Annotated in this window: 107 protein-coding genes and 1 tRNA gene (2 of these 108 only partly in view); 55 read left to right on the forward strand and 53 right to left on the reverse strand. The window is 68.0% G+C overall.

Annotated elements, in window-relative coordinates:
- Positions 1-724 carry the 5' portion of an RNA helicase gene (locus KXD98_RS01365; RefSeq protein ID WP_260761521.1) on the reverse strand. The gene continues 1,796 nt to the left of window position 1, outside the view, so the window shows 724 of its 2,520 coding nt (coding positions 1-724); its start codon is at positions 722-724; its stop codon lies beyond the left edge, outside the window.
- Positions 725-813: 89 nt separating this feature from the next.
- Here KXD98_RS01365 and KXD98_RS01370 point away from each other — a divergent pair, with 89 nt between their 5' ends.
- Positions 814-1,830 (forward strand): SDR family NAD(P)-dependent oxidoreductase, encoded by a 1,017-nt coding sequence (locus tag KXD98_RS01370; RefSeq protein WP_260761522.1) that lies wholly within the window; start codon positions 814-816, stop codon positions 1,828-1,830.
- Here KXD98_RS01370 and KXD98_RS01375 read toward each other — a convergent pair.
- Positions 1,786-2,379 (reverse strand): TetR/AcrR family transcriptional regulator, encoded by a 594-nt coding sequence (locus KXD98_RS01375; protein ID WP_260761523.1) that lies wholly within the window; start codon positions 2,377-2,379, stop codon positions 1,786-1,788. The two genes, KXD98_RS01370 and KXD98_RS01375, sit on opposite strands and share 45 nt — an antisense overlap.
- A gap of 5 nt (positions 2,380-2,384) precedes the next feature.
- On the reverse strand, positions 2,385-3,224 hold the full coding sequence (locus tag KXD98_RS01380) for an SDR family oxidoreductase (protein WP_260761524.1): 840 nt from the start codon (positions 3,222-3,224) through the stop codon (positions 2,385-2,387).
- Positions 3,225-3,388: 164 nt separating this feature from the next.
- Here KXD98_RS01380 and KXD98_RS01385 point away from each other — a divergent pair, with 164 nt between their 5' ends.
- The 4 genes from KXD98_RS01385 to KXD98_RS01400 all read left to right on the forward strand — a co-directional run bounded on the left by KXD98_RS01385 (position 3,389) and on the right by KXD98_RS01400 (position 8,105).
- On the forward strand, positions 3,389-4,351 hold the full coding sequence (locus KXD98_RS01385) for a helix-turn-helix transcriptional regulator (RefSeq protein ID WP_260761525.1): 963 nt from the start codon (positions 3,389-3,391) through the stop codon (positions 4,349-4,351).
- 29 nt (positions 4,352-4,380) lie between these two features.
- Positions 4,381-5,214, forward strand: a complete 834-nt coding sequence (locus KXD98_RS01390) for a DUF5718 family protein (protein WP_260761526.1) — start codon at positions 4,381-4,383, stop codon at positions 5,212-5,214.
- A gap of 24 nt (positions 5,215-5,238) precedes the next feature.
- A complete protein-coding gene (locus KXD98_RS01395) occupies positions 5,239-6,261 on the forward strand; it encodes an NAD-dependent epimerase/dehydratase family protein (RefSeq protein WP_260761527.1) in 1,023 nt (340 codons plus the stop codon).
- Positions 6,262-6,362: 101 nt separating this feature from the next.
- Complete coding sequence (locus KXD98_RS01400; protein WP_260761528.1) at positions 6,363-8,105, forward strand: alpha/beta hydrolase; 1,743 nt, start codon at positions 6,363-6,365, stop codon at positions 8,103-8,105.
- Here the strand turns inward: KXD98_RS01400 and KXD98_RS01405 are convergent.
- A complete protein-coding gene (locus KXD98_RS01405) occupies positions 8,060-8,683 on the reverse strand; it encodes a TetR/AcrR family transcriptional regulator (protein ID WP_260761529.1) in 624 nt (207 codons plus the stop codon). The genes KXD98_RS01400 and KXD98_RS01405 overlap by 46 nt on opposite strands.
- Positions 8,676-9,917 carry a cytochrome P450 gene (locus tag KXD98_RS01410; protein ID WP_260761530.1) on the reverse strand — a complete coding sequence of 414 codons (1,242 nt, stop codon included), beginning with the start codon at positions 9,915-9,917 and terminating at the stop codon, positions 8,676-8,678. The genes KXD98_RS01405 and KXD98_RS01410 overlap by 8 nt, the downstream gene beginning before the upstream one ends.
- Before the next feature lie 189 nt (positions 9,918-10,106).
- Between KXD98_RS01410 and KXD98_RS01415 the strand changes: the two genes are divergently transcribed.
- Genes KXD98_RS01415 through KXD98_RS01435 form a run of 5 tightly spaced genes read left to right on the forward strand, consistent with a single transcriptional unit; the run spans position 10,107 to position 14,494 of the window.
- Positions 10,107-10,976 carry a LysR family transcriptional regulator ArgP gene (locus tag KXD98_RS01415; RefSeq protein ID WP_260761531.1) on the forward strand — a complete coding sequence of 290 codons (870 nt, stop codon included), beginning with the start codon at positions 10,107-10,109 and terminating at the stop codon, positions 10,974-10,976.
- Positions 10,977-10,999: 23 nt separating this feature from the next.
- Positions 11,000-11,764 (forward strand): precorrin-6A synthase (deacetylating), encoded by a 765-nt coding sequence (gene cobF / locus KXD98_RS01420; RefSeq protein WP_260761532.1) that lies wholly within the window; start codon positions 11,000-11,002, stop codon positions 11,762-11,764.
- A complete protein-coding gene (locus KXD98_RS01425) occupies positions 11,764-13,236 on the forward strand; it encodes a cobyric acid synthase (protein WP_260761533.1) in 1,473 nt (490 codons plus the stop codon). The genes cobF and KXD98_RS01425 overlap by 1 nt, the downstream gene beginning before the upstream one ends.
- On the forward strand, positions 13,236-13,973 hold the full coding sequence (locus KXD98_RS01430; protein ID WP_260761534.1) for a cobalt-precorrin-6A reductase: 738 nt from the start codon (positions 13,236-13,238) through the stop codon (positions 13,971-13,973). The genes KXD98_RS01425 and KXD98_RS01430 overlap by 1 nt, the downstream gene beginning before the upstream one ends.
- Positions 13,970-14,494, forward strand: coding sequence for a bifunctional adenosylcobinamide kinase/adenosylcobinamide-phosphate guanylyltransferase (locus KXD98_RS01435; RefSeq protein WP_260761535.1), 525 nt, complete (start codon positions 13,970-13,972; stop codon positions 14,492-14,494). Before KXD98_RS01430 ends, KXD98_RS01435 begins: the two co-directional genes overlap by 4 nt.
- 97 nt (positions 14,495-14,591) lie before the next feature.
- Here KXD98_RS01435 and bluB read toward each other — a convergent pair whose 3' ends face one another.
- A complete protein-coding gene (gene bluB, locus KXD98_RS01440) occupies positions 14,592-15,218 on the reverse strand; it encodes a 5,6-dimethylbenzimidazole synthase (protein ID WP_260761536.1) in 627 nt (208 codons plus the stop codon).
- Positions 15,215-15,982, reverse strand: a complete 768-nt coding sequence (gene cobM / locus KXD98_RS01445) for a precorrin-4 C(11)-methyltransferase (RefSeq protein WP_260761537.1) — start codon at positions 15,980-15,982, stop codon at positions 15,215-15,217. Before cobM ends, bluB begins: the two co-directional genes overlap by 4 nt.
- A 165-nt stretch (positions 15,983-16,147) precedes the next feature.
- Between cobM and KXD98_RS01450 the strand changes: the two genes are divergently transcribed.
- On the forward strand, positions 16,148-17,665 hold the full coding sequence (locus KXD98_RS01450) for an HNH endonuclease signature motif containing protein (RefSeq protein ID WP_260765481.1): 1,518 nt from the start codon (positions 16,148-16,150) through the stop codon (positions 17,663-17,665).
- Positions 17,666-17,880: 215 nt separating this feature from the next.
- Here KXD98_RS01450 and KXD98_RS01455 read toward each other — a convergent pair whose 3' ends face one another.
- The 5 genes from KXD98_RS01455 to KXD98_RS01475 form a co-directional block, all read right to left on the reverse strand.
- Complete coding sequence (locus tag KXD98_RS01455; protein WP_260761538.1) at positions 17,881-18,120, reverse strand: hypothetical protein; 240 nt, start codon at positions 18,118-18,120, stop codon at positions 17,881-17,883.
- Between the two features lie 10 nt (positions 18,121-18,130).
- A complete protein-coding gene (locus KXD98_RS01460; RefSeq protein WP_260765482.1) occupies positions 18,131-19,339 on the reverse strand; it encodes an acyl-CoA dehydrogenase family protein in 1,209 nt (402 codons plus the stop codon).
- A gap of 91 nt (positions 19,340-19,430) precedes the next feature.
- A complete protein-coding gene (locus tag KXD98_RS01465) occupies positions 19,431-20,615 on the reverse strand; it encodes an acyl-CoA dehydrogenase family protein (protein WP_260761539.1) in 1,185 nt (394 codons plus the stop codon).
- Between the two features lie 158 nt (positions 20,616-20,773).
- On the reverse strand, positions 20,774-21,181 hold the full coding sequence (locus tag KXD98_RS01470) for an STAS domain-containing protein (protein WP_260765483.1): 408 nt from the start codon (positions 21,179-21,181) through the stop codon (positions 20,774-20,776).
- Positions 21,182-21,330: 149 nt separating this feature from the next.
- Complete coding sequence (locus KXD98_RS01475; protein ID WP_260761540.1) at positions 21,331-22,569, reverse strand: DNA polymerase domain-containing protein; 1,239 nt, start codon at positions 22,567-22,569, stop codon at positions 21,331-21,333.
- A 72-nt stretch (positions 22,570-22,641) separates the two neighbouring features.
- On the opposite strand from KXD98_RS01475, the gene fadD2 reads away from it, so the two are divergent.
- Positions 22,642-24,333: a long-chain-fatty-acid--CoA ligase FadD2 gene (fadD2, locus tag KXD98_RS01480; protein WP_260761541.1), complete on the forward strand. Its 1,692-nt coding sequence runs from the start codon at positions 22,642-22,644 to the stop codon at positions 24,331-24,333.
- Positions 24,334-24,337: 4 nt separating this feature from the next.
- Here fadD2 and KXD98_RS01485 read toward each other — a convergent pair whose 3' ends face one another.
- The 4 genes from KXD98_RS01485 to KXD98_RS01500 are packed head-to-tail and all read right to left on the reverse strand — an operon-like array spanning position 24,338 to position 29,009.
- The gene (locus KXD98_RS01485; RefSeq protein WP_260761542.1) at positions 24,338-24,667 is read right to left on the reverse strand and encodes a hypothetical protein; all 330 of its coding nucleotides are present in this window, start codon (positions 24,665-24,667) and stop codon (positions 24,338-24,340) included.
- Between the two features lie 36 nt (positions 24,668-24,703).
- A complete protein-coding gene (locus KXD98_RS01490) occupies positions 24,704-26,896 on the reverse strand; it encodes an acyl-CoA dehydrogenase (protein WP_260761543.1) in 2,193 nt (730 codons plus the stop codon).
- A 56-nt stretch (positions 26,897-26,952) separates the two neighbouring features.
- Positions 26,953-27,900 carry a 2-hydroxyacid dehydrogenase gene (locus tag KXD98_RS01495; protein ID WP_260761544.1) on the reverse strand — a complete coding sequence of 316 codons (948 nt, stop codon included), beginning with the start codon at positions 27,898-27,900 and terminating at the stop codon, positions 26,953-26,955.
- A complete protein-coding gene (locus KXD98_RS01500) occupies positions 27,897-29,009 on the reverse strand; it encodes a lysophospholipase (RefSeq protein WP_260761545.1) in 1,113 nt (370 codons plus the stop codon). The genes KXD98_RS01495 and KXD98_RS01500 overlap by 4 nt, the downstream gene beginning before the upstream one ends.
- Before the next feature lie 100 nt (positions 29,010-29,109).
- Between KXD98_RS01500 and KXD98_RS01505 the strand changes: the two genes are divergently transcribed.
- Positions 29,110-29,685 (forward strand): VOC family protein, encoded by a 576-nt coding sequence (locus KXD98_RS01505; RefSeq protein ID WP_260761546.1) that lies wholly within the window; start codon positions 29,110-29,112, stop codon positions 29,683-29,685.
- On the opposite strand, the gene KXD98_RS01510 is transcribed toward KXD98_RS01505, so the two are convergent.
- Positions 29,672-30,298, reverse strand: a complete 627-nt coding sequence (locus tag KXD98_RS01510; protein WP_260761547.1) for a TetR/AcrR family transcriptional regulator — start codon at positions 30,296-30,298, stop codon at positions 29,672-29,674. The genes KXD98_RS01505 and KXD98_RS01510 overlap by 14 nt on opposite strands.
- A gap of 123 nt (positions 30,299-30,421) precedes the next feature.
- Between KXD98_RS01510 and KXD98_RS01515 the strand changes: the two genes are divergently transcribed.
- Positions 30,422-31,279, forward strand: coding sequence for an oxygenase MpaB family protein (locus KXD98_RS01515; RefSeq protein WP_260765484.1), 858 nt, complete (start codon positions 30,422-30,424; stop codon positions 31,277-31,279).
- A 25-nt stretch (positions 31,280-31,304) separates the two neighbouring features.
- Here the strand turns inward: KXD98_RS01515 and KXD98_RS01520 are convergent, their stop codons facing one another.
- Positions 31,305-31,781, reverse strand: coding sequence for an MPT63 family protein (locus tag KXD98_RS01520; RefSeq protein ID WP_260761548.1), 477 nt, complete (start codon positions 31,779-31,781; stop codon positions 31,305-31,307).
- A 380-nt stretch (positions 31,782-32,161) separates the two neighbouring features.
- Between KXD98_RS01520 and eccA the strand changes: the two genes are divergently transcribed.
- The 11 genes from eccA to eccE are packed head-to-tail and all read left to right on the forward strand — an operon-like array spanning position 32,162 to position 46,745.
- The gene (gene eccA / locus KXD98_RS01525) at positions 32,162-34,006 is read left to right on the forward strand and encodes a type VII secretion AAA-ATPase EccA (RefSeq protein WP_313901259.1); all 1,845 of its coding nucleotides are present in this window, start codon (positions 32,162-32,164) and stop codon (positions 34,004-34,006) included.
- Positions 34,003-35,538, forward strand: a complete 1,536-nt coding sequence (gene eccB / locus KXD98_RS01530; protein WP_260761549.1) for a type VII secretion protein EccB — start codon at positions 34,003-34,005, stop codon at positions 35,536-35,538. Before eccA ends, eccB begins: the two co-directional genes overlap by 4 nt.
- Positions 35,535-39,509, forward strand: a complete 3,975-nt coding sequence (gene eccCa / locus KXD98_RS01535; RefSeq protein WP_260761550.1) for a type VII secretion protein EccCa — start codon at positions 35,535-35,537, stop codon at positions 39,507-39,509. The genes eccB and eccCa overlap by 4 nt, the downstream gene beginning before the upstream one ends.
- A 49-nt stretch (positions 39,510-39,558) precedes the next feature.
- The gene (locus tag KXD98_RS01540) at positions 39,559-39,867 is read left to right on the forward strand and encodes a PE family protein (protein WP_260761551.1); all 309 of its coding nucleotides are present in this window, start codon (positions 39,559-39,561) and stop codon (positions 39,865-39,867) included.
- A gap of 32 nt (positions 39,868-39,899) precedes the next feature.
- Positions 39,900-41,489, forward strand: a complete 1,590-nt coding sequence (locus KXD98_RS01545) for a PPE family protein (protein ID WP_260765487.1) — start codon at positions 39,900-39,902, stop codon at positions 41,487-41,489.
- A complete protein-coding gene (esxG, locus tag KXD98_RS01550; protein ID WP_260761552.1) occupies positions 41,486-41,779 on the forward strand; it encodes a type VII secretion system protein EsxG in 294 nt (97 codons plus the stop codon). Before KXD98_RS01545 ends, esxG begins: the two co-directional genes overlap by 4 nt.
- A 32-nt stretch (positions 41,780-41,811) precedes the next feature.
- A complete protein-coding gene (locus tag KXD98_RS01555) occupies positions 41,812-42,099 on the forward strand; it encodes a WXG100 family type VII secretion target (RefSeq protein WP_260761553.1) in 288 nt (95 codons plus the stop codon).
- 9 nt (positions 42,100-42,108) lie between these two features.
- Positions 42,109-42,990: an ESX secretion-associated protein EspG gene (locus KXD98_RS01560; protein ID WP_260761554.1), complete on the forward strand. Its 882-nt coding sequence runs from the start codon at positions 42,109-42,111 to the stop codon at positions 42,988-42,990.
- A complete protein-coding gene (gene eccD, locus KXD98_RS01565; protein ID WP_313901260.1) occupies positions 42,972-44,414 on the forward strand; it encodes a type VII secretion integral membrane protein EccD in 1,443 nt (480 codons plus the stop codon). Before KXD98_RS01560 ends, eccD begins: the two co-directional genes overlap by 19 nt.
- Positions 44,404-45,834 carry a type VII secretion-associated serine protease mycosin gene (gene mycP, locus KXD98_RS01570; protein WP_260761555.1) on the forward strand — a complete coding sequence of 477 codons (1,431 nt, stop codon included), beginning with the start codon at positions 44,404-44,406 and terminating at the stop codon, positions 45,832-45,834. The genes eccD and mycP overlap by 11 nt, the downstream gene beginning before the upstream one ends.
- On the forward strand, positions 45,831-46,745 hold the full coding sequence (gene eccE / locus KXD98_RS01575) for a type VII secretion protein EccE (RefSeq protein ID WP_260761556.1): 915 nt from the start codon (positions 45,831-45,833) through the stop codon (positions 46,743-46,745). The genes mycP and eccE overlap by 4 nt, the downstream gene beginning before the upstream one ends.
- Here the strand turns inward: eccE and KXD98_RS01580 are convergent.
- Together KXD98_RS01580 and KXD98_RS01585 are read right to left on the reverse strand one after the other, a co-directional pair.
- Positions 46,732-47,949, reverse strand: a complete 1,218-nt coding sequence (locus KXD98_RS01580) for a S9 family peptidase (RefSeq protein ID WP_260761557.1) — start codon at positions 47,947-47,949, stop codon at positions 46,732-46,734. The genes eccE and KXD98_RS01580 overlap by 14 nt on opposite strands.
- Positions 47,950-47,958: 9 nt before the next feature.
- Entirely contained in the window at positions 47,959-49,920 is a 1,962-nt protein-coding gene (locus tag KXD98_RS01585; RefSeq protein ID WP_260761558.1) for a heavy metal translocating P-type ATPase, read from the reverse strand.
- A gap of 82 nt (positions 49,921-50,002) precedes the next feature.
- Here KXD98_RS01585 and KXD98_RS01590 point away from each other — a divergent pair, with 82 nt between their 5' ends.
- The 3 genes from KXD98_RS01590 (at position 50,003) to KXD98_RS01600 (ending at position 52,751) form a co-directional block, all read left to right on the forward strand.
- The gene (locus KXD98_RS01590; RefSeq protein ID WP_260761559.1) at positions 50,003-50,326 is read left to right on the forward strand and encodes a helix-turn-helix transcriptional regulator; all 324 of its coding nucleotides are present in this window, start codon (positions 50,003-50,005) and stop codon (positions 50,324-50,326) included.
- 1 nt (position 50,327) lies between these two features.
- Positions 50,328-51,095, forward strand: coding sequence for a trans-aconitate 2-methyltransferase (locus KXD98_RS01595; protein ID WP_260765489.1), 768 nt, complete (start codon positions 50,328-50,330; stop codon positions 51,093-51,095).
- 441 nt (positions 51,096-51,536) lie between these two features.
- Positions 51,537-52,751, forward strand: a complete 1,215-nt coding sequence (locus KXD98_RS01600; protein ID WP_260761560.1) for a PE-PPE domain-containing protein — start codon at positions 51,537-51,539, stop codon at positions 52,749-52,751.
- A gap of 91 nt (positions 52,752-52,842) precedes the next feature.
- Here the strand turns inward: KXD98_RS01600 and KXD98_RS01605 are convergent, their stop codons facing one another.
- Complete coding sequence (locus KXD98_RS01605; protein WP_260761561.1) at positions 52,843-53,325, reverse strand: hypothetical protein; 483 nt, start codon at positions 53,323-53,325, stop codon at positions 52,843-52,845.
- A 107-nt stretch (positions 53,326-53,432) separates the two neighbouring features.
- Between KXD98_RS01605 and KXD98_RS01610 the strand changes: the two genes are divergently transcribed.
- Positions 53,433-54,041 (forward strand): phosphatase PAP2 family protein, encoded by a 609-nt coding sequence (locus KXD98_RS01610; protein WP_260765490.1) that lies wholly within the window; start codon positions 53,433-53,435, stop codon positions 54,039-54,041.
- Here the strand turns inward: KXD98_RS01610 and KXD98_RS01615 are convergent.
- Entirely contained in the window at positions 53,995-55,488 is a 1,494-nt protein-coding gene (locus tag KXD98_RS01615; protein ID WP_260761562.1) for a bifunctional phosphatase PAP2/diacylglycerol kinase family protein, read from the reverse strand. The two genes, KXD98_RS01610 and KXD98_RS01615, sit on opposite strands and share 47 nt — an antisense overlap.
- 61 nt (positions 55,489-55,549) lie before the next feature.
- Between KXD98_RS01615 and KXD98_RS01620 the strand changes: the two genes are divergently transcribed.
- The 3 genes from KXD98_RS01620 to KXD98_RS01630 are packed head-to-tail and all read left to right on the forward strand — an operon-like array spanning position 55,550 to position 57,664.
- Positions 55,550-56,128: a helix-turn-helix domain-containing protein gene (locus KXD98_RS01620; RefSeq protein ID WP_260761563.1), complete on the forward strand. Its 579-nt coding sequence runs from the start codon at positions 55,550-55,552 to the stop codon at positions 56,126-56,128.
- A gap of 13 nt (positions 56,129-56,141) precedes the next feature.
- A complete protein-coding gene (locus KXD98_RS01625; protein WP_260761564.1) occupies positions 56,142-56,939 on the forward strand; it encodes an SRPBCC domain-containing protein in 798 nt (265 codons plus the stop codon).
- Positions 56,940-56,992: 53 nt separating this feature from the next.
- Positions 56,993-57,664 (forward strand): L,D-transpeptidase, encoded by a 672-nt coding sequence (locus KXD98_RS01630; protein WP_260765492.1) that lies wholly within the window; start codon positions 56,993-56,995, stop codon positions 57,662-57,664.
- Between the two features lie 5 nt (positions 57,665-57,669).
- Here KXD98_RS01630 and KXD98_RS01635 read toward each other — a convergent pair whose 3' ends face one another.
- Positions 57,670-58,128 carry a nuclear transport factor 2 family protein gene (locus KXD98_RS01635; RefSeq protein ID WP_260761565.1) on the reverse strand — a complete coding sequence of 153 codons (459 nt, stop codon included), beginning with the start codon at positions 58,126-58,128 and terminating at the stop codon, positions 57,670-57,672.
- Positions 58,129-58,185: 57 nt separating this feature from the next.
- Here KXD98_RS01635 and KXD98_RS01640 point away from each other — a divergent pair, with 57 nt between their 5' ends.
- Positions 58,186-59,991 carry an Hsp70 family protein gene (locus tag KXD98_RS01640; RefSeq protein ID WP_260761566.1) on the forward strand — a complete coding sequence of 602 codons (1,806 nt, stop codon included), beginning with the start codon at positions 58,186-58,188 and terminating at the stop codon, positions 59,989-59,991.
- A gap of 184 nt (positions 59,992-60,175) precedes the next feature.
- On the forward strand, positions 60,176-61,090 hold the full coding sequence (locus tag KXD98_RS01645; RefSeq protein ID WP_260765494.1) for an L-lactate dehydrogenase: 915 nt from the start codon (positions 60,176-60,178) through the stop codon (positions 61,088-61,090).
- On the opposite strand, the gene KXD98_RS01650 is transcribed toward KXD98_RS01645, so the two are convergent.
- Positions 61,087-62,337, reverse strand: a complete 1,251-nt coding sequence (locus KXD98_RS01650) for an FAD-dependent oxidoreductase (RefSeq protein ID WP_260761567.1) — start codon at positions 62,335-62,337, stop codon at positions 61,087-61,089. The genes KXD98_RS01645 and KXD98_RS01650 overlap by 4 nt on opposite strands.
- 83 nt (positions 62,338-62,420) lie before the next feature.
- On the opposite strand from KXD98_RS01650, the gene KXD98_RS01655 reads away from it, so the two are divergent.
- Positions 62,421-62,891: a nitroreductase family deazaflavin-dependent oxidoreductase gene (locus tag KXD98_RS01655; protein WP_260761568.1), complete on the forward strand. Its 471-nt coding sequence runs from the start codon at positions 62,421-62,423 to the stop codon at positions 62,889-62,891.
- 13 nt (positions 62,892-62,904) lie between these two features.
- Here the strand turns inward: KXD98_RS01655 and KXD98_RS01660 are convergent, their stop codons facing one another.
- A complete protein-coding gene (locus KXD98_RS01660) occupies positions 62,905-63,777 on the reverse strand; it encodes a glycoside hydrolase family 16 protein (protein WP_260761569.1) in 873 nt (290 codons plus the stop codon).
- An 80-nt stretch (positions 63,778-63,857) separates the two neighbouring features.
- Between KXD98_RS01660 and KXD98_RS01665 the strand changes: the two genes are divergently transcribed.
- The gene (locus KXD98_RS01665) at positions 63,858-64,982 is read left to right on the forward strand and encodes an FUSC family protein (RefSeq protein ID WP_260761570.1); all 1,125 of its coding nucleotides are present in this window, start codon (positions 63,858-63,860) and stop codon (positions 64,980-64,982) included.
- Positions 64,983-64,985: 3 nt separating this feature from the next.
- Here KXD98_RS01665 and KXD98_RS01670 read toward each other — a convergent pair whose 3' ends face one another.
- The 6 genes from KXD98_RS01670 to KXD98_RS01695 form a co-directional block, all read right to left on the reverse strand.
- Positions 64,986-65,366 carry a sensory rhodopsin transducer gene (locus KXD98_RS01670; RefSeq protein WP_260761571.1) on the reverse strand — a complete coding sequence of 127 codons (381 nt, stop codon included), beginning with the start codon at positions 65,364-65,366 and terminating at the stop codon, positions 64,986-64,988.
- Complete coding sequence (locus tag KXD98_RS01675; protein WP_260761572.1) at positions 65,363-66,589, reverse strand: D-arabinono-1,4-lactone oxidase; 1,227 nt, start codon at positions 66,587-66,589, stop codon at positions 65,363-65,365. Before KXD98_RS01675 ends, KXD98_RS01670 begins: the two co-directional genes overlap by 4 nt.
- Before the next feature lie 94 nt (positions 66,590-66,683).
- Complete coding sequence (locus KXD98_RS01680; RefSeq protein WP_260761573.1) at positions 66,684-68,222, reverse strand: tripartite tricarboxylate transporter permease; 1,539 nt, start codon at positions 68,220-68,222, stop codon at positions 66,684-66,686.
- Complete coding sequence (locus tag KXD98_RS01685) at positions 68,222-68,734, reverse strand: tripartite tricarboxylate transporter TctB family protein (RefSeq protein WP_260761574.1); 513 nt, start codon at positions 68,732-68,734, stop codon at positions 68,222-68,224. The genes KXD98_RS01680 and KXD98_RS01685 overlap by 1 nt, the downstream gene beginning before the upstream one ends.
- Entirely contained in the window at positions 68,731-69,729 is a 999-nt protein-coding gene (locus KXD98_RS01690) for a tripartite tricarboxylate transporter substrate binding protein (protein ID WP_260761575.1), read from the reverse strand. The genes KXD98_RS01685 and KXD98_RS01690 overlap by 4 nt, the downstream gene beginning before the upstream one ends.
- Before the next feature lie 76 nt (positions 69,730-69,805).
- Positions 69,806-71,740 (reverse strand): lipocalin family protein, encoded by a 1,935-nt coding sequence (locus tag KXD98_RS01695; protein ID WP_260761576.1) that lies wholly within the window; start codon positions 71,738-71,740, stop codon positions 69,806-69,808.
- Positions 71,741-71,913: 173 nt separating this feature from the next.
- On the opposite strand from KXD98_RS01695, the gene KXD98_RS01700 reads away from it, so the two are divergent.
- Entirely contained in the window at positions 71,914-72,633 is a 720-nt protein-coding gene (locus tag KXD98_RS01700; RefSeq protein ID WP_260761577.1) for a flavodoxin family protein, read from the forward strand.
- Here the strand turns inward: KXD98_RS01700 and KXD98_RS01705 are convergent.
- From KXD98_RS01705 to KXD98_RS01730, 6 genes are all read right to left on the reverse strand, one after another.
- Positions 72,630-73,091: a hypothetical protein gene (locus KXD98_RS01705; protein WP_260761578.1), complete on the reverse strand. Its 462-nt coding sequence runs from the start codon at positions 73,089-73,091 to the stop codon at positions 72,630-72,632. The genes KXD98_RS01700 and KXD98_RS01705 overlap by 4 nt on opposite strands.
- Positions 73,092-73,123: 32 nt before the next feature.
- Entirely contained in the window at positions 73,124-73,480 is a 357-nt protein-coding gene (locus KXD98_RS01710) for an ester cyclase (protein WP_260761579.1), read from the reverse strand.
- Between the two features lie 29 nt (positions 73,481-73,509).
- Positions 73,510-73,869, reverse strand: coding sequence for a DoxX family protein (locus KXD98_RS01715; RefSeq protein WP_260761580.1), 360 nt, complete (start codon positions 73,867-73,869; stop codon positions 73,510-73,512).
- Positions 73,870-73,971: 102 nt separating this feature from the next.
- Positions 73,972-74,565 carry a TetR/AcrR family transcriptional regulator gene (locus KXD98_RS01720; protein WP_260761581.1) on the reverse strand — a complete coding sequence of 198 codons (594 nt, stop codon included), beginning with the start codon at positions 74,563-74,565 and terminating at the stop codon, positions 73,972-73,974.
- 92 nt (positions 74,566-74,657) lie between these two features.
- The gene (locus KXD98_RS01725; RefSeq protein WP_260761582.1) at positions 74,658-75,161 is read right to left on the reverse strand and encodes a thermonuclease family protein; all 504 of its coding nucleotides are present in this window, start codon (positions 75,159-75,161) and stop codon (positions 74,658-74,660) included.
- 55 nt (positions 75,162-75,216) lie between these two features.
- Complete coding sequence (locus KXD98_RS01730; protein ID WP_260761583.1) at positions 75,217-75,411, reverse strand: excalibur calcium-binding domain-containing protein; 195 nt, start codon at positions 75,409-75,411, stop codon at positions 75,217-75,219.
- Between the two features lie 217 nt (positions 75,412-75,628).
- Here KXD98_RS01730 and KXD98_RS01735 point away from each other — a divergent pair, with 217 nt between their 5' ends.
- Complete coding sequence (locus KXD98_RS01735) at positions 75,629-77,044, forward strand: wax ester/triacylglycerol synthase family O-acyltransferase (protein WP_260761584.1); 1,416 nt, start codon at positions 75,629-75,631, stop codon at positions 77,042-77,044.
- Positions 77,045-77,066: 22 nt separating this feature from the next.
- Here the strand turns inward: KXD98_RS01735 and KXD98_RS01740 are convergent.
- Positions 77,067-77,140 (reverse strand) — tRNA-Gly (locus tag KXD98_RS01740).
- Between the two features lie 148 nt (positions 77,141-77,288).
- On the opposite strand from KXD98_RS01740, the gene dcd reads away from it, so the two are divergent.
- The 8 genes from dcd to rfbA all read left to right on the forward strand — a co-directional run bounded on the left by dcd (position 77,289) and on the right by rfbA (position 84,768).
- Positions 77,289-77,861, forward strand: a complete 573-nt coding sequence (gene dcd, locus KXD98_RS01745; protein WP_260761585.1) for a dCTP deaminase — start codon at positions 77,289-77,291, stop codon at positions 77,859-77,861.
- A 220-nt stretch (positions 77,862-78,081) separates the two neighbouring features.
- Positions 78,082-79,719 carry a hypothetical protein gene (locus KXD98_RS01750; protein WP_260761586.1) on the forward strand — a complete coding sequence of 546 codons (1,638 nt, stop codon included), beginning with the start codon at positions 78,082-78,084 and terminating at the stop codon, positions 79,717-79,719.
- Between the two features lie 76 nt (positions 79,720-79,795).
- Positions 79,796-81,118, forward strand: coding sequence for a UDP-glucose/GDP-mannose dehydrogenase family protein (locus KXD98_RS01755; RefSeq protein WP_260761587.1), 1,323 nt, complete (start codon positions 79,796-79,798; stop codon positions 81,116-81,118).
- Positions 81,115-81,438: a DUF1330 domain-containing protein gene (locus KXD98_RS01760; RefSeq protein WP_260761588.1), complete on the forward strand. Its 324-nt coding sequence runs from the start codon at positions 81,115-81,117 to the stop codon at positions 81,436-81,438. Before KXD98_RS01755 ends, KXD98_RS01760 begins: the two co-directional genes overlap by 4 nt.
- Positions 81,438-82,766, forward strand: a complete 1,329-nt coding sequence (locus KXD98_RS01765) for a cytochrome P450 (protein ID WP_260761589.1) — start codon at positions 81,438-81,440, stop codon at positions 82,764-82,766. Before KXD98_RS01760 ends, KXD98_RS01765 begins: the two co-directional genes overlap by 1 nt.
- A gap of 2 nt (positions 82,767-82,768) precedes the next feature.
- Positions 82,769-83,515: a maleylpyruvate isomerase family mycothiol-dependent enzyme gene (locus tag KXD98_RS01770; protein WP_260761590.1), complete on the forward strand. Its 747-nt coding sequence runs from the start codon at positions 82,769-82,771 to the stop codon at positions 83,513-83,515.
- 21 nt (positions 83,516-83,536) lie between these two features.
- Positions 83,537-83,905, forward strand: coding sequence for a nuclear transport factor 2 family protein (locus KXD98_RS01775; protein WP_260761591.1), 369 nt, complete (start codon positions 83,537-83,539; stop codon positions 83,903-83,905).
- Positions 83,905-84,768: a glucose-1-phosphate thymidylyltransferase RfbA gene (rfbA, locus tag KXD98_RS01780; RefSeq protein ID WP_260761592.1), complete on the forward strand. Its 864-nt coding sequence runs from the start codon at positions 83,905-83,907 to the stop codon at positions 84,766-84,768. The genes KXD98_RS01775 and rfbA overlap by 1 nt, the downstream gene beginning before the upstream one ends.
- Before the next feature lies 1 nt (position 84,769).
- Here the strand turns inward: rfbA and KXD98_RS01785 are convergent, their stop codons facing one another.
- The 8 genes from KXD98_RS01785 to KXD98_RS01820 form a co-directional block, all read right to left on the reverse strand.
- On the reverse strand, positions 84,770-86,869 hold the full coding sequence (locus tag KXD98_RS01785) for a xanthine dehydrogenase family protein molybdopterin-binding subunit (RefSeq protein WP_260761593.1): 2,100 nt from the start codon (positions 86,867-86,869) through the stop codon (positions 84,770-84,772).
- Complete coding sequence (locus tag KXD98_RS01790; RefSeq protein ID WP_260761594.1) at positions 86,866-87,858, reverse strand: xanthine dehydrogenase family protein subunit M; 993 nt, start codon at positions 87,856-87,858, stop codon at positions 86,866-86,868. The genes KXD98_RS01785 and KXD98_RS01790 overlap by 4 nt, the downstream gene beginning before the upstream one ends.
- On the reverse strand, positions 87,855-88,376 hold the full coding sequence (locus KXD98_RS01795) for a 2Fe-2S iron-sulfur cluster-binding protein (RefSeq protein WP_260761595.1): 522 nt from the start codon (positions 88,374-88,376) through the stop codon (positions 87,855-87,857). The genes KXD98_RS01790 and KXD98_RS01795 overlap by 4 nt, the downstream gene beginning before the upstream one ends.
- Before the next feature lie 41 nt (positions 88,377-88,417).
- Entirely contained in the window at positions 88,418-89,635 is a 1,218-nt protein-coding gene (locus KXD98_RS01800) for a YibE/F family protein (RefSeq protein ID WP_260761596.1), read from the reverse strand.
- 4 nt (positions 89,636-89,639) lie between these two features.
- Positions 89,640-90,917: a pyridoxal phosphate-dependent aminotransferase gene (locus KXD98_RS01805; RefSeq protein ID WP_260761597.1), complete on the reverse strand. Its 1,278-nt coding sequence runs from the start codon at positions 90,915-90,917 to the stop codon at positions 89,640-89,642.
- 99 nt (positions 90,918-91,016) lie between these two features.
- Complete coding sequence (locus tag KXD98_RS01810) at positions 91,017-94,079, reverse strand: 4Fe-4S dicluster domain-containing protein (RefSeq protein WP_260761598.1); 3,063 nt, start codon at positions 94,077-94,079, stop codon at positions 91,017-91,019.
- A 137-nt stretch (positions 94,080-94,216) separates the two neighbouring features.
- The gene (gene iniR, locus KXD98_RS01815; protein WP_260761599.1) at positions 94,217-96,742 is read right to left on the reverse strand and encodes an isoniazid response ATPase/transcriptional regulator IniR; all 2,526 of its coding nucleotides are present in this window, start codon (positions 96,740-96,742) and stop codon (positions 94,217-94,219) included.
- 10 nt (positions 96,743-96,752) lie between these two features.
- Entirely contained in the window at positions 96,753-98,588 is a 1,836-nt protein-coding gene (locus KXD98_RS01820) for an Hsp70 family protein (protein WP_260761600.1), read from the reverse strand.
- Between the two features lie 233 nt (positions 98,589-98,821).
- Between KXD98_RS01820 and KXD98_RS01825 the strand changes: the two genes are divergently transcribed.
- The 5 genes from KXD98_RS01825 (at position 98,822) to KXD98_RS01845 (ending at position 105,944) form a co-directional block, all read left to right on the forward strand.
- Positions 98,822-99,349, forward strand: a complete 528-nt coding sequence (locus KXD98_RS01825) for an Rv0340 family IniB-related protein (protein ID WP_260765496.1) — start codon at positions 98,822-98,824, stop codon at positions 99,347-99,349.
- 255 nt (positions 99,350-99,604) lie between these two features.
- The gene (locus KXD98_RS01830; protein ID WP_260761601.1) at positions 99,605-100,642 is read left to right on the forward strand and encodes an IniB N-terminal domain-containing protein; all 1,038 of its coding nucleotides are present in this window, start codon (positions 99,605-99,607) and stop codon (positions 100,640-100,642) included.
- A gap of 93 nt (positions 100,643-100,735) precedes the next feature.
- Positions 100,736-102,559, forward strand: coding sequence for a dynamin-like GTPase family protein (locus tag KXD98_RS01835; protein WP_260761602.1), 1,824 nt, complete (start codon positions 100,736-100,738; stop codon positions 102,557-102,559).
- A gap of 52 nt (positions 102,560-102,611) precedes the next feature.
- The gene (locus KXD98_RS01840; RefSeq protein WP_260765497.1) at positions 102,612-104,114 is read left to right on the forward strand and encodes a dynamin-like GTPase family protein; all 1,503 of its coding nucleotides are present in this window, start codon (positions 102,612-102,614) and stop codon (positions 104,112-104,114) included.
- A gap of 30 nt (positions 104,115-104,144) precedes the next feature.
- Positions 104,145-105,944, forward strand: coding sequence for an Hsp70 family protein (locus KXD98_RS01845; RefSeq protein ID WP_260761603.1), 1,800 nt, complete (start codon positions 104,145-104,147; stop codon positions 105,942-105,944).
- Positions 105,945-105,955: 11 nt separating this feature from the next.
- Here KXD98_RS01845 and KXD98_RS01850 read toward each other — a convergent pair whose 3' ends face one another.
- The 7 genes from KXD98_RS01850 to KXD98_RS01880 all read right to left on the reverse strand — a co-directional run bounded on the left by KXD98_RS01850 (position 105,956) and on the right by KXD98_RS01880 (position 110,524).
- Entirely contained in the window at positions 105,956-106,435 is a 480-nt protein-coding gene (locus KXD98_RS01850; RefSeq protein ID WP_260761604.1) for a hypothetical protein, read from the reverse strand.
- A 25-nt stretch (positions 106,436-106,460) separates the two neighbouring features.
- Positions 106,461-106,886 carry a hypothetical protein gene (locus tag KXD98_RS01855; protein ID WP_260761605.1) on the reverse strand — a complete coding sequence of 142 codons (426 nt, stop codon included), beginning with the start codon at positions 106,884-106,886 and terminating at the stop codon, positions 106,461-106,463.
- 39 nt (positions 106,887-106,925) lie between these two features.
- Positions 106,926-107,861, reverse strand: coding sequence for an LLM class F420-dependent oxidoreductase (locus KXD98_RS01860; protein WP_260761606.1), 936 nt, complete (start codon positions 107,859-107,861; stop codon positions 106,926-106,928).
- Positions 107,862-107,891: 30 nt separating this feature from the next.
- On the reverse strand, positions 107,892-108,515 hold the full coding sequence (locus KXD98_RS01865; RefSeq protein WP_260761607.1) for a TIGR03085 family metal-binding protein: 624 nt from the start codon (positions 108,513-108,515) through the stop codon (positions 107,892-107,894).
- A gap of 55 nt (positions 108,516-108,570) precedes the next feature.
- Positions 108,571-109,074, reverse strand: a complete 504-nt coding sequence (locus KXD98_RS01870; protein ID WP_260765498.1) for a hypothetical protein — start codon at positions 109,072-109,074, stop codon at positions 108,571-108,573.
- 112 nt (positions 109,075-109,186) lie between these two features.
- The gene (locus tag KXD98_RS01875) at positions 109,187-109,642 is read right to left on the reverse strand and encodes a DUF5709 domain-containing protein (RefSeq protein WP_260761608.1); all 456 of its coding nucleotides are present in this window, start codon (positions 109,640-109,642) and stop codon (positions 109,187-109,189) included.
- 108 nt (positions 109,643-109,750) lie between these two features.
- Positions 109,751-110,524 carry an IclR family transcriptional regulator gene (locus KXD98_RS01880; RefSeq protein ID WP_260761609.1) on the reverse strand — a complete coding sequence of 258 codons (774 nt, stop codon included), beginning with the start codon at positions 110,522-110,524 and terminating at the stop codon, positions 109,751-109,753.
- Between the two features lie 118 nt (positions 110,525-110,642).
- Here KXD98_RS01880 and KXD98_RS01885 point away from each other — a divergent pair, with 118 nt between their 5' ends.
- From KXD98_RS01885 to KXD98_RS01900, 4 genes are all read left to right on the forward strand, one after another.
- Positions 110,643-111,605, forward strand: coding sequence for a hypothetical protein (locus KXD98_RS01885; protein ID WP_260761610.1), 963 nt, complete (start codon positions 110,643-110,645; stop codon positions 111,603-111,605).
- 71 nt (positions 111,606-111,676) lie between these two features.
- Complete coding sequence (locus KXD98_RS01890; protein ID WP_260765499.1) at positions 111,677-112,564, forward strand: acetaldehyde dehydrogenase (acetylating); 888 nt, start codon at positions 111,677-111,679, stop codon at positions 112,562-112,564.
- Positions 112,561-113,565: a 4-hydroxy-2-oxovalerate aldolase gene (gene dmpG, locus KXD98_RS01895; protein WP_260761611.1), complete on the forward strand. Its 1,005-nt coding sequence runs from the start codon at positions 112,561-112,563 to the stop codon at positions 113,563-113,565. Before KXD98_RS01890 ends, dmpG begins: the two co-directional genes overlap by 4 nt.
- A 63-nt stretch (positions 113,566-113,628) precedes the next feature.
- Positions 113,629-114,507, forward strand: partial view of an APC family permease gene (locus KXD98_RS01900; protein ID WP_260761612.1) — the 5' portion only. The gene runs 669 nt beyond the window's last position; 879 of the gene's 1,548 nt are visible here — the first part of the coding sequence; its start codon is at positions 113,629-113,631; its stop codon lies beyond the right edge, outside the window.

A 114,507-nucleotide genomic window follows, 5' to 3' on the forward strand; every position in this document is an offset into this window, starting at 1 on the left:
CTGACGCCTGGGTGAAATGCACGACGTAGATCGGCGCCCGTCCGGTGTCGAGCAACTCGCCGATGGTCTCGTGCATCGGGGTGGTGGCGTACGAGTAGTAGAGCGGCACCGGACGCTGTGCGTGGGCCACCAGTGCCGTCGGTCGGCCGGTCCGCCTCGTGATGTCGGCGCGCAATGTGGTGACGTCACCGAGAGTGGCTGACATCAGCAGGAATTGGGCGCCGGGAAGTTCGAGCAGCGGCACCTGCCAGGCCCATCCACGGTCGGGATCACCGTAGAAGTGGAACTCGTCCATCACCACGGTGGCCTCGGCAGTGGCGTCGTCGGCGCCGCGCAGTGCGATGTTGGCCAGCACCTCGGCGGTGCAGGTGATGATGGGTGCATCGGCGTTGACCGCGGCATCGCCGGTCAGCATCCCGACGTTGTCGGCGCCGAACACCTCACACAGCGCGAAGAACTTCTCGCTGACCAACGCCTTGATCGGCGCGGTGTAGTAGCTGCGCCGTCCCGCCGCCAGCGCCGCGTAGATCGCACCGGTGGCGACCAGAGACTTTCCCGAGCCGGTGGGGGTTGCCAACACCACGTGTGCGCCGCTGAGCAGTTCGATCAGCGCCTCCTCCTGCGCCGGGTACAGCGTGGTGCCCTGCGCCGCGGCCCACTCCGCGTAGGAGGAGAACAGCGCGTCGGGGTCGTCGGCCAGGCCGATCGGCGCGCTGAGGTCCATTGGGCCCACTTAACCACCGCAGGCACCCGAACTTGTTTCGATGCCAATGGCCTCGTAATCTGCCCTGGCGGGGGAGAAGGAGGCCAGCCATGCGTATCGCGGTCACCGGCGGCACCGGGTATCTGGGTGCGCACACCGTGCGCGCGCTGCTCAAGGCCGGGCATCAGGTGAAGTTGTTGGCGCTGACACACGAGGCAGACAGCCACGTGGTCACCGAATTGAGTGCGTTGGGCCCGGTCGACGTGCTCACCGGCGATGTCCGGACCCACAGCACCGTCACCGAGCTGCTGCGCGGGGTCGACGCGGTGGTGCATGCTGCCGGCGTCGTCGGCACCAGCGAGCGGCAGGCGAGATTGATGTGGGAGATCAACGCCCACGCCGGCGAAGCAGTCCTCACCCGCGCGGTCGAGGCGGGTCTGGATCCGGTGGTATCGGTGAGCAGCTACAGCGCACTGTTCCCCCCACCCGACGGCGTGATATCGGCCGATTCCCCGACCGCGCCCGGCCGCAGCGCGTACGCCAAAACCAAGGGCTACGCCGACCGGGTGGCGCGTCGACTGCAGCAGGCCGGAGCCCCGGTGGTCGTCACCTATCCCTCGAGCGTGGTCGGATCGCCGTTTCACACCGACGTCGGGGTCACCGAACGCGGCTGGGCGCCGATCCTGCGGGCGGGCGTGGCACCGCGGGTGCGCGGCGGCATGCAGATGGTCGACGTGCGCGACGTCGCCGACGTCCACGTGCGGCTGATGCAGGCCGGCCGCGGTCCGCGCCGCTACGTCTGCGGCGGCCATCTGGTGACCTTCGACGAGATGATCGACGCACTTGAGGTGGGGTTGGGGCGCCGGGTGCGGCGGGTCCGGGTGGCGCCGGGTGCGCTGCGCACGTTCGGGCGCTTCGCCGACGCGGCGGGCCGGTTCCTGCCACTGACCGACGGGCTGAGCTACGAGGCAGCCTGGTTGCTCACCTCGGCCACACCGACCGACGACCGCGCCACCACCGCAGATCTCAGCCTGAACTGGCGTGACCCGCGTGCGACCATCGCCGAGTCGGTTCGCGACCGGCTAACCCACCGCGATGGTGAGCAGTTGGGCGATCCGCGACCGTAACGCCTCGGCCTCGGGTTCATCGGCCACGGTGGCGGTGAACAGCGCCGCCCCGGCCGCCATCGCCAGCAGGGCGCGCGCGTCGAGTTCGGCGCGGCGGCGTTGCGGATCGGTCTGGGCCCGGACGTGGTCGGCGTAGAGAGCCACCGCCGGTTCACTGAACGTCGTCCACAACGTCGAGCGCAACTGGGCATTCTCGCGCAGCGCCAGCAGCAGCCCGGGGATCGCGGCGCGCACATCGGCGCGGTCGAACAACTCATGGCTCCCGCGCACCACCCAGTCGATCCAGCCGTGCAGATCGGTACCGGAGAACGGTTCCAGATCCGGGGTCTCGCCGAGGATCGCGTGTAACACCAACTCCGCTTTCGACTTCCACCGCCGTCCCAGGCTGGCGCGTCCGACACCGGCTCGTGTGGCGACCAGTCGCAGGCTCAGGTCGTCCCAGCCCACCTCAAGCAGCAGTTCTCGGGTCACCGACAGCACCCGGTCGTCGATGGTGGTATCGCGGGGTCGCCCGGCAGACCGCGCCCCGTCCGAGTTCCCGTTCACCATCGGCGTCAGGAGTTGCGAAATCGGCGTAGGTAACGCACCAACTGCCGCGCCGGTACGGGTCTGGGCCAGTCGTCGGTACGGAAGTACGCATCGGTTCCGCCGTCGACGAACACCACGCTGCCGCAGAGGAAGTGGGCAGACTCGGAGAGCATGAAACACACCCAGTCGGCGAGCTGACCGGGATCCCCGAATCCGCCCATCGGGACCGGAAACCGGCGCACCGCCTTGCCCTGCCGCGGGTCGGCCAGCTGTTCTTCCAACAGCGGAGTCAGGATGGCTCCCGGGGCCAGCGCATTGAGTCCGATGCCCGCCCCCGCCCAGTCGGCCTGCACCGCGTGCCGGCGCACCCACCTGGTCAACGCGATCTTCGACGCCGCGTACATCATCGTCGGCCCGGCCGGACCGTAGCGGCGCACTGTCCGTTCGGCACGCGCGATGTCACCGGCGAGCAGCGCACGCACCGCACGGGCGGGTACCAACGGGGTCGTGGTGGTTGAGTTGCTGGAGATCACCACCACTTTGGCGCGATGGCCGGCGGCCAAGGCGGGTTGCCACCGTTGCAACAGCTCGACGGCCCCCAGAAAGTTCACCTCGGCGATGCGCCCGATCTGGGGTCCGCGGGTGGGGCCGATCCCCGCCGCCAACACCGCGCCGTCGAGATGGCCCTGTGCTGAGGTGAGCACCCGCAGTGACGCTTCGCGCCGTCCGTCATGGGTGGACAGGTCGGCGATGACATCCGCCTGTTTGACGTCGACGGTGAGCACGCGGTGCCCGTCGGCGCGCAACCGTTGCACCGTGGCGGCTCCCATACCCGATGCTGCGCCGGTGACGGCGTAGGTGCCCATGGACCTTCCTTTCCGGGATGGTGCGCACGCAGCGGCGCGCACCTCACCCTAGTTCCGGCGCCACTGGTCTCGGAAGTCGACGATGTTTCGCCACCCGCCGAGCGGTTCATAATTGACACTGGAGAGTGGTTGATGTCGCGTGCCGCGGCAACACGGGAGGAATCGTGCCCGAGACGGTGCTCGTCGACGCCGACGATGTCGGGGAAGCCGTGCACGCCTTGAGTGCGGTCTACAGTGCGATGCGGGTGGTCGAGGTGCCCGGGAGCACGGCGTCGCGCACCCGGGTGTTCCGCAGCCGCATCGGAGAGTTGACCATCGACGATGCCGAATTCACGTACCGGCTGGTCACCGACATGGATCCGACCGACAGCGTGCTGGTGTGCCGGGTGCGGTCCGGGCTGCTCGGCGGCAGCGGGCCGGGCCATGACCTCCAACTGCACGGTGCCGGCTCGGTGCTGGCCTTCGGGGGAGCGGCGGGGCAGCCGATCGTCGGACACATCGACCGGGCCCGCTACGACGTGGTGGTCATCGCGCGGTCGCTGCTCGCCGAGGTAGCACCGCAGGGGTGGGGTGCTGATCCCGACGCGTTCTCGCTGCTGGCGATGTCGCCGGTTTCGCCGGAGGCCAACCGGCATCTGGCCGACACCCTGTCCCACCTGCGTATGAATGTGGGGTCCAGCGCCTACGCCCGGGGAGAACCGCTGGTCACCGGCCCGCTGACGCGCTACGTCGCCAGTTCTGTCCTGGCGGCCTTCCCCAACTCCGCGAGCAGAGCTGCGACGGCCCACAGCAGCGCCGACACCAGCCGCAGACTGCTGGAGCGGGCGCTGGCCTTCGTCGACGATCGCGCCGACACCGACGTGTCTGTTGCCGACATCGCCACTGCCGTGCGGGTGGCGCCATCGGCGGTGGTTGCCATGTTTGCCGCTCATCTGAGCTGCACTCCGATGGCTTACCTGCGCCGAGTCCGGCTTCACCACGCGCACCGGGAGCTGATGGGCGCCGACCCGGCGAAGACCTCGGTGGCCGAGGTGGCGGCGCGCTGGGGCTTCGGGGTCGTCGAGTCTTTCGGCGTGCACTACCGCAGTCAGTACGGCGTCGATCCGCTGCACACCCTGGCGAGCTGACCACATCCCGGCCGCTAGGCTGACCCACCGTGATCGAGATCGCGCTGAGCGAGATGACCGGCTGGTTCGGATTCGGGGTCGCCGGCAATTTCGCCGGGCACCTCGAGCAGGCAGGAGAGGCCGCGGACTTCGTCAACGTGACCAGTCACGCTGAGGCGCCCAAGGGGATTTTCCCGTGGTATGCGCCCGGCTCGGACACCTTCCTCGGCGAGTTCCCGCTGTCCAACGATGCGATCGTGCTGCCAGCGGTCAATGCGGATTCCGGGCCGTTGAACCTGCAGATCGAGCCCGAGGTCGGCCTGGCCTGTGAGGTGGTGTGGGACGGCGACACGGTCGTCACCCTGAAGCCGTTCGCGCTGGGTGCCTTCAACGACTGTTCGATCCGGCGCCCCGGTGCGCCCAAGATCAGCTACAAGAAGAACTGGGGTCCCTCGTCGAAGGGGGTCTCGGCGAACTTCTTCGACATCTCCGACCTGACCCCTGACGGGCCGACCGCGACGATGCGGTTGGTATGTCACCTGCGTAGCAACGGGGAAGAGCACGCTTACGGTGTGGACAGCCCGCTGATCGGCTACTCGTACTACGGCGAGGTGCTCCTGGACTGGATCGTCGAGCGATTGGCCAACCAGAAGGGCTCGCCGGACACGCCGTTGGAGGATGTCGGCGCGCTGATGGTGGCCAGCGGCCATCCCAGGACCGTGCTCATCGGTATCGGCGCCACCCGCTACACCGACATCGGCGCGTCGACCTTCCTCAAACCGGGCGACCGGGCGATCGTGCGGGTGTACGACACCGCATCGGATTCGGTGGCCGAACTCGACCAGCTGGTCGGTGAGAACCAGGGACCGTCGACGTTACGGTAGTGGCCTCCGTTACGATGCGTCGTCATGGCGCAAGGTGACGGGGTGTCGGTCTCAGGGCAACGCGCACTGGTGCTGGGCGCCAGCGGCAACGTGGGTGCGTGCGTCACTCGCCAGCTCGTCGCCGGTGGGGCCGACGTCCGAGTGTTGTTGCGAAAGACGAGCTCCACCAAAGGTATCGAGGGCCTCGACGTCGAACGCCGCTACGGCAACCCGTTGGACACCGAGACGGCGGCGGCGGCGATGTCCGACCGCGACGTCGTCTACTACTGCATCGTCGACACCCGCGCCGAATTGCACGATCCGGCACCGCTTTTCGCCACCAATGTGGAGGGCCTTGGCAGGGTTCTCGACGCCGCAGCCGAAGCGAACCTGCGCCGCTTCGTCTTTCTGAGCACCATCGGCACCATCGCAGTGGGTGAGCACGGCGAGACGGTCGATGAGGACACCCCATTCAACTGGGCTGACCGTGCCGGCGGTTACATCGCATCCCGTCGCGCCGCCGAGGCGTTGGCGCTGTCCTATGCCGCCGACCACCGCGTCCCCGTCGTGGTGTGCAATGTGTCCAACCCGTATGGGCCGCCGGATTGGCAACCGCGCCAGGGCATGTTGGTGCAGATGGCAGCGTTGGGCAAGCTCCCGTTCTACGTCCGCGGGGTGGGATCGGAGGTCGTCGGCATCGAGGATGCCGCGGACGGGTTGCTGCGCGCCGCCGAGCGTGGCCGGGTCGGACAGCGCTACATCATCTCCGAGCGGTTCATGCTCCTGCAGGAACTGCTCACCACGGCCGCCGACGCGGTCGGCGCCCGTCGGCCCCGTATCGGCATCCCGATGGCTGCGGTGCGTGCACTGGCAGCCCTCTGCGATATCGCGAGACCGATTCTGCGCAGAGATATTCCGATGAGTCGGCAGAGCGCGTTTCTGTTGGAGTTCACCTCGCCGGCCAGTCATGCCAAAGCGACCCACGAGCTGGGTTGGCGACCCGCGCCCACCGAACACTCCATCGCACGTGCCGCCGAGGCCTACGTGCAGCGCGCCACGTCGGCTTAACCCTCTTTCGCGAGTGCCTCTTGTGCCGAGTCGACACCGGCCACTATAAATAAACAAATAGGTCAAAACGTATATTTTGGTCCTGATGCGGGGAGACGGGCATGGCGCGTGGGGTGGCGGTATTCATCGGGGCGGGCGTACTCGCCGCATCGTTGTCGGGTTTGGTGCTCGGGTCGGCGCCGGTCGCCGCCGCGGACGCCGGCGGCAGTTCGAGTGCGTCGGCGGATCGTAGTGGCCCCTCAGCCAGGGGCGACGCTCGTGCCTCGCAGCGCGAGCAACGCCGCAATGCGGTGGCCGAGCGTGCTACCGGCGTATCCCGTGCCGCGCAGAGGCATGAAGAGTCGACAGACGAGGCTAAACCACAGGACGACAGCGGTTCCGCGGTAACGGAACGACTGGAGACGCGTGCCGAGTGGGCCAGCACCGTCGCCGATGAACGGGCCGCCCGGGACCGGCCGGTGACCTCGGAGTCACTCGAGGTGAACGTCGACACCCAGCGGCCCAACCCACAGCGCGAGGTGGAACCCGCCGCGCCCGCCGACGCCGCGCCCGCCGACGCGGCGGTCGTCACCACGGTCGCGCCGGTCGCGGATCGGCAGGCGCCCACACCGCGCCGGGAACGACAACTCGCCTCAGCGAGATCTGCGCTGACCGCGCCGGCGGCGGTTGATTTCATCGCGCCGGCCGTCGCGCACCGGGAGGTCGATGCCGACCCACCACGATCAGCGACGCTGCTCAATGTCGTGGGTTCGATGGTGATCAACGCCCTCATGGGGTTGATCCATCTCGTCGACGGCCCGCCCGTGCTGCCACCGGGCAGCACGGTCACAGTGCGCACCTCGTCGCTGACTCTGCCGATCGGCAAGGGCCGCACGGTTCAAGCGGACTGGTACTTCCCCGAAACCGTCAATGACACCACCCGACTGGTCTACCTGCAGCACGGGTTCCTGGCCAGCGGCCCGATGTACAGCTACACCGCTGCCAAGCTCGCGGAGCGGACCAACAGCATCGTGGTGGCGCCGTCGTTGTCGTCGAACTTCTTTGCGCCCGAAGCCGTCTGGGTGGGCGGCTCGACCATGCACCGCGCGATCGCCGAGCTGTTCGTCGGCGACCGTCACGCACTGACCGTCAGCGCCCGTGCTGCAGCGGGTGATGACGTGGTGCTGCCGACCGCGTTCGCGCTGGTCGGTCACTCCGCCGGCGGCACCCTGGTCACCAGTACCGCAGGCTTCCTGGTCGACAACGGTGCCGTCGCCGATCTGGTCGGAATTGTGATGCTCGACGGGGTGGAGCCCGCGGACTCTCCGCTGTTGTCCAGGGCCCTGGACAAGCTGACCGGCGATGCACACCGGCCGATCTATCTGATCTCCTCGCAGCGCTACTTCTGGAGTCGTGGTGGGGACATGGCCGACAAGCTGTCGCAGGCCCGGCCGGATGAGTTCAACGGCGTCGGCCTCATCGACGGTATGCACATCGACTACATGACCGGCGGTAACCCGGTACTTCAGCTCTTGCAGTACGTGTTCGGCGGGTTCAGTCAGCCGCGAAACGTCTACGCCGCGGCAATGATCAGCGCAGGATGGATCAACGACCTGTTTGCCGGGACAGTGGTGAACGGAACTTACGGCGATCCGCACGAGGAGATCACGATCGAGACTCCGGCCGGCAACGCCACCGCGGTGGTGCTGCCGCTGGGTTATCCGGCACGCCCGGTCTGGCCCCTGTGGTTCGAAGCCTTGCTGACCAGCATCTTCGATTTCGGAGGTCGACACATCTTCGTGTATGAACCGCTGCCGGGCTACGAAGTACCGATCGCCGAAACGACCTCAGCCCAGCGTGGATAGCACACCGCTGGTCCGAGCCAGCGTGCAACGAATCGGCGTAGCTCCGGACCTGAGCGGGCCGGCGCGCCGGGGTCGACCAGCAGCGAGTGCATCGTGCGCAGGCACAGTTCGGCGAGCTCGTCGAGGGCCCCGTCGTCGAATCCGTGGCTGTGCCAGTCGACGTCGAATCGATGCAGTATCGAGTGGGCGAACGTCAGCGCGGTGTCCGACGTCAGCGACGTGACCTCCGTACCGTCGTCACCTCTGCTGGTGAGCAGTCGCCCAAAGGCGGTGTCGCCGCCAAGTTGCTCGACCGCATAGGAGACACTTTCGACCAGAGCCGCGACCGGGTCGGTCAGCCCGCCGACGTGACCGGCGAGCCGGTCGATGAAGCCGTCGGCCGCGCGCATCGCGCCGGCGACCACAACCGCCTCGGCATTGGGAAAATGCCGGTAAACAGTCTGGCGGGTGACGCCCAGCATGCGTGCAAGGTCGGCGATGCGCACCGGCTCCCCGATCTGCTCGGCGGCGTCGAGGATCCGGTCGATGGCCTCCTGATCGGAGGTGGGGCCGCGGCCCGCCCATCCGCGGTTACGCACGGTCAGAACAACCGAACTCCAGGTCCAGCCGGGTCGGCCCGGTCATACCCAGCATCGGATCCCACGGCGCCTCTGCCACCCGGCGTGGCTGTGGTAGCCGCCGGGCGATGATCTGGAGAGCCTCCGCCAATTCCAGACGAGCCAGGTTCGCGCCCAGGCAGTAATGGGCGCCACCGCCGAACGTCAGGATCGCCGGCGCGCCCTCACGGCGCAGGTCCAATTGCTCGGCGTCGGAGTAGACCGCAGGGTCGCGGTTGGCGGCGAAGGTGTTGACGAACATGAATGTCCCTGCAGGGAAGATGAATCCGTCGATCTCCGCGTCCTCGATTGCGACGCGCGGGGTGCCGCATACCGCCGGAGAGTGCCGCATCGTTTCTTCGACGGCGCGCATCGCCAAGTCCGGGTGGTCGCGTAGCATCGCCCACTGTTCTGGCCGATCGCACAGTGCCTGCACCGAGGCGGCAAGCTGATGGCGGGTGGTGTCGGTGCCGGCCATCAGCAGGCTGCTAGCCAGCATCTGGAGTTCGGAGGTACTCAGTCGGTCGCCGTCGTCCTCGGCGCGGATCAGATCGGAGAGCAGGTCATCGGTCAGGGTGTGGCGGCGACGCGCGACCATGTCGTCGATGTAGTCGTCCAGCGCGGTCCACGCGGCCATGATGGTGTGCTCGTTGTCGAGGATGTCGGTGCTGAAACTGAATGCCTGGAAGACCTCGTGGGTCCAATCGGAGAACAGGCGCCAGTCCTCACGCGGTGCGCCGAGCAACGCGCAGATGATCGGCACCGGATACGGCCGGGCAATGTCGGCCACCACGTCGCAACGGCCTGCGTCGAGGACCCCGTCGATGAGTTCGTTGACCACGACGCCGATGGTGTCGTGCAGACGCGCGGTCGCCCGCGGGGTGAATGCGCGGCTGACCAGCTTGCGTAACCGCTGATGCTCGGCGCCGTGCAGGCACAGCAGCGAGGCCATCACCTTGTCGAACAGCGGCCCGGAGGAGATGCCGACCATGCTCAGGTTGATGCCGGGTGGAGGAGCGAAGCGAGTGTCGCGCAGCACGAGGCGGGCCATCTCGTAGGACAGCACCTCCGGTCCGGCCGGGCCGATCGCGACGGGCGCCTGCTGCTGTGCGGTGTGCAGGTCGGACCATACCTCGGCCGGCGTCGCGGTCAGCGCGTAATCAAGAGTGGGAAGACCGGCGTCGAAGACGCTGCATGAAGTAGATCGGACACTCATTCCGAAAATGTATGACGATCCAGCGTAAAATGGCGGCGAATTGTCGTTTTATCATACGAGCCCGGTGACAAAGTATGGCTGATTGCAGCGGTGCAGATCTGCCGGGCGTCGTAACACGATGGCTGATGCGCTGTTCGACGTCCGCATCGGTCGCACTTATGATTTCGCTTCTACCTTAGAATCGCTGATGTGCTCGACCACCTCGACGCCGGCCAGCTGGCTGCCCTGGCTGCGGTGGTCCAGTTCGGCAGCTTCGATGCGGCCGCCGAACACCTGCATGTCACCCCGTCAGCTGTCAGCCAGCGGATCAAGGCACTCGAACATCGCGTCGGTCAGGTTCTCGTTCTTCGTGAAAAGCCCTGTGTTGCAACAGCTGCAGGTATTCCACTGCTGAGGCTGGCCGCGCAGACCGCATTGCTGCAGAGCGAGGTGCTGGCCGAGTTGCACGGGGGGTCGGCCCAGCGGCCACGAATCGCCCTGGCCGTCAACGCTGATTCGATGTCCACCTGGTTCACCGGTGTTTTCGACAAGCTCCCCGACGTGCTCTTCGACGTGCGTATCGAGGACCAGGACCACTCGGCGCGCCTGCTACGCGAGGGTGTGGTGATGGGCGCGGTCACCACCGAACAGACCGCGGTCGCCGGCTGCCGGGCTCGCCGACTGGGGGTGATGCGTTACCGTCCGGTGGCCAGCGCCGCTTTCGCCGGTCGCTGGCTGGGGCACGGATTCACCGCCGAGACCGCGTCTACGGCGCCGTCCCTGGCCTGGAATCGCGACGATGCGCTACAGGATCAATTGTTGCGCAAGGTGTTCCGCCGTGCGATCCGCCGGCCGGTGCACTACATCCCCACCGCAGCCGGATTCGGCGCCGCGGTCCATGCCGGGCTGGGCTGGGGGATGTACCCCGAACAACTGATCGACGAGACCTTCGTCGCGGTCACCGATGCGTTTCTCGACGTGCCGTTGTACTGGCAGAGCTGGAAGCTCGACAGCGCCACGGTTGCCCGGGTCACCGACGCCGTCACCGCAGCGGCGACAGGGCTGCGGCGCGGTCGTTGACTGCGGCGGGGAAGAATCGCGGTATGAGTGCGTCGGTCAGGGTGCGAATCCTCGGTGTCGGTATGGGGCCGCAGCACGTCACCGCCGAAGTGGCCCAAGCGCTGCACTCGGTCGACTACGTGCTGGCTGCGCAGAAATCCGACGACGACCGTCTGCTCGAGTTGCGTCGCGAGATCCTGCAGCGACACGCCGGTCCGAACGGGCCCGCCGAGCTCGTCACCGTCGCCGACCCGCCGCGCGATCGGTCCGAAGGGCTGACCACCGATGGTTACCACGGGGCCGTGTCGGACTGGCACGACGCGCGCGCCGCCCGGTACGCCGAGGTGCTTCGGCAGCGGGGCGGCACCGCAGCATTCCTGGTGTGGGGTGATTCTTCGCTGTACGACTCGACGATCCGCGTCGTCGAAAAGGCCCGTGACCTCGGCATCGAGGTGGACTTCGACGTATTGCCCGGGATCAGCGCACCCCAGCTGCTGGCCGCCCGCCACCGCATGGTGTTACACGAGGTCGGCCGGCCGGTGCACGTCACCACCGGCCGACGGCTGCAGGAGGCGGTCGCGGCCGGGCTCGACAACATCATCGTGATGCTCAACCCGCCGCCGCACCGGCTGGACTTCACCGGCCTGCAGGACTGGACGATCTGGTGGGGCGCCAACCTCGGCACCCCGGGTGAACAGCTGCTGACCGGACGGCTGGCGTCGGTACTGCCGCAGATCGCGCAAGCCCGCGCCGCGGCCGAAGCCCGAGACGGCTGGGTGATGGACCTGTTCCTGATCAGGCGGCCCTGATGGCGGGTCTGCTCATCGCCGGAACCACCAGCGACGCCGGGAAAAGCGTCGTCACCACCGGCTTGTGCCGGGCCCTGGCGCGGCGCGGCATCAAGGTCGCGCCGTACAAAGCGCAGAACATGTCCAACAACTCGATGGTGTGCGCCGGGCCCTCCGGGCAGGGGGTCGAGATCGGACGGGCGCAATGGGTGCAGGCGTTGGCCGCGCGCGCGACACCGGAGCCCGCGATGAATCCGGTGCTGCTCAAACCGGGCAGCGACCACCGCAGCCACGTGGTGCTGATGGGACAGCCGTGGGGTCATGTGGCGTCTGCGGACTGGCTGGAGGGCCGGCGTGCGCTGGCCGCCGCAGCACATGGCGCCTACGACGACCTCGCCGGCCGATACGATCTGATCGTCGCCGAGGGTGCCGGCAGCCCCACCGAGATCAATTTGCGGGCAGGTGATTACGTCAATCTCGGACTGGCTCGGCACGCCGGGTTGCCGACCGTCGTGGTCGGCGACATCGACCGCGGCGGTGTTTTCGCAGCCTTCTTCGGGACCGTCGCGCTGCTCTGCCCCGAGGACCAGGCGCTGATCGCGGGCTTCGTGGTGAACAAGTTCCGCGGCGACCAGGGCTTGCTCGAGCCGGGGCTGCGGGATCTGGAACGACTGACCGGCCGAACGGTGTACGGAACTCTGCCGTGGCGACCCGACATCTGGCTGGACTCCGAGGATGCCCTGGAATTGGCGGGCCGCCGATCCACCGGGCCGGGAGCGCGACGGGTCGCGGTGGTTCGGCTGCCGCGGATCAGCAACTTCACCGACGTCGATGCGCTCGGCCTGGAGCCCGGGCTCGATGTGGTCTTCGCTTCACACCCGAGCGCGCTGGCCGACGCCGATCTCGTGGTGCTGCCAGGCACCCGGTCGACCATCGCCGACCTCGGCTGGCTTCGCTCTCGCGGTGTGGACCGGGCACTGCAGGCCCATGCGGCAGCGGGCAAACCGGTGCTGGGCATCTGCGGTGGCTTTCAGATGCTGGGCCGGGTGATCCGCGACCCGCACGGCATCGAGGGCCAGGCGGCCGAGGTCGAGGGACTCGGGCTGCTGGACATCGAGACGAATTTCGTTGCGGAGAAGGCTCTTCGACTGCCGCGTGGGGCCTGGGAGGGGATCACTGCGACGGGTTACGAGATCCACCACGGCCGTATCGCCGGCGGAGACGGGCAGGACTTCCTCGGCGGTGTCCGGTCGGGGTCGGTGTTCGGAACGATGTGGCACGGCGCTTTCGAGGGTGACGACCTGCGTGCCCGGTTCCTGGCCGAGACCCTCGGCATGGCCCGGTCGGGTGTGTCGTTTTCGGCGGCCCGCGAAGCCCGGCTGGATGTACTCGGCGACCTTGTCGAAGCCCACCTCGACGTCGATGCCCTTCTGGATCTGGCGAACTCGGTTGGGCCGCAGAGTTTCACGTTCCTCCCCCCGGGGGCGCCGTGATGCGGATCCTGCTACTGGGCGGCACTGCGGAGGCGCGCGCACTGGCCGAGTTGCTGATCGCCGACGGCATCGATGTCACCAGTTCGCTGGCCGGCCGGGTCGCCGAACCGCGGTTGCCGGTCGGGGCGGTGCGGGTCGGCGGGTTCGGCGGGATCGAAGGTCTGCGGGCGGTGCTGGGCGACTACGATGCCGTCGTCGACGCCACCCACCCCTTCGCCCGCAACATCTCGGCGCACGCCGCTGCGGCGGCGGGAACGACGCCGCTGCTGCGACTGGAGCGGCCGGGCTGGTCCGAGCGCAGCCGGGATGGCTGGCATTGGGTGGACTCCCACGAGCAGGCCGCGGCCTCTGCGGCACGGTTGGGACGTCGACCGTTGCTGACGGTCGGGCGTCAGGAGATCGCCCGCTTCGTAGCCGATCTGGGCGAGCATGCGGTGCTGGCGCGCGTGGTGCAGGCCCCCGAGGTCGAGTTGCCCGCCGGGTGGCGGTTGATCCTCAGTCGCGGTCCTTACCAGCTGGCCGGTGAGCTGGACCTGATGGCCGAGCATCGCACCGATGTGCTCGTCACCAAAGATTCCGGCGGCGACCACACCTGGCCGAAGATGGAAGCGTCTGAGCGACTGGGCATTCCCGTGGTCGTCGTGCGCCGCCCACACCGCGACCCGGCGGTGCCCACCGTGCGCACCGTCGGCGAGGTGATCGCCTGGGTGCGGGCTCTCTCTACGATGACACCGTGAGAATCCTGGTCACCGGCGGCGTGCGCTCCGGTAAGTCCCGCCACGCCGAGACGCTGGTCGGCGGGGACGATCAGGTGACCTACCTGGCTCCCGGCCGTCCGGCCGACGGTCGTGATCCCGACTGGGATGCCCGCGTCGCCCGTCATCGGGCCCGCCGTCCCGCGCATTGGCAGACCGTCGAGGTATCCGATGTCGCCGTGGCGCTGCGCGGCGCGCAGGGCACCGTGTTGATCGACTGCCTGGGCAGCTGGCTGACCGCGGTGCTCGACGACAACTCGCTGTGGGAGGTGAGTTCGAGCGACGCCCAGCACGCCGTCGACGCCCAGGTGTCGGCGCTGTGTGACGCGCTGGCCTCGCTCGACGACGTCGTCGTCGTCACCAACGAGGTGGGCCTCGGGGTGGTGCCGTCACACCGCTCGGGGGTGCTGTTCCGCGATCTGCTGGGCACGGTCAATCAGCGGGTCGCCGACGTCTGCGACGAGGTGCATCTGGTGATCGCGGGTCGGGTACTTCGGATCTGACGGAAGCGGTCGCGCGTCTGCGGTCCGTCGCTCGCCGATAGTGCGGTCAGGGCGGGATTCCTCGAGACTTTGCGCCCCCAGCGCACGCTCGACGAACCTAGGACCGGTAGCGCTCCGAATGCAGCACCGATTCCAGCGACGAGCGGGCGCGCCAACCGAACCGTTCCAGGTCCGGTACGTCGGGTAGCTCGGCGACCTCTCCGACGCACAGCCACGCGACCGGCCGAACCTGCGACGGCATGCCGACCAGCGCGCTGAGGAAATCCTCGCGGTAGAACGACACCCAGCCGACTCCGAGCCCTTCGGCTGTCGCCGCCAGCCACAGGTTCTGGATCGCGCACACCACCGAGTACAGACCCGCGTCCGGGATGGCGTGCCGGCCCAGGACCTGCGGACCGCCACGGGTCGGGTCGTAACCGACCACGATGCCCAGCCCGGATTCGCAGATGCCCTCGATCTTGATGCGGCCGAACGTCTCCGCGCGCTCGCCGGACAGCTCGGCGGCGAACGATTCCCGCTCGGCGGCCACGTGATCGCGGAACGCGCGCAAAGTCTCCGGTGAGCGCACCAGCACGAAATCCCACGGCTGCGACATGCCCACCGACGGCGCCGCGTGCGCGGCCAGCAGCACCCGCCCGAGCACCTCGTCGGACACCGGGCCGCCGGTGAACTCCCGTCGGGTGTCCCGGCGTCGGTTGATGACGTCGTAAAGCCGGTCGGTCATCGGTTCGGGCGCTCCCGCCCCGGGTCGTACAGGTGACTCTCGCCGGACTGCGGGTCGGGCTGCTCCGCCAGCGCCCGTCCGACCAGGATCACCGCCGCCTGCCGAAACCCCGCGGATTCGACCGCGTCGGCGATGTCGGCGATCGTGCCACGCAGGATCTGCTCATTCGGCTGAGATACCCGGTAGACCACGACCACCGGACAGCCCGGCCCGTACTCGGGTTCGAGTTCGACCATCAACTCGCGGATTCGCGTCACGGCCAGGTGCAGCACCAGAGACGCGCGGGTGGCCGCAAATGCGCGCAGCGACTCCGTGTCCGGCATCGCGGTGGAGCGTTGCCGGGTGCGGGTCAGCACCACCGACTGGGTCACCAGCGGCACCGTCAGCTCCCGGCCCACTGCAGCTGCGGCCGCGGCGTAGGCCGGCACGCCCGGTGTCACCGCCCAGGGCACCCCGGCCCGGTCGAGCCGGCGGGTCTGCTCGGACACGGCCGAATACAGCGACGGATCACCGGAGACCAGCCGCACCACCCGCCGCCCGGCGCCGTGGGCGTCGACGATCCGAGAGACGATCTGATCCAGGTCCAGAGGCGCGGTGTCGACGAGTTCGGCGGCCGGTGAGCAGTGCGCCAGCACGTCGGGGTCGAGGTACGTGCCGGGGTAGAGCACCACTTCGGCGTGGCCGAGCAGCTGCGTGGCACGCACGGTCAGCAGGTCCGCGGCACCGGGACCGGCGCCGACGAAGTGCACCGCGCGCTCAGTCATCGAACCGCAGTCTAAGGGGCTGCCCAATCGTCGTGAGCGTGGGCGTTGTGCACGCACTATCGGAATTCGGCGTCCCCGCGCTCGCCCCTCAGAGGGTGGACAGTGCGGGCTACCGGGTGGCGGGGTGCTCGTCGGTGGCCGGGCAGCAGATTTGTCAGAGGTCGAATGTATGTTCTAAGAATGGTGAAAGACGCTGTGGCGGATGCGGTTTCCGCGCTGCGCGCCGCCTTCGAATCGGTCGCCGCGTGCGATATCAATCTCCTCGACCGAGCTGAGTTGGTGAACGCGCTTGATGAATTGGAAACCCTCACGTGTCAGCTGCCCTCGGTATCGCACCGTCTGCTGGCTCAATTGCAGACCGAGACGACCCCGCAAGCGATGGGTGCCAAGAACTGGAAAGAATTCCTGGCGGTGCGCTGGCGGATTTCCGTCTCAGAGGCGAACCGTCGCCTGACGGAAGCCGACTTGTTGGCGCCGCGGCACTCGCTGACGGGGCCACAACTACCTCCGGCGCTGCATGCCACCGCCGTCGCTCAACGCCAAGGTCTTATCAACGCTGAGCATGTCGAGGTGATCCGCAAAGCACTCAACAGACTGCCTGGTTTCGTCGATGCCACCACCCGCGACCAATTCGAGGTCGACCTCGTGCGCACCGCGGTCGGCAACGGCCCCAAGGAACTCAAAGACGCTGCCGATCTGACGTTGTTCCTGCTGGATCAGGACGGCCCTGAACCCGATGACGCCGAGCGAGACCGCAAACGCGGGTTGACGATGGGAAAACAGGGCGCAGACGGCATGACGCGTCTTGTTGCCGACATGACGCCTGAGGCGCGGGCGGTGTGGGAACCGCTGTTGGCCCGCTTTGCCGCCCCGGGAATGTGTAACCCGGCTGATCCGCAGCCGTGCACCGCGGGCACCCCCACACAAGCGCAGATCGACAACGATCACCGCAGCCTTGCCCAGCGCCAACATGATGCGATCGTCGCGGTCGGGCGGATCGCCCTGATGACTAAGGAACCCGGTCAACTCAACGGCCTGCCGGTGATGGTGATCATCCGCACCACCCTGCAAGATCTGGAGTCCCGCGCCGGTGTTGGTGTCAGCGGCGGGGGCACCGTCATCCCGATCGCTGATGTGGTGCGCAGGGGCGCCCATGCCCACCACGCGCTGGCGGTGTTCGACAAGGCCACCGGGTCAGCGCTGGAGCTGTTCCGCACCAAACGTATTGCCTCGCCCGCGCAGCGGATCATGCTGATATCCCGCGATGGCGGTTGCACCAAACCCGGCTGCACCGTCGGGGCCTACGGCTCTCAAGTCCACCACGCCGTCAACGATTGGATGGATGGCGGCAACACCAATGTCGACGAGATGTGCCTAGCGTGTGGGCCCGATAACCGCAGCGTCGACCGTGCCGGGGGCTGGGTCACCCGGATGAACGAGCGTCACGAGGTCGAATGGATCCCGCCACCAGGGCTCGACACCGGCCAGGCCCGGATCAACAATTACCATCACCCCGAACGTCTACTGCGCCCACCCGATGAACCAGAAGTTCACGGCGGCAACGACACCGGTCAACCGACGAAAGCCGGTGACGGTGATCTGATTGACGATGCCCCGACCGGTGCCGCACGTCGGGTCGATGAGCCCGGCGGGCCCGCGCCCCCCGACGATCACGCGGCCTGATCGCCGTGGATCTACACCGCCCCACCAAGGGTTCACCGTTCACCATCGTGAGAACTCGTGTGCCGACGACTATGCCGACTGACTTGGTGCGATTCACACCCTTCCGCACCGAGGGGGGACCAGTCGCTGGCTACTTAACCACAGGTCAAAACGCCCAGTGCCGAAAGCGGCACCGTCTCGGTAAGAGTCCTGCTGGGGTCATGAGCGCTTCATGCTTACTGGTACCGCGGCGGTGGGGGCGGCAGCGGCATACACAGGCCGGTCTGGGTGTCGAGCGCCTTGCCCTCCACACAGAACGGTGCGCAACCGTAGATCACGCCGGTCTGCCCTGGCGGGCACTGCGCGACTGTCGTCGTCGCAGCGGTTGCGGACAACACCGTCAGCGGCGCGCCGACCAGTGCGGCCAGCGCGGCCAGGACCAGGTAGCGCACAGTGCGCAGTCGTGAGCGGGCCACAATCTTCCCCTTATCTCGGCATTCCGGTGGCGACGCGCGGTGCGTCCTTGCTCGGCGCGGCGTCGAGGACGAACTCGGCGATTCGCGCGCGGTGCTCTTCGGCGCTGCCCAGCAGTGCGGCGTCGGTGTAGGCGCGCTTGTAATACAGGTGGGCTTGGTGTTCCCAGGTGAACCCGATGCCACCGTGGATCTGGATGGTGTCGCCGGCAACCTGGACGAAGGCCGAAGAGCAGATCGCCTGCGCGATGCTGACCGTCAGCGCTGGGTCGTCGGACGCGTCGGCGAGCGCCCATACGGCGTGGTAAGCCGTCGATCGCGCGTGCTCGACGGCGACCAGATCGTTGGCAAGTCGATGCTTGATCGCCTGAAAGGAGCCGATCGGCCGGCCGAACTGCAGCCGGGTCTTCGCGTAATCCACACTCAAATCGAGCAGGCGCTGTGCCGCACCGACCTGTTCGACGGCCAGAAGTGCCGCGCCGATCTGCAGGGCGTGCGTGATCACCCGCTCGGCTTCCTCGGCGCCGGCAACGAGTTCGGCCGGGGCCGCCGTGAGTGTGACGGTGGCCTGGGGCCGGGTCAGATCCAGTGTTCCCAGCGGAATGCGTTGCACATCAGCGTGATCGGTATCCACGGCGAACAGTGCGATGCCGTCGGCGGTGTTGGCCGCTACCAGGAGCAGGTCGGCTGCCCCCGCATCCACGACGCGCTCGACGGTGCCCGTGACGGCCCAGGACGAGCCATCCGGACTCGCGTCGACGCTTACCGCGGCGGAATCGAACGTGGCGCCGCGCTCGCTGACCGCGAACGCGGCGGTGCGACTGCCGTCGACCAGACTGTCGAGTAGCCCGCCGGACGCAGACGCAGCGACCAGGGCCGGAATCGCAAGATAAACCGTGCCGAACAGTGGTCCGAACGCCAGTGCGGCGCCCAACTCCTCCACCGCGACGGCCTGGTCGACCAGCGTCCCGCCCACGCCACCGGCTGACTCGGGCACCGACAACCCCAACACGCCGAGCTCGGAGCCCAACCGCTGCCACACCGCGCGGTCGAATGCCGTGTCGGACTCCATCGCGGCTCGCACCGCGCTCTCACCGATGTGCTCGGCGCAGAACGCGCGCACGGCGGCGCGTAGCGCGCGCTGCTCTTCGGTGAATACGAACTCCCGATCCGCAAGCTCCTCAGCTGGCCTTTCGGGCTGATCCGCAAGCTCCTCAGCCACCTTGTCGGGCTGATCCGCAAGCTCCTCAGCCACCTTGTCGGGCTGATCCGCAAGCTCCTCAGCTGGCCTTTCGGGCTGATCCGCAAGCTCCTCAGCCACGCGGGATCTCCTTCCACGCCATGCCCGCATCCGCGCGCAGGTCGCCGGGCAACCCCAGCACCCGCTCGGCGAGGATGTTGCGCATCACCTCCGACGTTCCACCTTCGATGGTGTTGGCGCGGCTGCGCAGGAATCGCTGCTGAACGGGCCCGCGGTAGTCCTCGGGATCTCCGTCCTGCATGGCGTAGCCGTCGTAGAGGATGCCTTCGGGACCCAGCAGGTCCATGCAGAACTCGTAAATGTGCTGGTTGAGCTCGGCGCCGACGAGCTTGCCGATCGACGCCTCCGGGCCCGGTCCGCCGACCGTCGCAGCTGCCCGGGACCGCTCTGCGGTCAACCGCTGCGCCTCGGAGCGCAGCCACAGCGAGGTCAGCCGGTCCCGCAATACCGGGGTGTGGAGGTCCGGGCGCGACGTCCACAGCGCCACCGCGTCGGAGATGGTGCCCGCGCCTCGCCGGCTGCCGCTGCCGCCCAGTGCGCTGCGTTCGTTCATCAGCGTGGTCATGGCCACCCGCCAGCCGTCACCGACCGCACCCAGGCGGAACACGTCGGGAATCCGGGCATCGGTCATGTAGACCTCGTTGAACTCTGCATGCCCGGTCAACTGTCGCAGCGGCCGGGTCTGGACACCCTGACCGTGCATGTCGATGACGAAGTAGGTCAGACCCTTGTGCTTGGGAACGTCGGGGTCGGTGCGCGCCAGCAGCAATCCCCATCGCGCCCGGTGCGCCAGGCTGGTCCACACCTTCTGCCCGTTGACGATCCACTCGTCACCGTCGAGAACCGCCGAGGTGGCCAGTCCGGCAAGGTCGGAGCCGGCGCCGGGCTCGGAGAACAATTGGCACCAGATGTCCTCGGTGGTGGCCAGCGGCCGCAGCAACTGCCGACGCACCTCGTCTGTCTGGGCATGCTCACGCACCGTCGGGGCAGCCATGCCGTAGCCCATCGGGTTCAGTCCGAGCGGCACCGGCCCGCCGGCTCCCTGCAGAATCCGGTCGGCGACGGCCTGCAAGCCACGGGACACTCCCATACCGCCGAATCCTTCGGGGAAATGCACCCAGGACAGGCCCGCATCGAAGCACGCACCGAGGAATTGCTGAACGGGAACAGTCTTCGGATCGTGCTGTGCGACTACCCGCCGCGCAGCCTCGACAACCCGATCGGCATCAGTGCCCATAACTGCACACTAAATGAGGGTGTGCATCGACCGTCGGCCAACTCGTCGGTCGGGGCCGACCGTTCAGCCGGCGGTGAGTGCGAGCCGGCCGGCGTGCGACCGCTGGCGACGCTGGAGCAGGTACCGGAGCCAACGAACATCAAGTAACACGGTGATCCTTACGCAGTCTTGGTGAGCAGGGGGAGCAGCTGGCGGCGGGCGACCATCGCGTCGGCGAAGTCGTTGAGTGCCTCGGGAACCGAACCGGCCGAGTCGAACTCGATGCCTTCGTCGCGCAAAGTCTGCTCGACGGAGCGGCTCGCGACCAGTGACCACTGGACCCCGGCAGCAGCACACACGTCGTCAACGGTGATCAGCAGCGAAACCGCATCGTGGGCAAACGAATTGACATCGCCCAGATCGAGCACGAAAGGCTTCTCGGCGATGATGAAGCGCTGGGTGTAGGCGGTGGCTCGTTCGACATTGAACGCGTCGAGCTCACCGCTGATCCTCACCACGGTGGCCAGTTGTCGGCAATGCGCGCGGATAGCGGCACCACCACAGTCGAACGTCGGATTGCCGTACATTGCGACCTCCTCGATCCAGTCCTGACGTGGCCCACCTTCGGGCGGTACAAGACTCAAAGTAGTGAGGCAATTTAAGGTTGCAGGGAGTAAGGACTAATACTTCGGTAAGAACTGGGATTAGGTCCTCACTAGCAAACTCGCCGGTAACCTCAGTCGCGAGACGGCTGCTGGGCGCCGCGGTAATTCGCCCACGGACTGTAGTCGGCCAGCAGCTCTTCCTGCGGGGGCCGGATGTCCTCGGGGACGTGCTGCAGATTGATCCGGATTCGATACCAGATCGAACTGGGACCCCGCATCCCGTCAACCAGAATGTCTGACGGCGCGAGCTTTTCGGACGCCACCGGGTATTTGTCCCGCCACCGCTGCAGCGCAGACACCGCCTCGTCCTTGGTCTTGGTGCGGGCGATCTCGATCAGCGGCATGGTCGATTGCCGGCGTCCGTCGGTCGAGCGGCGGACACCCTTGGGCGCTTTCTCCGCCGGTCCCAGCCGCTCGGCGAGATCGAGCAACGAGTCCAACGATCCCGGATGGTCGTCCATGCTCTCCCACGGGTCGCCGAGCCGTGCCAGCCGCTGCGGCACGGTGGTGATGGTGAATTCCTCAGGCCGGCAGTCGGCGACCTCCGACCATCTCAGCGGCGTCGAGACCCGGGCATCGGCGGTGGCGCGCACCGAGTAGGCCGACGCCACCGTGCGGTCCTTGGCGTTCTGGTTGAAGTCGACGAACACGCCGTGGCGCTCCTCCTTCCACCAGCGGGCCGTCGCCGATTCCGGGGCGCGCCGTTCGACCTCCCTGGCGATGGCTTCGGCGGCGAGCCGGACAGCCTTGAACGGCCAGCGGCGATGAATCCGCGCATAGATGTGGAATCCGCGGGACCCCGAGGTCTTGGGCCACGCGACCAGGCCGTGGTCTTCCAGCACCTCGCGGGCCACGAACGCGACATCGAGAATCTGTCGCCACCCGACCCCCGGCATCGGGTCCAGGTCGACACGCAGTTCGTCGGGGTGATCGAGGTCGTCGGCGCGCACCGGGTGCGGGTTGAGGTCCACGCACCCCAGGTTGACCGCCCATATCAGGCCTGCCGCGTCGTGCAACACGGCTTCTTTGGCCGACGTGCCGGAGGCGTACTTCAGTTCGGCGACGTCGACGAAGTCCGGTCGCTTCTCCGGGGCGCGCTTCTGGAACACCGCCTCGACCTCGATGCCCTTGACGAAGCGTTTGAGGATCATCGGGCGGTTCCGCACGCCGGCCAGCGCACCGTCTGCCACCGCGGCGTAGTAGCCCATCAGGTCCCGCTTGGTGATGCCCAACTCGCCGAACACCATCTTGTCCGGGTTGGTGATCGGCACGGCATTGCCGTCGACGTTGAAATGCTGCGCCGTGCCCATGACGTCGATGGTAGGTCTCGTCAGTCGCCGGTTCCGGGAATGGCGGCCGGCGCCGTCACCTAGAGTTGTCCCATGTCAAAGCTCGCTGATCTCTCGTTGCAGACTGCGGACAAGCTTGCGCAGTCGGTGAGTAAATACGTCGAACGCGGTTCCGCCGAGCTGCACTACGCGCGCAAGATGTTCGAGGCGGGTGCGCTGAAGCTGGAAGCGCCGCAGGATATGGCGGCGCTGCTGGCCGACATCCGGCGCTGGGGTGAGATCGGGATGATCCCGGCGCTCAACGACCGTCGTCACCCGCACCGCACCGCCGTCATCGACGAGGAGGGCGAGATGACCTTCCGGGAACTCAACGAGGCGGCCAACGCGGTGGCCAACGGATTGCTGGCCAAGGGTGTCAAGGGCGGCGACGGCGTGGCGATATTGGCGCGCAACCACCGGTGGTTCCTGGTCGCGCTGTATGCCGCCGCGCGGGTCGGCGCCCGAATCATCATGCTCAACAGCGAGTTCTCCGGCCCGCAGATCAAAGAGGTCAACGAGCGCGAAGGCGGCAAGCTGATCATCTACGACGACGAGTACACCGCCGCGGTCTCGCAGGCCGAGCCCGAACTGGGCAGGCTGCGCGCCCTGGGGGTCAACCCGGACAAGCCAGAGCCGTCGGGCAGCACCGACGAGACGCTGGCCGAACTGATCGCCCGCACCAATTCGGCGCCACCACCCAAGGCCACCAAACACGCGTCGATCATCATCCTGACCAGCGGCACCACTGGCACCCCCAAGGGCGCCAACCGCAGTGCGCCGCCGTCGCTGGCGCCGATCGGCGGCATCCTGTCCTCGGTGCCGTTCAAGGCCAAGGAGATCACGTCGCTGCCGGCGCCGATGTTCCACGCGCTGGGTTTCCTGCACGCGACCATCGCGATGATGCTGGGCAGCACGCTGGTGCTGCGCCGCAGGTTCAAGCCCGCCAACGTGCTCGCCGACATCGAAAAGCACAAGGTGACCGCGATCGTGGTGGTGCCGGTGATGCTGTCGCGCATGCTCGACGAACTGGACAAGGCCAGCCCGAAGCCGGACCTGTCGTCGCTGCGCATCGTGTTCGTGTCGGGCTCGCAGTTGGGTGCCGAGCTGGCCACCCGGGCATTGAAGGACCTGGGTCCGGTGATCTACAACCTGTACGGTTCTACCGAGGTCGCCTACGCGACAATAGCTGGCCCGCAACATCTTTCGATCAACCCGGCGACTGTCGGCCCGGTGGTCAAAGGCATGAAGGTCAAGATTCTGGACGACAACGGCAACGAGGTGCCGCGCGGTGAGGTCGGGCGCATCTTCGTCGGCAACTTCTTCCCGTTCGAGGGTTACACCGGTGGCGGACACAAGCAGATCATCGACGGGCTGATGTCCTCGGGTGATGTCGGCTATTTCGACGACAACGATCTGCTCTATGTCAGCGGCCGAGACGACGAGATGATCGTCTCCGGAGGGGAGAACGTGTTCCCGGCCGAGATCGAGGACCTGGTCAGCGGGCATCCCGAGGTGGTGGAGGCCACCGCACTCGGTGTCGAGGACAAGGACTGGGGTGCCCGGTTGCGGTGTTTCGTGGTCAAGGTCGACGGCGCGACGATCACCGAGGAAGACATCAAGATCTATGTCCGGGACAACCTCGCCCGCTACAAGGTGCCCCGGGAGGTCGTCTTCATCGACGAGTTGCCGCGCAACCCGACCGGCAAGATCCTCAAGCGTGAACTACGCGAGATGGATCTCGACTGACGGGTCACTCCACGGCACCGACCGTCATGGCCATGCCGGGTACGGCCAGCGTGACCAGCACCAGCAACATCAGGAACCATCCGGCACCCTGCCAGGCCGCCCAGCCACGGTCGGCCTTCCATTCCAAATAGGTCTTCACGAAGGCGCCGACACCGCCGAGGAACACCACACTCGGTACCAGCGCTGCGGCGAATACCGAGCCGCGCGCGGCGAACACGAAGATCGCGAAAACCACCGCGGCCACCGCCACCACAGCACCGGTGTAGATCACCGCTGAGCGGTAGACGCCGGCCTTGTCGAGCCGCTTCTCGGCGAAGTCACGGTCGTTGGTCATGGGTGAGGAGTTCCCGACCTGCCGAAAGGGAAACGCCTACGGGTCGCGCGGAAGCCCGAGCAGTCGCTCGGCGATGATGTTCAGCTGCACCTCCGAGGTGCCGCCGTAGATGGTGGTGGCCCGGCTGGCCAGCAGGTAGTCGGCCCAGCGTCCGGTGGCCTGCTCCGCATCGCCGATGACCGCCTCGGTGCCGAACGACGACACCGCGAACTCGGCGTAGCCCTGCCCTGTCTTCATCGACAGCAGCTTGGAGATCGCCGCGGCCGGCATCGGATCCCCGCCGGCCAGCGTCAACAGCGTCGAGCGCATGTTGAGCACCTTGGCCGCGTGTCCCTCGGCGATCAGGGTGCCGGCGTGGTGGTGGGCCACCTGATCGAAGTGACCTTCGGCGACGAACTCGACGAATCTGTCGAGGCTGGGCAGGAACGGAGGTTCGCTGCTGCCGATCGAGACACGTTCGTTGGTCAGCGTGTTGCGGCTGACCTCCCAGCCCCGGTCCACCTCGCCGAGCACCATGCTGTCGGGGACGAACACGTCGTCGATGAACACGGTGTTGAACATCGCGTTGCCGGTCAGTTCGCGCAACGGCTTGACCTCTACTCCCTCGCTGGCCATGTCCAGCAGGAAATAGGTGATGCCCTGGTGCTTCGGTGCGCTGGGATCAGTGCGGGCCAGCAGCGCGCCCCACTGCGAGAACTGTGCTCCGGTGGTCCAGATCTTCTGTCCGGTGATGCGCCAGCCACCCTCGACCTTGGTGGCCTTGGTGGTCAGGCTGGCCAGATCTGAGCCCGCACCAGGCTCGGAAAACAGCTGGCACCAGATCATCTCGCCGCGGAACGTGGGCGGCAGGAAGCGCTGCTTCTGCTCGTCGGTACCGAACGCCACGATCGAGGGAATGATCCATGCCGCGATGCCCATCTGCGGGCGCCGTACTCGGCCGGTGCTGAACTCCTGAGCGATGATGATCTGCTCCACCGGGTTGGCGGCGCGCCCCCACGGCGCCGGCAGATGCGGCTGCACCCAGCCGCCCTCGGCGATCGCGGCGTTGCGCTGCTCGCGCGGAATATCTTTCAGCGCAGCCACTTCCGCGCGAATCTCGGAGCGCAGCTTTTCGGTCTGCGGGTCCAGGTCGATGTCGAGCTGGCGCATGCCGCGGGTGGTCGCGATGTCGACCACCCGCTGGGGGTACTCGGAGGCGCGGCCGAACGAGGCCACCAGCACCAGAGCCCGCCGGTAGTAGACGTTGGTGTCGTGCTCCCAGGTGAAACCGATACCGCCGTGGACCTGGATGCAGTCCTGCGCGCAGTGCTGAGCCGCGGCCGGGGCCAGCGTGGCTGCGACGGCCGCGGCGAATTCGTAGGCGGTGTCGGCAGCCCGGTCGGCCAGATGCTCGTCGATGGCCCGCGCGGCGTCCCACACCGCCGAGGTCGCGCGCTCGGTCTCGGCGATCATGCCCGCGCACTTGTGCTTGATGGCCTGGAACTGACCGATCGGCCGCCCGAACTGCTCTCGGATCTTGGCGTATGCCGCGGCGGTGTCGGTGGCCCAGCGCGCCACACCGATCGCCTCGGCCGACAGCAGCGTGGTGATCAGCGCGCGAGCCAGTTCCCGGCTCAGGTTGCCCAGGACGCGTTCGTCGGTGACCTCGACGGCGTTGACCCGGACGTGCGCGACCGGGCGCAGCGGGTCGACGCTGGGTACCGACTCGATCTCGAGTGCCTCGGCATCGAAGACGACCCATTCCTCGCCGGACTCGATCGCGACCGGCAGCACCAGCAGCGACGCCTGCGCGGCGCCGGGCACCGCGCGTACCTCACCCCGGATGACCAGCGCATCGCCGTGCCGGGTCGCGGTCAACGCCGAGTCGATCGCATAGGCAGCGATGACCTCCCCGGACGCCAGCCCGGTCAACAATGGGGACTGCGGATCGTGAGCGGAGATCAGAGCGGAGGCGATCACCGACGGTACGAACGGGCCGGGCACCGCGCCGTACCCGAATTCGGCAGCCACGATCGTTGATTCGAGGATCCCATAACCCTGGCCGCCGACGGACTCGGACAGGTGCACGCCGGCCAGCCCTTGCTCGGCGGCCGACTTCCAGTAGGGCGGGGGATTGGGGACGGGGTTTTCCAGCGCCTCGTGCAGAACCTCCGAGGGCGCCACCCGCTCGACGAACGCGCGCACCGAGTCGGCGAGATCGTTGTGTTCTTCCAGGATCGCGATGGGCATAGCTGCGTCTCTCCACTCCGTCGTGGCCGGTCCCAACCGGTTGGTTGGTTTCGAGATTACCCCGGCGGGGTGTTCACAAGGTTGACGAGGTCGTGACCATCGCGCAGCCGCGCACAGTTGTCGACCGCCAGCTCCAGATACCGCCGCATGGTGTCGGCGGTGTACCAGGTGACGTGCGGGGTGAGGACGACGTTGTCGAGCTGCAGCAGCGGGTTGTCGGCCGGTACGGGTTCGGCGGCGAACACGTCGAGTCCGGCAGCAGCCAGCTGCCCGCGGCGCAGCGCATCGGTCAGCGCGAGCTCGTCGACGATCGGGCCGCGAGCCGTGTTGACCAGCACCGCACCCGGTCTCATCGTCGCCAGCGCGGTGGCGTCGAGCAGACCGGCAGTGGCCTCGGTCAGTGGTACATGGATCGAGACGATGTCGCTGGTGGCCAACAGCTCGTCCAAGGAGCGCCAGCCGGGGTGACCGTCGTCGCGGGTGCTGGTGTGGCAGACTTCGGCCCCCATCGCGACCACGATGCGCTCGACGAGCCGTGCCACATTGCCGTAGCCGAGCAAACCGACCGTGCACCCACCGATGTCGCGCACGGTCTCGCCGAGGGTGGGATCCGACGGCCACCCGGCGCCGGCCCGGGTCGCGCGGTCGAGGTGGGGCAGTCGCCGCAGCGCAGCCAGCATCAGCAGCACCGTGCCCTCGGCGACCGAGGCCGCGTTGGCGCCGGGCATGTTCGCCACCGCGATGCCCGAGGCTGTTGCGGCGTCGACGTCGATGGTGTTGACCCCGCTGCCGAGCTTGTGCACCAGCTTCAGACCGGGCGCGCGGGCCAGGTCGGCCGCCGAGAGCGGGCGCAGCACGTGCCAGAGCACCTCGGCAGTGGCGAGTTCGGTGTAGAACGTCTCGTCGTCATCCTCGGCGCAGAACCGGACATCGAGCCAGTCCCGTTGGGCGGCGAGGAAATCGGTCACCTTCGGGGTGGGTACGAAATGTGCCAGGACGTTCACCACCGCGCGGTGATCCACTCGGTCAGGAGGCCGGCCTTCTGGGTGCGTGCGCCCGGCGTGGTGAAGTAGTGGTCGGTGTCGATGGCGTGCAGAGATTTGTCCGTGCTGCCCAAAGCGTCGTAGATGCGCTGGGCGTCGGACGGGAAGACACCGGTGTCCTGCTCGGCGTTGACCACCAGCGCAGGACAGTCGATGCGCGACAGGTGCGGCTCGGCGCGCGTCTGGGCGTGGCGCAGACTCCACATTCCGAGCCAGTTGCGCAGCGTGCACGCCGAGGCGATGCCGTACGTGGACCGGTTGGCTTTTTCGGGCACACCGGCATAACACATGTTGGCCGGCCGGTTGGTGGGTTCCAGGGTGGGGTCGACCATCCGCGGATCGGCCCAGGTGCGCATGACGGTGAACGGGCGATCAGAGAAGCCGGCCGCGCGCACCCGGACCAGTTCGGCCTCGGCCCAGTCGGTGATGGCGTTGTTGCGGTCCACCTGCGCGGCCCGGTACCGCTTGACGAACTCCGCGTCGAACGGGGGCCCGTGGCGATCGCTGAACAGATCAAGATCGGAATCGGTTGCCACCGGGTCATTTTCGTCCACCACCGCGCCGTCCATCCAGGCGGTCAGCACATCGGGCCGGCCGGGGTGGGCGGCGGTGGCGACGTAGCCGTCGGCTGCTGGGAGGTCGTCGAGTCCGGCTGCCGGCCGCATGCCGGTCAGCGGGGTGACGTGGTGGTGCACCGCGTTGGCCTGATACGCCGCCATCAGCGAGCCACCGCCCGAATTGCCCAGCAGTATCACTGTTTCCGCCCCCGCCACCTCGCGCAGCCAGCGCACCCCCACGCCGATGTCGACCAGCGCGTGATCGAGCAGGAAGCTGCTCTCGAAGCCGCGGAAGCGGGTGTTCCAGCCCAGGAAGCCGATGCCTCGGGCAGCCATGTACTCGGCGAGATAGTGCTCGGAGAAGTCGATCTGATAGTGCGTGGCGATCATCGCCACGGTCGGCTTGGTGCCGGCCGGCCGGTGGTAGAGGCCCTGACATGGGTGGCCCCCGGACCCTGCGCGATGCGCCGTCGTCGAATCCAAACCGAGGAACTCGCGGGTGATGTCAGTCATGGATGTCCGGCCTCACGTCGGGAATGTCAGTGCGCGCTGTGTTCGTCGATCTGATCCGCACCCGATGTTAGATTCAGTCCTGGCGTAGGGAGGCGGGATCGTGATCAAGCCGCAGAACACCAACAGCGAGTTCGCGCTCGGCGGTATCAACCACGTCGCCCTGGTGTGCTCGGACATGCGCAAGACCGTCGACTTCTACAGCGGCGTGCTGGGAATGCCCCTGGTCAAGTCGTTGGACCTGCCCGGCGGAATGGGTCAACACTTCTTCTTCGACGCCGGCAACGGTGACTGCGTGGCGTTTTTCTGGTTCGCCGACGCGCCGGACCGGGTGCCGGGGATCTCGTCACCGGAGGCCATTCCGGGCATCGGCGATATCGTCAGTGCCGTCAGCACGATGAACCACCTGGCGTTCCACGTACCGGCCGAGAAGTTCGACGAGTATCGGCAGCGGCTCAAGGACAAGGGTGTGCGCGTTGGCCCGGTGCTCAATCACGACGAGAGTCCTGCGCAGGTCTCCCCGACCGTGCATCCGGGTGTCTACGTACGCTCGTTCTACTTCCTCGACCCCGACGGAATCACTTTGGAATTCGCCTGCTGGACCAAGGAATTCGGTGACAGCGACACGGTGACCGCACCGAAGACCGCAGCCGACCGGCGGGCGGCTAGTCGGGGTTGACGTAGAGCGAAGGATCGGCCAGTCGGTCGATCAGCGCACCCAGGTGCGCGGCGAGTTGCTCGGCGCTGAACTGCACCTCGCCGGCCAGCCAGGCGCTCAGCGTCTGGGCCACCCCGCCCACCACGAAGTGGGCCGCCGCCTTGATCTGCTCGCTGGGCGCCACCTGTAACGCATCGCCGGCATGCTGACCTGACAACAGCGCGAACAGTGCGCCGGACTCGGCGCGTTTGCGCACCACCACCGGGTTGGTCAGCCGGATGCTGAACAGCAACCGACCCACCCGGACATCCTCGGAAATGGTCCGCACGATGTTGGCCATGCCCTGGTGGCTCTGCTCGCGGACCGGGGCCGCCGCGACCGCGGCCTGGGTGGTCGCGGCGATGTCGGCGACCACCCAGTCGAACACCGCGCTGACGAACGCGTCCTTGTCGACGAAGCTCTCGTAGAAGTAGCGCGCCGCCAGCCCGGCCTGCGCGCAGATCGCGCGCACGGTCAGCTCCGCCGGTGCGGACTGACCGCCGAGCAGGTCCAGCCCGGCTTCGAGCAGTTTGCGTCGGCGTTGAGCGACGCGTTGCGTCGCATCGATGCCACGGTACGGACGGACCTGTGCCATGAACCCATATTGACAGCCACTCCGGCGCGGAGCAATATCAGGAAACAAGCGTTCGCACATTGTGGTGCGGTGGTTCGGGAAGGAGTGGCCGTGACGGTCGACGACTGTGTGGTGGAACGGCCGATGAGCGATCTGACCGGGCAGGTGCGGCCCCGCCGGTGGAGTTCTGCCACCGCCGACGACGGCATGCTCGGTCTCGGCCTGCTTGCCGGGCCAGCCAACGTGATCATGCAGCTGGCTCGGCCCGGCGTGGGTTACGGCGTCGCGGAGAGCCGGGTGGAGAGCGGACGCATCGACCGCCACCCGATCAAACGGGCCCGCACCACCTTCACCTACCTCGCGGTGGCGACCAACGGCACCGAAGAACAGAAGCTGGCCTTCCGGCGGGCCGTCAACGGCGCGCACGCCCAGGTGTACTCCACCGAGTCCAGCCCGGTGACGTATCACGCTTTCGACAAGAACCTGCAGTTGTGGGTCGGTGCGTGCCTCTACAAGGGCGTCGTCGATGTCTACCGGCTCTTCGTCGGTGACCTCGACGAGCGCGCCGCCGATCGGCTTTTCGACCAGGGTCGCGCGCTGGCCACCATGCTGCAGGTCGACCAGGAGATGTGGCCGGCCGACCGGGAGGCGTTCGACCGTTATTGGCGCCGGCAGCTCGACGAGGTCCACATCGACGACACCGTCCGTGAGTTCCTCTATCCCATCGCGGTGTCCCGGCTGCGGGGAGTCACACTGCCCGGTCCGCTGCAGCGGCGCCTGGAATCGCTGGCGCTGTTGATCACCACCGGATTCCTGCCGCAACGTTTCCGCGACGAGATGCGGCTGGCCTGGGATCCGCAGCGGCAGCGGCGATTCGACCGACTGATGGCCGCACTACGGTTCGCCAACGGCATCTCGCCGCGCTGTATCCGCCAGTTTCCGTTCAACGTCTTGCTCAAGGATCTGGACTGGCGCATCCGTACCGGCCGTCCACTGGTGTGACGACCGGTACGGTCAGGCGCAAGCGTCAGCTGACCCAGATCAACAGGTCTTCGACACCGCTGTTGTAGACGACGCTGTTCGGCTCCATGCCCACGACGTCGAAGTACAACTTGCCTTTGTTGTGGTGCCCCTGGGCGATCACTTCAGGGCCCAACGCGCCAGGGCTGGCTGCGGCGAACAGGTGCTGGTAATTCTCACCGTTGGCCGCGCGGGCGTTGAAGCTCGCGACGATGGGCTGCGGATCACCGCGCAGTGCCTCCGCCTTTACGGTGGCTTCCCACAGTTGCCCGGCCACGGGCCAGGGAACCACCTCGTTGCTGGGCCGAAGGTCCGTCACGGTGTATCCGGTGATGATCTCGCCGCCGGCGTCGACCAGCTCCTGGCGGTCGCCGAATCCGGTGGTCGTGGGGTAGGCCGCTGCCGCATTGGGTGCGCCCACCACCGTCAACGCTGCCATGATCAAGCCCGCGATCGCACTGACCACGATTGCACGTAACCTCATCCGTCCTCCTTGGTTGGTTGGGTGATTGTGACCACCAGGTGGTCGATCATTCCCCTACCCGGGTTCGGGGCCGAAAAACGTCCTGCCGGTCGATTCATAGGCTCTGACCCGGCCCGACGGTGGTTTCTCGCCGCGTTCCGGCCGGATCCGGCACGGTTGTCGTCGCCGTCGCGGAGGCTATGACGACGATCAGCGACCGGATGCAGGTGGATACCGCGCCGGGTCGCCGGTCGTCTGGTCCCGGTGCGTCTCGACAGTTTGCTCTCGTGGTGCTAATTTCAGCGCGAGTTAGCTTAGCCATACATAACTGACGTTGAGGGAGTTGGACGGGGAACCGGGTTTCTGGCAAATCGACAGACATCCCGGACCGTGACTATTTCATGGACATGCGAAGTGACACGCTCGCGCCTCGGGCGCCCGCAGCGGCCAGGGTGGATCCCGACATCGTCAGCAGGTTCGCGACCTGTTGCCGCACGCTGGGACTGTCTGTCTACGACAGGCGACGCCCCGCAGACCTGACGGCTGCCCGGACGGGATTCGCCGCGCTGACCCGGGTGGCGCACGATCAGTGCGACGCGTGGACCGGCCTGGCAGCCGCCGGTGACCTCTCGCCGGCCGTGGTGGAAGCCGTCTGGCAAACCTCGTCCACGGCGGGCCTGTTGCAGCGTGAGATCGAACTCGCGCCTGAGGCTCTGGGATTTGTCTACGACACCGGTCTGTACCTGCAGTTCCGGGCAACCGACGCCGACGACTTCGCGCTGGCCTACGCCGTCTCACGCTGTGCCGGAGCCCAGGCTCCGACCTGCTGGGCTGCCTCCGACGCGCTGGTCGCCGACGTGTTGGAGCGCCGTCCGGGTTGGTTGCAGGCGCGCTGGGTGCGCGCGGCCATCCACTACCGGGCCGGCCGCTGGTCCGACGTCGTGCGGATGCTGACCCCGGTGGTCGCCGACGAGTCCCTCGACGAGGCCTACGCCCATGCCGCACGCGTCATCCTGGGCATCGCGCTGGCACGGCTGGGCATGTTCGCTCCCGCGCTGTCACATCTGGAAACACCCGAGGGGCCGATCGCCGTGGCCGCCGTCGACGGTGCGCTGGCCAAGGCACTGGCGCTGCGAGCCCAGGGAGAAGACGAAGACGCGCAGGAACTGCTGCAGGAGCTCTACGCGGCCAATCCGGAGAACACCCAGATCGAAGAGGCCCTCTCGGATCCCAGCTTCGGCATCCTCACCACCACGGCCGCCCGCATCGAAGCCCGGTCGGATCCGTGGGATCCGAACACCGAACCCGGTGAGGCCGATTTCGTCGACCCCGGCGCCAAGGACCGTAAAGCGCATCTGCTCATCGAGGCCGAAGCCGAACTCGCCGAATTCATCGGTCTCGACGAGGTCAAGTACCAGGTGGCCCGGCTGAAGAGTTCGGTGGCCATGGCGATCCGGCGCCAGGAACGCGGGCTGGCCGTCGCGCAACGAACCAACCATCTGGTATTCGCCGGGCCCCCCGGTACCGGTAAGACCACCATCGCCCGAGTGGTGGCCAAGATCTACTGCGGGCTGGGACTTCTGAAGAAGGAGACGGTGCGCGAGGTGCACCGCGCCGACCTGATCGGTCAGCACATCGGCGAAACCGAGGCCAAGACCAACGCGATCATCGACAGCGCGCTGGACGGCGTGCTGTTCCTCGACGAGGCGTACGCGCTGGTATCCACCGGCGCCAAGAACGATTTCGGCCTGGTCGCCATCGACACGCTGCTGGCGCGCATGGAGAACGACCGCGATCGCCTGGTCGTCATCGTCGCCGGCTACCGCAAGGACCTCGACACCTTCCTCGACACCAACGAGGGCCTGCGATCACGCTTCACCCGCAGCATCGACTTCCCGTCCTACTCAGGCAAGGAGCTTGTCGAAATCGCGACCCGGATGGCCGAGAAGCGTGACTCGATCTTCGAGGACGCGGCCCGCAACGATATGGAGCGGCTGTTCGAGCACCTGGCCCAGGCCAGCACACCCGACGCCAACGGGGTGGCCCGGCGCAGCCTCGACATTGCCGGTAACGGTCGCTTCGTCCGTAACCTCGTCGAGCGCTCAGAGGAGGAGCGGGAGTACCGGCTCGACCACTCGGACTCCGAGGACTTCACCGACAACGAGCTGATGACGATCACGGCCACCGATATCGCCAACTCTGCCGGTCCGCTGCTGCGCGGTCTGGGTCTGTCGGTGCCGCAGTGAGCACACCCGACGACGACCGGCGGTCCTTCCAGTCCCGCACGCCTGCCAACGAGAATCCTGAGCGCGTCGGCTATCGGCGTGGCTTCGTCACCCGCCACCAGGTCACCGGCTGGCGGTTCATGCGGCGGCGGATCGCCTCCGGCGTCGCACTGCACGACACCCGAATGTTGGTCGATCCGTTGCGAACTCAGTCGCGAGCCGTGTTGGTCGGTGCGTTGGTCCTGGTCACCGGCGTCATCGGCTGCTTCCTGTTCTCGCTGCTGCGACCGTCGGGAGCAGCCGGCAACGATGCGGTGCTCGCCGACCGCGAGACCGCCGCGCTCTACGTCAGACTCGGCGAGCAACTGCACCCGGTGCTCAACCTCACCTCGGCGCGGCTGATCACCGGTCAGGCTGACAACCCGTCGATGGTCAAGAGCACTGAGCTGGACCAGTTTGCCCGCGGCAACATGCTCGGCATCCCGGGAGCGCCCGAACGCATGGTGCCCAATCCCACCGCCGACGCCTACTGGTCGGTGTGTGACGCCCAGACCGGCTCGCTGACCGGGGTCACCGTCATCACCGGTGCGCCTGCCCGTGGCGGGGAGAAGGCCGCGCCGCTCCCCGACGATCAGGCCCTGCTCGTCGAGAACGACGGCAGGACTTGGTTGTTGTGGAACGGCAAGCGCAGCCCCGTGGACATCACCGACCGAGCTGTCATCGACGGGTTGGGCCTCGGTGGCATGCCGCTGCGTGTGACACCGATTGCCACCGGTGTTTTCAACGCCATCCCCGAGGCTCCGGCGTTGACGGCGCCGGAGATTCCCGATGCCGGTGCGCCGACGGCGCTGCCGCTGCCGGTCGCCGCACCCATCGGTGCCGTCGTCGTGGCCTACGAAGCCGACAACACGCTGCGCCACTACGTCGTGCTGGCCGACGGCCTGCAACCCGTCTCCCCGGTGGTCGCGTCGATTCTGCGAAACACCAACTCACACGGCCTCGATCAGCCGCCGCGCATCGGCGCCGACACCGTCGCGGCGCTGCCCACTGCCGGCGGCATCGACGCCGCGGCCTATCCGGCCACGCCGGTGACCCTCGTCGACACTGCGGCCGAACCGGTGATGTGCGCGGCCTGGGCCAAACCCGAGGGCGCACAAGCGGAGTCGTTGACGCTGTTGTCCGGGGCCGCGCTGCCGATCTCCGAGGGCGTGCGGACGGTAGAGTTGGTGAGCGCCGGTATGCCCGGTGGTCCGGCCACCCGGGTCGCAATGCCCGCGGGGACCGGCTACTTCGTCGACAGTGGTAGCGGGCTGTTCTGGCTCAGCGACACCGGTGTGCGCTACGGAATCGACACCGCCACAACCGATGGCGCCGACACCCTGAAGGCCCTCGGCCTGACCGCCGCTCCGCTGCCGGTGCCGTGGTCGGTGCTGTCCCAATTCGCCACCGGGCCGACGCTGTCGCGCACCGACGCGCTGCTGGCCCATGACACGCTGGCGCCCAACCCGGCCCCGGCCCGGTTGCAGACCGCCCCTCGTTTGGAGAACCCGTGAGTAGGCTGATCTTCGAGCACCGCAAGCGGATACCGCCGCCGGTGTCGCGCAAAGGCACCGTGACCATCGAGCCGCCGCCGGAGTTGCCGCGGGTGGTACCGCCATCGCTGCTGCGGCGTGCGCTCCCGTATCTGATCGTCATCCTGATCGTGGGCATGATCGTGGCGCTGGTGGCCACCGGTCTGCGGATGATCTCGCCGACGATGCTGTTCTTCCCGTTCGTACTGCTGCTGGCCGCCACCGCGCTGTACCGCGGTTCGGACAACAAGATGCGCACCGAGGAGGTCGACGCCGAACGCGCCGACTACCTGCGCTACCTGTCGGTGGTGCGCGACAACATCCGCGCCCACGCCGACGAACAGCGCACTGCACTGCAGTGGTCGCATCCCGAACCCGTTGCGCTGGCAGCTGTTGCAGGTACCCAGCGACAGTGGGAGCGCGATCCGCACGACGCCGACTTCCTGGTGCTGCGGGCCGGTCTGCACGACCGCGCGCTGGACGCGACGTTGCGGGTCAAGGAGATCGCCAACGAGATCGACCTCGAGCCGGTGTCGCACACCACGCTGCGCGGTCTGCTGGACACCCAGCGCACCCTGCACGACGCTCCCGCCGGACTGGAGCTGTCCAAGTTGGCCCGGATCACTGTGACCGGTGACCGCGACGAGGTCGATGCCGCCGTGCGGGCCTGGCTGGCGCAGGCGGTGACCTGGCACGACCCGTCGGTGCTCGGAATCGCCTTCGCCGGAACGCGTCTGGAGTGCCCGGAGTGGTCGTGGCTGAAGTGGCTGCCACATGTCGATGTGCCCCATGCCGTCGACGGGGTGGGCCCGGCCCGGTACCTGGCCACCACCACCGGCGAGCTGCGCGACCGGCTCGCGCCTGCGCTGGCCGACCGCGGTCAGTTCACCGGGACCGGTGTCGCCGACACCAAGCACCTGGTGATCGTGCTCGACGACGCCGACGCCGATCCCGCCGACTTCGTCGGCCGCGGATTGTCCGGTGTGACGGTCATCCACCGCAGCGCCACCGAACCCGACCCCGACCAGTACCCGGATCCGGAACGTCCCGTCCTGCGTATCTCCGGAGCCCGGATCACCCGTTGGCACAGTGGCGGTTGGAGCTCCTTCGTCGACACCGCCGACGCGTTGGGGGTCGCCGAGGTCACCCACCTCGCCCGTCGGTTGGCGCGCTGGGATTCCAACCCCAGCCACGGCCGATCGGCTACCACCGGCGGCGCGACGTTCACCACGCTGCTGGGCATCTCGGATGCTTCGGCGCTCGACGTCGCGGCACTGTGGGCGCCGCGTAACCGCGACGACGAGCTGCGGGTGCCGATCGGGGTCACCGCGACCGGTGAGCCGCTGGTGTTCGACCTCAAGGACGAGGCCGAGGGCGGGATGGGTCCGCACGGTCTGATGATCGGCATGACCGGCTCGGGCAAGTCGCAGACCCTGATGGCGATCCTGCTGTCGCTGTTGACCACCCATCCGGCCGACCGACTGATCGTGATCTACGCCGACTTCAAGGGTGAAGCCGGCGCCGACATCTTCCGCCACTTCCCCCAGGTGGTGGCGGTGATCTCCAACATGGCCGAGAAGCGCTCGCTGGCTGACCGATTCGCTGACACCCTGCGCGGTGAGGTGGCCCGGCGTGAACAACTACTCAAAGAGGCCGGGCGTCGGGTCCAGGGCAGCGCGTTCAACTCGGTGACCGAGTATGAGGCCGCACGCAACTCCGGGGTCGAAGCGGCCGCCGACTTGCCGCCGATCCCCACGTTGTTCGTGGTGGCCGACGAGTTCACCCTGATGCTCGCCGACCACCCCGAGTACGCAGACCTGTTCGACTACGTCGCACGTAAAGGGCGGTCGTTCCGCATTCACATCCTGTTCGCATCGCAGACGCTGGATGTGGGACGTATCAAGGACATCGACAAGAACACCTCCTACCGGATCGGTCTGAAGGTCGCCAGTCCCAGTGTTTCGCGCCAGATCATCGGGGTCGAGGACGCCTATCACATCGAGTCCGGGCGCGAACACAAAGGCGTGGGCTTCCTGGTGCCCGCGCCCGGTGCACGGCCGATCAAGTTCCGTAGTACCTATGTCGACGGCATCTACGAGCCGCCGCGGGTGGACCGGTCGATCGTCGTGCACGCCATCCCGCGGCCGCAGCCGTTCAGCGCCGGCTGGGTGGATCCCGAGCCCGACACGGTCATCGTCGACGACGGCGCCGACGTCGAGGTACTGCCGCCACGCAAACTGATCACCACCATCGGCGACCAGCTCGCGCAGTACGGTCCGCGCGCACCTCAGCTGTGGCTCCCTCCGCTGGAGGAGCAGATCCCGCTGACCGAGCTGCTCGGCCGCGCCGGTATCACCGAGCGTCAGTGGCGCTGGCCGCTCGGCGAGATCGACCGCCCCTTCGAAATGCGGCGTGACCCACTGGTGTTCGACGCCGGATCGGCGGCTGCCAACGTGGTCATCCACGGCGGCCCGAAGTCCGGCAAGTCGACGGCGTTGCAGACCTTCATCATGTCGGCAGCCGCGCTGCACGCCCCCGGAGACGTGTCGTTCTACTGTCTGGACTACGGCGGCGGGCAGCTGCGCGGACTCGAAACCCTCGCCCACGTCGGCAGTGTCGCCTCACCGCTGGAGCCCGAGCGCATCCGGCGCACGTTCGGAGAGCTCGAGGCGCTACTGCGGGCTCGCCAGCAGCGCGGCGGCACGACCGGCGGCGGATACCAGGACGGCTACGGTGAGGTGTTCCTGGTGATCGACAACCTCTACGCGTTCACCCGCGACAACACCGACACGTTCAACACCCGGAACCCGTTGCTGGCCAAGGTGACCGAACTGGTCAACAGCGGGCTCTCGTACGGCATCCACGTCATCATCACGACGCCGAACTGGCTCGAGGTGCCGCTGGCCATGCGCGAGGGTCTCGGTCTGCGCTTGGAGCTGCGGCTGCACGATCCCCGTGACAGCAATGTGCGGCTGGCGGGCGGACTGCGCCGTCCGGCCGAAAGTGTGCCGGCCGACCAGCCGGGTCGTGGCCTGACAATGGCTGCCGAACACTTCCTGTTCGCCCGTCCTGCAATGGAATCGATCCCGGCGCTCAACGCACGTCACCCGGACCGGTACGCACCGGCGGTGCGGTTGCTGCCGACCGATCTGCCGCCGTCGTCGCTGCCGGTGCTCTACCCGGCACCCGAACAGGTTGTCATCGGACAGCGCGAAGAGGACCTGGCCGCGGTTGCCGTCGACTTCGCCGACAACCCGCTGCTGACGGTCTTCGGCGATGCCAAGACCGGCAAGAGCACCTTGCTGCGGCACCTCATCCGGACCCTGCGGGAGAACTCCGGACCCGACGAGGTGGCGTTCACGGTCATCGACCGCCGGTTGCAGCTCGTCGACGAGCCGTTGTTCCCGGACAACGAGTACACGCCCAACATCGACCGGGTCCTGCCGGCGATGCTCGGGCTCTCGGCACTGCTGGAAAAGCGCCGTCCACCGGCCGGTCTGACTCCCCAGCAGCTCAGCGGCTGGTCCTACCGCAACGGCAAGGACAACCACCTGCACTACTTGATCATCGACGATGTCGACCAGATCCCCGACGGCCCCGCGGTCAGCGGACCGTACGTCGGCCAGCGGCCCTGGACGGCGCTGATCGGGCTGCTGGCTCAAGCTTCCGATCTCGGACTGCGGGTCATCGTCACCGCTCGGGCGTCGGGGGCCGCGCATGCGGTGATGACCTCGCCGCTGCTGCGCCGACTCAACGAACTGCAGGCCACCACGCTGATGCTGTCCGGCAATCCGCAAGACAGCGGCAAGATCCGCGGTCACCGGTTCAGCCGGTTGCCGGTGGGGCGGGCGATGATGCTCGACGAACGCGATACCGCGACCTTCGTCCAGCTCGTCAACCCGCTGGCGGCCGAGACCGCCGACACCCGCTCGGGTGGGAGTGGACACCGATGAATGTCCTTCACCTACACCAGCAGACCAGGTTCCGAGGAGGGGAATACCGATGACGCTACGCGTGGTACCTGAAGGCCTGACAGCGGCCAGCGCGGCCGTGGAGGCGCTGGCAGCCCGGATGGCTGCAGTACATGCCGCCGCGGCACCGGCGGTGACCGCGGTGGTCCCGCCGGCCGCCGACGCGGTGTCACTGCAGACCGCCGCGGGCTTCAGCGCCGCCGGCGCCGAGCACCAGATGGTGGCCGCGCAGGGAGTGACCGAGCTGGGTCGCTCCGGAGTGGGCGTCGGTGAGTCGGCCCTCAGCTACGCCAGCGGCGACGCCATGGCTGCAGCGTCGTACCTGATTGCCCGCGGCTAGTGTCTGCCCCCGTCGCTTCGCTCGCCCCGGTGATGTCGGCTCCCATCTGGATGGCGCTGCCGCCCGAGGTGCACTCGACGTTGCTCAGCAGCGGCCCTGGTCCGGGCCCACTGCTGGCTGCGGCCGCGGCCTGGCAGTCGCTGAGCGCCGAATATGCCTCGGCCGCCGCAGAGTTGACCAGCGTGCTGGCCTCCGTGCAAGCCGGGGCATGGGAGGGGCCCAGTTCGGAGCAGTACGTCGCCGCCCACACCCCCTACCTGGCGTGGCTGTCGCAGCAGAGTGCGCACAGCGCGGCGGCGGCCGCCCAGCACGAGACCGCGGCGGCGGCCTACTCGACGGCGCTGGCGATCATGCCGACGCTGCCCGAACTGGCGCTCAACCACTCCACCCGCGCGGTGCTGGTGGCAACGAATTTCCTCGGTATCAACACCATTCCGATTGCGCTGAACGAGGCCGACTACGTCCGGATGTGGATCCAGGCGGCCACCACGATGAGCACCTACCAGGCGGTGTCGGCAGCGGCGCTGGCGGCAACGCCGACGTCGATGCCGGCGCCGTTGCTGCTCGCGCCAGGGGTCGGCGAAGCGGGAACCGCTGCGGCAGATGCGATGAACGCCGCGGCCCAGATGCAAGCGGCCGAGGCCGGCAGCGCACTGAACGTCAGCAGCATCATCTCCGATCTGATGCGGGTGTATGGCGAGTTCCTGCGATTCCTGTTCGAGCCGATCTTCAACTTCCTACGGGATCCGATCGGCAACACCATCGCGTTGATCACCGATTTCCTCACCAATCCGGCCCAGGCACTGGTGGTGTGGGGACCATTCCTGCTCGCGGTGCTCTACCAGGCGGTCTCGTGGGTCGGCGCGTCGATTCTGTATCCGTCGCTGATTCTGCTGCCGTTGGTAGCCACCACGCTGGCCATCGTGCTCGGCGTCGCACAGGAAGTGCTCAAGCAACTCAACCCGCCGGAAGCCGCCGAAACCCCGGCCGAGGAACCGGCACCGGCGTCGTCGCAGGCGCCGGCGGCGCGGGCCGAGCAGCAACCCACTCCACTGGCCACCATCGCGCCGCCCGCACCGGCAGGCGCCGGCGCGGCCGCTTCCGGAACTGTCAGCGCCGGGGCGCCGCCGGCTCCGGCCTCTGCGGCTGCCGCCGCGGCGCCGCTGACGCCCTACGCGGTGGTGGGCCGTGGCCCCGACGAGGGGTTCTCACCGACCGTCGGCAGTTCGTCGAGCGCCAAAGCACCCGCGTCGGGCATCCCGGCGGCGGCATCGGGGATCGCGGCCTCCGCAGCTGAGCGCCGCAAGCGCAGACGTCGTCAGACGGACCCGATGGAGGGTCGGCAGTACGCCGACGCCTACCTCGAATACGACGACGAACCCGATCGCGATGTACCACCGCAACCCCAGCCCCGGGTCGTCGCGTCGCAGCAGGGTGCCGGACCGATGGGCTTCTCCGGCACCGTCGCTCAAGGCGACAGCGACGCCGCGGGCCTGACCACGCTGGCCGGCGACTCGTTCGGCGGTGGGCCCAAGAGCCCGATGCTGCCGTCGACGTGGGAAAGCACGCCAGAAGACTCTTCACCAGAAGAAAACCACCACAACCGAAAGGAAAACCCATGAGCCTGTTGGATGCTCACATTCCCCAGCTGGTCGCCTCAGAGAGTGCCTTCGGCGCCAAGGCGGCGCTGATGCGCAGCACCATCGCCCAGGCCGAGCAGGCGGCCCAGTCCTCGCAGGCCTTCCACATGGGTGAGTCCTCGGCGGCATTCCAGGCTGCACATGGCCGCTTCGTGGAGGCCTCGGCGAAGATCAACGCGTTGCTCGACCTGGCGCAGGCCAACATCGGCGACGCCGCCGGGGCCTACGTGGCCGAGGACGCCGCCGCCGCCAGCACCTACACCGCCATCTGACCCGGCACCACCTCCGGAAAGGGAAGATCTCGATGTCTCAGATCATGTACAACTACCCGGCGATGCTCGGACACGCCGGTGAAATGTCCAGCTATGCAGGCGCTCTGCACGCCGTCGGCGCCGATGTCGCCAGCGAGCAGGCCGCCCTGCAGGGTGCCTGGCAGGGCGACACCGGTACGACCTACCAGGCCTGGCAGGCGCAGTGGAACACCGCGCTGGAGGAACTGGTGCGGGCCTACCGTGCGATGGCCAACACCCACGAGATGAACACCACCTCGATGGCCGCGCGTGACCAGGCCCAGGGTGCCAAGTGGGGCTGACCGGATCCCGTGCGGGCTAACGCTGTCGAGCTCAGCGCGCAGGCCGCCTGGTTCCTCGCCGAGACCCTCGGTGCCGGGTCGTTCCCCTGGGTGCTGGCGATCACCCCGCCCTACTCCGAGCACGCTCAGCGCGCAGAGTTCGAGGCTGCGCAAACCGAGCGCCTGACCCGGATGGGTGTCCTGGACTCCGATGGCGGGGTCGATGTGGCGGTCGCCGGGTGGATCCGGTCGGTGTGCCGGCCCGCGCAGTGGTTGGAGCTGCGATTCGTCGGTCCGGACGATTCGCTGTTGCGGGGGTTGGTGGCCCGCAACGGCAACGGGACCGTCGTGGCGTTGCGCAGCGCCGACCTGGTGACGTTCACCGCGATGGATATTGACCATCCGCAGGCGCTGGTGCCGGTGTTGACGGTCGGCCTGTCCGGTCGGGCACCGGCGCGATTCGACGAGTTCGCGTTGCCTGCGCGCACCGGCGCCAAAGTCGACGAACAGATCCGCAACGGAGCCTCGGTCCGCGACATGCTCGACTATCTCGGTATTCCTGCGAATGCGCGCCCTGTGGTGGTGGCCGCGTTCGAGGAGCCGCGCACCTACGTCGAGATCGTGGCCGGAGCGCACCGCGACGGACACCGGGTCAGCACCGATGTCGGGGTCAGCGTCGTCGATACCACGCTGGGCCGGGTGCTGGTCAGCCCGACCAAAGCTGCGGACGGGGAATGGATTTCCAGCTTCGGCCCGGGCACTGCGCTGGCCATTGCCGCAGCCGTCGAACGCCTCTGCGCGGCGCTGCCCGACGGCCCGTGGTTCCCCGATCAGGCAGTGACCACAGACTTCGACGTATCCACCGCCGAGACAAGACGGCAGAAAGAAGAACAATGTCAGAGCACGCTGTAGCGACCAACAACGCGGTGATGCCGATCGTGCGCGTCGCCGTACTCACCGCTGCGGTGGGTGACGAAGACACGGGGCGGTTGACCGAGATCGCGCTACCCGCCGAACTACCGCTGCGCGAGATCATCCCGGCAGTCCAGCGCATCGTTTCCCCCTCCGACGCCGTGGCCGACACCAGCGAGGTGGTGAGCCTGGCCCCGGTCGGCGGCGCCCCGTTCAGCCTGGACGCGACGCTGGCCACCGTCGGTGTCGTCGACGGAGATCTGCTGGCGCTGCAGGCCGTGCCGGTGGGACCGCCCGCGCCGCGCATCGTCGAGGACATCGCCGACGCCGCCATGATCTTCTCGAAGGCGCGGGAGAAGCCTTGGGGTCCTGCGCAGATCCAGCGCGGCGCGACCCTGGCTGTCCTCGCGCTGATCGTGGTGGGAAGCACGCTGTCGGTGGCACACCGCGTCGTGACCGGCGAAACGTTGGGGTTGGTGGTCGTTTCGGCGACCGCGGTGCTCAGCGTGCTGGGTGCACTGCTGGCCCGACCCGTCTCGGCGCGGCTGGCGACCTCGCTGGCCGTGACCGCGCTGCTGCCGGTGGCCGCTGCGTTCGCGCTCGCGGTACCCGGCCAGTTCGGGGCCTCCCATGTGGTGCTCTCGGCCGCCGGTGTGGCTGCCTGGTCGATCATCAGCGTCATCGTCGGTGAGCGGGCCATCGCGCTGTTCACCGCTACAGCCACGGCCGCTTTGGGCGTCATGGTGGCCGCCGGCGCGGCTGCGCTGTGGACGGTGACCCCGCTGGCGCTGGGCTGCGGACTGATCCTGTTCGGATTGCTGGTTACCGTTGCCGCAGCGCAGCTGTCGGCAACATGTGCGCGTCTGCCGGTTCCGGTGATTCCAGCTCCCGGCGATCCTGCACCGTCCGCGCAGCCGCTTCGGGTCCTCGAGGACCTGCCGCGACGGGTGCAGGCGACCGATTCCCACCAGATCGGCTTCATCGCCGCCGGCGTACTGCTGGGTGTGACGGGTTCGGTGGCGCTGCTGTGGCCTGCCTTCGGCGACGGTGCCGCAGTGTCGCGGTGGTCCTGGTATCTGGTGGTTGCCGTGGCCCTGGGGGCCGCGCTGCGCGCCCGCGTGTGGGATTCCGCGGCGTGCAAGGCGTGGCTACTCGGCCACCCGGTGCTGGTGACGACCGTGCTGCTGGCGTTCTTCGCCGCGACCGGTCACTATGCGGCGGCCTGGATCGGGCTGGGCGTGCTGGCGGCAGTGACCATCGCCTGGGTGGTCGTGGCGTTGAACCCGCGCATCGCCGAACCGGAGAGTTACTCGCTGCCGATGCGGCGGATGCTCGGCTTCCTGGCCAATGCACTCGACGCCTCGATCATTCCGGTGATGGCCTATGTGGTGGGTATTTTCACGTGGGTTCTCAATGGGTTCTGAGGCTTCTGAGGCTTCGGGCACTGCCGGCGGGCCGGTGATCCGGCGGATCGGTGCAGCCGCTGCGGTCGCGGTGCTGGGGTTGGCTTTCGCCGGCACGAGCGCCGGTGCCCTCACCCCACCGCAGGTCGATCCGGCGGTGCCGCCGCCGGCCGGGACTGCCGGTCCGGTGGCACCGATGAGCCAGCGCAGTGCGTGTGTCAGCAGCGGGGTGGTGGCCGGGACCGACCCCGCGCTGGCGAACCCGAACCAGTCCTCGCTACGACTGTCGGAGGCCTGGCGGCACAGCCGCGGGGAAGGGCAGTTGGTGGCCGTCATCGACACCGGCGTGACGCCCGGGCCACGGTTGCCCAACGTCGAGGCCGGGGGTGACTTCGTGGAGGCGGCTGACGGTCTGACCGACTGCGACGGCCATGGCACCCTGGTCGCCGGGTTGATCGCCGGCCAGCCTGGCGACGACGCGTTCTCCGGCGTGGCACCCGCGGCGCGTATCCTCGCGATTCGGCAGACCTCACAGCACTATTCGCCCCGCAGTCCCGGTGCGGACCCCGCTGCGGCGCGGGCCACCATCGAGGTACAGGCGCTGGCCCGCGCGGTGGTGCGGGCAGCCGACGCCGGAGCGCGGGTCATCGCGATCCCGACCGCCATCTGCCTGTCGAGCAACCGCACCGTCGACCAGAGCGCACTGGGTTCGGCACTGCGTTATGCCGCGGTGGACCGCGACGCCGTCATCATCGCCGCCGCCGGGGACACCACCACAGGCTCTGGCACCGGAGCGACCTGCCAGTCCAACCCGCTCACCGACCCCGCAAGGCCGGCTGACCCGCGCAACTGGGACGGCGCGACCACCATGTCGATGCCGTCGCTATGGCAGCCCTATGTGCTCTCGGTGGGCTCGCTGTCGGTGTCCGGTCGGCCGTCGCCGTCGACGATGGCCGGCCCCTGGGTGGGAATCGCGGCCCCCGGCGAGAACATCACCTCGATCGGCAACGACGCAACCCGAGGTCTGGCCAACGGGTTGCCGGACAACGATGGCGAGTACGCACCGATCAGTGGCACCAGCTACGCGGCTGCCTATGTCGCCGGAGTTGCGGCGTTGGTGCGCAGCCGATTTCCAGATCTGACTGCCGAGCAGGTGGTGGATCGCCTCACCGGCACCGCCAACGGCGCGGCGCGCTCGCCGTCGAACCTGGTGGGCACCGGACGTGTCGACCCGGTGGCAGCGTTGACGTGGGCCGTGCCCGAGCGCGTCGAGGCCGACGAGGCCGACGAGGCCGCGGTACGGCCGGTGGCAGCCCCGCCGCCGCCACCGGAGCAGGACCCGATACCGCGTATCGTCGCCTTCGCCGGAGTCGGCGTACTGGCATCGCTGGTGCTCACCGCCGTGGTGGTGCGCACACGACGGAAGGACCCGACGTCATGATCGTCCGCCTCACCCTGGCGCTGCTGGTCGCGATCCCGGCCGCCATGGCCTACCCCTGGGAGACGACCGCGTCGCGCTGGCTGCTCGGCGCCGCGGTGGCTGTACTGCTGGTGCTCTTCGCGTGGTGGCGCGGGATGTTCGTCACCACGATGGTGGCCCGTCGTATCGCGATGTGGCGGCGGCGGGGGCGCGTCGACGGCAGCCATCGGTCCACCGAGTTCGCCACCGTGGCACTGCGCGTCACTTCCCGGGAAGCAACGCAGCTGCCGTTGGCGATGCTTGCGGGGTACGTCGACCGCTACGGCATCGCTTTCGACAAGGTCCGGATCACCAGCCGGGACGCCGCCGGTGAGCGCACGACATGGGTGAGTGTGACCTTGGGCGCGGCGGACAACCTGATCGCGCTGACGGCGCGTTCGCCGCGAATCCCCTTGCAGGACACCGTTGAACTGACTGGTCGGCGACTGGCCGATCAACTCCGTGAGCACGGCTGGGAGGTCGCGCCCGATCCCGAACCGATGGTCGTGCTGCCCGAGCGGGTCAAGGAGTCCTGGCGTGCGGTGGCCGACTCGCGGGGCCATGTCGCGGCCTACCGCATCGCTGTGGGCGCCGACCTCGGTGACACCCTGGCGGCACTGCGGGTACTCGAGGCGGCCGAGGTGTGGAGCGCTGTCGAGATCACCGGTAGCAGAACGGTTCCCGAGCTTGCTGCGGCGTGTGCCGTGCGCACCGACGAACGGCCGGGCCGGGCTGCCCCGCTGCCCGGTCTGACACCCGAACGCGGGACGCACGGACCTGCGCTGACGGCCATGAGCCCGAAATCCGACGAACGGCTGAGCGCGTCGCGGGTCGGCGCGGCCGGGCTGCTCGACCTGGGTTGGTTCACCGGTGCGGTGCTCAGCCGAACATGAACGGCGCCATGAACCGCGTCATCCGGCGCAGATAGTCCGGCTGGCTCACGTGCAGCACGTGGTTGCCCGGGAACCAGTGAAAGGCGCAGCGGTCCCAGTGCTGCCACAGCATTTCGGCCTGCTCTGGCGGTGCGAGCCGGTCGCCGAGACCGGCGATGATCAGGCGCCGTTCCCGGGCCGGTAGCGGCGCATAGTTCAGCGGCGACGAGTACATCGTCGCCTCCTCGGCCAGCGCGGTGTCGGTACCGGCGATCCACTCGCGCAGCGCCACCATCTTGTTGGCTGGGAACCACTCGTCGACGGTGCGGTCGGGAGTGACCACCGGGACATTCGGGATGACCGCGGCGATGCGGTCGTCGACGCTGGCGATCAGCGCCGAGGTGTAGCCGCCCAGCGACATGCCGGTCAGGGCAAGGCGATCCACTCCGGTGAACTCGAGATAGTCCAGCAGCGAGCGGAAATCGTGCACCGCCTGTGCCATCGCCTCGCAGAATCCGGCGAATCCGTGCGCGAAGTAACCGTGACCGGAGAACGGCGAGTACTTCTCGGCGCGCCGACCGTGGAACGGCAGGGTGTAGAGCAGCACATCGTAGCCAGACCGATAGAACCAGGGCAGCGAGAAGAACAGGCCGTTGAACAGATAGGCCGACCCCATGAAGCCGTGGATCAGGCACAGGGTGGGACGTGGGCCGTCATCGTGACGCCAGTGCTGGGCATGGACGACGTTGTTGCGGACGAAGCTCGCAGACCGCTCACGCAGCGCCGGATTGACCGCCTGGAAACTGCTCTGGAAGCGGATGTTGTGCACGTTGCCGTGGGCAATCCACTCCGCGACCGGGTTGGCCGGCCGGGAGAACACCCGCGGAGGGTCGACCGGCGCGGGGAACGCCCGCTCGGGATCTTTGGCTGCGGCCAGCCCGGCGTAGAACTGCAGGTGCTCCCGCTCGGCGCGGGCCTGCGAGCGGTTCAGCGCGGTGAGCACCGAGGGCACCATCGTGACCGACAGCAGCGACGCGATCGAGGTCCGCAGCGCCAGATCGGCCAGCGCCGAGGAGTCCACGATGGCGCGCTGGCGCACGGTGAGATCTACCCGGCGGGGCAACCCGCGTGGACCCGCCTCCGCCCCGGCAACGTCCGGGACGGGCAGGGGAGGTGCGTCGGGGATGTGCTGGGGCACCTCTTCGGGCACCAGATCAGGCTCCACCCCGCGATGCTAACGCGACGGGCCGGGCCAGGCGGCGTTGCGCAGCAGTCGCAATCCGTTGAGAGCCACCAGGATGGTGGATCCTTCGTGCCCGGCCACGCCGAGAGGAAGCGGTAGATGCCCGACCAGATCCCAGGTCACCAACACGACGATGAAGCTGGCTGCGATGACAAGGTTGGCCATGACCAGGCGGCGGGCTCGTTGGGCCAGCGCGACAGCCGCCGGCAATGTCGAGAGGTCGTCGCGGATGATCACGGCATCGGCGGTGTCGAGCGTCAGATCCGAACCGGTGCGGCCCATCGCCACGGCGACGTGTGCGGCGGCCATCGCCGGTGCGTCGTTGACCCCGTCGCCGACCACCATCACCTTCGCGCCACCGGATTGCAGTTCGCGAACCGCGGCCACCTTGTCCTGGGGGAGTAGGCCCGCCTTGACCTGCTCGATCCCGACAGCGTCGGCCAGTTGCCGCGCCGATGCTGCGTTGTCACCGGTCAGCAGCAGCGGAGTGCGGCCGGTCAGAGCGGCCAGCCGGGAAACCGCGTCGGCCGACTCGTCGCGCACCCGGTCGGACAATCCGAGCACCCCGACAACCTGATCGTCGACGCGCACCACCGCAGTGGTGTCGCCGGCACGAATGACCTCGTCGACCAGTGTCCGCGCGGAGGCGCCGGGATCGCCGAGGGCTTCATCGCCGACGGTTCGGGGAACGCCGACCTCGACGCGATGATCACCGACCTGTCCCCGGACTCCGCGGCCGGGGACCGATGCGAACGCGGTCACCCGCGGAATGGGCAGTCCGTCGGCGCGGGCAGCGGCGACGACGGCGGCGGCCAACGGATGCTCTGAGGGCGTCTCGACCGCGGCTGCCAGCGCCAGCACCTGCGACGGCGTCCACGGTGAGGCCGCCACCCGAACCTGAGTGACGCGCGGCTGGCCCTGGGTCAGGGTGCCTGTCTTGTCGACCGCGACATGGGTGACCGTACCGAGTTTCTCCAGTGCCACAGCGGATTTCACCAGCACGCCGTGGCGGCTCGCATTGGCGATCGAGGCCAACAGCGGCGGCATGGTCGAGAGCACCAGCGCGCACGGCGACGCGACGATCATGAATGTCATGGCGCGCAACAGCGCGGACTGGACGTCGGCGCCGAGCATGAGCGGAACGCTGAACAGCGCGACCGTCGCCCCGACCATGCCCACCGAGTAGCGCTGCTCCACCTTCTCGATGAACAGCTGCAGTTTGGCCTTGCTGGCACTGGCCTCTTCGACCATCGCGACGATGCGCGCGATCACGGTCTCCGCGGCGGGCATCTCCACGCGCACGGTCAGCGTGCCGGTGCCGTTGACCGTGCCGGCGAACACCTGGTCGCCTGGTCGTTTGTCGACCGGCAGCGGCTCCCCGGTGATGGTGGCCTGATCGACGTCGCTGGCTCCGTCGGTCACGACGCCGTCGCCGCCGATACGCTCCCCGGGTCGGATGATCAGGATGTCGCCGACCACGAGATCGCCGGCGTCGATCACCTCTTCCCCGGATTCGGTCAGCCGGGTCGCGGTCTCCGGCGCCAGGTCGAGCAATCCGCGCACCGAGTCTTCGGTCCGTTTGGTCGCCCACGCCTCCAGAGCGCCCGACGTGGCGAAGATGACGATGAGCAGGGCACCGTCGAAGACCTGCCCGATCGCGGCGGCACCGGCAGCGGCGGCGACCATCAGCAGGTCGACATCCAATCGCCGCTGACCCAGCGCGACCAGGCCGGATCGGGCGGGTTCCCACCCTCCGCTGAGATAGCAGGCCAGGTAGAACCCCCACTGGAGCCACCCGGCGCCGTCGGCCAACTGGGTGATCAGTCCGAGCACGAAGAACAACAGGGCCAATGCCGCCCAGCGGACCTCACCGACGGCCCACAGATCCGTCCCGCGGCGGGGAGCGCGGGTGACGGTGCCAGGCGGGCGGAGCGCGGCAGGAGAGGTTGTCATAGCGGCCACTTTATCTTCATATACGTGCATATAAGCAATCAGCAAGACTGCTGATCATCGATATCTGGAGTAAACTGCGGCCATGCACACGTCGCTTGCCGGGTTCGCGATGCCCAGTGAGGAGCAGGTGGCGCATGCCGCCGAGGCGTTCCGCATGCTCAGCGATCCGACCCGGATCAAGGTCCTGTGGGCGTTGCTGCAGGGCGAGACGTCAGTGGCCTGTCTGGCCGAACTCGCCGGTGTCGCGCCCGCGGTGGTCAGTCAGCACCTGGCCAAGCTGCGGTTGGCGGGTCTGGTCAAGGGGCGGCGCGAGGGCACGTTCGTGTACTACTCGCCGGCTGACGAGGACGTCTTGCGCGTATTGAGCCAGGCCTTGTTCGGCACCGCCGAGCATGTCGCACACTGAGGTGTGGGACCCCGACAGTTACCTCGCTTTCGTTGACCAACGTGGTCGACCCTTCGTTGATCTGCTGTCCCGGGTCGGCGCACGGGATCCGCGGCGGGTCGTCGATCTGGGCTGTGGCCCAGGCAATGTGACGCTGACATTGACTCGGCGATGGCCGGAGACCACGATCGAGGCGTGGGACTCCTCGCCGCAGATGGTGGCCGCGGCTCGCGACCGAGGCCTGCACGCACATCTCGGTGACCTTCGGGAGTGGACGCCCAAGCCCGACACCGACGTGGTGATCAGTAACGCGACACTGCACTGGGTGCCCGAGCACCCCGCGCTGCTCGCGCGCTGGGCCGGTCAGCTGGGAAACCGGGCTTGGCTGGCGGTCCAGGTTCCCGGAAACTTCGATGCCCCTTCGCATCAGAGCGTCCGTGAGGTGGCGGCGCGGCCCCGCTGGTCAAAGCTGTTGGCCCCGTTTGCCGTTCTGCCCGACGATGCGGTCCTCTCGGCAGCCGGCTATGCGGCGTCGCTGATCGATGTGGGCTGTGAGGTGGATGCCTGGGAGACCACCTACATTCACCAACTCACCGGACCGGATGCGGTGCTGGAGTGGATCACCGGCTCGGCACTACGGCCGATCCGCGACAGCCTCGATGACCAGGATTGGGATCGCTTTCGCCGCGAACTGGCCCCGCTGCTGAGGCGGGCCTACCCGCGGCGGGCAGACGGAACAACGTTGTTCTCGTTCCGGCGGGTGTTCGTGGTGGCGCAGGTGGTGCGCTGAGGAGCCGTTCGCACAGCGAAGGCGCGACAGGAACCGGGGTGAACCGGTCGGCAAGGGACTTTATTCCCAATATTTGCACTTCAGTGGTTGCAGTCCTTTTCAATGACGTTGTAGAGATAGCTGATGATGGATATCGGCAACATCTATCGCGATCACAACGCCGATCGCAGGTCATGTCAATGGACGGGCCAAGGCTGCAGTTATAGCGCTGTAACACAATGTATTTGCACACCACACCTCTTGGGCACGGTGTGGTGACTGAAACGCGCAGCGAACCAATGTGCACTGGTAACGAGGCTCCAGCTATCAAAGATTCGTTTGCCATAAAGAGAATTAAGAGAACAATAAAAGTTTTGCTAGACGAGCATGTTCGGCAACTTTAATCTGTGTGTACGCCGAAATCGGCACATCCAACACCACCAAAAATCCTGGGGGATATCTGTGAACACAACCCTGCGCAAAGCCGGCATCGTCTGCGGCGCGGCCGTAGCCTCAGTCGCCGTCGCGCTCTCGACCGCCACCTCTGGCGGGGCGGTCAGCTCTGCGCTCATCATCGGCGGGATCGGCCAGCCGACAATGCCCGACCTGTTGATGGCCCCGTTGCTCGGCGGCGCCTTCAAGGGCCAGGAACGAATCAACGTGCCGTGGCCGGCTCAGGCTGCGCCGTACACCAGCCGCACCGGCAAGTCATTGGGTGCATCGGTCGATGAGGGCCGCGCCAACCTGCATGCGGCGATCAAGGCGGCGCTGGCGAATCTGAGCCGGGATGCCGACGGCAACGTGCTCAACGGTGAAAAGGTCACCGTGATCGGGCTTTCCGGCGGTGCGCTGGTGGTCAATGAGGTTCTGCGGGAGTTGTCGACTGAACTGAACGCGCCCAGCCGGGAGCACATCACCTTCGTGGTGGTGGCCGATTCCAGCCGGCAGAAGATCATCGACCAGGCCAAGCGCAACGCGAAGCTGGACTATACGTATCAGCCGGCACCGGCCACGTCCTACGACGTGGTAGTGGTCACCGGAGAGTACGACGGGATGTCGGACTTCCCGGACCGCCCGTTCAACTTCCTGGCGATCGTCAACGCGATGGCGGGTGCGATCGTCATGCACGCGCCCTCGGCGCTGACCGATCTGTCCAAGGTCCCGGCCAAGAACATCACCGTCGAGACCAACGCCCGGGGCGGCACCACCACGCACTACCTGGTGCCCGCCGCGCGGCTGCCCCTGGTGATGTTGATGCCGTCGCTGGCGCCCCGGGAGGCCGAACTCAAGGCCAAGATCGACAAGGGCTACAGCCGAAACGACGTCAAGCCGGTCAGCGAGACCCGGGGTGCGGTTTCGCAGATCCCCGCCAGCGTCGCACAGACCCTGGCGGCCCAGGAGGTCGCGCCGGTGTCGGAGACGGTGTCGGACGTGGTGTCGGACACCAAGCAGGCGAAGGCCCAAGCCCAAGCTGAAGCTCGGGCCGAGACCGAGGCCGACGCCGTCAAGGCAGAGATCAAGGCCGAGATCAACGCCGAAGCCTCGGCAGCAGCCAGGCAGCAGGCCAAGGACGAGGCGAAAACCGAAGCGGCCGGCAGCGACGACCGGTCGTCGACGCCGGCGCAATCCTCGTCGCAGAACGTCGGGTCGCCCGACTCAACGGAATCCTCGGAGTAATCCTCCAGGTACTCCGGGCGACCGCAGAGGGGGTCCACCCGCGCCCGAAACCCCGGCTTCATGCCGGGGTTTCGTGGTGTCTGCGCGCTGATTACGGGTTGTAGGGCACCCCGACCGCGAGGAAGACGAACTCCGGCGGCACGTCGTAGGCCAGCGACCGCAGCGGCAGCCGGGACAACACCTCATCGGAGATCGGATGCTTGTAGTGCAACGAGAGCTCTCCCGAACAACGCGCGTCGATGGCGGCGACATCAGCGGTCAGCGTCAATCCGTCCTCGGACAGTTCGGCTTTCACCGCACCGGCCTGGGGGGCGTCCCAGCGCAGGTCGATGGTGCGCCCGGCCAACTTCGGCACGGTCGACAGCGTCGCCAGCACCCGTTGGTTGGTCAGCACCAGCGAACCGACATAACTGGCAATACTGCCGCCCGAGCGCAGACCCGGCACCGCTCCGCGGAACCGCCGGGTGACCGCGACGTACTCGGCGGAAACCAGGATGCCTTCGGCCTCGACTTCATCGCGCAACTCGCGCGGGAGCTTGCCGATCCCGAACAGTTTCCGAAGGAACACGGCCATCCCAGCACGGTAGCTCAGGTACAGCTGGAAGGGTGAAGACCCAGGGGCGCCCTGCGGCCGTCGCCGCGGTAGTCGCCGCGGTAGTCGCCGTGGCCGGCTATCTGCTGATGTGGCTCGGTTACGCCGGCCATTGGGCTTGGTTGATGTCTTTCGATGCCTGGGCACTGGATGTGGCGCACCGCGTCGGCGCCGCTCACCCGGCGTGGGTGACCGCCTGGGATGTGTACTGCACGGTGTTCGGGCCCACCGTCTTCCGCGTGGTGACGCTGGTCGTCATCGTCGTCGCGCTGGCCCGGCGCAATGTGGCGCTGGCTCTGTTCCTGGTGGTCAGCGTCGAGCTCAGCGGACTGATCACCGAGATCGCCAAGTATGCGGCCGACCGACCCCGGCCCGACACCGCGTTCGTGGCGGCGCACTCCACGTCGTTCCCGTCCGGGCACGCACTGGGTGTGATGGTCGCGGTGTGCGCCCTGCTGGTCGTGGTCCTGCCGCTGCTGGGCGGTCGCTGGCGCGGCGTGGTCGTGGTGTGCGGCGGCGTCCTGGTCGTGACGATCGGACTCGGCCGCGTGGTGCTCAACGTGCACCATCCGTCGGACGTCCTGGCCGGTTGGGCTCTGGGCTTCGCGTACTTTCTGTTGTGCCTGCGGCTGGTGCCGCCGAGACGACCTCTTACGGAAGCGGACGAAACACCGGCAGTACCCGATACTGCGCGCTGAAGCTGGCCTCGGCGACCTCGGTGCCCACCTCTCCGTCGAGCGCCAGCACCGTGGGGCCGTCCACCGCGCGGAACGCGAACTGCGGCACCCGCATCTCGTGGTAGAGCGGGCTGCGTGGCAGCCGCCCCAGCGCCACTGCCGTCATGATCCGCAACCTGGCCAGCCGGCGACCGGTTTCCAGGATTCGCACGTCGATCAGGCCGTCATCCATCTTGGTGCGGCGCGACGGCGCAAAGCCCGACGGCAGGTAAGCGCAGTTACCCAGAAAGAACAGCGAGGTCTGCAGGGTCTTGTTGTCGTAGCAGATCCGCACCGGTTCGCCCCGGCGCAACGTGTGAAACATCGCGTAGATGCCGGCCAATGGTTTGCCGATCTTGTGCTCGAGCTTCTCCCGGGTCTGCACGAACCGCGGGTAGGCCCCGATGCTGGCCGTGTTGACCACCATCTGCTTCTCGTTCATACACACCATGTCCACCTTGGCCACCGAGCCCTGCTGGATCGCTGCCACGGTCTTGGCTGCGGTGTCGCAACCGATGTCCTTGGCGAAGTGGTTGAACGTGCCTGCCGGGAACACCGCCAACGGCACGCCTGCGTCCAGGGCGATCCCCGCTGCGGCCGCGACCGTCCCGTCCCCACCACCGACGGCCAGCACCTGCGCGCGCGCGGCCGCGGCCCCCATCACCTCGGCCACATCGTCGTCCTCGCCGATCTCGACGATCTCAGCCTGCGGCAACGCTGCGCGGACCTCGTCGACGACGCGCGCGCCGGTTCCGCTGCCCGAAGCCGGGTTGATGACGAGCACGACGCCGGCGCCGTCCGGGCGGGCCGGGGTGTCCACCCGCAGCGGGTCGGCGGTCGGGAGCTGGGGTTCGGCGATCGGCGGGATGACCCGCGCACCCAGCACCGCAAGGCCCGCGCCGATCCCGAAACCGGCCAGCACATCACCGGGGTAGTGCGCTCCGGTGGCCACCCGGGAGATCCCGACCAAGCCGGCCAGCAACGACAGACCCAGGCCCACCGGGGGATTCTCCAACCCCACGCCGACGGCGAACGCCGCGGCGCTGGCCGAGTGTCCGGACGGCAGCGAGTTCGATGTGGGATGGCGGCGACCGCGCCGAGCCAGCGGCACCAGCACCCAGTCCGGTCGCTCTCGGCGCCACACTCGCTTGGCGACCTGGTTGGTCAGCAGGCTGGTCACCGCCAGCGTCGCCACGCCCCGCATCGCACCGCGCTTGGTGGACGCATTTCCTAGGGTCGCGAGCGCGGCAGCGATGGCGAACCACAGCTTGGAATGGTCGGCTGCGCTGGTCAGTCGCGGCATCACGGCGTCGAACAGCGGGCTCGGCGACTCGGCGATGGCTTCGAACACCTCGCGGTCCAGCGTGCCGAGGCCCTTGCCGATCTGGCGCATTCCCTGCCGGCGTGTTCGCCCAGGCACAAGATCCATGACGCCAACCTAGCCGAGCGGCTCCCTTGACAAAATTATTTGTCAAGGCCACGATCAACCCATGCTCGATGTGGAGGTGATCGCCGAACCGGCTGCGGCGGTCAGCGCCCTCGACCCGCTGCGCAGCCGGCTGCTGGCCGAGCTGACTGAGCCTGCGTCCGCGGCCACTCTGGCCTCGCGGCTGGGTGTCACGAGACAGAAGGTGAACTACCACCTACGCGCGCTCGAAGAGCACCGCCTCGTCACCACCGCCGGCCAACGTGCGTGGGGCGGGCTCACCGAACGCCTGCTCGTGGCTACGGCGTCCTCCTACGTCGTGTCGCCTGGTGCGTTGGGGCCGATCGCGACCGACCCGGACAAAGCAGCTGACCGGCTCTCGGCGAGCTACCTGATCGCGGTGGCGGCCCGCACCGTCACTGAGGTCGGCGAACTCTGGCGTGCCGCTCGCGACCGACGTAAACGGCTCGCCACGCTGACCCTTGACACTGCGGTCACCTTCCGCTCGGCCGCCGACCGCGCCGCGTTCACCGAGGAACTCGCTGAGGCCGTCACTGCGCTGGTGGCCCGCTATCACGACCAGACCGACCCCCGCGGCCGCGCACACCGGGTGGTGCTGACCGCGTATCCGATGCCTGCGTAGAAGGGACGTGACGATGGCGCTGAAGAAGGACGGCGACGGCCGCCGATGGGTCGAGATGGAGTTCCCGGTCCCCGGCACGCCCGAGCAGGTGTGGCAGGCGATTGCCACCGGCCCCGGCATGACTGCCTGGTTCACCCACACCGCCGTCGATGAGAAAGTCGGTGGCGCAGTCGAATTCGACTTCGGTGATGGTTCGGCCAGCACGGGGATCGTCACCTGCTGGCAACCGCCCGAACGGTTCTGCTACGAGGAGCACGGATGGAGCGGCGATGCGCCCCCCGTGGCGACCGAGGTCGTGGTGATCAGTCGCACGGGCGACCGGTGCGTCGTGCGCATGGTGCACAGCCTGTTCACCGACCGCGACGACTGGGACGACGAACTCGAGAGCTTCGAGTCGGGCTGGCCCGGCTTCTTCGAGGTACTGCGGATCTATCTGACCGACTTCTCGGGACAACCCGCAGCCAGCATGCAGGCGATGGTCACCCGGACGGAGGACATCAGCCAGGCGTGGTCGACGCTGACGACGGCTCTCGGCCTGGCGAGCCGCGACGTCGGGGACCGGTGCCGCACGACCGGGGACGCGCCGAGGTGGTCCGGGGTCGTGGCGCGCGTCCACCAAGACGTGCGCAGTCGCGAACTGATGCTACGGCTCGACGAGCCGTGCCCGGGCGTCTCCGTCATTGGCGCCTGCGGCTCAGATGAAACGGCGCGCGTGATGGTCAGCAACTACTTCTACGGGCCGGCGGCATCCGCGACCGCCGTTGCCCAACAAGCAGCGTGGACGGACTGGCTGCGGGCATTCGCGACCTGATTGTGTCCGAAACTTGACTGGCCGTGGTGCGCAACCAGTCGACGATGGACGGCATGCGCCGACTGGTGGTAGTGCTGTGCGCTGCGGCAGTCTGGGCAGCGGTGGTGCTGGTGGGCGCACCTCCAGCCGTCGGCGGGTTCACGCCGTGGTTCGCTCCATCCGTCGGGGCAGCGACCCAGGTGCTCTCGGTGACCGGCACCGGTGTCTCCGACGCCAAGCTCGACGTCTGGCAGCGCACCGGTTCCGGGTGGCAGCCGGTCACCGGCGGAATCGGAATCCCGGCCAAGATCGGCGCAAAAGGTATGTCGCCCAACCACTTCGATGGATCCATGATGACCCCGAAAGGGATCTACACGCTGGACTTCGCGTTCGGGACCGAACCGAATCCCGGTGGTGGGCTGCGCTACGTCCAGGTCGGATCCGACCACTGGTGGGACGGCGACATGAACAGCCCCACGTACAACACGATGCAGGTCTGCAAACGCGACCAGTGTCGCTTCAACACCTCGCTGAGTTCGGGGACCGAGAATCTGAACATCCCGCAGTACGCCCATGCGGTGGTGATGGGCGTCAACAAGGCGCGCATCCCCGGCAAGGGCGGAGCGTTCTTCGTGCACAGCACTGACGGTGGTCCCACCGCGGGCTGCGTGGCCATCGACGACGCGACCCTGGTCACGATCATGCGCTGGCTACGGCCCGGAGCGCTGATCGCGATCACCGAGTAGCGGTGCTACTTGTGGATCGCGCGACCGGCTTTGACCTTGAAGTTCAATGCCTCCAACGACATCGACGCGTCGTAGGTGCGGTCGTAGCCGGTTTCGCTGATCTTCCAGCCGTCCGCGGTGCGCCGGTAACGATCGTGGTAGAACCCGGCGCCGATCAACATGAAGTTGAAATCCGGGGCGATCACCCGGTCCTGCAGGTACCAGATGGCTGTCGCCTCGTCGCCGTCGACGGTGATCTCCGGATGATTGACCCGGTGTTCGGTGAGGATCTCGGGTCCCAGGGAGTTGCGCATGAAGCCGACGAGCTCGTCGCGGGTGTTGAAGTGGTGTTCCTCGCCGATCGACTCGCCGTAGCGGCCCACCACATCCTCGGTCAGCGTGTCGGCGAACTCGTCCCAGTTCTTGGTGTCGAGTGCGCGCAGATACCGGTACTTGACCTGCTTGATTTCGTCGATGTCGCCCATGGCGCAAGAGTGTCTCATGCACCCTGCCGGTCCTGACGGTCTATCGTGGCGCAAGTCATGAGCGATGCGTTGGGAATGTCCGTCGGGACCACCAACCTCGTCGCCGCCGGTGTCGGTCGTGTCCCGGTGATCCGGCGTGCGGTGGTCACCCTGTTCGGTCATGCAGCCCCGCAGGTCGGTGTGCCTGTCGACCCCGAAGGCCTGACACTGGCCGGATTCGTCGAACGTGTCGGTGATCGGGTGCCGTTGGTTGCCGGCGACGGTTCCAGCTACCCCGCCGAGCAGCTCCTGGTCGAGGCGCTGGAGACAATGGCCGCGCTGGCCCTGCCCGACGCGCCGAGCGACGTCGCGATCGCAGTGCCGGCCTACTGGCCTGCGGCGACCACGGCTGCGTTGCGGACCGCGCTGGGCGCCAGCACCCTGCTCGCGCCCAACGGGACACCGCCCCGGCTGGTCCCCGACGCCATGGCCACGCTGACCTCGTTGAATGCTGACCCGGGGCTGAACCGCGGCGGAGTGGTGGCCCTCATCGACGTCGGCGGCAGCGGCACGAGCATCTCGCTGGCCGACGCGGGCGCGGCGTTCGCTCCGGTCGGGGAGGTTCTGCGGTTCGGTGATCTGGCCGGTGATCAGGTCGACCAGGATCTGTTGGCGCTGATCCTGGACAAGGCCGGAGCGGGGGACGCCGAGCAGACGGCTGCGGTCTCCTCGCTGGCACGGTTGCGCGACGAATGCCGATCGGCCAAGGAGCGTCTGTCCAGCCAGGAGATCACCGCGGTGCCGGTGGAGACCGCCGGCCGGCGGACCGAAATCGAGGTCAGCCGTACCGAGTTGGAAAGCCTCATCGCGCCTGCGCTGGAGGGCCTGCTCGGCGCGTTGGAGACCGCGATGTCACGCGCCGGGGTCGCCGGGAACCAGGTGTCGTCGGTCGTGCTGGCCGGCGGCGGCGCGGCGATCCCGCTGCTGACCCGCGAGCTGGCCGGATGGTCGCGTCCAGACCAGGCCGTGTTGACCACCTCGCCGCGCCCCGGTCTGGACGGAGCGGTCGGAGCGGCGCTGTTCGCGGCGTACGGACGCGCAGCCGACACCGCCACCATGATGTCGCCGGCGGCGGGCAACAGTACCCAGGCGTTGCCCCCCGCGGCGGGCAGCACCGAGGCGCTGGCCTGGTCGCAAGACGATCCCGGCGCCGAGGATGTGGTGCCTTACCAGGGCCCCAGCTCCTACCAAGCCCCCTACGACGACCCGTATGCCGACGCCGACACCTCCGGGACGGCCAACCCGTATTACGCACCGCACCTGCACGAATCGGGGTCCACGGACGACGCGGTCAAACCCTGGGAGCGGCTGCCGCTGGCGATGATGGGAATCATCGCGGTGATCGCGCTGGTCGCCGTCGGAGGCGTCGCCGTCGCGCTGACCTCGGTGGACACCTCGGGAGACGAAACGCCCAGGCCAGGCTCCAACACACTCAGCCGGGAGCTGCCACCGCCCGAACAGACCGTCACCATCACCAACGAACCGCCGCCGCCGGTGGCCCCGCCTCCCGAGGCGCCTGCCCCGCTGCCGCCTCCGCCGATCGAGACGACGCAACCCGTCACCACCGAACCGACCACCACGACAACCACCACGACTACGACGACCACCACCACAACGACAACGACCACCACGACGACAGCGCCCACCACCACCACCACAACGACCACGACGGTCCCCACCACCACGGTCCCCACCACCACGGTGCCGACCACGCCACCGACCACGCCACCGACCACCGCACCGACGAGGCCTGCGATCACGACCACGTACCTCGACGTGCCGTTCCTGCCCGACATCCCGATCCTGGTGCCCGACAACTCGTGATCACCCAGGTTTAGGGATTTCCCCGATTCCTCGGGGCCGTCGGCGACCTAACGTGTGCAAGGTCGGGTCGATCGGCTGCGGAGGGGACAGCCGATCGAACCGCACTGACTGGTCGGCACGGGATCGCTGTGGCAACAATGGTGTGGTGCCGGTACAGCGCAACACCAAGGTCTCCATCGTCGGAATGGGCAGTGTCGGAACCGCCATCGCCTACGCCTGTCTGATCAGGGGCTCGGCCGGATCGCTGGCCCTCTACGACACCAACGCCGGCAAGGTCCGCGCCGAGGTGCTCGACCTCAACCACGGCAGCCAGTTCGTGCCGCACTGCCGCATCACCGGGTCCGATGACATCGCGGTGACCGCGCATTCGGCGATTGTCGTGGTGACCGCGGGCGCCAAGCAGAAACCCGGTCAGAGCCGGCTGGACCTGGCCGCGGCGAATGTCGCGATGGCGCAGACGTTGACGCCCGCTCTGCTCGAACAATCACCCGACGCCGTGATCATCTTCGTGACCAATCCCGTCGACGTCGTCACATTCGCCGCCACCAGAGCTGTCGACGCAGCGCCCGGGCACGTCTTCGGCTCGGGCACAGTGCTGGACTCCAGCCGCTTCCGCTACCTGATCGCCCAGCGGGCCGACCTTGCCGTCGGCAACGTGCACGGCGTCATCGTCGGTGAACACGGCGACTCGGAGATCCCGCTCTGGTCGGGTGCCTCGGTCGGCGGAGTGCCCGCGGTTCAGTTCCGCCGCGACGGCGCACTGGTTTTCGACGACGAGGTACGCGCGCAGATCTCGTCCGAAGTGGTCAACGCGGCCTACGAGATCATCGCCGGCAAGGGAGCGACGAACCTGGCGATCGGGCTGTCCAGCGCGCGGATCGTCGAGGCGGTCCTCGGTGATCAGCACCGGGTGCTGCCGGTCTCGACGGTCCAAGACGGGATCTACGGCATCGAGGGCGTGGCGTTGTCGCTGCCGACTGTGGTCTCCGCACACGGTGCCGGGCGGGTCCTGGAGGTCGCGCTGGACGACACCGAACTCGCGGGGCTGCGGGCCTCGGCGGCGACACTGCGCTCGGTGCAGGAATCGTTGGGGCTCTAAGACCCGGTTTCCGGGCCTTGCGCCGGCCGCCGCCGAGCGAATTCGGGTGCGCGCTCGGGCCGGATCCCGACGCCGACGAGGTAAGCCGGGATCGTGGCCAACCACGGGAACCTGTCGACCGCCCGGATCAACCGCGTCGGCGGGCCTCCGTCGGTCTCATTGCGCACGATCGGACCGAGCAGGCGGGCATCGATCTGGCGTTGCAGACCCTGGGTGAGCGCGGTGGGCACGATGCGGCGGCGCCGCACCGCGGCCAGGTCGCGTGCGGTGCATCGCCCGCTGCGCAGCGGACCGGCCAGCCGTCGCGCCGCAGCCACGCCGTCCTGGACGGCCAGATTGATTCCGACACCGCCGGCGGGAGTCATCGCATGTGCGGCATCGCCGATGCACAGCAGCCCGTCGATATGCCAGCGGCGCAGTCGATTCAGGCGAACATCGAGGGTTTTGACCTCGTCGAGGCTGGTGACGGAGCCGACGGAATCGGCGGCCTCGGGGAGCAATTCGCTGACGTCGGCGTGAAAGGCAGCCAGCCCGCGGTCCCGCAGCCGGGTGTCGGCGCCCTTCGGAATGAGCAGCGCCACTTGTAGATAACCCTCTCGGGGGATCACGATCATCGCTCGGCCCGGGCCGATGCGGGGGAACAGGGTGTAGCTGGTGTCCTCGGGTCGTCGGGGAAGCCGAAACCACCACACGTCGAAGCCGACCGGCCATTCGCGCACCCGTAGCCCGGCATCGCGGCGGACGACCGACCAGCGGCCGTCGCAGCCCACGGTCAGATCGGCCCGCAGTTCGCCTGTGCCCTCGGGATTTTGGTAGCGCACGCCGCTGACGGAGCCGCCATCGCGCAGCAATTCGGTGACCTCGGTGTTCATCTGCAGCGAGAAGTTCGGCTCGGCTTTGCCCGCCTCGGCGAGCAGATTGAGCAGATCCCACTGCGGCACCATCGCGATGTAGGGGTGGGGCTGACGCAGCCGGGAGAAATCGACCATCGTCACCGACCGGCCGGCGATGTCGAACGTGGCCTTGTGCAGCTTGCTGTGCGGCACCGCGGCGAACTGTGGCCACAGTCCCAACTCGTCGAGCAACCGCAGCGTGGTCGGGTGCACCGTGTCACCCCGAAAATCGCGGAGGAAATCGCCGTGCTTCTCCAGCACGGTCACGTCGACTCCCGCGCGGGCCAGCAAAAGCCCGAGTACCATCCCAGCCGGGCCGCCGCCGACGATGACACACGTGGTCTTCGCGTTCACCGTGTCAACGCTAGCGGCGGCACGTGTCGCTGTACATGGACGGCCGGAACGGGTGTGCCCTGGTCCGGAGAGGTAGGGCCACGATGAGTTTCGTCAGCAGTAACGGCACACGCGGTGCCAAACAGCCCGGTTCCGGACTCCTGCCGCGTCTGGTGAATCGGATCGTCTCCGCGCGCATCCGCAAGGGCGCAAAGCTGCTGGGCAACTCCGACGGACTGATCCTGACGACCATCGGCCGCAAAACCGGGGTTCTGCGCAGCACCCCGGTCAACTACTTCCCGGGCCCGCAGGACAGCTGGCTGATCGTGGCGTCGGCGGCGGGTGCACCGAAGAACCCCTCGTGGTACTACAACATCGCGGCCAGTCCGGACATGGTGCAGGTCGAACTGGCCGGACGTACCATCGCTGTGCACGCCGAGCAGTTGCGTGGAGCAGAACGCGCCGCCGCGTGGCAGATGATCAGCCAGGCGAACTCACGATTTGCGAAGTACGCCGAGAAGACCGACCGGGAGTTTCCGATCATCCGGCTGACCGAGCGGTCGGTGACGTCGTGACGATCGCGCTACGTCAGAACACCCGGATCCAGTCGATCAGCATGTCTGCCGGATAGGTGCCCCCGGCGGGTTCGCGGCCACCGGAACCGCCGATGGCGATGTTGAACACCGGAGCCATCGTGAAACCCGGATCGTTGAACGGCCAGTCCGGCAGCGAGGTCGACAACGCCGTGAAGAACGGTTCCTTGCCCGGCTGGTAGTCCTGCCAGAAGTACATGCCCGACGGCAACCAGGTCATCCGCCAGGTGTGCCAGTTCGAGTCGATCGGAAAGTGCTGAGTCGCGAACATCGTGCCGTCTAGTCGGGCGTGCACGGTCGCACCCGACGGCCAGTCGCGGTTGCCGTACCACTCGAAAATGTCGACTTCACCGCCGCGCACCGGATCTTCGTTGACCAGCCAGAAAGCCGGCCAGGCACCATCGGTCAGGCAGTTGAGCTTGACGCGCGCCTCCCAGGTGGTCCCGACCCCGCCGCGCCAGTTCCCGACGATCTTCGCGCTGGCGTACTTCTCCTGGATGTTCGCGCCCTCCCCGCGGGTGGCGCGGATGACCAGATTGCCGTTCCCGTCGTGGAACACGTGCTCCTGGTCGGTGACGTAGCGGCCCATGTTGAAGGGCTTGTCCCACTCGACCGGGTTCCGGATGGTCTCCCGTTCCGGAACGATGAACCACCGGGCCGGGTCAGGCGGTGTGCCTGCGGGCGCGTTGAACTCGTCGGAGAACAGCAGCCCGGGCGCGGGTTGGGTGGCAGCTGCCGGAAGCCCGGATTCGTCGGGCCCCGGGGGCGGAGCGTCCCCGATCGCGGGCTGAGCCCCCGCCTTGGCCAGTGGCAGTGCGGCAGCCGCCGCACCGAACCCCAACATCATCATTGCGCGGCGTCGATCCATAGGTCGCATTCCTGCACCGTAAAGGCAACGGTGCGGATCCGGTGGCCTAACTCGCCGGTTTTGCGAGGACCCGCGCGGGCATGGGCGTGCGCCGTCTGGGTACCGGTAGCACGATGATCACCGGTGAGCAGTGCCGACGGGCCGGGCAGCGGGTGCGCGACGCCTGGCCCGCGCTGGCCCAGGCTGCGATCGCCGCCGGTATGGCCCACCTGATCGCGTGGGCGGTGATGGGTCGCGAGGACGCGTTCTTCGCCCCGGTGGCCGCGGTGCTCTGCCTGTCGGTGGCCACCGGCCGGCGCCTGTTGCGCGCCGTGCAGGTGGTGGTCGGGGTCGCCCTCGGTGTCACGATCGGCGACCTCCTGGTCCGGTTGCTCGGCACCGGACCGGCGCAGATCGCGCTGGTGGTGCTCCTTGCCGCCGGGGCGGCGGTGGCGGTGGGGGGCGGCCCGCTGCTGGTGAATCAGGCGGCGGTCGCCGCGTTGCTGCTGATCCTGTTGGAGCCGCCCGCCGGCCCGGCCCTGTGGCAGCGCCCGGTGGACGCACTGATCGGCGGAGCCACCGCACTGGTGGTGGCCGCGGTCGGGGCTCGCAACCCCCGCCGATCCCTGGCCCGCGCAACAGGGCCGTTGTTCGGTGATCTGGCGGCGGTGCTGCGCATGGCGGCGGACATGCTGGCAAGCGGAGATCAGCAGCGGCTCGACGCCGCCCTGGTCTCGGCCCGCGCGCTGGACCGGCGGCTGGAGAATTTCACCGGGGCGCTGGCCGCCGCCGCCGAGGCGGTCCGGTTGTCCGGGCGCCGCACCGCCCCGGATTGGCTGGACCGTTACCGATCGGCCGCGCATCGCATCGACATGACCGTGCTCGACGGCCGAACCATCATCCGGGCCACCGCCAACGCGATCCGGCACGGTCACGCGGTCCCGGCGCCGCTCGTGGAGGCGGTCCGCGACCTGGCTCGCGCCCTGGAGGGGTTACCGGCCTACCTGGAGGGCAGTGCGGGACCCGACGACGTCCGGATGCTGGCACGCCGCGCGGCGACCACGGCGTCGGGTGTCATCATCCGACCGCATTCGTTGACCAGCAGTGTTCTCGTCGGCGCCATCCGTTCCACCGCACTGGACGTGTTGTATGGCTCGGGCCTGGACCAACCGTCGGCGCTGCGTGAACTGGAGGACGCAGCGGGTCGCGCCTCCGACCTCAGATGAAGGTCAACTCGATGCGGGGTATCCGGGCGCGGCGAACAGCGAGTCCTCAGGTCGACGGGAATCCAGGTGCAGATGTTGGATGGTCACCGGGCGGTCGGATCGGACGACCAAACCGTAGGGCGTGTCGTAGGGCACGGCTTCCGGGTCGATCAGATCGTTGACCCGGATGCGGCGCACCCGCTGCCCGGCCACCTCGACCTCGTAAGGACCGACCGGATCCCGTTCGGCGTGGAACACGGTGATGGCCAACTGGGCTGGCGCGCTGTCGGTGTTGAGGATGCACAGCTCGTCGCGGCTGGTGTATTCGGGCTCCCGGCCGGTGCTCTCCGGGGGGATGCGTCCGGCGGGGAAGACCCACACGGTGGCGCCCAGCGGGTCGGTCATGCCGCCTCCTCGTCGAGCAGGTGGCGCAGGTGGTCGTTGAGAAATGTCCCGTGCGGGTCGAACCGGCGCCGCGTGTGGCGAAACGCGTCATAGTCGGGAAGGGCGCGGCGAAGCTGCTCGGCGCCGGCAGAGTGCTTCTTGCCGAAATGCGGCCGCCCGCCATGTGCGACCAGAATCGGCTCCATGTCGTCGAAGTACTCCTGGTAGGGCAGCGTGTTGTTCTGCAGCAGCGCGATGGTCATCGAGTCGCGCCCGGAGAACGGACTGAGGTAGCCGTCGTCGGCGGCGACGCTGCGGCACAGGACGCGCCAGCCGACGTTCTGGCGGTGCCGCTCTTTGACACGGTCGCGCACCTCGGCGAAGCATTCGCGAAAGGCCGCTATGGGTAGGGCGTACTCGATCTCGTCGAATTTCATCCCCCGGTCGGCCGGCTGTACGACTCGGCTCCAATCTTGTTGGTCTTTGCGAAGATTGCGGGGGTCGCAGCCGCCGAGCTGATCGAGCAGGTCCAGCGGCTCCTGGTCGGGTTCGTTGAGCGTCCGCAGCTGAGCCTCCTCGCGGCGCGGATGCCAGTAGAAGTCGAAATTGCGGTGCTGATCCACCAAGGCGTCGAGATGGTCCAGGCAGTCTTCGATGTGCACACACCATTCGCGACGACGAAGCCGCAACGCCGGCACCACGCGCAGACGCAGCAGCGTGAAGATGCCCAGCGCGCCCAGCGCGACCCGGCCGGCGCGCAACCCGTCATCGTCGTCGGGTCCGACCTCGCGGACCTCGCCGTCCCCGGTGACCAACCGGAAGCCGAGCAGATTGCTGGAGAAATTGCCCAGCCGGATGCCGGTGCCGTGGGTGCCGGTGCCGATCGCTCCCGAGAGGGCCTGGTAGTCCACATCGCCGTAGTTCTCCAACGCCAGGCCGTGCTCGTGCAGCGCGTCGCCGACCTCGATGAGGCTGGACCCGCCGTGGATCACCGCCTCCAGCCGGTCCTTGTCGACCGAGGCCACCCCGCTGAGCCGGTGCAGGTCGACGAGCACGTCGTCGGTCTGCACCAGCGGCATCGAGGAATGGCCCTTTCCGACCGGTCGCACGACGCGACCCTGTTGCGCGCAGTCGCGGACAAGTTCGGCGACTTCGTCTTCGCTGCGCGGTTCGGCGATCTGTCCGGGGGTGAACCGCAGGCTCTCCGACCAGTTCACCCACTCGCGCCGTTCTGGCGTGCCCATGCGCTACGCGCTCCCTTCGTCTGCACGGGGGATGCCCGGGGCAAGCGCGTTTACACCTCGTTCCGGCTCCGAGTGGCGCTCGGTAGACGAACGGCTATGAGCTGGTGGTGATTTGGTCCTCAGAAGCACTCTGATTCACCTGCGAGCGCAGCCGCACCTTGTTGTACACGCTGATCGCGATGACGATCGCCAGCAGCGTGTACAGAGTGATCGTGATGGGTGTGCTGACCAGCGTCAGCGGGTTGTTCTGCGAGTTGTTCATCGCAGCCCGCAGGGACGACTCGGCCAACGGGCCCAGGATCACCGCGATGAGCACCGGTGCGATCGGCACACCATAGCGGCGCATGCCGAATCCGATGAGGCCCAGGATGAGCATGAACACCACGTCGATCATGGCGGCACTGGCCGCGTACACGCCGAAGCACGCAAACATGGCGATGCCCGCGTACAGGTACTCCTTGGGGATGGTCAGCAACTTGGCCCATAGCGGGGCGAAGGGCAGGTTGAGAATCAGCAGGACGACCATTCCGATGATCAGACTGGCCAGTAGTGCCCATACGAGCTCGGCGTTACGGCTGAACAGTAGGGGACCCGGCTGGATGCCGTACTGCTGGAACGCGGCCAGGAGCAGCGCCGCAGTGGCCGAGGTTGGTAACCCGAGGGCAAGCAGCGCCCCCATCGCTGTTCCCGCTGTCGAGTTACCCGCCGCTTCCGGGGCGGCCACGCCACGGATCGCGCCGGTGCCAAACAGCGGCTTGGATCGTCGCGCGTCCAGGCGTTTCTCCAGGCCGTAGGCCAGGAAGGTTGGGACTTCCGCACCCCCGGCCGGGATGACGCCGAACGGGACCCCGATTCCGGTGCCCCGTAACCAGGCCGGCAACGCGTCACGGTACTCGGTCAGGGACAGGAACGGCCGCCCAGTCGACGGCGTGAAGCTGCGGTCGTCGGGCCGGCCGATGCGCGACGCGACGTAGATGACCTCGCCGACGGCCAGCATGGCGACGGTGATCACGACGATGCTCACACCGTCGAAGAGTGCGACGCTGCCGAAGGTGAAGCGCTGAGATCCGCTGACCTGGTCGGTGCCGATCATCGCCAGCACCAACCCGATCAGCAGTGCGGCCAGACCTTTGAGCACCGATTCCGACACCACCGCCGACGTCGCGATGAACGCGAACAATGCCAGCGCGAAGTACTCGCCCGGACCGAACCTGGTGGCCCAGTCCGCCAGTGCTGGGGCGAAGAAGACGACCAGGATGGTGGCGATCATGCCGCCGATGAACGCGCCGATCGCTGAGGTCGCCAGCGCTTGGGCACCCCGACCTCGGCGGGCCATCTTGTGCCCCTCGATCGATCCTGCGATCGCGGTCGAGTTGCCGGGGGTGTTCATCAGGATGCCCGCGATCGCGTCACCGAACAGTCCGCCGAAGTAGATGCCGGCGAACATCACCAGCGCGGCCAGCGGATCCAACGTGAAGGTGACGGGTAGCAGCAACGCCACGGCCATCGCCGATCCGAGCCCAGGCAACACGCCGACAGCGGTCCCGATGAGCGCACCGATGAGGACGTAGAGCAGGTTAGTCGGCGTCAGGACGTCGCCGAAACCGCCGATCAGCCCGGTCAACGCGTCCATCAGAAGAGTCCCATCACGCCGGGCGGTAGGTTCAGGCCGAGCAGACCGCTGAAGACCAGCTGCATGACTGACGAGGCGCCGAGCCCGATCAGCAGGTTCGGCACGTACCGGGTACTGCCCAGACCGACCGTCACGCCCCAGAACACGACTGCGCCGGCAATTATCCAGCCCGCCGGCTGCAGCAGCACCGCGAACGCGACCAACGAGCCGATCGTGATACCGGCCGACCGCCAATTACTGGAAGCGTCCGGGCCCCCGACCTCGGGATTGCGCAGTATGCTCACGGTCAGCAGTACTGCGATCACGAAGCAACATCCCGCGGTGATCGCGGGAAAGGCTTTCGGGCCGAAGATCTCCGAGTCGTCGGCGACCTCCATGTCGAAGATTCCCCAGACCAGGAAGATGCCCAGCACGACCAACAGCGCCGGCATGACCAGCGCACTCTTGCCAACCCAGAAGTGCTGCGGCGGAGAGTCTTCCACTTCGTCGCTGATGCGATCTTCGGTCGTCATACCAACCCCAGATCCTCCAGTATGGTGGCTACTCGTCGCTGTTCGGTCACCAGGAAGGCGCCGAACTCATCGCCGGTGAGGAAGGACTCCTCCCACCGGTTGCGGTCGATCGCGCTCTCCCACTGGGAGGTCTGCACCATCTCGGTGACGATCTCGATGAGCTCGGCCTGCCCGGCATCGTCGACACCCGGCGGTGCGACATAGCCCCGCCAGTTGACCAGATCGATTTCCGGATAGCCGGCCTCGTCGGCAGTCGGCGCGTCGAGGCCTTCCAGCCGTTCCGGGGCGACCACCATCAGCGCGCGCAACCGGCCGTCGATCAACAGGTCGCGAAAGTCGTTGTAACCGCTGATACCCACATCGGGCGTCCCGGGTGCAGTGGAGAGCAGGTTGATGGTCAGTTCGCCGCCACCGGCGTACGCCGAATACGTGAGATCGGCCGGATCGATGCCGCCGGCCAGCGCCAGCTGGGCTGCGACCATGTGGTCGATCCCGCCCGCCGAGCCGCCGCCGATCGGCATCGCGGCGGGGTTGGTGCGCCACGCCGCCAGGAAGTCATCGATGTTCTGGAACGGTGAGTTTGCGGGCACTGCAATGACTTCGAAATCCTCGGCCAGGCGAGCCACCGGCGTCATGTCCGACAGGTCGACCGCGGAGTTGTTGCGCACGATCCCGCCGAGCATGACCGTGCCGGTCACCATCATCGTCGCGGAGTCGCCGACTAACCGCGACAACTGGCCGAGGCCGATGGTCCCACCGGCGCCCGGGATGTTGACGACCTGAACGTTGTTGACGATCTGGTCAGCGCGCAGGGCCTGCTGCGACTCGCGGGCCACCAGATCCCACCCGCCGCCCGCCGCTGCCGGTGCGATCAAAGTCAGTTTGGCGCGCGCATCGGCGCCAGAGCCAGCGCGGTTCGCGTCGACGGCGGCCGCGACCACCAGAACGCAGACACAGACGATTCCGACCGTCCACCGCACGGCGGACGCGGTCATACTCGGCGACGGATTCAGGAATCGTCGCGCACGAGAGGGTGCCTCAGGCTCCTTTTGCCCATTTTCGTGGGTGCGGTTACACCGAGACCGTCTGCGCGGCCGGCTGCCGGGTCGGGGTGATCCGTCCGATGACGCCCTTGACCGAGGCGCGGTCCAGCAGCTCCTGGTAGAAGTCAGCCGACACCGTGCGCTCGCGGGTGAGCAGGAAGCCGCTCACACCGGTCGGGTCGGTGACGATTGCCCACTGATAGTCGGGGTCGAGGTCGACGATCCAGTAGTTGCCGGGCGGCCGGGCCGAGGCCGACCCGAAGAACCGGACGTTGAGCTTGTTGTTGGCCGGATCTACCGGCAGCGCGGAGCCGGTGATCGACGACTTCGGTCCGTTGTTGACGAAGTAATTGCCGGAGTTCTCGACTCTGATCGAGCCGTCGGGGTTGAGGCTGTAGACGGCCGTGGTGTTCACCAGTCCGAGGGAGAAGAACTGCTTGACGCTGCCCACCTCGTACCAGGTGCCCAGGTATTGGGTGAGGTCGACGACCGGTGGCGGTGCCAGCACCACCCCGGCGGCGTCGCCCAGCACGATGTACTGGTCGGGCGCGCCGTAGATCCCGGTGCCGTCCAGTGGTCCGAGTCCCTGGTACATATCGTTGATCCAGCCGGTGGACAACGTGTAGGTGGCCGCGGTGTTGCCGGGCGGGGAGAACCCCGTCGCCAATTGTGCGAAGAAGTCGAAGAGCGCGTTGCCGCCGATCAACGCGTCGGCGTGGGAACCGCGTGCCAGCGTCACTCCGACGAACTGACCGGGTCGCGCGGCCACCAGTTCATTGGTGGTGGCGCCGTTGGAGTTCCACGCCGCCGACGGCGACGCAATCTGATAGACCGGGATGAACGGGTCGTCCAGACTCTCCAGCGCACCGGTCAGCCTTCCCTGCCAGGCGACTCCGTCGTACATCACGACCCCACGCAGGCTGCCGTCGTTGAGCAGGTCCGCGGCGTAGTACCCGCCGACCGAGGTGGCGAAGCCGCCGCCGGCGGATTGGCCGGACAGCACGAAGCTCTGCGGCAGTACGCCCTGAAAGCCGGCTGCGGTCGCGCTGGTGGTCAGCGACGCACGATCGCCGAGGAACATCGTGGCCACGCCCTGTTGCATCGGCACGCCGTTGATCCAGCAGCCTGAGCAGAACAGGCCCGGCAGCGAAGGCAGGTTGGGCGCCACCACGATGCTGTTGGTCTGCTGAGCCAGCGTGCGGGCCAACGCAGACAGCGCCGACTTCTCCCCGAGGAAGCCGTGCTGCAACCAGATCACACCGGTGGCGGTCACCGAGCCGTCCGCCTGCGTCGGCAGGTACCAGTCTGCGCGCGCGGTGTAGGTCCGGGTCCCCACCGGAATGGTCAGCGGGGCCCGCGACGTCTTGACGCCGGTCACCGGGCCGTCGGCCGCATTGATCGAGACGGCCGCCTCGGTGGACACCGACCGTTGCTCAGTCGGCACTGTCAGCGCGGCGGGGATCACCGGGCCCGCGGTGGTCGACTCGGTGTCGGACACTGCGCGCCGGCGGGTCTCGCGGGGCTCCTCGGAGGTGGTGACCGGGACAGCCGCCGCCGGGGGGTTCGCGGCTGTCCCGGTGGTCGGTGCGGCAGGTTCGGACACCTCGTCGGCGTCGTCTGCGGGGTCCTGCCGGAGGGTGTATGCCCGGCCGGTCCGGGCAGGTTCGGTGTCGTCGTCGGAGTCGGCATCATCAGATATGGCCGTGCTGCGCAGCGCGGCAGAGCGCGGAGCCGCTGCCGGGTCGGCCGAGGACACCGAGGACAAAGATGCGTCTGCCTCAGCCGTCCGGGAAACGTCGGCACGCGAAGACGAGTCGGAGTCTGTGGACCGATCGGTGGATCGGCTCGCCGAGCCTGCCCCGTCGGAGGTATCGGCTGCTGCGACACCGGCGCCGGCGCCGAGCGCCAGACAGGCCCCCGCGGCTGCCGAGCCCAGCCAGAGCAGACAACGTCGTGAAGTCACGGGCCGGAATGTAACCGAGCAACTTCGGTTGCCACAGTGAATTGTCGCAAACGTCAGATTGACGTCATATCGAGCTGCGAGCCGGCACAGGTCGACACCCTGTGCTCACCGGCCGAGTGGGCGATACTGGACTGGCGCGACGAGAACCCCATCTTCCAGCGAGAAAGAGCCATATGACGGCATCTGCAGCCCCCGATTTCACCGGCCTGAAGGCCATGTTCATCAACTGCACGTTGAAGCGATCACCCGAGGTGAGCAACACCCAGGGATTGGTGGATCGCAGTGTTGCGCTGATGCGCAGCAACGGTGTCGAGGTCGATCAGATCCGTGCTGTGGACCACGACATCGCCGTGGGCGTCCGGCCGGACATGACCGAGTACGGCTGGGAGACCGACGAATGGCCTGCACTGCTGCAGCGAGTGCTGGCAGCCGACATTCTCGTGCTGGCCGGCCCCATCTGGCTGGGTGACAACAGCTCGGTGATGCGCCATGTGATCGAGCGGCTCTACGGCTATTCCGGTGTGCTCAACGACGCGGGCCAGTACGCGTACTACGGCCGGGTGGGCGGTTGCCTGCTCACCGGCAACGAGGATGGTGTCAAGCACTGTGCGATGAGCATCCTCTACAGCCTGCAGCACATCGGATACACCGTCCCGCCTCAGGCGGATGCCGGATGGATGGGTGAAGCCGGTCCCGGTCCGTCGTATCTGGACGAGGGTTCCGGCGGGCCGGATAACGATTTCGTCAACCGCAACACCACGTTTCTCACCTACAACCTGATGCACATGGCCAAACTGCTCAAGGGTGCGGGTGGGTTCCCGGCGTACGGGAACCAACGCTCGGAGTGGGACGCCGGTTGCCATTTCGGCTACGAGAATCCCGAATACCGCTAGCGCGCACAGTTCTCCAACAGGCGCGGCGCCAGGGCCCGGTGCACAGGTCCGAGGGCCTGCCAGACGATGTGGGCGGCCGGGTGGCGATACTCGAGGTAGGTCGACAGCGTCGCGAACTGATTGTCGCGGCGCAACTCCAGCAGGCCGTTCATCAGCGGACCGTGTGCCTGCAACGCGACCATTCCGGCTTCAGCGGCCACGACCTGCCAGCCCATCACGTGCTGAGGGGAGCTGAACGGCCCGAGATCGAATCGCAGCAGATGTCGGTGTGCCCACAGCACCAGCTGGTTTCCCAGCCCGGGCGCAGACCCCGTCCCGGCACGGAAGAGCTGCTCGGCGTCGCGTCGGTCTTCCGTCGGCAGTGGGATCCGGAAGGCGTCGGCGTAATCCGGCGCCGCGCTGCCCGGTAGTGACCTCTCGGGTGGCGGTGTCGTCCGCTGGGCGCCGAACAGCTTCATGTCTTCCTCCAGATCAGTTGTGCGAGTTGCTTTCAGGACGACGCCGTGGCAGGCCAATACTCCACGACCTTGCCGTTGCGCAACCTCAGGATGTCGTTGCCGGTGAACCGCGTCTCGCCCCTGGCACTGCTGCCAACGCCGGTCCAGCGCCCGATGACATAATCGCCGTCGACAAGAGGTCCGAGGTCGACAGCGAAATCCAGCTTTTCGAACATCGAATGTGTCTGCGCCACGACTGATTCCAGACCCGCCGGTCCTTCCACATCCCCGGTGGGCCAGTGACCGACGAAGGCGGCATCGATCAGGTCCGGCGTGATGACCCGGCGCCGCCAGACTGCGTCAATCCACTCGTGATACAGCGACTCTGCATGCTCCCGCGGCATCGACATGGTTTGCGCCCCTTTCGATGTCCTGACGACTACACAAGAAAGCTGTATATCCCGGTGGCGACGCAGATCGTGAGCATCCCGGTGGCGTTGAGCACCAGGTTGCGACCGAAGTCGCGGGCACGGACGTGCGCCGCGATCGCCAGGACGAAGTAGAGGACCAGGGCTGCGCAGGTGAGGGCGGCGAGATAGGGAATCCACAATCCGGCCAGCAGTCCGGCAGCGGCCGCGAACTTGATCGGCGGCATGATCCACCACCAGCGACGAGGCCAGCGCACGTTGTCGAAGCAGTCGGCGATGAAGGCCATCGGTTTGACGCACATCAACCCGTCGACAAGCTGGATCAACGCCAGCACGATGACGGGCCACTGCGGGTCGGGAAGGGTCGTCACGAGGCCACCTCTGTTGTGCGTCGTTAGCTACCAACATACGGTACGGTACGGTATGTTACGAAGGCAAGGGGTGGGAAGGTGACGGGCTCGGATTACCGGTAGTCAGCCACCGGGGGCGGAGGCGCCGCCGGCGAGGCCAGGCACCAGCGGCAGCAGAAGCTCGAAGACGCCGCGCAGTTCGTTCGCGTCGATGGGTGGGACGACCACCGCGGCGCCGACCGCGACCAGGTAGGGCAGCAGCGCAGCCAATCGGGCCTCGCCGTCAGTGCCGACGAAGGGGCGCCAGACGCGCTGCAGGGCGGCCAGCCTCGCACGGTCGATCCGGGCCTGGACGGCCTGCACGTCACGATCCCAGGTGGCCCACGCTCGGACGGCGACCTCTAGTTCCGGCTGGTAGAGCCCCGGCCGGTCAGGTACCACGAACTGGGTGAGGCGGGTCAGGGTGGCGTGTACGTCTCCGGTGGCAGAGGCGTCGTCGATTGCGTGCTCCAGGCCGTCGGTTGCCATCTTCTCGTAGTAGGCGAGCAGCTCACGCTTGTAGGCCGCGGCACCGTCGAAATGGTGGTGAAAGGAGCCCTTGGACAGCTTGAGCCGCGCGGAGATCCGGTCGATGCGCACGGCCTCGGCGCCTTCGCCGGCCAACATCTGGATCCCGGCGTCGAGCCAACGCTGCCGGGCATCGGTGCGAGCGCCCACAGCGACCTCCGGAAATACTAGACGGTTTGGTATGGCAAGACGGTAGCATCGCGCCGTGCGTTACCGGCCCGTCGACAGCGGCGTGAGCGTGGCTAGAGCGGGTGCGACCGAGTGTCGCCGAAACACGGCGGTCCCCAGAGTCCACGTTGGGCGCTGCGGGCCTCCTGTTCGGCGGCTGCTATCTGGCCGAACAGGCTGACCGGGTTGCCGGCATAGACGTAGGACCGAGCCGCACCGGCGCGCGCCGCTTCGATGCTGTAGTTCCAGCCGCCAGCCTTCACGAGGTAGGCCAGCGTGCGGCCATAGCGGTCGGTTCTGTCCTGTGTCGGGTCGGGCACGAACGCCACCCGCTGCCCCAACAGGTTCTGCTCGGCAAACTCTGTAGCCTCAGCGCCCCAACAGCCCACCGAATAGCCGGGTCGCTTGGTCTCCGGAGTGTCGATACCCAGCACGCGGATCCGGAGCCGACCGCGAACGTCGTCGCGTATGTCGATGGTGTCTCCGTCGACGACCCGCAACACGGTCGCGGTGACCGCTTGTGGGTCGGCCCTCGCCGGGGGCGGCGAGAGTAGAACAGCCAAAGCCGTGATCGCCACGACAGCAACTGCGGACAATCGGAAACTATTGTTGCCCAGATGCATTGAGTAGGGGTTAGCTCTCACAACCGATGCCGTCGCGGTCTCGGTCCAGGTGCTCGCCGTAGTACTCCGAGGTCGAGGGAATGTTGGTGTACCCCGCTTCGCGCGCCTCGGTGCAGTTGCGGAACGGTGCGGCGCTCGCGGCCGGGGCCAGGCTGACGGCGATCACTCCGGCCAGCATGCCGGCTGCGATCAACGAACGAATCATGGGTTGCTCCCCCCAGTTGTCCTGGTGTGATGGCTCCCCCGAGCAGCAAAAGACTAGTCGGGTGGGGGCCGCGGCGACAAGTCCCCGGGACGGACTCCGAGCGGTCGGATCGGCGATGAGCATCGGCAAAACCGGCAGGTCGCGTCCATGCCCCGGCGATACTTGAGCGGATGCGGTGCGGTGTTGTCGTGCCGCAGGAGTGAGTGGGGGCTGGCCGATGGACCCGCTGGAGCCGCTCGACGCGGCGATGATGACTGCGGAGTTGCTCTCCGAGCCGCTGCACACCGCGGCGGTTCTGGTCTTGTGTCCGCCGTCGGAGGCCCAAGCCGACTACGTCGAGGAGATCTACCGCAACGCGTTGACCGAAGCCACCCCACTGGATCCGAGATTTCGCCGCCACCCGCACCTGGGGGTCGACACAGCGGGGGTGTGGGTGTGGCAGATCGTCGACGACGTGGACATGGCCGAGCACCTGCGACGCCGCACACTGCCCGCCGGAGCTGACCGCGATGCCTTATGGAAGCTCGTCAGCGACTTGCACAGCGAGCCGTTGGAACGGTCGCGGCCGATGTGGATGGCCTATCTCATCGACGGCTTGGCCGATGGCCGCTTCGCGTTCTACATCAAGGTGCATCACACCCTGATCGACGGGGTTGCCGGGCTGGCGATGATCGCCGACGCCCTGACCACCGACCCCGACCGACGGTCGATGCCGCCGATCTATGCCGACCCCGACCGGCATTCCGTCCCGGCGGCGACCACCCGACGCGGACGAATTCCCAACCCGGTGACGCTGATCCGGTCGACGCTCAACAGCGTCGCCTCGGGACTGCAGACCGTCGGCCAGGTCGCCCTTGGTGAACTGTCGACGGTGGCGGCCGGCCTCGGGGGAGGAGCCGCAGTGTTGCCGTTCGACGCGCCGTACACCCGGTTCAACGGGCCGGTCGGACCGCTCCGGACCTTCGCTGGAGCCAGCTGGCCGAAGTCTCGCATCCGTGCTGTCCAGGCGGCTGCGGGAGTCACGGGCAACGACGTGCTGACCGCCGTGGTGGCGGGGGTGCTGCGAGAGTGGTTGCTCGCGCGCGACGAGTTGCCCAACTCCTCGCTGGTCGCGATCTGCCCGGTGACGGTGCGTGGCCGTGAGCGAGCCGCAGCGGAGGACGAACACGCCAACCTGTTCGGGCTGCAGTTGTGTCGGCTGGGCACCGATCTGGCCGACCCCGTTGAGCGGCTGGAGCACATCCACCGCGGGATGTCCTGGGCAAAACGCCAGGTCGCCGGTCGTGGGGCGAATGCGTCGACGGTGCTCCTCGCGCCGAGTATCGCGCTGACCGTGTTGACGGCCAACGTGCCGTTCACGTCGCGCATACGGCGCGGCTACAACGTCTCGATCTCCGGAGTGCCCGGGCCCAGTGACGAGATGTACTGGAATGGAGCACATCTGGAGGAGATCTATCCGGTGTCTACCGCAATCGACGGGCAGGCGCTGAACGTGACGATGTGTTCCTATGCCGATCGGGTGACGTTCGGGTATATCTCGGGCCGAGACGTGGTCCCCGACATCGAGTCACTTGTCGCGTTGACCGAGCGTGCGCTCAGTGAGCTGGAGACCGCCACCGGGGCCTCAGCGTGAGTCCGGCCGGGACCGTTCGTCGTGGAGCCGGTGACGGGAATCGAACCCGCGTATTCAGCTTGGGAAGCTGATGTTCTGCCATTGAACTACACCGGCATGGTCGAACAGGAAGGCTAGCACTGAACGGACGGCGCAGGTCACCAGGGGCGGGAGCGTCCAACGTCGAGTTGTGTCCCGGAACTGGCCGCCGACAGGTACACAAGTCAACACTCGGCGAGGAACGCCCGACCGTTACGCTCGTGCCGTGCTGCTCTCCGACCGAGACCTCCGCGCCGAGATCGACGCCGGAAGGTTGGGCCTGGACCCGTTCGACGACAGCCTGATCCAGCCGTCCTCGGTCGACGTCCGCCTCGACAGCCTGTTCCGGGTGTTCAACAACACCCGCTACACCCACATCGATCCGGCCAAGCGCCAGGACGACCTCACCACCCTGGTGGAGCCCAAAGAAGGCGAACCGTTCGTGCTGCACCCCGGTGAGTTCGTGCTCGGTGCAACCCTGGAGCGCTGCACGCTGCCCGACGACCTGGCCGGCCGGTTGGAAGGCAAGTCCTCGCTGGGTCGCCTGGGCCTGCTGACCCACTCGACGGCCGGCTTCATCGACCCCGGCTTCTCCGGGCACATCACCTTGGAGCTGTCCAACGTGGCCAACCTGCCGATCACATTGTGGCCGGGAATGAAGATCGGCCAACTATGCCTGCTGCGCCTCACCAGTCCCGCCGAGCACCCCTATGGCAGCGCCGGCACCGGGTCGAAATATCAGGGTCAGCGCGGTCCCACGCCGTCGCGGTCGTACCAGAATTTCCTGCAGTCGAATTGACCCGAACGTCACTGAAAAAGTCACCCGCCGGACCGAGAAAACGTCACTGACGAAACACCTGTCACGCGAGTACTGTCGAAAGCGCCTTCACCGCGTCAGCTAACCGCGTCGCTGTAACGCGATAGTTGAACATGCCGATGAAGTAACAAGGTGTCGGCTCGCCAGGCGGCTTCCCGGCGCGCAGAACGTACAAGCGCAGCAAATGTTTTGGAGGGGTGGAGTGGACATCGTTCTGGGGGTGTCGATGACACCGACAGCGGTCCGCATGGTGCTGGTCGAAGGGCAGAGCGCTGACGGCGTCACCGTCGACAACGATGCGTTCGACGTCACGTCTGCCGACGTGTCGGCAAATGCCGCAGACCGTGTCGTCGCCGCCGTGCTGGGAACCCGGGAAAGCGCTGAGACCGGCGGGCATCGGCTGCACGCCATCGGCGTCGCATGGAGTGATCACGCCGAGGCCGCGCTGCTGCGCGACAAGCTGACCGCCCACGGCATCGACGACGTCATGCTGGTCTCCGAAGGCCACGCCGCCGCGTCGCTGGCCCAGGCCGCTGGGCGCGCCGTCGGCTACGACACCACCGCGCTGCTGTTCATCGATCGCGACACCGCGACGCTGTCGGTGGTGCAGACCGAGGACGGCTCGGTGGTCAAGGTGCTCAGCCGCAGCCTGCACAGCGCCGACGCGATGGCGGTACTCACCGAGATGGCCGAAGCCGTCGCGGCGCAGGAGGCCTCGCCGCAGGGATTGTTCGTCGTGGGCGCCGGCGTCGACGTCAGCTCGGTCAAAGCCCACCTTGAGCACCTGGTTTCGCTGCCGGTCAGTGCCCCCGAGGATGCCGAACTCGCGCTGGCGCGCGGAGCGGCACTGGCGTCGGCGGCTGCCCCGGCCTTCGAGGCCAGCACCGTGGGCTTGGCTTACTCGCAAGATCCCGACGACGGACCGACCGCCGGCTCGGCCTACGCCGGACTGGCCGGTGCCCAGACGCAGTTGGCCCCGGCCGGGGCAGACTCGCCTGTCGACGAGTTCGCGCTCACCGAGGTCCGCCCGGTCGACGAGGAACGCAAACCGTTCCTGCTGGTCGGCAGCGCGCTGTCGTCGGTCTTCGTCATCGGCGTGGTCGCCCTCGTCATTTCGTTGGCCGTCAGCATCCGCCCGACCGCCGACGAGCGGCCCAGCCCCGGCCAGACCGCCCTGATACCCAACAGCCAAGTCGCGCAGACGCCGCGACCGGCTCCACCCAACGAAGCCGTGCCACCGCCACCCGTGGAGCCGCCGCCGCCGGAGACGATCAGGGCGCCGGTTCCGGTCGTGCAGGAAGCGCCCAGGCCGGCACCCCCGCCACAGCAGGCGCCACGGACCGTGTTCGTCGAGAACGCGCCCGCACCGATCCCTGCCGCGCCGCCTCCTCCGGCTCCGGTGCCGGTCGCCCCGCCGCCGGTTCCCGCCCCCGTGGTCGCGCCGCCGGTGGTCGTGCCGCCGCCGGTGGTGGTCCCTCCGCCGCGGCAGTGGCCCCGATGGGTCCCGCCCAAGCCCACCCGCACGGTCGAGCCCACCCGGACCCGGCAGCCCTGGCAGCCGCCGTGGGACAACGGCGCCACTCAGGTGCCCACCCGGCCGCCGGTGCCGACCGTGCCGACGTTGCCGACCCAGACCGCGCAACCCACCGTCGTCCCGACGGTTCCCCAGACGCCGCAGTGGCCAGGTAGCGGATCGAGTTCGGCCGGCAACAGCCGCGGCGACAGCAGCCCCGGCCGGGGATCGCCGTCGCGTGGTGACTCGGGAACCCGGGTCCCCGGTGACATCAACGGCGACGGGTGTTTCCTGATCTTCTGCGCCCCCGGCGGCGGTCGCGGGTAACAACCGTCACCTGCCGTTGGCCTGACGCTCGGTGTCGGGTTGCAGCCAGGACACCGGCGCCGCTTAGAGAAGCGGTATGCGATGCACCGTCTTCGGCACCGGCTACCTCGGCGCCACCCACGCCGCCGGCATGGCCGAGTTGGGCCACCACGTCCTCGGCATCGACATCGACCCGGCCAAGATCGCCAAGCTGACCGCCGGTGAGGTGCCGTTCTACGAGCCCGGTCTGCCAGAAGTGTTGCAGCGCAACATCGAAGCCGGCCGGCTGCGGTTCGGCACCGACTATGCCGAAGCCGCCGACTTCGCCGACGTGCATTTCCTCGGCGTCGGCACGCCGCAGAAGAAGGGCGAGTACGGCGCCGATCTGCGTCACGTGCACTCCGTCATCGACACCCTGGCCCCGTTGCTGCGCCGCCCCTCGGTGATCGTCGGCAAGTCCACCGTCCCGGTCGGCACGGCCGCCGATCTGGCCCAGCGGGCCCGCGCCCTGGCCGACGTTGACGTCGAGGTGGCCTGGAACCCCGAGTTCCTGCGCGAGGGCCTCGCCGTGCACGACACCCTGCACCCGGACCGCATCGTCGTCGGCGTCGCGCCCGACTCGACCCTGGCCGAGGCCGCGCTGCGCGGACTGTACGCGCCACTGCTGGCCGACGGGGTCCCGTTCCTGGTCACCGACTGGCAGACCGCCGAACTGGTCAAGGTGTCGGCCAACGCGTTCCTGGCCACCAAGATCTCGTTCATCAACGCCATCGCCGAAGTGTGCGAGGCCGCCGACGCCGACGTCACCCTGCTCGCCGACGCGCTGGGCTACGACGCGCGCATCGGGCGCCGGTTCCTCAACGCGGGGCTCGGCTTCGGCGGCGGCTGCCTGCCCAAGGACATCCGCGCGTTCATGGCCCGCGCCGGCGAGCTCGGCGCCAACGAGGCCCTGACATTCCTGCGGGAGGTCGACAGCATCAACATGCGTCGCCGAACCCGGATGGTGGAGCTGGTGACCGCCGCATGCGGCGGATCCCTGCTCGGTGCCACCGTGGCCGTGCTGGGTGCGGCGTTCAAACCCGACTCCGACGACGTCCGAGACTCGCCGGCGCTCAACGTCGCCGGTCTGCTGCAACTGCACGGTGCCACCGTCACCGTCTACGACCCCCAGGCCATGGAGAACTCCCGGCGGCTGTTCCCGACCCTGAACTACGCGACCTCGGCGCTGGAAGCCTGCGAACGGGCCGACGCGGTCCTGGTGTTGACCGAGTGGGACGAGTTCGTCGACCTCGACCCGGCCGCACTGGAGTCGGTGGTACGAACGAAAGTTGTTGTCGACGGCCGCAATTGCCTTGATCTTCGACGCTGGCAGCAGGCCGGCTGGCGGGCCTATGCGCTGGGCCGTAACGTCGGGACGTGACCATCTATGCGCTGAACCTGTTCGACATCGCCGACCCCGACGAGTACCTCGCGTACTCCAAACGCTCGCCGGTCGAAGTCGCCAAACACGGCGGGCGGGTGGTCGCGCTGGGCCGGTTCCGGCAGTCCGTAACCGGCGAAATCGAACCCCGCTCGGTGCTGATCCTCGTCGAGTGGGACTCGCTGGAGGCGTTCACCAGTTACCGCGACGATCCAGACCTCGCTGACCTGCACGCCCACCGGCAGAACGGCTCCTCGTCCTACATCTGGCACCTGTTCGACCGGTTGGACGATCTGCGGCCCCTGCTTAAGCTCAAGTGATGGATGGTCTTCGACATCGGGTACGTTGGCTGGCTCTGCACGGAGTGATCCGGGGCATGTCCAAGGTCGGCGCGCGCCGCGACGGTGACCCGCAGGCCCGGCTGATCGCCGACCCGACCGTGCGGACCGACCCCGCCGGGTTCGCCGACGAACTGCGCGCCCGCGGACCGGTGGTGCGCTGCCGCGCGGTTCTGATGACCGCCGACCACCAGGTGGCCGGCGACCTGCTCAAATCCGACGACTTCGGGGTCTCCGCGCTGGGCTCCGGACTGCCGGCACCGCTGCGCTGGATCAACCGCAAACTCAACCCGGGTCTGCTGCACCCCATCGAACCGCCGTCGCTGCTGAGCATCGAACCACCCGACCACACCCGCTGTCGCAAACTGGTGTCCTCGGTGTTCACCCCCCGCGCGGTGGCCGCGCTGCGCGACCGGGTGCAGGACACCGCCGACCGCCTGCTCGACGATCTCGCCGGCCAGACCGGCGCTGTCGACATCGTCGCCGCGTACTGCTCGCAGTTGCCTGTCGCGGTGATCAGCGACATCCTCGGCGTCCCCGAGAAGGACCGCCAACAGATCCTGAAATTCGGCGAACTCGGAGCCCCCAGCCTGGACATCGGTCTGTCCTGGTCGCAGTACATGCAGGTGCACCGCGGCCTGGTCGGATTCAACGAGTGGCTCACCGGCCACCTCGCCGAGCTGCGCAGACACCCCGGCGACGATCTGATGAGCCAGCTCATCCAGGCCAGCCAGGATTCCGAGGAGTCGGCCCGGCTGTCCGAGCGCGAACTGCAGGCCACCGCCGGGCTGGTACTGGCCGCCGGTTTCGAGACCACGGTGAACCTGCTGGGCAACGGTATCCGCATGCTGCTGAAGCGCCCGCAGCACCTGCAGACCCTCGCCGCGCAGCCCGAGCTGTGGCCGACGGCGGTCGAGGAGATCCTGCGCCTGGACTCCCCGGTGCAGATGAGCGCCCGCATCGCCCGCCGTGACGTCGAGGTTGCCGGCACCGCCATCGGCCGCGGCGAACTGGTCATCATCTACCTGGCCGGAGCCAACCGTGATCCCGAGGTCTTCACCGACCCGCACACGATGGACCTGCACCGCGACAACGCCGGCCGGCACCTGTCGTTCTCCGGTGGACGGCACTTCTGCCTGGGGGCGGCCCTGGCGCGCGCCGAGGGCGAAGTCGGCCTGCGTACCTTCTTCGAGCGCTTCCCCGACGCCCGGCTGGCCGGCGACGGCAGCCGGCGCGACACCCGGGTGCTGCGCGGCTGGGCAACATTGCCGATCAGCCTTGGGGCGGCGCGGGCCGCGCTAGGTTCGTAGAGGTGGACTTCCGAGCAGCCCTGCTCGAGCAGACTCGAGCCTTCGGTGACCTGATCCGGTCGGGAGACCCGGCCACGCCCGTCCCCACCTGCGGTGAGTGGAGTCTCAAACAGCTCTTCCGGCACGTCGGGCGCGGAAATCGTTGGGCCGCACAGATCATCACCCACCGACGCAACGAACCGCTGGATGCGCGTGACGTGCTCGACGGCCGACCACCTGATGACCTCGACGGCGCACTGGAATGGTTGCACCAGGGCGCGCAGTTGATCATCGACGCCGTCGACCGCGTCAGCAGCGACACCCGGGTATGGACGTTCGTCGGCCCCCGCCCCGCCGGGTGGTGGCTGCGCCGCCGGTTGCACGAGACCGTCGTGCACACCGCCGATGCGGCGCTGGCCTTGGGTGCCGACTTCGACATCGCACCTGAACTGGCCGCCGACTGCCTGTCCGAATGGATCGAACTGGCATGCGTGGACAAGCGCCACGCGCCGGCGCTGGACCGGGGCCTGACGATCCATCTGCACGCCACCGACGAGCAACTCGGACCGACCGGCGAGTGGACCATCGCCCATGACGACGACGGCCTGTGGTGGTCGCACAACCACGGCAAGGGCAGCGTCGCGCTACGCGGACCCGCCAAGGATCTGCTGCTGGCGGCAACGCGGCGCCGGTCGGCCGCCGAGGCCGGGCTGAACGTGTTCGGTGACGAGACAGTCTGGGACAGCTGGCTGCAACGCACCCCGTTCTGAAAGTGAAGTAACTTCAACGAGATGACGACAACTGAGATGGCCACCGTCCTCGCGTGGCACGACGCACTCAATGCCGGTGACATCGACACCCTGCTCGAACTGTCCACCCTGGACATCGACATCGGCGATGCCGACGGGGCCGCCCAGGGTCAGGCCGCGTTGCAGGAATGGGCCCAATCGGTCGACGCGCGGATCGAACCCGGCCGGATGTACATCCGAGACGGCGTCGTCGTCGCCGAGCAGGAGATCGTGTCGGCGACCGGGGAAACCGCGTCGGCCGCATCGGCGTTTCGGGTGATAGACGACAACGTCGCGTCGGTGTTCCGGCACGACGACCTCGCCTCCGCGATGGCTGCAACCGGGCTGACCGAGGAGGACCTGACCGGCTGATGCGCGGAATCATCCTGGCGGGCGGTTCGGGCACCCGGCTGTACCCGATCACGATGGGTACCAGCAAGCAGCTGCTTCCGGTCTACGACAAGCCGCTGATCTACTACCCGCTGTCCACCCTGATCATGGCCGGCATCCGCGACATCCAGGTCATCACCACCGATTTCGATGCCCCCGCCTTCCACCGTCTGCTCGGTGACGGCTCCCATCTGGGGATCAACCTCAGCTACGCGGTGCAGGCCGAGCCCGAAGGCCTGGCCCAGGCATTCATCATCGGCGCCGACCATATCGGTAGCGACTCGGTGGCGTTGGTGCTGGGCGACAATGTGTTTTATGGTCCCGGCCTGGGGACCAGTCTGGCACGGTTCCAAAACATCAGGGGCGGAACGATTTTCGCCTATCGGGTGGCCGACCCCAGCGCCTACGGGGTCATCGAGTTCGCTGCTGACGGCACCGCTTTGTCATTGGAAGAGAAGCCCGCCACGCCCAAGTCGCACTACGCGGTGCCGGGACTGTACTTCTACGACAACGACGTCGTGGAGATTGCGCGGTCGCTGCGCAAGTCCGCCCGCGGTGAGTACGAGATCACCGAGATCAACCAGACCTACCTCAACCAGGGCCGGCTGCGCGTGGAGGTGCTGGCCCGCGGCACCGCATGGCTGGACACCGGAACCTTCGATTCCCTGCTGGACGCCAGCGATTTCGTCCGCACCATCGAGCGCCGACAAGGCTTGAAGATCAGCGTCCCCGAAGAAGCGGCATGGCGCGTGGGATTCATCGACGACGCAGCTCTGGAAACCCGAGCCAGGAAGCTGCTCAAATCGGGCTACGGCGCCTATCTGCTGGAACTGCTGCAGCGGTGATTCAGGTCAGGCCGGCCAGCACCTTGTCCAGGGTCACCGGCAGATCCCGCACCCGCACCCCGGTGGCGTGATAGACAGCGTTGACCACTGCGGCCGCCGACCCGACGATGCCGATCTCACCGGCGCCCCGCGAGCCCATCGGGTTGAAGTGCTCGTCGGCCTCATCCAGCCAGATCGCGTCGATGTCAACGACATCGGCGTGCGCACTGATGTGATAGGTGGCCAAATCCTGCGTCACGACGTGGCCGAAGCGGGCATCGCGCACGCTGTCTTCGTGCAGCGCCATCGACAGCCCCATCGTCATCCCGCCGATCAGCTGTGACCGCAGCGTGGTCGGGTTGATCGCCCGGCCGATGGAGAACACCCCCAGCATCCTCGGTATCCGAACCTCGCCGGTGTGCCGGTTGACCTGCGCCTCGACGAAGTGCGCGCCGAACGACTGGACGACGACGTCGTCGGCGTCGGGGTCGGGCGCTTCGGCCAGCGTGCTGGCGCCGAGGGTGGGGGGATCGCCGTGGTCGCGCCGGAACTGGCGCGTCGCCTCGACGATCGCTGACCCCCAGGACGTGATTCCCGACGAACCGCCGGCCACCGAGGCCGCTGGAAGGTCGGTGTCACCGATGTGCAGGTCCACCGCGTTGCTGTCGCAGCCCAGTGCATCGGCGGCGATCTGCGTCAACGCGGTCCAGGTTCCGGTGCCGATGTCTGCGGCACCGATCTGCACCTCGTAGCGTCCCTCGGCGATGTAGGTGACGCGAGCCGCGTTGCCGGGCATCGCCATCCCCGGGTAGGTCGCCGAGGCCACGCCGGTGCCGGTGAGCCACTCGCCGTGCACCCGGACACCCGGTTGCGGGTCGCGCTGTGCCCAGCCGAATCGCTGTGCGCCCAGCTGCAGGCACTCGACCAGATGACGACCAGACCATGGCTTACCCGACTCCGGATCGACCTCCGGATCGTTGCGGATGCGCACCTCGATCGGATCGAGGCCGGCGGCCACCGCCAACTCGTCCATCGCCACCTCCGCGGCGTAGGTGCCCGGGCACTCCCCGGGTGCGCGCATCCAGAACGGAACGGGCACGTCCAAGGCGGCCAGCCGATGGGTGGTGCGGCGGTTCGGCGAGGCGTACATCTTGCGTGACGTCACAGCCGTCTGCTCCGCGAATTCCTTGACCGCAGAGGTTTGTTCGACAACCTCGTGGACCAGCGCGGTGAGGCGGCCGTCCCGGCCTGCACCCAATCGCACCCGCTGGATGGTCGGCGTGCGATAACCCACCAGCGAGAACATCTGTTGGCGGGTGAGCGCCAACTTGACCGGCCGGCCACTGCAGCGCTGCGCGGCCAGCAGGGCGAGCACATTATGCGCGTGCGGCGCGCCCTTGCTGCCGAATCCGCCACCGACATGTGGCGCGATGATGCGCAACTGCTCGGGCTGCAGTCCCAGGATCGGTGCCAGTGCCTTGCGTGCGGCGTGCACCCCTTGAGTCGAGTCGTACATCGTGACCGCGTCTAGGCCGTCCGGCCTCGTCCATGTGACGATGCAGGCGTGCGGCTCCATCGGGTTGTTGTGCTCGATCGGCGTGGTGTAGGTCTGGTCCACTGTGACCGCCGCCAGGGCCAACGCGGTCGCGACATCACCGTCGTCGGTGTCGGGTGGGTAGGACGGATTGACCGACTCTGGGGCGTAGAGCCCGGGATGGTCCTTGGTGAGCTGGGCATCGTGCGATTCTACGCGATAGTGCACTGTCACCAAAGAGGCTGCGTGTCTGGCGATTTCGGCAGTCTCGGCGACGACACCGCCGATGATCTGGCCCCGGAAGTGCACGCGATCGTCCTGCAGGATCGACAACTCACCGTCGGAGGCGTCCGCCAGCGCCGGCGCGTCGAAGACTGTCAGCACGTCGAGCACCCCCTCGGCTCCACGAGCTGCTTCGGTGTGCATCGCGGTGACCCGGCCGCGGGCGATGGTGGCCTGGATCGGATGCAGATACGCCGGGTTGTCGACACGGTGCTCGAAGGCGTAGCGCGCGGTGCCGGTGACCTTGGCCCGGCCTTCACGGCGTGCCCGCGGGGTTCCGATGGCGTGCGGTTTGAGCAGGGTCATCGCCGGCTCCGCTCGGCCAACATGCGCAAGTGCGCGGTGAGGGTGCGCCGCGCCAGATCGATCTTGAACTCGTTGCCGGGCAACGGTTGCGCATCGGCCAGCTCGGCATCTGCTGCGGTAGCCCATGACTCGTCGCCGACCGCACCGCCGACCAGAGCATTCTCGGCGCGGTGCGCGCGCCACGGCCGGTGCGCGACACCGCCCAGGGCGATGCGGGCCGATGCGACCCGGTCGCCGTCGAGGCGAATCTCGGCGGCCACCGATACCAACGCGAACGCGAAGGACGCGCGGTCGCGAACCTTGCGGTAGTCCGAGACCGATCTTGTTGTGGGCGGGGGCAGTTCGACGGCGGTGATCAACTCACCGTGGCGCAACTCGGTGTCGCGGTGGGGTTGGTCACCGGGCAGTCGGTAGAACTCTGCTATCGGTATACGGCGCGCTCCGTCGACACCCTCGACCAGGATGGTCGCCTCCAGGGCGGTCATCGCGACCGCCATGTCCGATGGGTGCGTGGCGATGCAATGCGGCGATGCCCCCAAAATTGCGTGATACCGAACGTAGCCGCCGATCGCCGAGCATCCGGTGCCCGGCTCGCGCTTGTTGCACGGGGTGGTGACGTCCTGAAAGTAGACACATCGGGTGCGCTGCAGCAGATTGCCGGCAGTTGTGGCCGAATTGCGCAGCTGCGCCGACGCTGCGGACAGTAGTGCGCGGGCCAGCATCGGATAACGCGACCGGATCACCGGATGGGCGGCCAGGTCGCTGTTGCGCACATTGGCACCGACGCGCACGCCACCTTCGTCGGTGCTTTCGATGTCGGTGAGCTGCAGGCGGCTGACGTCGACGAGGAGGTCAGGCTGGGCCACGCCGAGTTTCATGTGGTCGACGAGGTTGGTTCCGCCGGCCAGGTAGGCAGCCTCGGGGTGACGGGTCAGGGTGGCCACGGCGTCGGCCGGGCTGGTGGCGACGTGATAAGCGAAGGGCTTCATGGGCTTGCCGCGCTGGCGATGGCGGCCACGATGTTCGGGTAGGCCGCGCACCGGCAGAGGTTGCCGTTCATCCGCTCGCGGATCTCGTCGTCGGTCAGCTCCGGACTGGCTTCGAGGTCGTCGGCGAGGACGCTCGGCGCGCCGGATTTCAGCTCGTCCAACATGCCGACGGCCGAACAGATCTGGCCCGGCGTGCAGTACCCGCACTGGAAGGCGTCCTCGTCATGAAACGCTTGGGCGACCGGGTGCAGATGCTCCGGCTCACCGAGGCCGGCCGCGGTCGTCAGATCGGCACCGTCGGCGGCCACCACGAACGTCAGGCAGCTGGTCACCCGACGACCGGCGACGAGCACGGTGCACGACCCGCACTGGCCGTGGTCGCACCCCTTCTTGGGTGCGGTGGCGCCGATGAGCTCGCGCAGCGCGTCGAGCAGGGTGACCCGGTTGTCGACGACCAGTCGGTGAGGTTGGCCGTCGACGACCAACGACACCTCGGATCTGTGCTCGGGCGCGCTCACCGGGCCCGGATACCCGGGGCCCCGGCAGTCAAACGCGCAACTCAGTTCCGCGGGGTCGCGAGCACCGCGGCGATGCCGGTGGTCAGCGGCACCGACAGCGCCAACGCGATGCCGCCGACCGCCGAACGTGCGATCTCGATGGCCACGCTCTCGCTGATCAGCACGTCACCCAGCGAGCGGTTCGCGACGCTGAACAACAGCAGCAGCGGCAATGCACTGCCGGCGTAGGCCAACACCAGGGTGTAGACCGTGCTGGCGATATGGTCGCGGCCGACCCGCATCGCGCCGGTGAACACCACCCGACGGCTCGCGCGCTCCAGCCCGGCCAGCTCGAACACCGTGGACGCCTGGGTCACGGTGACGTCGTTGAGCACGCCGAGCGAGCCGATGATGAACCCGGCCAGCAGCAGCCCGGTGATCGACACGTTGCCCATATAGGCAGCGACCTGATTGTTCTGATCCTCCGACAACCCGGTCAGGTGGGCCAGTTCGATGGCCACCCACGACAATCCGGCGGCCAGCACCATCGAGGCCAACGTGCCCAGCAGCGCGGCACTGGTGCGCAGACTCACGCCGTGGGCCAGATAGAGCACCGCATAGAGAATGGCCGCGGACGCCACCAGAGCCACGGGTATCGCCGGCGCACCGTCGCGCAATGCCGGCAACAGGAACACCACCAGGACCGCGAACGCGACGACGATACCGATCAGCGCCCGCAGTCCGCGCCACCTCGCCACCGCCACCACGATGACCGCGAAGGCCGCTGCCAGCACCACGAGGGGCCAAGTGCGCTGATAGTCGTAGAACGAATAGGTGGTGGTCCCGGTCTGGTCGACCTGTCTGCTGATGCGGATGTCGTCCCCGGCGACCAACCGCGGCTGGCCACCGCCACCGCTGAACTCCAACAGCGTCCGGGCGCCCTGGTTGGGGCCGGACTCGATCGCCACCAGGGTCTGGACACATTCGGCGATGCCCTCGCGGGCGGGCAACGGATCACCGGTCAGTACGGCGCCGACCGAGGGACTGCCGCAGGTGGCGGTGGTGGAGGACAGTACCCGCCCGGACTCCGTGGTGACCGCGCCTCCGGCGGCATTCTGGAAGGGCAGGGGGATCTCGGCCTGCTGACCGCTGGGCCACAGCAGAGCGGCCCCGGCGATCACCGCGATACCGCACGCCACCAGCAGTCCGACCACGATCTTGGCGGCCAACGGCCCCAGCGGGGAGGGCCCGTTCAGTGAATGGGAATGACTGTGTGCCACACGCTCACTGCCGATAGCTGACCAGGAAGTTGCCCAGCCGTTCGATAGCGTTGGTCAGGTCACGCGCCCACGGAAGCGTCACGATGCGCAGATGATCCGGTGTGGGCCAATTGAACCCGGTGCCCTGCACGACCAGGATCTTCTCCTGCAGCAGCAGGTCCAACACCAGCTGCTCATCGTCGACGATGTCATACACCTCCGGATCCAGACGCGGGAATGCATACAGCGCACCTTGAGGCTTCACGCAGGAGACCCCGGGGATCTCGTTGAGTTTCTCCCAGGCGACGTCACGTTGCTCGAGCAGCCTACCGCCAGGCAGGACCAGGTCTTCGATGCTCTGATGGCCACCGAGAGCGACCTGAATCGCATGCTGGGCAGGAACATTCGGGCACAGCCGCATGTTGGCCAGCAAGCTGATGCCCTCGATGAAGCTGGAGGCGTGCTCTTTGGGGCCGGTGATCACCAGCCAGCCCGACCGGTAGCCGGCCACCCGGTAGGCCTTGGACAGACCGTTGAACGTCAGCGTCAGTACATCCGGGGCGACCGAGGCCATCGAGATGTGCTCGGCGTCGTCATAGAGGATCTTGTCGTAGATCTCGTCGGCCAGCAGCAACAGTTGGTGCTCACGTGCGAGATCGGCGATCCGCTCCAGGGTTTCGCGGCTGTACACCGCGCCGGTCGGGTTGTTCGGGTTGATCACCACGATCGCTTTGGTGCGTTCGGTGATCTTCGATTCGATGTCGGCGACATCGGGATTCCAGCCCTGGGTCTCGTCACACAGGTAGTGCACCGGCGTTCCGCCGGCCAGCGATGTGCACGCCGTCCACAGCGGATAGTCCGGAGCGGGGATGAGCACCTGGTCGCCGTTGTCAAGCAGCGCTTGCAGGGTCATCTGGATCAGCTCGGAGGCACCGTTGCCGAGGTAGACGTCGTCGATGTCGAAACGTGGGAATCCCTCGACGAGTTCGTAGCGGGTGAACACCGCGCGGCGTGCGCTGACGATGCCCTTGGAGTCGGAGTACCCCTGCGCGTACGGCAGGGCCGCGATGATGTCGCGCATGATCACATCGGGGGCCTCGAAACCGAACGGGGCCGGGTTGCCGATGTTGAGCTTGAGGATGCGGTGCCCTTCGGCTTCCAGCCGTGAGGCGTGTTCGTGTACGGGACCGCGGATCTCGTAGAGAACGTCCTGCAGCTTGGAAGACTGCGTGAACTCGCGCTGGCGGGTGTGTTGGCCACTGCCCGTGTGCCAGGGCACCTGATGGGTACTCACGTCACCCATGATTGCACCGCCGTCCAGTGATATATGAAACCGAGAGTGCATCCACGGTCGTCGACCGTCACCGCTAGCGACCGTGAATGCACTCTCGTGTGAGGTGGATTACCGCCGACCCGGCCGGCGCGCGCCCTTGGCGATGCCCAGACCCTTGACCGGCGGCTCGTCACCGACAACTCGGGTGTCATCGCCGGTGGAGCCGTTCGACGATGGCGCGGTCTCGGGCTCGGCCTTCGCTGTGGGCTCCGCGGCAGGTTCGGGGGCAGTCTCCGCTGCGGGCTCGGCCTTGGGGGCTGCCGCGGGTGCCTTCTTGGCCCCTGGTCGACGCGCGCCGGGTGCGATACCGAGGCCCTTGACCTCCGGCTCGGGCTTGGACGCCTCGAGTCCGCGGTCGGAGTCGGCGGTGTCGGTGGCTTCCGTGCCGGCTTCGGCCTTGTCCGGGTCCACGTTGGGCGGCTGAACGACGGTGCCGGCACCCTCATTCGGCGACGCGCTGGTGGCCGGCGCCTTCTTCGCACCCGGACGGCGTGCGCCTGCAGCGATGCCCAAGCCCTTGACCTCGGGCTCCGGCGCAGCCGGTGCCTCCACCGGTGCGGAGGCCTCGGCCTTCGGTGCTGCCGCGGTCTTCTTGGCACCTGGGCGCTTCGCACCGCCGGCGATGCCCAGACCCTTGGCAGGTGCCGCCGCTGCCGGCTTCGCCTGGCCGTCGGCCGCCTTCTTGGCCCCGGGTCGCTTGGCCCCACCGGCCAGGCCCAACCCGGTCACCGGCTTGGATTCGGTCGCGGTGTCGGCCTTGGCTTCGGCAGGCTCGGGCGTTGCCTCGTTCGGGGCTGGGGCCCCTTCGGCCACGACGTCGGCCTTCGCCGGAGCCTGCGCGGCCAGCTGGGCTGCCCGCTCCTCGGCTTCCTTTGCCGCCGTGCCCTTTTCCGGCAGCGTCACAGTGCTCTTGTCCAGCGAGCCCAGCAGCAGCTGAGCCACGTCGAGCACCTCGGCCTTCTCGACCTCACGCGCAGCCGAGACCTCGTCGACGCCGTCGGTGATCATCACCCGGCAGAACGGGCAGCCGGTGGCGATGGTGTCGGCGGTGTCCATCGCCTCTTCGGTGCGCTCGGTGTTGACGCGCTTACCGATGTGCTCTTCCATCCACATCCGCGCGCCGCCGGCGCCGCAGCACAGGCCACGGTCGGCGTGGCGGGGCATCTCGGTCAGCTTCGCGCCGGCTGCGCCGATCAACTCACGCGGGGCCGCGTACTCCTTGTTGTGCCGGCCCAGGTAACACGGATCGTGGTAGGTCACCTCCGGTCCGCCGGTCGACTTCACCGGGATGAGCTTCTTGTCCCGCACCAGTCGGTTCAGCAACTGGGTGTGGTGCAGCACCGTGTAGTTGCCGCCGATCTGCGGGTATTCGCGACCCAGCGTGTTGAAGCAGTGCGGGCAGGTGACCACGACCTTGCGGTCGACCCGCTCGGTGCCCTCGAAAAGCTCGTTGAGGGTCTCGACGTTCTGGGCGGCCAGCTGCTGGAACAGGAACTCGTTGCCCGAGCGTCGGGCCGAGTCGCCGTTGCAGGTCTCGCCTTCGCCGAGTACCAGGTACTTCACTCCGGCGGCGGCCAGCAGCTCGGCGACGGCCTTGGTGGTCTTCTTCGCGCGGTCCTCGTAGGCGCCGGCGCAGCCGACCCAGAACAGGTACTCGTAACCGTCGAACGACTCGACGTCCTTGCCGTAGACCGGCACGTCGAAGTCGACCTCGTCGATCCAGTTCGTGCGGTCCTTGGAGTTCTGCCCCCACGGGTTGCCCTTGGTCTCCAGGTTCTTGAACAGCACGCCGAGCTCACCGGGGAACTCCGACTCCATCATGACCTGGTAGCGACGCATATCCACGATGTGATCGATGTGCTCGATGTCCACCGGGCACTGCTCGACGCACGCCCCGCAGGTGGTGCACGACCACAGCACGTCGGGGTCGATGACGCCGCCCTGCTCCAGGGTGCCGACCAGCGGCCGGGTGGCCTGCAACGGTGAATCGGCCGGGATGCGCTCGAAGCCGGACTCCGGCACGTGCTCGTGGCTGTGCTCCTCGCTGCTCTTCTCGCCGCGGATCTCTTCACCCAGACCACCTTCGGGAGTGGTCTCCAGCGGCGACTCCTTTCCGTCGAGGAAGTACGGGGCCTTGGCGAACATGTGGTCGCGCAGGTTCATGATCACCAGCTTCGGCGACAATGGTTTGCCGGTGTTCCACGCCGGGCACTGCGACTGGCAGCGCCCGCACTCGGTGCAGGTGGTGAAGTCGAGGTAGCCCTTCCAGGTGAAGTCCTCGATCTTGCCGCGGCCCAGCACGGCGTCCTCGGCAGGATCCTCGAAGTCGACGACCTCGCCCTTCGACTCGACCGGCAGCAGCGGTCCCAGCCCATCGGGCATCCGCTTGAACGTGACGTTGATCGGGGCCAGACCGATGTGCAGGTGCTTGGAGTGCAGCACGATCAGCAGGAACACCAGCATGACCGCGATGTGGCCGAGCAGCGAGATCGTCTCGATCCAGGCGTTGGCCGTGTAACCGAACGGGCTCAGGACCCACCCCATGAACTGGGAGAAGAACGCGCCGTTGCCGTATGGCAGGGCGTCGGTGTTGACCGCGGCGCCGCGGGTCAGCGCGTAGGTCCAGATGACGTTGAAGATCATGAACAGGATCAGCCAGGCGCCGCCGGTGTGGCTGCCGTAGAAGCGGGAGTCACGGCCGTGTTTCTTGGGCTCGCGGACCACACGGATGATCGCGAAGGTGATGATGCCGAGCAGCACGGCGACGGCGAAGAAGTCCTGCAGGAAACCCAGCCCGTCCCAGCGGCCGATCAGCGGGATGTGGAAGTGGTGATCGAACAGCAAGCCGTAGGCCTCGAGGTACACGGTTGCCAAGATGAAGAAGCCCCACATGGTGAAGAAGTGGGCGATGCCGGGAATCGACCACTTCAGTAGCCGGGTCTGCCCGAAGACTTCCTCGAATTGCGTGGTGATCCGCTTGCGCAGGTTGTCCTTGCGGTTGTTGGCTTCGCTCATCGGCTGACCGGAACGGATGAGCTTGGTCAGCCACATCACGCGTTTCACGGCGAGCGCGGCGACGATGGCGGTCATCGACACCCCGACGATCAACCTGATGAGCATCTGCGTATCCACGCGGGCCTCCGGTCTCCTTGTTACTGGCCGGTAACTCAGCTGTGGTTACTGACCGGTAACTTTTGCTCTTGGCCTGCTCATAGTTGCATCCGGCAGGGAAGCGGCGCTACGAAGGCTGTCCTAACTCACTGGGTGGCTCAGCCGGCGGGGGCGAGCATGGCACGCAGCATCGACAACAGTTCCGAGCGTGATTCGGCCCCCAGTCGACGCCGGATACGCGCCACGTGGTGCTCGACGGTCTTGGCGGAGATGAACAACTGCGCGCCGATCTCGCGGTAGGGCAGGCCCTGCAGCAAGAGTTCGGCGACCTCGCGCTCACGATCGGACAGGACGGCGGCACCGCGGCTGGGTGTCGGCGCAGCAGCCGCCGACTCGGTGGCATCGGTACCGGCCACGGTGGTCACCGGCGCGTCGGTGCCGGCCACAGTGTGCTTGAGGTCGCGGGCCAGTTGCAGCATGGCCTGCGACACCCGCGGATCGGTGGTCTGCAGGGCGGCCTGGCCGGCCAGTCGGGTGGCGTCCCAGGTGTGACCGAACTGCGCCAAGCCGCGCGCCGCACCGGCCACCTCAGCCGCATCGACGTGATCGGCCAGTACCCGTAGCCACACGCGACCTGCTGTGGCCAGCGCCCTGGCGAACCCGGTGTGGGCCGACGCCGCCGTCAGCGCCTGCCCGTGTGGCGCCACCGCATCGGGCGCATTGGCCAGGATGCCCGCGTGCACGCCCGCCCAATGCAACGGCACCGTCCACAACACCGGGTCCCCGAGCCGCCCCAGCAGTGCGAACGCCTCATCGAGGACGTGCTGCAGCCGGTCGACCTGACGCAGGCGGGCCGCGGCGACCCACAGTTCGCCGAGGGGCAGCAAGGTGAACAGGTCGACGGAGTATTCCGCGAGCACCTCCATCGCCGAGTACCAGTGCTTCTGCATCGCACCGCTGTCGCCGCTGCGCCGCGCCACCCCGGTCTGCAACGCCGCCGCCCACAGTGCGTCCCGTCGGTGCGGGGAGGACACGACGGTGCCGGCGGCGCCCTGCAACTGACCGTCCTGCATCATGGCCCAGCCCAGCAGCAACCGATGCCGCGTGGTCGCGCCGTCGGTGGAAGCGACGTCGGTATCCGGGTCCTGCAGTGTGCGTCCGAGGACGCTGCGGGCCCGGACCGGGTCGCCGCCGTGCAGCGCCGTCAACGCCACCAGCGCGGCCGGGGTATCGGGAAACGCGCCGAACAGGTGATGGTCGGCGACCAGGGACCGACTAAGCCGGGCCACCGCGACCGGATACGGCGCCTCGAGCGTCATCACCAGTCCTTCGGTGATACTGCGGGCGGCCCGCGCCACCGACGTGGGCGGGCCCGAGACCGGCGCGTCGGCTGCGGTGCGGGCCGACGTGGCGTCGCCGGCGGCCAGGGCCGCGATGGTGGCAGCGGCGTTGACGACGGCGTCCGGCGCCGGACCGAGCCAGCGGAACAGGTCATCGGCCTGACCGGCACTGCCGTCCTGAACCGCCAGGCTGGCCGCGATCCGGACCGCGGCAGCGCGCTCACCCGGATCGGAGGCGCCCAACAGGCCGTCGGCGAGCCGGCCCGCGGTGCTGACATCGCCGGTCTGTGCCAGGGCATCGGCGAGGTCGATGTTCAGCGCGTCGGCACCGGCATCACCGGCGGCGCGGTACAGCCGGGCGGCGCGGGCCCGCCGGTCGTGGTGCCGCGCAGCGAACCCGGTCAGGGCGCCGGCCAGCCGCTCGTCGCGTAGACCGTGCTCGGCCAGCCGCAGCGCCAGCTCGGCGGTCAACGTCGACAGATCCAGCTGGGAGTGCAGCAGTGCCACCTCGACGTCGTGGTGGCGCGCCGCGCCGACGATCTGGGAGATCGCGTCGTGCACGGTTTCCAGGAATGGTGGGGGCTGACCGGGCTCGAGCAGCCCGCTCGCGCGCGCTCGGTCCACCGCCGCCAGCGCCACCACAGGTGTCAGCTGCAGCGCGGCGGCGACATCGTCGGGACCCAGGCCCAGGCTCAACGACGACACCAGCAGCGTGTCGAGCAGTCCGCCGTCGACCCGCCGCAGCCTGTCGATCAGCCCGAATCGTGCAGCCTGACGCATCGCGATGTCACCGTCGGCGACCACCGCGAGCGCGGGTCGCAACAGAAACGGCAACCCGCCGGTGGCCGAGGCCACCATCTGCACCTGGTCGGGAGTGGCGGGTGTACCGAGCGCCGCGGTTGCGGCGCGGCTCAGTTCTTCGGCGGGCAACGGCCCCAGCGCGACGGCGGGGTTCTCGCGCTCCAACGCGACGGTCAGCGCACGCAGCGCGCCATGATGGGCCAAGGGCTGGGTCGCGACGACCAGCGTCACCGCGGGGTCGGCGGCCAGGTGACCGAGCTGGGCGAGCTCGGTGTCGTCGAGTAGGTCAGCGTCATCGACGACGATGGCGACGTCCGGCGCGACGTCCGTCGACGCCGGTGCCCTCGTCGGCCGCGACAGCACCTGCCGGCCGGCCGTGCGCAGCGTCGATCGCAGCGCGGAGAGCACCGTTGACTTACCCGTCCCGAATCCGCCGGTGACCAGCATTTTGACCGCCGCGCGCGGGTCGGCTTGCACAGCGGCGACGGCCTCGCGCGACGCCGGGGGAACTGCCGTCGGCCAGTGCGGAGCCGGACTGGTCATGGCCGCGGGATCAGGCCCCGGCGTCGGGGACGATCGGGGTGATGACCGGGTCCGGCGGATCAACCGTCGGTGGCGGGGCGACGGTCGTGGTCGGTGGCGGAGGCGGTGGGGTGGTTGTCGGCGGCGGCGGCGTGGTGGTCGGTGGCGTCGTCGTGGTCCGCGTCGTTGTGGTGGTCGGTGTGGTTGTGGTCGTGGTTGCAGTTGTCGTGGTGGTCGTCGTGGTCGCCGGTGTCGTTGTGGTGGTCTCCGGCGGTGTGGTGGTCTCGGGTGGTGGAGGTTGGCTGACCGTTGTGGTGGCCACGCCGTCCGGTCCCACGGTGATAGTGGTGACCGGTGGCGGAAGCTCCTGCGGCGCGATGTCGGTCGGCGGCGGGGTCGCCGTCTCGGTGACCGGTGTGGTGTCACTGTCCGAGCCGGTCAGCGTGATGGCCAACCCTCCCATGGCCAGTAGCGCTGCCGCCGCGGCTGCGCCGAACAGCACGGTGGGCCGCTTGTACCAGGGCAGCGGAACCGGCTCGTCGGAGTAGCCGACAAGAGCCTCGTCGCCGGCGAAAGCAACGGGGGGCCGGGCCCCGGTCGCACCCGGATCGGCGTAGGCACCCGCGGAGGTGTAGTCGTCGCCGGTGTAGGGCAACACGTCCTCGCCCGCGTCGTCGTCCTGCGACCAGGCCAGAGCACGGAACGTCGCCGAAGCGGCACCGTCGTCGGCGGTCGCCCCGGCGGCCAGGCCGGCTGCGCCGGCGGCCCAGGCGGCCGGAGCCATCGCCGTCGGCGTGTCCGCCGCCGGTGCCATGCCGGTCGCAGCGTCGGCTTCGATGCTGCGATTGGCGACCAGGGCCGCGCCCGCGGCGATGTTCAGCGCCGGCTCCGGGGTCGTGACGACAGGTGCGCGCAGGCGTTCGGACAGCCGCTGGGTGACCAGTGGGATCGCCGCACCGCCGCCGACGGTGGCTACCGCCGAAAGGCGTTGCAACGCAATGTTGTTGCGCTGCAACATGTCGTCGATCGCGTTGAGTAGACCACCGAGTGGCTCTGCGATGAGCTGCTCGAGTTCGGGTCGGGTGACCCGGATGTCGGACCGGAAGCCCGGCAGGTCCGCGGCGATGACGGTGACGGTCTGTTCGGACAGCGTCTCCTTGGCGTCGCGGCACTGATCGCGCAGCGCCAGCAGCGGACCGACTGCGGCGGTGCCGGCGGTGTCAGCGGTGTCGGCGGCGTCGCTGACACCGCTGAGCACATGGTCGAGCAGTGCCCGATCGATCGCTTCACCGGAGAACTCGGGGTAGCGCACCGTCTGGCCGATGGTGTCGAGATTGGCTCCGGCGTCAGCCAGCGAGATGCTGGTGCCGCCACCGCCGAGGTCGACCAAGGCCACCACGCCCTGGTCGGGCAGTCCCGGGGCCGTTTGCAGCGCCGCGAGCGCTGCTGTGGAGTCGGGGATCAGTGCTGCCGGTATTCCGTCGGGGGACAGGTTGGGCCGGGTCCGCAGCGCGCCGCGCAGCGCCCCGACGGTGGCCGGACCCCAGTACGACGGCACCGCGATCGCCACCGGAGCGCCGCCGTCGACGGTGCGTGCCATCGCCGAGAGTGCTTCGGCCAGCAGCTGTTCGGCGCGGTGTGCCGATCCGTCGGTGGCCACCAGCGGGACCGGGTCGCCGACCCGGTCGACGAACCCGGTCAGGACCAGGCCGGCGCCGTCGCCGGGCGGAAGCTGGTCGGCCGCGCCGACTTCGGGCGCCCGGTCGGTATAGAGGTGCAGAATCGATCGCCGGGTCACCGGCGGACGGCCCACGCGGGCCGCTACCAGGTTGGTCGTTCCGATCGACAACCCCAATGGTTCGGTCATGGCGGCGCCTCTCCTGTCTGGGCCGTGGACCACGATAGCGGCTGGCCCGGGCCGGGCGCCGGATATGCCCCTAGCGTGGCGGAACCCCCTATAGGGCGGCCCCCTAATGGCGGCTGGGCAGCGCTGGGTTGCGCACCGATCCGTGACCGGCACGACGTGGATAGCATCGACGGCCAGGGACCCGGCTCTGCGAAACGGACCCGATATCCGGCCGACTCAGGGGGATGACGACCATGGCGAACTCACTGCTCGACTTCGTGATGGCCTTGGTTCGTGATCCCGAGGCCGCGGCACGCTACGCCGCCGACCCGGCGCGCGTGCTCGCCGACGCCCAGCTCGGTGACGTGACCAGTGCCGATGTCGACAGTTTGATTCCTGTCGTCGCGGAGTCCATGCCCGTGAACGTGTCCGACCTATCGGTTCCCGGCCTGGACCCCTTCGGCGCCGAACCGGTGAGCAACGTGTGGGCCAGCGGCGCCGCGACTGCCGCGTTCGATGCCTTCGACGACCACTTGCCCGCCGACGCCGGATTTGCGGCACCTGTGCTCGACCGGGTCGATATCGATACCTTCAGCAGCGTCGAGCTGCCGGTGTCCGTCGGTCTCGACGATGTCGACCCCGTCTTGCACACCCCAGAACCGCTGGTCGATGACGGTATGGGCGTCGAGCAGGTCAGCGCCGACGACTGGGCGGGACCGGTGGGTGCCGGCGAGGTGTCCGGCCCTGACGACCAGGCCCCGGCGTTCGACCTCTTCGACTGAACGTCGCCACCGCATACGCCGCAGAAGACCCGCGCAGAGCACATGCTCGGCGCGGGTTTTTGCGTTGTGAGCTGGTCTGATGAGTCGTGATCGGGGATCCCGCAGCCGTCCCCTAATCCCCTAACGAGTGACGGTCGGTACCCCTAGCTAGGGCTGTACGGGGATAGGCGGCGGCCCCGTTTCCGGAGCTCGTGGAACTTCATACCGTGGTCCTCAGATCGCCGGAAGATCCGGCGGAACGAGAAAGGAACTGCCATGCAGACTCTCATCGACTTCATCCTCGACCTGTTCCGCAGCCCGGCGGCCGCGGCATCCTTCGTCATGGACCCCGACGGCGCGCTGCGCGACGCCGGCCTGCCGAACGTGACCGCTGCGCAGCTGGCGTCGGTGGCCGCCACGGCCGCTCCCGCCGGCTACGCCCTCGGCGGTGGTGACCCGATCGTCGGCCTGCAGCGCGCGGTGGCCGATCATCACCAGCTCGCGTCGAACTTCGCCTCGCCGTTCTCGCCGCAGACGTCGTGGGCCCCGACCTTCGCCCCGGAAACCAACACCGACCTGCTCAGCGGAAACAACGTGCCGGTGGCCAGCCCGGTCCAGGACGCCGGTGCCAACGCCCAGAACGGCGCGTTCAACCTGGGCTTTGGTGACATCACCTTCGGCAACAAGACCAGCAACACCGCCACCGACGGCGGCGTGGTCGTCGGCGGCAACAACGGCGGTGACATCGTCAGCGGTGACGGCGCCGTGCTCGGTGACGGCAACACCATGAACAACGGCGACATCCTCGCCGGTGCCGGGTCCAACGTCGTCGTCGGTAAGGACAACCAGGTCGAGGACAACTCCAAGACCGCCGGCGGTGACCTGATCACCGACAACAAGGCGCCGGTGCTCAACGACGTCAACACCGGCGGTGGCAACGGTGGGCACGCCGACGGCGGCGGCAGCCTGATCGGTATCGGCGGCGGCAACGCGGCCGGCGGCTCCGGTGGCAACGGCGGCGGCATCGTCATCAACGACAGCAGTGTCAACACCGGCACTCAGATCGACGGCGACTACGGCAGCCGCAACGTCGAGGACAACTCGGTGCAGAGCTCGGTCAAGACCGACATGTCCACCTCGACGCAGACCTCGGTGGAGGACAATTCGTCGAGCCTGGAATCCAACATCGGCTCCGGCAACGTGACCCAGACCGATCTGTTCTCGGGCAACAGCACCGGAATCGACACGACGACGGCGTTCGACACCGACATCGCTTCGAACAACGCAACACTGGCGGGACTGGACGCGTTCTGAGTCGACACCGCAGCGCGCCGCTGGCGGGGATCTTCACGGTCCCCGCCAGTCGGCGCGCCTACCGTTGAAGCACCCCGACACCGGAGGCGACCGATGACAGAGGCCAAGGATCAGCGATCCGACAGCGCACTGATCGAGCTGATCGACCACACCAGCGCGATCGCCGAGGTGTGGGCGCGCGGCGATCTGGTGGCGCGTCTGCTGCGAGCCCGGCGTCGCATCAGCGATCCGCACGTCCGCGTGGTGATCGCCGGTCAGCTCAAACAAGGCAAGAGTCTGCTGCTCAATTCTTTGCTGAACATGCCGGTGGCCCGGGTCGGAGACGACGAGTCGACGGTGTTGCCCACCGTGGTGTCCTACGGCGAGCAGCCCGCGGCCCGCCTGGTCGTCGCCCGCGGCGACGGTCAGGAACCCGAACTCGTCGAGATCCCGGTCGCCGACCTGCGCCACGATCTGCGCCGCGCGCCCCAAGCCGGAGGCCGCGAAGTGCTGCGGGTCGAGGTGACCGCGCCCAGCCCGCTGCTCAAAGGCGGGCTGACCTTCGTCGACACCCCGGGCGTCGGCGGTCACGGTCAGCCCCACCTGTCGGCGACGCTGGGCCTGTTGCCCGACGCCGACGCGATGCTGATGGTCAGCGACACCAGCGGTGAGTTCACCGAACCCGAGATGACGTTCCTGCGGCAGGCCATCGAGATCTGCCCGGTCGCGGTGATCGTCGCGACCAAAACCGACCTCTACCCGCACTGGCGCCAGATCGTCGACGCCAACACCGCACATCTGCGGCGGGCCGGCGTCGACCTGCCGATCGTCGCGGCGTCGTCGACACTGCGCAGCCACGCGGTGCAGCTCAACGACAAAGAACTCAACGAGGAGTCGAACTTCCCGGCCATCGTGCGGTTCCTCTCCGAGGAGGTGCTGGGGCGGCAGCGCGACCGAGTGCGGCATTTCGTGGTCGGCGAGATCCGCGCGGCGGCAGAGCATCTGATGTTGGCCATCGATTCCGAGCACTCGGCACTGACCGATGCGCAGACCCGGGAACGACTGACCGCTGATCTGGAACGCCGCAAGCAGGAGGCCCAGGAAGCGCTGCAGCAGACCGCGCTGTGGCAGCAGGTGCTCAGCGACGGGATCGCCGATCTGACCGCCGATGTCGACCACGATCTTCGACAACGGTTCCGCGCCATCACCTTTCACACCGAACGGGTGATCGACACCGGCGATCCGACCCTGCACTGGGCCGAGATCGGCGCTGAACTTGAGGAAGCCATCGCCACTGCGGTCGGCGACAACTTCGTCTGGGCTTATCAGCGCGCCGAGGCCTTGGCCGCCGAAGTGGCCCGCACCTTCACCGAAGCCGGCCTGGATACGGTCCAGAGGCCGACGATCGACGCGCGCGAGATGGGGGCCGATCTGGGCGAGTTCCGGGCGGTGTCACACCTGGACGCCAAACCGCTCAAGGTCGGGCACAAGATCGTCACGGGGCTGCGCGGCTCCTACGGCGGGGTGTTGATGTTCGGCATGCTGACGTCGTTCGCGGGGCTGGGAATGTTCAACCCGATCTCACTGGGTGCCGGGTTCATCCTGGGCCGCAAGGCCTACCAGGAGGACATGGAGAACCGGATGCTGCGGGTGCGCAACGAAGCCAAGTCCAACGTCCGCCGATTCGTCGACGACGTCGCGTTCGCCGTCAGCAAGGAATCTCGCGACCGGCTCAAAGGAGTCCAGCGCCAGCTGCGTGATCACTACCGCGACATCGCCAACCAGCTGACCCGCTCGCTCAACGAGTCTTTGCAGGCCACGCTGGCCGCGGCCAAACTCGAGGAGGCCGAGCACAACACCCGCGTCCAGGAGCTCGAACGGCAGCGCAACATCCTGCGGCAGGTTCTCGACCATTCCGGGGCGGCGCCGGCCCGCTGACCGCTTCACTAAGCTCGTAAGGTCAATCACCGGCAAACGGGGGGTCCCCACTCTGAGCACCAGCGACCGAGTGCGCGCGATCCTCGGCGGTACCCTGGCCGCTTATCGAGCCGACCCTGGCTATGGTCAGCGGCCCGACGTGCACCATGCGCTCGAGCACATCGGCCGCCGCCTCAACCAGCCCGTTCGCATCGCTCTGGCCGGCACCCTGAAGGCGGGCAAGTCAACGCTGGTCAACGCGCTCGTCGGGGAGAACATCGCGCCCACCGACGCCACCGAGGCCACCCGCATCGTCACGTGGTTCCGGCACGGCCCGACCCCGCGGGTGACTGCCAATCACCGCGGTGGGCGGCGGTCCAATGTGCCGATCGCCCGAGACCCCCACGACGGTGGGCTGACCTTCGACCTCGCCCGGCTCGACCCCGCCGACGTCGTCGACCTCGACGTCGAGTGGCCGGCCGCCGAGTTGGCCGATGCCACGATCATCGACACCCCCGGCACGTCGTCGCTGTCACGCGACGTCTCGGCGCGCACGCTGGGTTTGCTGGTCCCCGACGACGGTGTGCCGCGGGTGGATGCGGTGGTGTTCCTGCTGCGGACGCTCAACGCCGCAGACATCGCGTTGCTCAAACAGATCGGTGAGCTGGTCGGCGGCTCTGCCGGGGCGCTGGGGGTGATCGGGGTGGCCTCGCGGGCCGACGAGATCGGTGCGGGGCGCATCGACGCGATGATGTCGGCACGCGACGTCGCCGCGCGGTTCACCGCCGAGATGGACCGCACCGGCATCTGCCAGGCTGTGGTCCCGGTGTCGGGGTTGCTCGCGTTCACTGCCCGCACGCTGCGGCAGAGCGAGTTCGTAGCACTGCAGAAGCTCGCCGCGGTCGACCACACCGACCTGGCCAAGGCGATGCTGTCGGTGGACCGGTTCGCCCGCGACGACAGTTCGTTGCCGGTGGACGCGGCCACCCGGGCGGCCCTGCTGGAACGGTTCGGGATGTTCGGGATCCGGATTTCGGTGGCATTGCTGCGGGCCGGTACGACGGACTCGGTCGCCTTGGCCGAGGAGCTGCTCGAGCGCAGCGGGCTGGTCGCGCTGCGCGATGTCATCGACCAGCAGTTCGCCCAGCGCTCGGACCTGCTCAAGGCCCATACCGCGCTGCTGTCGCTGCGGCAGTTGGTCGCGCTGCACCCGATCCCGGCGACGCCGCGCATCATCGCCGACATCGAACCGCTGCTGGCCGACACCCACGCCTTCGAGGAGCTGCGGCTGCTCAGCGCGCTGCGGTCGCGGCCGACCACGCTGAACTCCGAGGAGATGGCGTCGCTGCGCCGCCTGATCGGCGGCGCCGGCACCGACGCGGCCAGCCGGCTCGGATTGTCGCCACAAGGGTGGTCCGACGGCCCGCGGGCGGCGTTCGCCGCGGCCCAGCGCTGGCGGCGACGCGCCGACCATCCGCTCAACGACCCGTTCACCGCCAGGGCGTGCCGGGCGGCGGTGCGCAGTGCCGAAGCGTTGGTCGCCGACTACGCGCAGAGCGGACACGGGCCGGCCTAACGTTTCGCGCCCCGCCGGCGACATAGAAGTATGCGCGCTTCTCTAGGCCTCTCGCTGGGCGCAGCCAATCTGGCCGCCGTCGCCGACGGGCGGCCGACCGTCCGATCCGCGGTGCTCACCCTCGCCGCTCAGCGCCCACCCGAGGTCGGTGCGACGGGAGCATCCGGGCTGGTGGTGACCGGCTTCGTCGATCGGGTCGGGGACCCGATCCCGCTGGTGGCCGCTGACGGGTCCACCCACCGAGCGGACGCGCTGGCTGCCACCGCCATCGAGGCGCTGACCCGGGCAGCGAGCCCGCGGTACCGGCCGGAGGCCGTCGCGGTGGCAGTGCCGGCGCACTGGTCGGAGTCGGCAGTCAATGCACTGCGCGCGCGCCTGCCGCAACTGAGGGTGGTGCCCGATTGCGCTGCGGCGCTGACGGCACTACAGGCCAACCCGGGACTGCCGGGCCACGGGGTGGTGGTGTTGTGTGACTTCGGTGCGACCGGCAGCAGCATCACGCTGGCCGACGCCGCCAACGGATACACCAGGATCGGGCCGACCGTCCGCGACGTCGAGTTCTCCGGCGATCTGATCGACCAGGCAGTACTGCGCCACGTGCTGACCGGGCTGGACTTGGACCCGGCCGGCACCTCGGAGGTGGCCACGTTGCAGGACCTGCGCGACCAGTGCCGAACGGCCAAGGAGCGACTGTCCGTGCAGACGGCGACCGGCGTGCTCGCGGCGGGGTCCACGGTGCGGGTGACCCGGGGGGAGCTGGAGGACCTGATCGCCGACCCGCTGCAGCGATTCGTCGCCCTGCTGCACGACACGTTGTTGCGCAACGGTGTTGCGCCGGCCCACGTCACCGCTATTGCCACGGTGGGTGGTGGAGCGCGGATTCCTGTGGTGACGGAACGGCTTTCGCACGTCATGCGGGTTCCGGTGATCACCACGGCCGCTGCGCAATTGGTCGCGGCGGCCGGTGCGGAACTGCTGGCCCGCCAGCTCGCTCACCAGGAGCCGCCGACGATGCTGGCGCCGACCCCGGAGTTGGTCGACACGATGGCGGCCATGCCGCTGGCCTGGTCCGCGGAGACCGTTGACCTGGCCGAGCCGGCGGCAGACCTCACCGGCCTCGCCGATTATGCCCGCCCTGATCTGGCTTTCGATGAATGGCCGACGCCGGAACCGGATTTCGCCGCGCCGGCGTGGTACCGGCGCCCGGGCGTGCTGTTCAGCGGCGCGGCATGTCTGGCCGCGCTGGCACTGACCGGTCTGTTGTTGACCTCCCAGGCCGATTCGCCCGACACCGTCGCCGCCGGCACATCGGGGATCGAGGCGCCGGTTGCCAGTCAGCCGATGCCGGACTCGGTACCACCCGGGCCTGCGACCGTGACCGAAACCGTGGCGGCCCCGGCCCCGGCGCCGGCCGCCGCGCAGTCGCCGCTGCCGCAGCAGCAGGTCACCAAACAAGCTGCGCCACAACCGGTGCCGCCGCCGGCAGCTCCGGCGCCCGCGCCGGTGGTGGTTCCCCCGGCCGCGCCTGCCCCGGCGCCCAGCCCTACGCCCAAGCCGAGCCCTACGCCCACACCGAGCCCTACGCCCACGCCGAGCCCGACGCCGAGCCCAACGCCGTCGCCGAGTCCCACGCCGTCGCCGACGCCGAGTCCCACGCCGAGCCCGACATCGACGCCGGCACCTGCTCCTACGTCGACGCCGCAACCCACTGTGCAGCCCACGGCGTCACCGTCGCCGCAACCTACCGGTGAGGCCACCGTGACCGCAGCGCCGGAAGCCGCCACAGACGCGGCCGGCGAGTGTGAGCCGTCGGCCGACGCGTCCTGCTGACCGCCGACTGATCAGGGCTGCTCGGCGGGCGGAGACGTCTCGGTGACGGTTTGCGTCTCGGTCTGTGTGACCACGCTGGTGCTCGTCTCGACCGTGGTGGTCGTCTCGGTCGTGGTGGGGGTTGTCGGCTCGGTGGTCGTGGTGGTCGGGATCGTGGTCGGCGGGGTCGTGACGACCGTCTCGGTCACCGTCACCGGAGGCGCCACCGCCGGAGCGGTGGTGGTGGTGATCGGGGTCAGCGGCGTGGTCGTCGTGGTCTCCGACGTCGAGTCACCGGTGATGGCCCTGGCCAGCCCGTAGACGACGAGCGCGATCAGCACCGCACCGATCGCGCCGAACGACACCAGGGCAACGGGCTTGCGGTACCAGGGTGCTGGGGCTGCCTCGGGTGCACCCGGGTACCCGTACTCCCCGTACGCGGACTCGCTCATCTGCGTCGGGTCGTCGTCGCGGTAGAAATTCTGGTCGTCGTCAGATCCGTAGCGGCCCACGAAACCCGATAGTAGGCGCTCGGCGCTACGGACCCAGGGTGCGTGTCACATTGAGTCGCGGTCGAGTGCGCGTGGTCGGCTGATCGGCGTCGCGGGTCCGGGGCGGGCGCGTGGTCACGGTGGGGCTCTCCGGTTCCGGTTCGTCGGTCGCTTCGGTCGCTTCGGGCGCGGCCGGGTCGATGTCGGTGGTCGCCGGCGGGCTGGTGCTGGTGATCGACGAGGTGGTCGCGGTCGACCTCGGACGCGTCGTGTTCGGCGTGGCTGCCTGGCTCGTGTCGACAAACGACATCGGCGCAGGTGCCGGCTCGGACTGGCGCGTCACGTACAGCACCGACGAGACGACGATCGCGATCGCCGCCAGCGCCGCCACGCTGGCACCCAGCAGTGTCGACGTGCGGTTGTGCCACGCGACGGACTGCTGCTCGTCCTCGTCACGATCCCGGCCGGCCACGGGTGCCGATAGTAGCCGCGGTCGCGGCGGCCGTCCGGGTCAGCGCAGTTGTCCCACCACCTGCTCGGCGAAGAACTCGACGTGCTCGAGGTCGGACATGTCCAGGACCTGCAGGTAGACGCGCTGCACCCCGGCCCGCAGGAAGGGGCCCAACTTGTCGACGATCTCGGCCGGTGTCCCCACGGTCGGAGAGTTCGACCGAAGCTCCTCGACGTCGCGACCGATGGCGGCCGCCCGGCGGGCGATCTCGTCGTCGTCGCGGCCGGCGCAGAGCACGAACGCCGCCGAATAGGTCAGCGAATCCGCGGCCCGTCCCGCCGACTCGACCGCGCCGGCCACCCGCTGGAACTGCGCGGTCAGGGTGTCCAAATCCACAAACGGGATGTTGAACTCGGCGGCGTACTGCGCTGCCAGCGCCGGAGTGCGCTTGGCCCCACCACCGCCGACGATGATCGGCGGATACGGCGACTGCATCGGCTTGGGCAAACCGGGCGAGTCGGCGACCTGATAGTGCGTCCCGGTGTAGTCGAAGGTCTCGCCCGGCGGCGTCGTCCACAAGCCGGTCAGGATATCCAGCTGCTCGGTCAGTCGGTCGAACCGCTCACCCAGCGGCGGGAACGGGATCGCATACGCGCGGTGCTCGGCTTCGAACCACCCGGCGCCGAGGCCGAACTCCACTCGGCCGCCGCTCATTTCGTCCACCTGGGCCACCGAGATCGCCAACGGGCCGGGGTGCCGGAACGTCGCCGACGTGACCATGGTGCCGAGCCGGATCGTCGCGGTCTCGCGGGCGAGGCCGGCCAGGGTCACCCACGAATCGGTGGGTCCGGGCAGGCCGTCACCGCTCATCGCCAGATAGTGGTCGGACCGGAAGAATGCCGAGTACCCGGCGGCCTCGGCGGTGCGGGCGACGGCCAGTTGATCGGCGTAGGTGCTGCCTTGCTGCGGTTCGACGAAAACACGAAAGTCCACCATGGGTCTTGGCTCCTCAGAGTTGGTATGGGCTCACAGTCCGGCGCGGGCGCGTTTGACCTGCTCGACCACCTCGGGCGGACCGTCGACGGTGACCTTGGCCTGGTCGCGACCGGCGACGAACATCAGTAGCTCGCCAGGGTCGCCGGTGACCACGATCTGCGGGCCGCGCCCGACCCTGCCCAGGGTGTCACCAGCCGGCGTCGTCAGCACGATGGTGGCCGGGGCCTTACGCAAGGTCATCCGGGCCATCGTGGCCACCGGGCGGCGCAGCGCAGCAGTGGTCTGATCGTCGAGCGGGCGGGGTTCCCATTCCGGCCGTGCGCGGCGGACGTCCTCGTGGTGGATGAACATCTCGGCGACGTTGGCGATCGCATCCAGCGGCTTCAACGGGGAGTACAGCGGTGGACCGGATGCCGTCTGGTCGACCAACCGTTCCCAGTCCGTCGAGGCGGCCACCTGGTTCTGCACCCGCTCGGTGTACCCGGCCAGGAACGGCAGCAGAATTCCCGGGGCGGCGTCGATGCGGCGCTCGCGCACGACGAGGTGGGCGGCCAGATCCCGGGTGTTCCAGCCCGCGCACAACGTCGGCGCGTCCGGGCCGACGTCGCGGAGAGTGGACACCAGTGCGGCACGTTCACGCTGTGCGACGGTCATGGCTTCGGGGGTTCCCTTCTGCGCAGCCGGAGAATCACCGAGGAGCGTAGAAACCTCAGAAGGTCTCGACACCCTCGACACGGACCATGATGCCGCGGCCGGTGCGGTCGTTGGTGAATGTGGTGCCATCCGCCCGTGCGTCGATCGTCCAGCCGGCCGCCGAATACGTGCGGTAGTCCAAGGTCACGGCCGGGATGTCGCCGATGTTGCCCAGCACCCAGGCCAATTGTCCGTTGGCGGTGTAGCGCACGCCGTTGGCGGGGATGCCTTCGATCTCGGGGGAGTCGGTGAACGCCGACTCGCAGCCCACCTCCTGCTCGTTGATCTGGCAGCGGGTCTGGCCGGATTTGGTCTCGATGAAGACGTAGCCGTTCTGTGGCTGCAGTACCTCGCCGCCGCCGGGCGGGCGGGTCGGTTCCGGTCCGGGTGTCGGCGAGGGCGTCGGTGACGGTGGCGTGGTGCGCGGCGGCCGTGGTGTCGGGAAGGCCGGCTCCTGTCCGTCCGGTGGCGTGGCCACGGGCCTGCCGGCGGTGTTCTGGGTGCACCCGGTCAGCATCATCGCCGCGGCGGCCAGAACCGCACACCCGGTTCCGAGGACCTTGCGCACAGCCCTACGGTACGCGGGGTGTGACGCAAGTGGAGTCTGTGACTCGCGGGCGCCGCAAGCCGGGTCAGGTGTCTTCGTCGTCGATGATGTGCATGGCGGCCTCTTCCGCTGATGCCGCGCCCCCGCTGATGCCGACGTCCTCGGCGACCAGTTCAGCGTCGTCGTCGGCGCCGAAGCCCATGTCCGGCGCGATCAGCCGGCCGGCACGGGCGCGTCCGACCTCACCATGGCGGGGAAATTCGGCGTCGCGTTCGGCGTCGTCGGAGCGCTGCTGGTCGGCGGCGTCGAGGACAACGTTCAGCCTCGACAGCGGGTCGGGCTCCTCCTCGGCGAGGAGCTGGTCCATGCTCTCCGGCGGGCCGAACGCGCCTCGTCCCCACGGGCGCTCGGGAGGGGAATAACCCTCGTCGAGCAGATCGTCGGTCCCGCGGTCGATCAGGGTGTCCTCGGAGGTCAATTGATTGTCGTGGTCCTCGTCGTACTGCCCCGATGCCGGTCCCGTTCCGTATGAGGTGGTCATGCCACCATTGTGGGCCGCCGGCTGGATCGTTGCGTAGGGCCAAACGGCCTCGCTTTGACGGAGTCGAGGCGGATCCGTGGCGGTCAGCGGCGCGGTCAACGCCGGCTCTCAGGGCAGCTTTCGCGCGATTTCCTCGGCGGCCGATATCACCTGTGCCCCAGCATATTCAAGCGTCTCCGGGGCCAGGCGGTGAGTCAGGAAGCTGATGCTCAGCGCATACCGGGACGGGCCGCCGCCCACGGCGGGTACGGCGGCGGCGACGCAGGTGAGTTCTTCAGCGGCCTCCTCCCGGTCCACCGCGAATCCGCGGCGACGGGTCTCTTTGATCTCGGCAGCCATCTTCTTCATCGAGGTGATGGTGTGCACGGTCAGCGCCGGCAAGCCGGCCGAGGCCAGGATGTCGTGCCACACGCTGTCGGGCATGCTCGCCATCAGCGCCTTGCCCAGTGCCGAGGCATGCCACGGATCGGTCTGTCCGACGTTGCTGAGTTTGGTGACGGCGCGCCGCCCCTCGACGACTTCCAGGATCACCACGCTGCGTTCCTTGTGCACCGCGAAGTTGACCGTCTCGTTGAACTCGAGCATGAGGCGCTCCATGGTGGGCACGACGGCCTCGGAGGGCACCTGACCCGAGAAGGCCCGCTGGCCCAGCCGGAAGATCTCCCAGCCGAGGCGGTACTGCGTCGCGTTGAACCGCTCGATATACCCCAGGGTCGCCAAGCTGTTCAGGTAGCGCAATACCGTCGCTTCGTTTAGCTCTGTGCGCCTTGCGATTTCGGTCAAATTCCCGTTCTCGGCCTCGGCGATCGCGTTGAGGATCCGCGCGGTGCGTTCGACCCCGATCAGGGGGGTGCCCTTGTCGGTGCGCGTCTCTGTTTTCACCCAGTGAAGGTTACCAGTGTCCAGTGCATGTGTTGACAGGCCGCGGCGCGTGCCCTAGGTTCCCATTCAGCGAAAAGCTATTTCAGCTAGTGAAAGTAACCCCGGAAGAGGAGACGCCATGTCCACCGCAGCCGACAGCCGTTCGTCGAAGGTCGACGGAGCCAGCATCCTGGCTTCGCAGGGCCTGTTGTCGGCCGACGACTACACCCTGACCCCGTCCACGAAGAGCTTCGCCGACGGCGGCAGCTACCGGCTGGAAATCTCGGGCGTGGAACGTCTTTCGACACTGGAGGGGCTGCTGGACGAGGCGGCCAAACAGGACGTCTTCATCCACCGGATCATTGCCTTCGGCGGTGGTACGACGCTGCTCAACACCGGTGAGCTCCGCGATGTCGCTGTGCTGGCCGCCGAGAATGACATGGAGCTGATCGCGGTCCCCGGTCCGCGGACCGGCTGGGATCTCGGGCGTCAGGCGCTCAGCACCGAGGGGCAGGCCGGGGGGCGCCGGGTGCGGGGGCTGGACAACGTCCGGTACCTGCTCGACGACTACCTGCGGATCTTCTCGACAGGCATTCGCGGCGTTCTGGTCTGGGACGAAGGCGTTCTCGACATTCTGAACAAGGCCCGCGACGCGGGCCACATCCCCGCCGACGCCAACTTCAAAATTTCGGTGTACGCCGGTCACGCCAACCCGGCGGCGATCAAGATCCTGCAGGATCTGGGCGCGGACAGCGTCAACCCGGTCGGCGATCTGAGCCGGCCGATGCTGGCCGCGATCCGGCGTGCGGTCGACATCCCGCTCGACGTGTGGGCCGAGACCTTCGAGTCTTTCGGCGGCATGAACCGGCTGTGGGAGGCAGGTGACATCGCCCGAGTCGCCGGACCGGTCTACTTCAAGGTGGAGCCGGGCGAATCCGAGGCCGTCATGTACAACGGCTGGGTCCGGCCGGAGTTCCACCAGGACCTGATCCGCCACAAGGTGCGCCACGCCGCCATTCTCAACGAGCTGGTCCGTACCAGCGCACCGGATGTCGCGGTGTCGCCACGGCCCCGCGCCGCCAGCCCGGCGCTGGTCAACTGACGGCGGGCGATCTCGTGACACAGCGTGCCCGGGCGGCCATCATCGGCTCCGGCAATATCGGCACCGACCTGATGCACAAACTCCGTCGATCGCCGACACTCGACGTGGCCGCAATGGCCGGCATCGACGCGGCCAGTGACGGTCTGGCCCGGGCGTCGTCGCTCGGCGTGGCGGTGACGGCCGCGGGTGTCGACGGCCTGATCGAGATGAGCGTGTTCGATGACATCGAGGTCGTCTTCGATGCCACCAGCGCCGAGGCACACCACGTCAACGATGCCCGGCTCACGTCCACCGGCCGGCTGGTCATCGATCTGACCCCCGCAGCGATCGGTCCCTATGTCGTACCGGCGGTCAACATGGCTGCGGTGACCGGCCGGCGGAATCTGAACATGGTGACATGCGGTGGTCAGGCGACCATCCCCATCGTGGCGGCCCTATCAGGGGTCACCCGGGTCCATTACGCGGAGATCGTCGCGTCGATCGCGTCCCGCTCGGCTGGTCCGGGCACACGGGCCAACATCGATGAGTTCACCGAGACCACGGCGCGAGCCATCGAGACGGTAGGCGGGGCCGCCCGGGGGAAGGCGATCATCGTGCTCAATCCGGCTGAGCCACCGATGATCATGCGGGACACCGTAAGCGCGCTTGTCGCCACCGCCGACGAGTCGGCGCTCGCCTGCGCGGTGGCCGACATGGTCACCGCCGTCGCACAGTACGTGCCGGGTTACCGTCTCCGGCAAGATGTCCGGGTCTCGCCGGTTCCGGCGGGCGATCCGCGTCGACGGCTCACCGGCGGCACCGCCGATGACCTGGCGCAGGTGACGGTGTTCCTGGAGGTCACCGGAGCGGGCGACTACCTGCCCGACTACGCCGGGAACCTGGACATCATGACCGCCGCCGCGGTCCGGGTCGCCGAGCAAGCGGTTCCGGCCAGTCGGTTGTCGGGGGTGTCGTCATGACGACCGACGTCTATGTCCAGGATGTGACCCTGCGCGACGGCATGCACGCGATCGGTCATTCGCTTGGCGTGGGTGATGTCACCCGCATCGCCCGGGCCCTCGATCTGGCCGGGGTGGCGGCCATCGAAGTGGCCCACGGCGACGGGCTCGCCGGCGGCAGTCTCACTTACGGCGCCGGAGCGCACAGCGACATCGAGTGGATCGCCGCGGTTGCCGACGTCGTCGGCACCGCGCGGCTGACCACCCTGCTGATCCCTGGTATCGGAACCCTCGACGATCTGCGCGCGGCCGTCGACGTCGGGATCACCTCGGTACGGATCGCCACCCACTGCACCGAAGCCGACATCGCCCGTCAGCACATTGCGACCGCCCGTGATCTCGGGCTCGACGTGGCCGGCTTCTTGATGATGTCGCATCTTACGGACCCGGAGCACCTCGCCGTCCAGGCCAAGGTGATGGAGGAGGCCGGCGCCGGGTGTGTCTATGTCACCGACTCCGGCGGCCGGCTCACGATGTCAGGCGTGCGCGACCGCATCCGGGCCTACCGGGCCCGGCTGGATCCCAGCACCACCATCGGCGTGCACGCCCACCACAATCTCGCATTGGGAGTGGCCAATTCGCTTACGGCGGTGGAAGAAGGCGCGCACCGCGTCGATGCCTCGCTGACCGGATTGGGTGCCGGAGCGGGGAACTGCCCGCTCGAGGTGTTCGTCGCGGTGGCCGAGCTCAACGGCTGGAGCCACGGGTGTGACCTGTTCGCTCTGATGGATGCCGCCGAGGACATCGTTCGTCCGCTGCAGCAGCGGCCCGTACGGGTCGACCGGGAGACGCTGACCCTGGGTTATGCCGGCGTGTACTCCAGCTTCCTGCTGCACGCGGAGCGCATCGCCGCCGAGGTCGGACTGCAACCCCGCGAATTGCTCGTCGAAGCCGGCCGCCGGTCCATGGTCGGCGGCCAAGAGGATCTGCTGACCGATCTCGCGCTCGACATGAGGGGGTGACGGATCACCTTTTCCGCTCGTAGTCAGCCCACCATCGCCCCGATTGACGAGAGATGAACGATCATGGACAACATCACCCGATCCTCACCACCGCGATTGCCGGTGTCCCCCTCCTCAACACCTCCCCCCGACAGCGTCCCCCGCGGCGGGCGGCGTAACCACGGCCTGAAAGAGAACACGCTCGGGGTCCCGAGCATCTTCTTCTACATCATCGCCGCCGCCTCACCGCTGACCGTCGTCGTGGCGCTCTTCCCGATCATCATCGGCGCCGGCAACGGCGTCGGCATGCCCGGTGCGTTTGTCATCGCCGCCGTGGTCCTGATGATCTTCGCGGTCGGGTACGTGGCGATGAGCCGGCACGTCACCAACGCCGGCGCCTTCTATGCCTATGTCACGCTCGGGCTCGGCCGGATTCCCGGTCTGGGGTCCGCGTCGCTGGCGATCTTCGCCTACAACGCGATCCAAGCCGGGCTGTACGGCGGGTTCGGGTACTACGCCAGCGAGTTGATCAACCCGGCTCTTGGGGTCGAGATCCCATGGTGGGTGTATGCATTCGTGGGTCTGCTGTTGTGTCTGGGGCTCGGGGTCCAGGGTGTGCACTCCGGAGCCAAAGTGCTCGGCGTGTGCCTGACACTCGAGGTCGTCATGATCACTGTCCTGAGCGTGTTCAGCCTGTTCGGCGGTGACGTCCCGGTGTCGGATTTCTCGCTGGAGCCGTTCGCCCCCAGCGCAGTGCTCGGCGGCGCACTCGGGGTGGCATTGATGTTCGCCCATGCCTCGTTCATCGGCTTCGAGGGTTCGGCGATCTACGGCGAGGAGGCGCGTGACCCCGAACGGACGATCCCGCGCGCGACATACCTGTCCATCGCCTTCATGGGCATCCTGTATGCGGTATCCGGTTGGCTGATCATGAACGCGCTCGGGCTGGACAGGGTGGTCAGC

This window comes from Mycobacterium sp. SMC-4 (assembly GCF_025263265.1).
GTDB lineage: Bacteria > Actinomycetota > Actinomycetes > Mycobacteriales > Mycobacteriaceae > Mycobacterium.

What these genes read in the sequence shown, in the direction of transcription:
- KXD98_RS01690 (WP_260761575.1), bottom strand. Translation starts at nt 69,729, where the DNA reads ATGACCGCGTCCGCCGTGCGGTGGACGGTCGGAATCGTCTGTGTCTGC.
- KXD98_RS01790 (WP_260761594.1), bottom strand. Translation starts at nt 87,858, where the DNA reads ATGAAGCCCTTCGCTTATCACGTCGCCACCAGCCCGGCCGACGCCGTG.
- KXD98_RS01515 (WP_260765484.1), top strand. Translation starts at nt 30,422, where the DNA reads ATGAGCGATCTGACCGGGCAGGTGCGGCCCCGCCGGTGGAGTTCTGCC.
- KXD98_RS01735 (WP_260761584.1), top strand. Translation starts at nt 75,629, where the DNA reads ATGGACCCGCTGGAGCCGCTCGACGCGGCGATGATGACTGCGGAGTTG.
- eccA (WP_313901259.1), top strand. Translation starts at nt 32,162, where the DNA reads ATGGACATGCGAAGTGACACGCTCGCGCCTCGGGCGCCCGCAGCGGCC.
- eccD (WP_313901260.1), top strand. Translation starts at nt 42,972, where the DNA reads ATGTCAGAGCACGCTGTAGCGACCAACAACGCGGTGATGCCGATCGTG.
- KXD98_RS01875 (WP_260761608.1), bottom strand. Translation starts at nt 109,642, where the DNA reads ATGACCACCTCATACGGAACGGGACCGGCATCGGGGCAGTACGACGAG.
- KXD98_RS01825 (WP_260765496.1), top strand. Translation starts at nt 98,822, where the DNA reads ATGGCGAACTCACTGCTCGACTTCGTGATGGCCTTGGTTCGTGATCCC.
- KXD98_RS01820 (WP_260761600.1), bottom strand. Translation starts at nt 98,588, where the DNA reads ATGACCGAACCATTGGGGTTGTCGATCGGAACGACCAACCTGGTAGCG.
- rfbA (WP_260761592.1), top strand. Translation starts at nt 83,905, where the DNA reads ATGCGCGGAATCATCCTGGCGGGCGGTTCGGGCACCCGGCTGTACCCG.
- KXD98_RS01630 (WP_260765492.1), top strand. Translation starts at nt 56,993, where the DNA reads ATGCGCCGACTGGTGGTAGTGCTGTGCGCTGCGGCAGTCTGGGCAGCG.
- KXD98_RS01640 (WP_260761566.1), top strand. Translation starts at nt 58,186, where the DNA reads ATGAGCGATGCGTTGGGAATGTCCGTCGGGACCACCAACCTCGTCGCC.
- mycP (WP_260761555.1), top strand. Translation starts at nt 44,404, where the DNA reads ATGGGTTCTGAGGCTTCTGAGGCTTCGGGCACTGCCGGCGGGCCGGTG.
- KXD98_RS01655 (WP_260761568.1), top strand. Translation starts at nt 62,421, where the DNA reads ATGAGTTTCGTCAGCAGTAACGGCACACGCGGTGCCAAACAGCCCGGT.
- KXD98_RS01395 (WP_260761527.1), top strand. Translation starts at nt 5,239, where the DNA reads ATGGCGCAAGGTGACGGGGTGTCGGTCTCAGGGCAACGCGCACTGGTG.
- KXD98_RS01885 (WP_260761610.1), top strand. Translation starts at nt 110,643, where the DNA reads ATGTCCACCGCAGCCGACAGCCGTTCGTCGAAGGTCGACGGAGCCAGC.
- KXD98_RS01510 (WP_260761547.1), bottom strand. Translation starts at nt 30,298, where the DNA reads ATGGCACAGGTCCGTCCGTACCGTGGCATCGATGCGACGCAACGCGTC.
- KXD98_RS01450 (WP_260765481.1), top strand. Translation starts at nt 16,148, where the DNA reads ATGTATGTTCTAAGAATGGTGAAAGACGCTGTGGCGGATGCGGTTTCC.
- KXD98_RS01605 (WP_260761561.1), bottom strand. Translation starts at nt 53,325, where the DNA reads ATGGCCGTGTTCCTTCGGAAACTGTTCGGGATCGGCAAGCTCCCGCGC.
- KXD98_RS01380 (WP_260761524.1), bottom strand. Translation starts at nt 3,224, where the DNA reads ATGGGCACCTACGCCGTCACCGGCGCAGCATCGGGTATGGGAGCCGCC.
- KXD98_RS01710 (WP_260761579.1), bottom strand. Translation starts at nt 73,480, where the DNA reads ATGTCGATGCCGCGGGAGCATGCAGAGTCGCTGTATCACGAGTGGATT.
- KXD98_RS01835 (WP_260761602.1), top strand. Translation starts at nt 100,736, where the DNA reads ATGACAGAGGCCAAGGATCAGCGATCCGACAGCGCACTGATCGAGCTG.
- KXD98_RS01610 (WP_260765490.1), top strand. Translation starts at nt 53,433, where the DNA reads ATGTGGCTCGGTTACGCCGGCCATTGGGCTTGGTTGATGTCTTTCGAT.
- KXD98_RS01625 (WP_260761564.1), top strand. Translation starts at nt 56,142, where the DNA reads ATGGCGCTGAAGAAGGACGGCGACGGCCGCCGATGGGTCGAGATGGAG.
- KXD98_RS01470 (WP_260765483.1), bottom strand. Translation starts at nt 21,181, where the DNA reads ATGTACGGCAATCCGACGTTCGACTGTGGTGGTGCCGCTATCCGCGCG.
- KXD98_RS01775 (WP_260761591.1), top strand. Translation starts at nt 83,537, where the DNA reads ATGACGACAACTGAGATGGCCACCGTCCTCGCGTGGCACGACGCACTC.
- KXD98_RS01490 (WP_260761543.1), bottom strand. Translation starts at nt 26,896, where the DNA reads ATGCCCATCGCGATCCTGGAAGAACACAACGATCTCGCCGACTCGGTG.
- KXD98_RS01685 (WP_260761574.1), bottom strand. Translation starts at nt 68,734, where the DNA reads ATGACGACCGAAGATCGCATCAGCGACGAAGTGGAAGACTCTCCGCCG.
- KXD98_RS01375 (WP_260761523.1), bottom strand. Translation starts at nt 2,379, where the DNA reads ATGGTGAACGGGAACTCGGACGGGGCGCGGTCTGCCGGGCGACCCCGC.
- fadD2 (WP_260761541.1), top strand. Translation starts at nt 22,642, where the DNA reads ATGTCAAAGCTCGCTGATCTCTCGTTGCAGACTGCGGACAAGCTTGCG.
- KXD98_RS01620 (WP_260761563.1), top strand. Translation starts at nt 55,550, where the DNA reads ATGCTCGATGTGGAGGTGATCGCCGAACCGGCTGCGGCGGTCAGCGCC.
- iniR (WP_260761599.1), bottom strand. Translation starts at nt 96,742, where the DNA reads ATGACCAGTCCGGCTCCGCACTGGCCGACGGCAGTTCCCCCGGCGTCG.
- KXD98_RS01730 (WP_260761583.1), bottom strand. Translation starts at nt 75,411, where the DNA reads ATGATTCGTTCGTTGATCGCAGCCGGCATGCTGGCCGGAGTGATCGCC.
- KXD98_RS01890 (WP_260765499.1), top strand. Translation starts at nt 111,677, where the DNA reads ATGCACAAACTCCGTCGATCGCCGACACTCGACGTGGCCGCAATGGCC.
- KXD98_RS01475 (WP_260761540.1), bottom strand. Translation starts at nt 22,569, where the DNA reads ATGGGCACGGCGCAGCATTTCAACGTCGACGGCAATGCCGTGCCGATC.
- cobF (WP_260761532.1), top strand. Translation starts at nt 11,000, where the DNA reads ATGAGTGCGTCGGTCAGGGTGCGAATCCTCGGTGTCGGTATGGGGCCG.
- KXD98_RS01430 (WP_260761534.1), top strand. Translation starts at nt 13,236, where the DNA reads ATGCGGATCCTGCTACTGGGCGGCACTGCGGAGGCGCGCGCACTGGCC.
- KXD98_RS01700 (WP_260761577.1), top strand. Translation starts at nt 71,914, where the DNA reads ATGACGGCATCTGCAGCCCCCGATTTCACCGGCCTGAAGGCCATGTTC.
- KXD98_RS01845 (WP_260761603.1), top strand. Translation starts at nt 104,145, where the DNA reads ATGCGCGCTTCTCTAGGCCTCTCGCTGGGCGCAGCCAATCTGGCCGCC.
- KXD98_RS01675 (WP_260761572.1), bottom strand. Translation starts at nt 66,589, where the DNA reads ATGGGCACGCCAGAACGGCGCGAGTGGGTGAACTGGTCGGAGAGCCTG.
- KXD98_RS01755 (WP_260761587.1), top strand. Translation starts at nt 79,796, where the DNA reads ATGCGATGCACCGTCTTCGGCACCGGCTACCTCGGCGCCACCCACGCC.
- KXD98_RS01860 (WP_260761606.1), bottom strand. Translation starts at nt 107,861, where the DNA reads ATGGTGGACTTTCGTGTTTTCGTCGAACCGCAGCAAGGCAGCACCTAC.
- eccE (WP_260761556.1), top strand. Translation starts at nt 45,831, where the DNA reads ATGATCGTCCGCCTCACCCTGGCGCTGCTGGTCGCGATCCCGGCCGCC.
- KXD98_RS01635 (WP_260761565.1), bottom strand. Translation starts at nt 58,128, where the DNA reads ATGGGCGACATCGACGAAATCAAGCAGGTCAAGTACCGGTATCTGCGC.
- KXD98_RS01785 (WP_260761593.1), bottom strand. Translation starts at nt 86,869, where the DNA reads ATGACCCTGCTCAAACCGCACGCCATCGGAACCCCGCGGGCACGCCGT.
- KXD98_RS01645 (WP_260765494.1), top strand. Translation starts at nt 60,176, where the DNA reads ATGGGCAGTGTCGGAACCGCCATCGCCTACGCCTGTCTGATCAGGGGC.
- KXD98_RS01705 (WP_260761578.1), bottom strand. Translation starts at nt 73,091, where the DNA reads ATGAAGCTGTTCGGCGCCCAGCGGACGACACCGCCACCCGAGAGGTCA.
- KXD98_RS01665 (WP_260761570.1), top strand. Translation starts at nt 63,858, where the DNA reads ATGGGCGTGCGCCGTCTGGGTACCGGTAGCACGATGATCACCGGTGAG.
- KXD98_RS01670 (WP_260761571.1), bottom strand. Translation starts at nt 65,366, where the DNA reads ATGACCGACCCGCTGGGCGCCACCGTGTGGGTCTTCCCCGCCGGACGC.
- KXD98_RS01500 (WP_260761545.1), bottom strand. Translation starts at nt 29,009, where the DNA reads ATGACTGACATCACCCGCGAGTTCCTCGGTTTGGATTCGACGACGGCG.
- dmpG (WP_260761611.1), top strand. Translation starts at nt 112,561, where the DNA reads ATGACGACCGACGTCTATGTCCAGGATGTGACCCTGCGCGACGGCATG.
- KXD98_RS01465 (WP_260761539.1), bottom strand. Translation starts at nt 20,615, where the DNA reads ATGGGCACTGATGCCGATCGGGTTGTCGAGGCTGCGCGGCGGGTAGTC.
- KXD98_RS01370 (WP_260761522.1), top strand. Translation starts at nt 814, where the DNA reads ATGCGTATCGCGGTCACCGGCGGCACCGGGTATCTGGGTGCGCACACC.
- KXD98_RS01830 (WP_260761601.1), top strand. Translation starts at nt 99,605, where the DNA reads ATGCAGACTCTCATCGACTTCATCCTCGACCTGTTCCGCAGCCCGGCG.
- KXD98_RS01805 (WP_260761597.1), bottom strand. Translation starts at nt 90,917, where the DNA reads ATGGGTGACGTGAGTACCCATCAGGTGCCCTGGCACACGGGCAGTGGC.
- KXD98_RS01590 (WP_260761559.1), top strand. Translation starts at nt 50,003, where the DNA reads ATGCACACGTCGCTTGCCGGGTTCGCGATGCCCAGTGAGGAGCAGGTG.
- KXD98_RS01680 (WP_260761573.1), bottom strand. Translation starts at nt 68,222, where the DNA reads ATGGACGCGTTGACCGGGCTGATCGGCGGTTTCGGCGACGTCCTGACG.
- cobM (WP_260761537.1), bottom strand. Translation starts at nt 15,982, where the DNA reads ATGACTGAGCGCGCGGTGCACTTCGTCGGCGCCGGTCCCGGTGCCGCG.
- esxG (WP_260761552.1), top strand. Translation starts at nt 41,486, where the DNA reads ATGAGCCTGTTGGATGCTCACATTCCCCAGCTGGTCGCCTCAGAGAGT.
- KXD98_RS01545 (WP_260765487.1), top strand. Translation starts at nt 39,900, where the DNA reads ATGTCGGCTCCCATCTGGATGGCGCTGCCGCCCGAGGTGCACTCGACG.
- KXD98_RS01425 (WP_260761533.1), top strand. Translation starts at nt 11,764, where the DNA reads ATGGCGGGTCTGCTCATCGCCGGAACCACCAGCGACGCCGGGAAAAGC.
- KXD98_RS01410 (WP_260761530.1), bottom strand. Translation starts at nt 9,917, where the DNA reads ATGAGTGTCCGATCTACTTCATGCAGCGTCTTCGACGCCGGTCTTCCC.
- bluB (WP_260761536.1), bottom strand. Translation starts at nt 15,218, where the DNA reads ATGACCGACCGGCTTTACGACGTCATCAACCGACGCCGGGACACCCGA.
- KXD98_RS01540 (WP_260761551.1), top strand. Translation starts at nt 39,559, where the DNA reads ATGACGCTACGCGTGGTACCTGAAGGCCTGACAGCGGCCAGCGCGGCC.
- KXD98_RS01585 (WP_260761558.1), bottom strand. Translation starts at nt 49,920, where the DNA reads ATGACAACCTCTCCTGCCGCGCTCCGCCCGCCTGGCACCGTCACCCGC.
- KXD98_RS01520 (WP_260761548.1), bottom strand. Translation starts at nt 31,781, where the DNA reads ATGAGGTTACGTGCAATCGTGGTCAGTGCGATCGCGGGCTTGATCATG.
- KXD98_RS01555 (WP_260761553.1), top strand. Translation starts at nt 41,812, where the DNA reads ATGTCTCAGATCATGTACAACTACCCGGCGATGCTCGGACACGCCGGT.
- KXD98_RS01615 (WP_260761562.1), bottom strand. Translation starts at nt 55,488, where the DNA reads ATGGATCTTGTGCCTGGGCGAACACGCCGGCAGGGAATGCGCCAGATC.
- KXD98_RS01870 (WP_260765498.1), bottom strand. Translation starts at nt 109,074, where the DNA reads ATGATGCTGACCGGGTGCACCCAGAACACCGCCGGCAGGCCCGTGGCC.
- KXD98_RS01765 (WP_260761589.1), top strand. Translation starts at nt 81,438, where the DNA reads ATGGATGGTCTTCGACATCGGGTACGTTGGCTGGCTCTGCACGGAGTG.
- KXD98_RS01660 (WP_260761569.1), bottom strand. Translation starts at nt 63,777, where the DNA reads ATGGATCGACGCCGCGCAATGATGATGTTGGGGTTCGGTGCGGCGGCT.
- KXD98_RS01865 (WP_260761607.1), bottom strand. Translation starts at nt 108,515, where the DNA reads ATGACCGTCGCACAGCGTGAACGTGCCGCACTGGTGTCCACTCTCCGC.
- KXD98_RS01485 (WP_260761542.1), bottom strand. Translation starts at nt 24,667, where the DNA reads ATGACCAACGACCGTGACTTCGCCGAGAAGCGGCTCGACAAGGCCGGC.
- KXD98_RS01400 (WP_260761528.1), top strand. Translation starts at nt 6,363, where the DNA reads ATGGCGCGTGGGGTGGCGGTATTCATCGGGGCGGGCGTACTCGCCGCA.